This is a genomic window from Roseobacter sp. MED193 (genome assembly GCF_000152965.1).
Lineage (GTDB): Bacteria > Pseudomonadota > Alphaproteobacteria > Rhodobacterales > Rhodobacteraceae > Pseudophaeobacter.
On the sequence record NZ_AANB01000013.1, the window covers coordinates 1 to 111,461 of the forward strand.

A 111,461-nucleotide genomic window follows, 5' to 3' on the forward strand; every position below is an offset into this window, starting at 1 on the left:
TGTCGCAGAAGTTCGACGCAAAGCATCTCTTCGATATGCCGCACCAAGACTGCGTCGGATGAGACTTCGCCCGCGCGCGTTAAGGCACGGGTGGCATAATCGAGAAGCGCGGGCCAGGCTGAGTTGGGGCCGCCGATCTTGACACGGCTCGTCCACAGGCGGTCATCCGGCACGAAACCGAACCACCTCTCGGCCGTATCAACCATCGCCTGATGCGGGATCGTGAGGTTCAGCTGCATATGGTCGGGATCACCCTCAAGCCAATATTCGGCTCGGGAGCAATCTACGACAAAGCTTTCCCCGGCAGCGGTTGCAATAGAGCCACCATCGGTTTGATGATCCAATGCCCCGCGCAGGGTGTTAAGAACAAGGATGTTTCCGGCATCAGGATCGAAACGGTCAAGGTGAATGCCGGTGCCGTAGGCAAACCGGGTCATGGTCACACAGCCCGCCTTCGCCGAAATCATGGTCGCATCCGGCAGGGACAAGCGATCCAAAGGCCGCACCCGATATCGCATATAGACCGACCGGCAGAAGTCCTCCACTTCGTCCCAATCAGCTGAATGGGTTTTCTGCCGGTGCCTGATCGGCGCCCCTAACGAATCCAAAACAAGTGCATGTTCCAGCAAAATCCCGCTCCTCCTCGTGGTTCCATTGTCAATGTAACACGATATTGGCGAGGTAGACATCCGGCATTGGTCGTAAAGAAATGAACGTGTTGGTGGGGACGCGCCGACACGGTCGCGATCTGGCGTAGGTTCTGATCGAGCGCGTTGTCCCCCCGGCGTGTGAGGCTCTACAATGCCGACATTGGTTCAAGCCGCAGCGAATGACCGCTCCCCGTCCTCCCCGACAAGCATGCGATGTCCGCCACCCTATCGAGCAACCAGCTTTTGACCACCGTTCTCTCGCAGCATCGCTTCCATTTCATCCAAGCCATCGACAGCAGAGCGCATTTGCGCCTCATCAACGACGCGCGCAGCTTCGGCATCCACGACCTGGCTGCCAAAATCCATCTCCATCTGACGCTGTTCCTTGGCGATGACGGCTTGAACGACGGGCGCCGTCTTCTTTGGAACAACATCAGATTGCCCTGAATGTTCAGCATCAGTAGGCTGGCCTGCTACGTCTACATCGGCCTCGGGTCCACTTGGCCCGTCCGGCGGCGGCGCCATCGGCATGGCGCGCACACTCAGCGGCAGCGTGCCCTGCAACCCACCTCCCCCAGGCTTCGGAAACGGCAACTCGCCCGTCTGTGTCGCGTGGATCGCCTTGAACAGCCGATCGTCGAAGTACTGAATCCGCTTCGCACGGACCGGCATCTGCGCATCGATGACCATGACAATTTCATCGAGGGGCAGACGGCGCGCTTCATCTTCTGGCAACAAAGAGCTTTCCTCGGTCCGCGTGGATTGGCTGCGGCCTTCAAAGGGGTTTTTGCCAATGGACTGCGAGCGCGTGATGACGGTCTTCGTGGTCTTGCCGACAGCCTTGCTGAGCTCTTCGACGGTCTTCTCATCCGAGGGCGTGAGATAAAGTTTCACGCCCGCGTTGCCCTGCAGCGCACGGCGGGTGTTTTCGCCATAGATTTCATCGAGGGCGGGGATCGTTTGCGTGACCACGGCCAGATGTCCACGATAGGTCCGCAAGGTCTCGATGCTCTCGACCACGATGGGCATCTTGCCGAGGCGATTGAACTCGTCGAGCATGATCATCACTGGCCAGGGCTCATCCGGCCCGGGATCCTTTTCCTGCATGGCGGAGAGCAGATCGGAGAAGAAGAGTCGGATCAGCGGCGCGAGGGGTTTGACCATTAGCGGCTGGACCACGAGATAGACCGAAAAGGGCTTCTTGCGGATCGTCCGGAAATCAAAGTCCGAGACTGCCGTCGCTTCATCGATGGCCGGGTTCTGCCATTGATCGAGACCCGAGGTCATCAGGAGCGAGACGTAAGAGGTCAGGGTGTCATTGTTGGTCGAAGCCAACCGCGTGAAGATCAGTTTTGCGGCCCGGTTATCCACCTCATGGCCCCGCGCGAAGTACTCCTTCTGCTTGTTCCCGCCCGAGGCGGCGATGCGATAGATTTCGCCCAAGGTGGGGCGCTTGCGCTGGAAGGCCAGCAGGCCTGCTGCCACAAAGAGATCGATCCCGCCCTTGAGGAGGCCCTGCACCCGGTCGTTGTCGCTTTGCAAAAAGAGCGTCGCCAAGAGCTGCAATTCCATCTGCTGGCGCGCGGGATCTTTCAGCTCAAAGATGCGCAGGAGCGGATTGTAGCGATGCGTGCGCTTGCCCTCCCAATCGGTGGGGGCAAAGCGATAGACCTTGTCGCCTTGGGCTGCGCGGTGCCGGGCCGTGGCCTCGAAACACTCGCCCTTCACATCGAGCGTCACGGCGGAGCCCTGCCAGGTCAGCAGGTTCGGAATGACAAAGCCCGTGGTCTTGCCGCGGCCCGTGGGGGCCACAATCAGCGCATGCGGAAAAACCTTCGAGCAAATGTAATTTGCGCGGGAGCCCGGCGGCCCAAGTTTGCCGAGGATGAACCCGGTGCCCGGCGCCCCGAAGAAGCCATTGGCCTTCATCTCGCGCGCAGTCTGCCAATGGGTCTGGCCAAAGCGTGTCAGGGCGGACCCCGAGAGGGCGAGGCTCAGCATGAGGCCGGCGGCGGCGAAGCTGCCGATGATCAGGTGGATGAGTTGGGCGTCCTCCGGGCGGCGATCGAGGATCGCCATGTAGTTCTGCGCGATGTAGGCAAAGTCGATCTCGGCACCGAAGCCGAGATCCTGGTAAGTCAGCACCGCCGAGGCGATCGTATAGCCCATGGCGGCGGTCACCAGCGTTACCAACAAGACACCGGTCGCGATCCGCGCCTTTCCCATGGGCGCGCTCAATGGACCTGTCCCCGCTCGGTCTCGCCATCCACATCGCCAGTGCGGTGTTTTTCATATTCGGTGTCGGCAAGATCATCGACCACCTGGCGCAAGGCCTCCGTGTTGGCCGTCGCGGCATCGGATTGCAGATAGACCTTGGCGACATAGAGCCGGTCGAGGCGGTCCTCGAGAACCTTTTCCAGCGCATCGGCATCGCCGGATGTGAGCCGCTCAAGTTGACGGTCATCCATCACCCGCGCGATCTCGCCCCGGAAGGCGTCCCGCTCCGCCTCGCTCTCGAAGGGCGCGGACAACTCCCCCGCCCGCTCATGGTCCAGGACACGCGCAATCTCGTCTGCAAGGCGGTCGGCACGGTCAGACCGCATCGGCGTTCCATCGCGGGTTGCGAGGATGTCGTCGCGCGTGCCAACCCCAAGCCCGTCGCGCATCTCGGTTTCGCGGCGGACCTGATTGATGGCCTCCGTGTCCCGGATCTCGACGACAGCCGCATAGGTCGCGCCGAGCCCGCGGGCGAGGTGGGACGGCATGTCCGGATAGCGCTCCCTGAATTCATCCGTGACAGCACCTGCAACGGGCGTGCGGACGTCGCGTCCCTCCATGATCCGGTCGACCTCGCGGGTGATCGCGCTGGCGCGGGCCGCATCGGTGATGGTTTCCCTGTAGGGTTCAGACCGGTCGATCACATCGCCAGGACGTGCGAGCAGGTCCGGGTGTGCCTCGAGATATGCACGCTGCTCCGTCTCGATCCGGCGCTCCGCCCGTGAGACAACCTCCCAGTCCCGGTCCTCCACCTGCTGCGCTGTCAGGCCCTCTGCGCGCATCTCCTGACGGATTGTCCCTTCCATCTCCCGCACCGCGCCCTCATGATAATGGAACCGCTCGCTGACCGGTTCCGCTTCCATGACGCCATCCCGGCGCAGCACGTTCTCGCGCTCCAACAGCGTGCCAAGTTCCACATGTACATCGTTGAGAATGTCGCGGGCCTGTTCCAGATCGGCGCGGCGTTCGAGGTTCAGATCGCGTGCCTCGGCCACCTTGGCAAGATCATCTGCGATCCATTGATGCTCCAGCGCGGCGCTCGAGGCCGCGGTCTCGATCCGGGCCACCACTTCCGATGTGCTGATCCCAGTGCCGTGTAGTGCCGCGTCAATGCGCGATCTCAGGTCGGGCTCGGCCAGTCGCTCGCGCTGATTGGCGTCAATATTGGCCTCGGAATAGATCCCGCCCTCCGAGGGGGCCTCTGACAGCGAGCCCGAGCGCAGCCCCAAGGGCTGCATGTGCTGGACCTGTGTCTGGATCTCGATGAGGCGTTTTTCCAGCACGGGACGTTCCGCGTCAGACTTCTCGGCGATCATGCCCTGCACCCGCGCGAGCTTCTCGGCATAGAGGCTTCTGAGATCCTCGAAGCTTTGATCCTCAGCCATATACACATCTCCTGTTCGGTCCATCTGTCCGCCATGCGCCAGCACCTCGCCCGCGCGGAAGAGTGCCGCGGCGATGTCTTCCCGGGCCTCCCGGGAGGCCTCTGCGGCAAGCGAATGGTAGACGGTTCTGGTGTTAGCGATCTCCGCCAGCGTCCGGGTCAGGTCCTGCCCCACGCGTTCGCGCTCGCGGGGCGCGCGGCCCTCGTCTTTCGCGGCGTAAACCTCGCTGGTGCGGGCTGGGTAATGCACGACGCCGCGATCCACCCGCCGCGTGGCCTCCAGCCGTACACCATACTTCTCCGCCTCCTCGACCATGGCGAGGCGGAAGTCGTCATAGTTGAAGCGGTGGTTGCGCCCCAGAAAGAAGAACTCGCCTTCCTGCGAGCGGCGGTTCAGCACCAGATGCGCATGCGGGTGATCGCGGTCCTCATGCACCGCGATGATGTAGTCGAAATGCCCCTTATCGGTCTGGAAGAACCGCTCGGCCACATCCGTCGCGATGTCGCGCACATCCTCCCCGCGCGTGCCGATGGGGAAGGACATGAGCATGTGGGTGGTCTGCCCAAGCTTGGGCTTGAAACCCGCATCCCACCGCTTGGCAAAGCGCTCGGTCAGATCCTTGATGTCACCCGCCTCGAGCTTCGTCTTGCCATCCAAGAACCCGCTACTGTCCACGATATGGGTGGACTTGGTGGTGAGGTAATCGAGCTGGTTTGCGAGCTGCGATTTGGTATGCGTTCCCCCGCCCCGGATCGCCTTGAAGACTGCTGGCCGATGCCCTGCTGCCGCGCGCACAAGCTGGGTCTGCTTGGCCACGTGCAGCCCCTGCATTGAGCCCCGGACGCGGCTCCAGCCATCCCGAAAGACCTCGCCCGTGACGGCATGGACGGCATCATTCAGCCGCATGGGCAAACTCCCTCAGCGCGGCCGTGGCCTGCAGCTGCATCGCGTCCCGACGGCGGCGCAGGAGCAGGTCGATCTCGTCAGCGGAATCCAGGATGAACCGCGCCAGCCCGCGCATCTGTGCGAGGCGCAATTCGGTGAACTCCGAGCCGGCCCCCTGCCCCTGCCGGTTGGCCTGCGCCATCTGCTTGGCGATCTGCGCGACCCCATTACCGACCTCGTGCAGAGAGGCGCGGTAGCGCGCCATCTCTGCTGCCATCTGCGCGTCCGGAACGAACACCCCGCCTGCCGCCTGAATGAGCCGCCTGAGCCCCTCGGCACGGCTCTCGATTCCGGCTGTCGCAAGGACCGCGTCGAGCGCCGCAAGCTCCGCGGCCGTGACCTTCACACTGACCGCTGAGACCGGAATTGCGGCATCCGTCTGGCGCTCGGCATCGGCTTTGAGCGTGTACTGGATCGCCCGCACCGACACGCCAAACCGTTCCGCCAGCACTGAAGTGGAAACGCCTTCCGCAGCTTCGCGAACGATCTCCATGCGGTCCGCATCTGTGAGACGTTTTGAGCGCGACATGCGAAGAAAGACCCCCTATTTCCTGCCACCTTCCACCAAGGCTGCCCCCACCTTACGATAATATATCCACCTGTCAATTATATACTTACGTAGCATTCAGGATCAGGCAGCCTTGGTGTCCGCTTCACGCCGCGGCCCGCAGGGACGCGGCTCTGCCGCCCTCATCACCACCGGGCGACCCACCTGTCCAATGGGTCCCCTTCCCCAGCACCGCCCGATGGTCTGGCCGAACACGCACGTGTTCGGACGGAACCGCGGGCGGGCGCAAACCCCACCGACAGGGCGGACAGGCAGGGTCAAGGAGGGCCAGATTTGGGTCCCCAAATCTCTGCCGCAAAAACCGGGAGGCCCTGGCCGATAGGTTTTTGTGGATGGCCCCCTTGAGGCTGACGGGCCGGTCTGTCGCGGCCTGGTCATTCCGGGCGGAGTGCGTCCGTTGAACGCGCAGGGACCGGCATCCCTGGAACAGGGATCGGGCCGCCCCAAGATCGTCCTGGGGCGGCCCATCCTCGTCAGAGGATTTAGTCCTGGGGATCTTTCGCGCTCGGTGGGAACATCACCAGCTCCGAGACCGCGACCGGGAAGTCGAGCTTGAGGCTGAAGAACTCCGAGCCGTCCCCGTTGCGGGTGTTGCGGAACATCGCACCCACTCGCTGAAAACGGGTGCGCTCCTGGCCATCGGTATCGGTGAACTTGACGGGGACGGTGGCGACGTAGTGGTTGGTCATTTGGGTTACTCCTTGTTGCGATGGGGATCACCCGGCACGGGGGCAAAAGGCTCGGTCGCAAGCGCAAATGCGGAGGGTCCGCGGCCAGCCGTGGAAGCCGTATTTGTGCTTGCCGAAGCGTGAGCTGAGGGCACGGACGGGCCGACCCCGTGCGATCCACATCTATGAGCAAAAAGGAGAGACCCAAATGACCCTTGCCATCACGCCGCAGCCAGCATCCGCGTCCTCGTCCCGCCGATCCTGGCCGGGGTACTGACGGAGCCCGCCCGCGTGGATGCGATGTTCCGAAACACCCTCCGAGGGTCGTGCTGGTCTTCAGCCTCAAATGCGATGTCTCGACCCCTCGCGTCTTGCCCCGCTGACGATGTGCGTGAGGTGCGCACCATCCCCAGCCCGTACCGATGCGGATGGGCCGCACGCTGACGGACCGGGTAGAGGGATAACGGTGCTGGCCGCCGCAGACTGCCGATCACGCATGACCAATCGCACGCGCCATAAGACATGACGAAAGGGCCGCGCCAAGCGCGACCCCCTCTCTTCAATCCTGCGACGCCTTCTTAGCCGGGTCAGCAACCCGCATGACCGTCAGGCCTTTCGCTTCCGCCTTCTGCCCGAGGTTCAGCGCGACCCCGTTGCCGCCGAAGAGTACAACCCCCGTCGCCGCGAACTTGTCGTCCAGCATCTCGTCGTTGCACTTGAACGGTGCCGCCCGCCCATGCGCGGACCAGCGCGGATCGAAGCGCGCTTGTGCGACCCCGCGTGCGCGCGCCCACCGGGCCGCAATCATCTCCGCCCCGTGCTTGCCACCCTTGTGGCAGAGGAAGATCTCCTGGTTGCGGTTCTGCTTGATCCGTTCGCGAACCTTGTCGAGCGTGTTGAAGATCACATCGACATCGGTCCAGTCGGTGGCGCCTGAGACGATCAGGGGCACCCCCTCGACTTTCGACTTCTCGGCGGTTTCGCGGTCGTGCTGCTCGAGGAGCTGCCGTGCCTCGAAGACCGCCCCGGTCTCTTGCGCGCGGACGCTTGCGCGCGACCCGGCTGCCGGGATGAAGGCGTGACCGGTCTCGATCTCGTAGCATTCCGCCGCCGCCTCGCTCATCACCTCGATGGCGCCGACGATCTCGCGCAGTTGCACAAAGCGCGCCTGCGCCTCCTCAATGGCGGTCTCGGCGATCTCCGATCCATCGTGGGATTTTGCCAGGGCGCCGATCTTGTCGGCGGTGCGGTCGACCTCCTTGCCAAGCGCCAACTTGCGGCGCTGCAGGATCGTCGCGAGCCCGTGCGCGAGCGGTTCGATCTCCGCTTCGAGGCCGGTGTTGCGCAATTGCCCGAGCAAAGCCTCGAAGCTCTCGCGGATGATGCGGTCGGTCAGGACGTGATCCTCCGGGATCGGCAGCTGTGCGTCCTTCTCGGTCAGTCCGAAAAGCTCGATGGTCTCGTAGGTGTTTGCGGTGTCGTAAGCCATGTCTGGTCTCCAGTGTTCGGTTATAGAGCCACCACGTGAGTGTGGGGGCATGGCCGAATGTCTGGTTTCCGAATCTGCCCGGGTCAGGGACGGCGCAGCCGCCGGCTTGCCGGGCGCAAAAGTTTTCTGCGCGCAACACTCGACACATGCGCGTCCTCACGCACGGGACCGCCCCGCGCCACTAGCCTCGCCCTCACCGAAAAGTTTTGCGATCCTTGACGCGGGCTGATTTGGGGGCCATCCGGAGGATATGCTTCCGCACTCATGTGTGTGTGTGTTTTGACGGTAGGTTTGCCCGACACGAGCAGGCAAACGGCCCGACCGGACGCGGGAGACGGATGCAGTGGCGGGATCGTTTTGGCCTCGGGCCAAAACAGACCAGAGCGCAATCCGGCGGAGCGGCCGGGGTGGGACGTGCTCGCGAGGCGGGCAAACCGGGATGCCGGGTGCGACGCCGCGGTGAGGCCGCATGGCCGAATGCGCGACGGACCGAAGGGCCGTTCTCCCCTGCGACACGCGCAGCCGAGCGGGGAGGCCGCAAGGCTATTGACGCATTTCGCTCGGTCGGCCCGACCTGCTTGCCAGAAGCGGCAAAATTCGGTAGTCTATTGGAGCACCAAGGAGTTTGCCATGAGCGTTCAAAAGCAATCTGTCAGTTTCACCGACACGGCCTACACATTTGCCAAGGAACTGGTCGAAGCTGGAGAGTACCCAAATATGAGCGCGGCTGTTTCGGGTGAATTGGCGAAGGCCAAGGCAGAGCGAGATCGTGAACGGTCTTTGTTTGAGGCTGAATTGGAACGCCGCCTGTCTCTGCCACTCGACCAATGGGAACCCGTCGGCGAAGCGTCCGACGTCACGGCCAGCGCACGGGCCCATCTTGCGGCGATGGCCAAAAAGACCTGATGCGATTTATCAGGCATCCGTTCTTCGAACGGGACCTTATCGGTATCGTTGATCATATTGTCGACGTGACTGACGGTGACCTTGCAGCGGCGAGCCGTCGACTAGATGAAATCGATGCCCTTATCCAGAACATTGCCGCAAACCCAAAATCTGGTGCTCGCCTCAGCGGCAAGTTGGACGGATGGCTGGTGCGCCATGGCGGCACCGGTCAGCGACTGACCATCGTATTCAAACCGCATGTAGACGCCGCACAGATATATCTCGCTCTTGTCGCGTTCGGCGGCCGGGATTGGATGAGACTGGCGTCAGCGAGACAGGTCTTCACTGACTAGCCTTAGAGCCATGGAGTGGCCGGGAAGTTGTAGACCGGACCTTCGCTGCGCCGTGCGCGAACTGGTAGGATGCGGGACAAAGTGCCCTTTCGCTGCGGTTGCGCCAACGGCTGCTATGGGAAGGTTGCATTGAGGTTGGTGGGCACGGCAGCCTTCAAAATAGCACGATTTGGTAAGGTCATTGCCCCACATCCTATTGCAGGATTTCGACCATTTCGGCGTAGCCGCGCGACGTGGCGTGTTGCAGCGGTGTGACGCCATCGCGATCACCGATGGATTTATCTGCTCCTGCATCAACGAGGATTTGCAACGCCTTGATATGATCTGGGCCGCCGTCTCCTAAAACGACAGCCTCTATCAAAGCCGTCCACGCCAGATTGTTGATATGATCCAGTGGTGCGCCGCCATCCACCAAACGTGCAACAACGTCGTGATGCCCGAGGTGGGCGGCCGCGATAAGGGCTGTCCCGTCGTAGACACTGGTGATCAGGTCAGGGGCGTTCCCGAGTTCCATTGCAAGTGACACCATTTCAGGATCGTTCGCGACAGCGGCGATGGTCAGCACGTCATAGACGCGGTTTTCCAGCGCATTCATATCCGCGCCTCCGTTTGCAAGTGCCGTCAGCGCGTCATCGTGTGATGCGAACGCCGCGACATGAGCAGGCGTGCGCTGGGATCGATCTCGGATGTCCACATCGGCACCTGCTCCGATCAGTCGGTTAATTACATCCACGTCGCCTTCGTGGGCGGCAAGATGCAGACCTGTGTAGGACGCAATGTCTGATGCTGACGGGGCTGTCTGCGCATGGGCAGACCCAAAAGAACCAATTACCAAAGCGAGCAGCAGGAAACGAAACATGATGTTGCCTTTCAGAAAGAGGGGCCCGCCCCCCGAGGGACGGGCCATGTACTTTACTCAGCACCGATTGCGTCAAGACCTGCGCGGGCACATGTCTCGTCAATTGCGCCAGATGGTGCGCCACCGACACCGATGCCACCGACCAATGCGCCACCGATCCGGATGGGCAGGCCGCCAGCCTGGATCACCAGACGGCTGTCCATATCGCGCAGACCACCGTTTTCAGGGTTACCACCGATAAACCCCGCAAGACCTGCCGTGTCACGGCCCATACTGGCGGATGTGAACGCTTTGCCTGTGCTGGACCCAACGGTATGCGGGCCCGCGTTGTCGGCACGCAATAGCACTTTGGTCTCGCCGCTGCGCGCAACGATTGCGACGCTGACATTGTGACCTTCGGCAGAACATGCAGCGACGGCAGCCTGTGTTGCTGTGGTTGCCATATCGAGCGGCAAGTAAGGAGCTGTGGGCAGGTCTTGGGCGAAGGCTGCAGCGGGTGTCAGCAGAGCTGTGGCAAGTGCGATGGAACGGATCATTGTGTATTTCCTTTTGTTGAACTGATGCTCCAGTTCTAATTCGCCGCTGTGATCGGCGATATTCGTAGCATCCGCAAAGGTGTCCGTAGTTCTACTGATAAGTGTGTTAGTCTGCCTGTGCATCCAACCAATAACGGGTCAATTCCGCCGCCGAGGACGTGCCCGCTTTGGCCGCAATAGCCGCGCGGTGACTTTCAACTGTGCGGGGTGACAGGGTCAGCGCGTCAGCGATTTGCTTGGTCGTCAGACCCTTTGCGATCATCTCAAGAACCTGTTGTTCGCGTGTGGACAGATTGCGCACCAATGCCACCGCTTCTGCGCGTTCTTCCAAAGCCTGCTGGTTAGCTTCCAGCTCTGCATGACCCTTCTGGATTGCGTCGATCAGGTTTTGTTCGTCGACGGGCTTGCTCAGAAAATCAATCGCCCCATTGCGAAACGCGCGCCTGCACGCCTCGATATCGCCGTGTCCGCTGATAATGACGGTGGGCCATGACACGCCTTTCTCGGTTAGCTTTTCTTGCAGTTTCAGCCCCGAAATAGCAGGCATCCTGATGTCAAGGATCAGGCATCCCGGCGTCAAGTCTGCCACTTGGCTCAGGAATTTCTCGGGCGAGGCAAAACTGCACACATTCAGCCCGACGGTTTCCAACAAAAGGCTCAGCGCGTTGCGAACAGCCTCATCATCATCAACGAGGTAAACATGGTTGGTCATGGTCTCACCGTCTTGATTGAGCGCGGCAGGGACAAACGGAACGTGGTCTGGTCGGTGTCGTCGAGCAGCTTGATATCACCGCCCATTTCCTCAATCAGCCTTTGACACAGCGCAAGGCCAAGCCCCGTTCCATCCGGTTTGCCTGTCACGAAAGGCTCAAAGACGCGAGGCCTAAGGTCGTCAGACACCCCCGGCCCGGTATCGCTGACATCCAAAATGACCGACGGGCCATCGACATACGTGCGGATCGTGACCTGTGCCTCGTCCGAGGCATCAAGCGCGTTGCGCATCAGATTAAACACAACCTGTTCCAACTCGACCGGATCGGCGTCAATGAAAAGTGGGTGATCATACAGCGACAGGGTAATGCCAGCCCCCTTCGTCTTGGCCTCCAATGCCAACAGATTTTTAACGCTTTGCGCGGCTTCATGGACGGAACAGGCCTCAGACGGGGCACGGTTCGGTTTGCTCCACCTTCGCAGGCGATCAAGGAGATTTGCCGCGCGCTGTGCTTGGGATACCGTGTCGTCCAACACAGTGCCAAGACGTGCGACCTCACCACGCCGCGCCAAATGGCGGCCAGCCTGCGCTTGACTCAGGATTGCGGTCAGAGGTTGCGCCAGTTCATGCGCCATGCCGCTGGCCATTTCGCCCATTGCATTCACGCGGGAGGCGTGGGCTAGCCGCGTTTCCTGCGCGCTCAGCTTGGCGCGGTCTTCTGCATCTTTGGTGCGCGCGCGTTGCTTTAGACCGAAGGCTGACAGCAAAAAGAGGGCCGTGACCAGTGCGATAACAAAGACCACTGTCTCGACCGGCAACAGGTCAGACAGCCCAATTGTCAAAGAGGTCTCAAACACCAAAGGCTGAGACGCACTGCCGAGCGGTTTGGAAAACCCAGTCTCACCCGATGAAACCTCACCGACCAATGCCGTTTGACCATCAGGCGTCGACAGACGCAAAGAAGCTGATGGCGTGTCCCAAAACGGATCATCTGTGGCAATCAGCGCGCGGGCGTCAATCACCAGCGCTAAACCGTGCCGTGCCGCATCAGAATTAGGGGTGCGTTTCACTAGCAGATAGTGATCCGGCAGGTCCGGCATTGGCCCAATTTGCAAAGCCCCGGTCGAGCGGCGGGCCAATTCAATGACGCGTTCCCTCGCCTGTAACGAAAGACCGGGCTGCGTTTCTATGGCGGTTTGGGACGGAACGTATGGGACAACATTCACCGACGTAATACGTGGGTAAAACCGCCTGATCGTCGCGGCCACGTCTAACAGTAAGTCCTGCCGCTCCATCCCACCAGCCACAAAAATTGCAGACAACGATGTCAGATGCGCATCGTGCTGATCAGCCCGCTGTGAGGCCAGACGATGCAGCGTTTCACTTTTGATCGTCAGTTCACGCACCAAGTTCTGTCGTTCAAAAAACGCCACCCCGCCGAGAGCGAGCATGACGGCAAGCGCCCATAGCAAAGTGTTCCGCCAGAAGTTTGTTGGATATGAGACGGCCATTTGCATTCATCGCAGGTGTCGGCGCAAACACCAATCCGTATTTCTACGGGCAAAAAGCTTTGCGTCAATGCCAACCGGCTTGAGATTCCTTAACAAAAAGACCTACATTTTCATCTGCGCAAAAGAGCGGACATTGATGCAACGTGCAGCATTGGATCTTCTGGGCTCTTCGGTAGCATTAGCTGCGGGCGACACGAACGTCAGCAATGTACGCCGGGTTCATTCAACCACACCAGTACAGAAAAAGGGGAACCGTGGTCCCACGGCTCCCCTTTCGGTTCAGATCGTCTCCCCCTCGCGCGCCGATTAGGCAACCAGCGACAGCCCCGCGCCTGCGTCCTGCGGTTGCTCACCGCTGTCGATGAACGGGATGATCGAGAAGGTCTGCCCGCCGCGCTGTTTTTCGTTCTGCACGGCGTTGACGCGCAGATCGCCATCGGGCGTGTTGATCAGCAGCGACAGGTAGTCATTGCCCGTGCGGCTGCTTTTGGCCATCCACGCCGATCCGACGCGGATCGGTGTGCCCCGGGGCGAGCTGACCTCGACGCGGTAATCCGGGTGGGTCTCCTCGGATTTGTAGCTGTTCTCGATCAGCATGAACTCCAGATCGAACATCATGTTGGCGATGTAGCCGGTGAAGGCGTTGTCAGCGTCCATGGCGGTCAACTCGCCCGAGATCGAGCCGGACTTCATCAGGCCGTTCGAGACCAGCGGGATGATCTCGAAGTCGCCGCTTTGGGTCGCGCGCGCCTCTTTCGTCTGCACCGCGTTGACCCGGAACGGGCCCAAGCCGACATCGATCTGCATCGAGACGTAGGGGTTGCCGCTGGTATTGCCGGTCTCGTTCCAGGCCGTGCCGATGCGCACCTTGCGACCGGATTTGTTGACTGCCGTCACGTCAAAATCCGGGCTGCGTTCGGACATCTTGGCCCGCGCCTCCAACTGGATGGCGATGTCAAAGCGCGTCGAGTGGATCATGCCGGTGTACTGAGCGGCTGCGGTCTCGACATTGCGGGTGAGGGTTCCTGCGAACATGGGATGGTTCCTTTTCAGATTGTTCGGTGCCTGACGTTCTTGCCAGCGCATCCGGGATTGCTTTCTCGACCCCTTGAGGGATCACAAACCAGAAAGCTCGCTTTCCTTTCTTCCCAACCTTCAGTTTAGCGCTGACGCCTGAAAGACTGTGCCACCTTCCCGCCGGGTACGACGCCCCTCCCCTGCCCGTCTGGCCTCGGATGGCTGTCCTGGGTATTCTCGTCGCCCTCCTCCGATCCCGCAATGAAGAACTCTGCTTCCTCCCCGTTCAACCGCTGCCCGCTCCGGTCGGTCAGCCCGATGGTGCTACCGTTCGGCTCAAACGTGATCAGGTATTGGCCGAGGCTGTCCTTGTGCACGCGGTAGCCGGTGTTGGCCCAATGTACGGTCTGACCTGCATCGATGGCGGCTTTGATCTCTCCGAGAGTCATGATCGTCCCCTCGCCTATTCTGCTGCCACTGAAGTTACGTCCCAAGTGGCGTCTGGTCCGGTTCCAACAATCCGGGAGAGGATGCCCGCTGTGTCGATCCCGTCCCCGTGCGGCAGAAACACCCGCAACTGAAAGGCGATGATCTCCGTGAAGCAGCCGAGGGCCTTGAGGCCGTCGATCATGCCCCGATCCGCACCGCCCAACTCAAGGCGCATCTCGCCTGCGACACGACGACGGGTCAGAGTCAGACCCCGGCCCAGATCGACCGGCGCGGTGGTGCCGAGGGCGGCGGTCAGCATCTCCTGCGGTGTTTGCGGATTGGAGACGAGGAAGCGGGCGCGCAGCGCGGCCGCCCCTTCTTCGCTCAGCGTCCGCCCGATCATCGCGGTCGCCCCGTCGGGCGTGACCCGGTAGATGCGCTCATTGGTGGTCGGAATGTCCTTCCAGATAGGCAACAAGAGCCCGGTCAGCAGGTAGAGCTTGATCGTGGTGGTTTTTGGCAGGGACGCAGCCTCGGCATCCCAAAGCCTTGCAAACTCAGGCCTTCCGATGTCTTCCCAGGCCGAGGACTCGAACCGCGTCTCCTCCAGATAGCTGGACCCGTTTGGCCGCACCGCCTTGCGCATCAGCGTGACAATGTCCTCGTCATACATCTGCATGGGGCGCGCCGAGATGAGCGCTGCGCGTCCCGAAGCACGGTTAACCATCGGTAGCTTGTCGGGATTGCGCGACAGGGCGTCATCCGCCGACAGCACGTGGACCGGGTCCGTCACCTCAAGTCCGATGATCCGCGTCACCGCCCCGGATTTCGGGCAGGTCCAGAGATCCTCGGTGGAGACCTGCTCGATCTTTTCGCCGCGCAGGGTTTCCACGCCGAGATCGAGCGTGCCCGCCGCGCGCGCCCGTTCCGTCTGATCAGCGATCCGACGCATGAACTCGGCAAAGAGCGCGTTCTGCATGTGGATGGGAAGGGCAAGCACCCGGTTGAGAAACCGCTGGATCGGCGGCAGCTCCTCGAGCAGCACCCCGTCCTTGTCGATCAGCCGCAGGGCCGTCCAGTCGGTGAAGCTCTCGTAGCTCATCGCCTCAGCGCGTCCGGCGGCAAGATCGGCGAAATACCCACGTAGTGCGGCCCGCGCGATCGGGCTTTCCAGATTGTCCTCCTCGCGGAACATGCCCTGCGAGCCGGTTTCGCGCTGACCCTTGGTCAAGGCCCCCAGCTGGTCGAGGCGTTTGGCAATCGTCGAGGTGAAACGCTTTTCGCCATGCACATCCGAGGTGCAGACGCGGAAGAAGGGCGCGCTGACCTGGGCCGAGCGATGGGTGCGGCCCAGCCCCTGGATGGCCGCATCGGCGCGCCAGCCGGGTTCCAACAGGTAGTGCCGGCGCCGTTTCTGGTTCTTCGCCGTTTGCGCCGCGTGATAGGACCGGCCCGTACCGCCTGCATCGGAGAAGATAAGGATATCCTTCTCGCCGTCCATGAAGGCTTGGGTCTCGGATGAATTACTGCTGGCGGCGCGCTTTTCGATGAAGAGATGACCATCCTCGGACTTGAGGGGCCGGATGGACCGCCCCGTGACTTCTGCCACGGCCTCGTCGCCAAAGGCCCAGAGGATCTGATCCAGCGCCGAAGGGATCGGGGCGAGCGTCATCAACTCCATCATGGCCGCATCTCGCAGGGCGAGCGCCTCGCGCGAGACAACGAGCGCGCCGGTCTCATCCCGCAAAGGTTCGGCCACCATGTTGCCGTCGATCTCGACCAGCTTTTGCGCATGAATCGGGAAGGCCTGTTCGAGGTAGCCCAGAACATAGTCGCGCGGCGTCAAGGCCCCCTCAACGAGTTCATCCTCCGGGTCCATTGTCTCAAGTCGACGTTTCAGCAGGCTCTCACCTGTCGAAACCACCTGGATGACGCAAGCCTTGCCCGTTGCCAGATCGTCCTTGATGGCGTGGATGATGCTTGGAGCCTTCATGCCCATCAGGAGATGGTTGAAGAAGCGCTGCTTCGTGCTCTCGAAGCGAGATTTGGCCGAGGCGCGTGCTGCCGACGCATTGGTCTCGCCCGAGGCATCGTTGACGCCGGTCGCAGTCAACGCCGCTTCGAGATTGTGGTGGATCGTCCGAAACGCACCCGCGTATGCGTCGTAGATCTCGATCTGGGCCGGGGTGAGCGCGTGTTCGAGCACGTCATACTCCACGCCATCAAAGCTGAGGGCGCGCGCCGTGTAGAGGCCGAGCGTCTTAAGATCACGCGCGACCACCTCCATGGCAGCCACGCCGCCGGCTTCCATCGCAGAAACGAAACTCTCGCGGCTTGGGAAGGGGTATTCGGGGCCCTGCCCCCAGAGCCCCAGCCGCGCGGCATAGGCGAGATTGTGCACGCTCGTGGCACCCGTGGCCGAGATGTAGAAGACGCGGGCGCGGGGTGCTGCCAGTTGCAGCCGCAGGCCAGCAAGGCCCTGCTGGGAGGGTTTGACCCCCCTGCCCTGCTCGGACCCTGCTGCGTTCTGCATGGCATGGGCCTCATCAAAGGCCAGCACGCCTTCGAACTCCGCGCCCATCCATTCGAGGATCTGGCTCAGTCGCGTGGTGCCGCATTTGCCCGCGGACCGCAGCGTGGCGTAGGTGACGAAGAGGATACCGTCGCCCATCGGGACCGGCTGGTCCGATTTCCATTTGGAAAGCGGCTGAATGTCGGCAGGCGAGCCGCCGAGATCGGTCCAGTCGCGGATCGCGTCCTCAATAAGCGTGGCGGATTTGGAGACCCAGATCGCCTTTCTGCGCCCGGCCAGCCAGTTGACAAGGATGAGCCCCGCGCATTCGCGGCCCTTGCCGCAACCGGTGCCGTCGCCGAGGAAATAGCCAAGGCGATAGGCACGTGCATCCTGGTCATCATCGGCGCGCGTCAGCTTGGTCTGGTCGTAATCGATAGTGAACCGACCGGGCAGGTCGCGCCCATGGGCGTCATGCGCCATGATGATGGTTTCCAGCTGCGCCTCGGAGAGGTGACCCTCCTCGATCAGCTTCGCGGGCAGTCGCAAGTCATCACTGCCCGTGTTTGAGGGCATGGGCGGGGCAACCGAGGCCATTGCGATGCTTTCAACGAGCGGCGTGGGATGTTCCTGCGCACTCGCAATCTCGATCCGTTGCGGACGGTAGCGCGCATAGATGTCCGAGATGGGCGTGTTGTCGCGCGGGGTCTGAAGGCTTGTGAAGCTGAGCGGGACAACGGCCTTGGCCCGGGGTTTGGAGGGGGCGACAGGCGCAGCGGCGGCCTTGCGCGGGGCAGATGATGGAACGCTCGACCGAGTATGAGGGATCGCTGCCGCCCGTTGGACTGGGCGCATCTCGGTCCGGGTCGCGGCCACGGCGTCAACGAAAGGAAGGACTTCCTCCAGATCCTGAACCGCGGCGCGGATCATTTCGCCGTCCTCCTGCACCTTGTCGAAGACCATCAGCTGGGTTTCGACAGAGGTGCCGAGCTTGCGGTAGATTGCCCCGGCATCGTCAGCGCCAAGCGTGGCGTCAGGAGACCGCAGGCGCGGGACCAATGCGCGGCATCGCGTTCGGGCGTGAATCCCGGCGGCATGATCGCCACCAGCCGCCCGCCGGGCGCGAGACGCTTTGCAGCCCCGATGAGATGTTTTGCAGCGATGTGCTTGTCGCGGGAACGATCGACCGAGGAGGCGAAGGGCGGGTTCATCACCACGACGTCGGGTAGAACCGGCGTCTGCAGCAGATCGTCGATATGCTCACCGTCATGGCCCGTCACATCGCCACCGAAGAGGGCCCGCAGGAGGCACTGGCGAAAGGGGTCGATGTCGTTGAGCAAAAGCGTGGCACCAGCCCGGGCGGCGAAAGCTGCCAGGGCACCGGTGCCAGCCGAGGGCTCCAGAACGGTCTCGCCCTTGCGGATCGCCGCGGCCCGCAAGACCAGCGCCGCAAATGGCAGCGGCGTGGAAAACTGCTGCAGCCGGATCTGCTGCTCGGAGCGGCGGGTTTCCGTCAGCAGCCGTGAGGCAAGCAGCTTTGCAGCAGCGAAGTCACCTGCCGCGCCGTCCCCACGCAGCACAACCTGGATGGCTGCGGCCTGCATCAGGTCATAGGCTATGCGCCAGTCCCAGGCGCCCCCGGCATCGCTGCCATGAAACGTCTCGCGCATGATGCGCGCCAGCGCTGAACTGCGCAGGGGTTGATGGTCGATCTCCGCGCCGATCTGCGCCAGCGCAGAGGTGAAATCAGCGTCGGAGGTTGAGAGAGCCGGGCTTGCCGGATTGGGCTTGGACATGGGATTTTCCTTTGGATCAGGGTCTGAGTTCCAAAGGACAAAAAGCCCGCTTTCGCTTTTCATGGTGACGGGGGTCAGACCGCGCTGACCTCCAAGGCTTGGTCAGGACTTGGCTTCGACCTCCCGTTTCGCATCAATCAATGCCTGTGCGGCCTGCATCACCTGAACCTGAGATGTTCCCGAGCGTGCATCCTCCAGCGCGGCCTGCACCTGCGCGCAAAACCAGGCGTCATAAGAATTCGCTTCAGCGGCCATGGAAATGCTCCTCGAGAGCTTTATCCAGAAGCTTGCCAAGGCCATGGGGCATGTCTGCAACGTGCACCGCGACTGGCAAACGGCCCCGCTTCATCTGGGACGCGCATTGCTCATCGAGACCAAGAAGTGGCCCTTCCTTTCCCGTTTCGTCCATTGCGTTTTCTCCAACCGTGTTAAGGCGTGAGGTTACATCACCTTGCGTGATACCGTAAACGGCGGTGCCGTTAGGGTCGCAGAAAATCATCCTAGGCCACTTACCGATCGGGCGCCGCTTCAAGGGAAGTTTCGAACCGCTTGTCCGCCGCCGCGGCTTCTTTCAGGAGCGCGTCAAAATTGTCAGGTGGGTTGCCATCTTCCAGCATCCCTTTGAACGTCGCATAGGTATCCGTCTTGCTGCCATAGGCGCGCAGGGTCTTGTCGTCGTTCACCCAGGCCACCACGATGACCTTCGCATCGCTGTTGAACCGATAGAACAACCGATACTGTTGGAAGAATTTCGCCCGGAACCAGTGCTTGCGGTGATCGCCGAGTGTGCCGCCTTGCCGGAAGGCGGCGGCACCCGGATCTGCCGGTATGGCCTCGGTGACCAGCTTGAAGATGGCGGCCAGCCGTTTCGTGGAATTCTTCTTGCGCCAGGTCTTGGGATCGCGTGCCTTACGCGCCTCGACCTCCAGGGTCAGCCCTTCGAGCTGGTCCAGAAAGAGCGGATGCGCATAAATCGACCATCCGTTTACGACAAGGGGCGCTTGAGCGGGCACGCTATCGCCGCTCATTCATCCTCGAGCGATAGCGGCGCATCGAGATCGACGTCAACGTCTCCGACCAGTGCTGCAAGACGGTCATGCAAAGCCCCATCGAACGCCCGAATGCGGTCCGGATGCGCCTTGATATCGGCCTCGACAAAATCGAGAAAGGCGCCGAGCACAGGATCTTCCTCGTCGCTGCGCACGGGCTCAATATAGACCCTGCCACTCGGCTCGGTGCAGTAGCGAATCTGGTCGCCCTTGCCCAGCTTGAGCTGCTTGCGCACACCCGCCGGCACGGTCGTCTGATACCGATCCGTGAGTTTCGAGACATCTTGTGCGAGCGCTGTCATGGCAGTCTCCTGAAAGAATGGGGGTCTTTGCTGCCTGCGATAGGTAATGCATTTGCATTGCTCTGTCAAGATAAGCCGCAGGATCTGCTGTCGCCGGGCAGGTCGATGAACCGTCCGGCGCAGCACCTAGTCTCGCCCCGCGAGATACTCCGCCAGCACAGGACTGGCCGCACCCTTCGCGAAACTGAGCAGCTCCGAGCCCGCAAGCGAGGCCTTCGACAGGCGTACGAGCCCACCGGTTTCCTCGATGCGGTAGCAGCGGCGTTTTTGCCGCCCACGCCTGTAGTGCGTCGCGGTCACGATCTGGCAAGTGCTGCCATCGGTGAGCGTCACAGGGGTGGCGAGCCTGATCTTGTCGCCTTCCTCGTAGTCCGGGATCGCAGCCCAATCCCGGCAGCGCTGGCGCCAGTCCTGGGCGTAGCTGTCCGGGTCTTTCAGGTTGGAGAGGAGCCCGATCAACGCAAGGGGAGCACGAGACTCGTTCGGGCCAGCGCTTTCCTCCATGTCCTTGTAGCCCCAGCAGCCGTCATCATATCGGGTGAGGAAGACAGCCCCGAACGTGATGGAGCCATCCACATCGGTCACATAGGTCGCGTCTTCGACAGCGGTGCCGTCGAGATTGGTGACCCTTGCCGCCGCATACCAGGTGGAGCCGACCTTGCAGGCTTTGACCAGTTCGGTTTTGCGCGTGTCGCCATGAGAGGTGCAGAGCCGGGCGATTTCCGCTTTCTCATCCGCGTAGGTTTTGACGCGGCGGTCGGTGTAGAAGAGCCATCCCATCTCAGAGTCCTTTCTCTAATTGGGGGAATTGTTGTCGCCAATGTCCCGAGAAGGCCGCAGGCCTGGCAGGGTATTGGCGATGCTTGTTTGAGAAAGGGCGCGTTACGCCGCCCTCCGGTCATCGATTTCCATCAGCGCATCGAGCGGCACGCGGTAGGGCTGCATGGCGTCGAAATCCTCGCAATTGCCGCAGTTCTGCACGATCGCGAAGGTGTCGCAGGCATCCTCGAGGATGACCCGGAAGGTGCCGCCGAGGCCCGAGGGCACCTCGTAGGTCCCGCCGATGAGATAGTCCGAGGCCCGGCGCACGAAGACGCGGATGCTGTGGCCATCGGTGGCCAGCCGGATGGCCCCCCGCCCCCGGTCGATGAGCACCTGCACGTCATCCAGGGTGTCGGTGTAGAACTGGCCGGTCAGATCGCGAAACGCCATGCGGCGCTGCGCCATCCAGTCGGTGTCCCGAAACGGGTTCATGCCGTCGGCGAAGGCGAAGGACGGATCGGCCTGTTCGGTGGTGACGATACGGGTGGTCGTGCCATCGATGCCGTTTGAGCGCAGATGCACACCATTGCCGACGATCAGGATCAGGGCGGGCCTGTCCACGGGCCCGTTCCAGTTGGGCAGGAAGGTTTTGCAGGCGCGCGCATGGGCGATCTGCGCCGCAACTGCGGAGGCAGAGAACTTGAGAATAGCCATGGGGATGTCTTTCTGTTCGGTTTGGAAGGGTCGACCCGCGCGGGCGACGTGGTCCACGCGCGGGTCGCGTAATGGCTCAGGCCGCTTGCGCGACCTCGCTGTCAGGCTCCGGGGTTTCCGCAGTGGGCTCCGCCTCATCACAGGCGACACCGGCGGTCTGCATCATCGGCGGGCACCAGGCGGCCACGGCAGCGCGCTGCGCGTCGGTGAGCGTGGCGAAGGGTTCAGCGAAGAGTTTGTCGCAGAAGGCGACGATCTCCTTCTTGCTCGACGAGGCGAGCGTCACAGCCTCCTGGGCGAGACCCAGATCCTCACCGAGGATCTTCAGGAGCCAGGCCTTCTTGAAGCGGTTGAAGAGCGCCGCATTCGGCGTCCAGTGGGCGCGGATGTCGGGCATGATCTCGATCTCGAACGCATGCATCAGGCTGTCGCGCTGGCGGTCCCGCGCGAAGCAGGACTGCGTGGTGCTGGCCGTGGCATAGGCCACGAGCTTGGCCTTCTCCCCAGTCTTCAGCGCGCGAAACGCCGCGAACTGATCGGCGGGCGGGCGGGTATCATCGAGCCAGGAGAGGTCAAGCGCATCATGCGCCGCCGCCACCTGCTCAAGCGAGGTCTCGTCGATCTCGTCCATCTTGGCATGGCTGCGGTATTCCTTGCGGGCATCGATCTTGATCGCCTGTGTGACACTCATGCCGCTGGCCAGAACGTCACTGACCAGCTTGAAGAGCGTCAGATCGAGCGTGGCTTCCGGATGCAGCGCCATCGCGGCGCCAAGGGCCATGGCCCGCTCGGTCTTGAGGTCCTCTGCCAGCGAGGCTGGATAGGTGATTTCTCCGGCGTCTGGGGCCTCCTCCCCAGTCGGGTTAGCCGAGGAGCCGCGCGCACCCTCCTCTTTGACGGTGTCCTCCGGGCGCACGAGGCCAATATGGAGCGTGATCTGCCCACCCTGCCACGAGGCAATCACACCAGCGCGGGCGAGGTCCTCGGCGCTGTAGGCCTCCTGCAGATCGCGGGCTTCCTCTTCCAAGGCGTCCACGCGCTCGTAAAGGGCGTTGTAGGCACCGTCCTCGAGCCCCTCATCCTCCATCTCGAGCTGCAGTTTCTCAAGCTCGGCGGTGATTTCATCCACGCGCTTTTGCGCAGCCTCATCAGGCTCGATCGGGCCGGGATAGACGCGGCCGTAATCGGCCATGGTCGCGTAATCATAGCGGACCATCGCATCGGCCCAAGCAAAGCCCAGCCTCATACGGGCGTCCTCGGCGGCTGCACCAAGCTTCTCGAGCAAGATGGTCTCGACCAGAGCCGCATCCTCAAGCACGGAATGCTCATCCAGCAGATCGGCTGCGACGGCACCGCCACGCGCCTCGTAGTCCACGCGCACGAAAGCCCCGATATCGTCGCTGACCTGCACGCCGCGGGATTTGAGGGCCTGACGGACGGTATAGGCCTGCAGATAGCCGCCGTCCTTCGTGAGCGCCTCGAAGACCTCGCGCTGCGCCTCCTGGCTTGGATGCTCAGCAAAGGCCTTCATCGTGTCGAGCGTGATCACCTTGCCCCGGGCCGCGGCGCGGATGTCGGGGTGGATAAGGCCATAGCGCAACCGGCCTTTCACGGCGGCCACCGTGGTGCCGAAGGTCTTTGCGATCGTCTCGGGCGTTTGGCCATCGACCTCCATCATCCGGGCGAAAGCCTCGAACTCGTCAATGGCGTTCATCGGCGCCTGGGTGACGTTCTCGGCGAGCGACAGCGCCGTGGTGACGTCGCAGTCTTCTGGCACAAGGCGGCAGTCCACCTTGGTCTTCGCCGTGAAGCCCTTGATGGCCTTGTCAGCGACCAGCTCCTTCAGCGCGGCATGCCGCCGGCCACCGGCCAGCACGGCGTATTTGCCGTCGAACTTCTGGACCAGGATCGGCTGCAAGAGGCCCAGAACGGCGATGCTGGCCTTCAGATGCGCGATGTTCTCGGGATCATAGGTTTCCGGCGAGTTGCTGCGCACATTGGCGGGATGCGGGACCAGATCGCCGATGGCGACGGTGAGAGGGGCAAAGTTCGTGGTCATGGGGTATCCTTCCAGGTGGGTGAGGTGTGGCCCGCGCCTTCACCCGCGTGACCAATCCCCGGCTTCAGGGATCACCACGACAAAAGGCCCACTCTCCCTTTGAGGGGTCAGTGGGCCTTCATCGCCTGGGGTTTCAGCAGGGGGTGTCCCCTGCCCTACCAGTCGCGCGCCAGCATGATGGTCAGCACGCGCATGGTGGTGGCGGGATTGTCCGGGGTCTCAGCCCCGTAGCGGAAATCCGAGTCTGCTTCATAGAGATCGATTTTCCAGAACACGGTCTCGCCCCGGATCTCGACCGCGCCAAAATCGTGCCATCCCTCGGGATCATTCTCAGGCTCGAATGTGGCAAACTCACCGGTCGCCTTCACCGCCTCGGCCATGAAGCCGTCACCGGCCTCCATAAGCGCGCGGGTGACATGCATCCGGCCCTGGATGGGCCGCGCGGGCGGCACTCCAAGGCATGCGAGCTTGCGAAACGCGTCGTTCTGCGCCGCGATCACGGTCGGATCCGGACGGTCTGGCAGGGGTTGAACGGTCATGGACATGGGGATCTCCTTTGAGAAGTTAAAACACCCTTCTCAAAGCCCGCTTTTTCTTTTCCGCATGTCGGAAAACCCGGTCCAAACCTGCCCGAACCAAACAGTTCCGACAGTCCGCTCAGCGGGACGAAACTGCGGTTCGCGTCACCAATTCGATTGTCCGCTTCGGCAATGACAATGCCTATGATTTCCTCGCCAATATGCAACCGGCTCAAAAAGAAAAGATCATGGCGATGACAAGATCCTAGGCACGGCCCTCTACACCTCATTGAGATCCGACGGGATGACGAAAATCTAGGCTGGAACAAAGAGGGGTGGCGCAATGTGCTGTTTTGTTTTCGTGAATTTGAAAAATCTGACATCTCTGACAGGGCATTTTCTCGTGCCCGAACCCTTGGGAACCAATCGCGCGGGTTGTCAGCATGATGTCGCCCTAGTAGCGCTGTCGGACAAATTGGAATTGGTCCGACAGCGCCATTCAGCAGGCGTAGCGTGTCCGGTTCGTCATCTTCGCCGAGGTCTTGAGTAGCTACCTAAGTGTAACGACCGGTCCGAAAATCCGCGACCAGCTCTCAGCTTGGTGGGACGACTGCTTTATATGTGCTGCCATTCTTCTGGAACCCAAGCGTAGGCCCCGTCTTTTTCTTCGACATGACCGATACCAGGGAACGGCAAATGGGTGCCCGCAACGGCGATCTTGTCGGCAACCACCATATCCAAGACACGGCGGCGCGTCTCGGCGGCCTGCACGCCATCTGCGTCAAAGGCGATACCGGCATCAGGGTGGCTAAACTGCAGCGACGCCACAGCTGTGCTGTCTCCCCATATGATCAACTGATCAGAGCCATCCGACACACGGACCCCACTGTGTCCTGGGGTATGCCCCGGCATTGCCAAAGTGGTGAGGCCGCCACCAAGATCGGTATTGTCGCCAAACATTTCGGTCCGCTGAGTGTAGGCCTCGCTGACAGCACGTGCCAAGGCAAAGAAACCTTGCGAAGACTCCGGCGCACCCGATGCGATCATCTCGTCCGTCCAGAAGGCATGATCGGTTTCGCTGACATGCAACGATGCATTCGGGAAGACCGGGCCATTATCTGCGATCAATCCCCCGATGTGATCCGGATGCATGTGCGTCAACACAATGCGCGTCACGTCTTCAGGTGCAACGCCAAGCAACTCCAGCGATGTGCGCAACCTGCCTGCTGTTGGTCCAAAGGCACTGCCCGCACCAGCATCGACCAAGCTGACCTGGTCTCCTTGGCGAATGACGTGAGTACTGATTGCCAGCGGAATCGGATTCGCGGGGTCAAGATAGGCCGCCTTCATTCCTTCCGCGATTTGCTCGTCCCCGAGGTTCGTCACAAGATTCTGATCGAGCTTGAAATACCCGTCCAGCAATGTCGTCACGCGCAGATTGCCTACCATACGATCATAGAAGGTTGGAAGTGGTGCCGTTGCATGGCCCGCGGCTTGCAGGGGGTGTGGGCGTCCGGCGGCAAGAAGGGCGGCGCCACCCGCGGCGCCCAGAATCAATCCACGGCGCGAAAGATCAAAAGAAGTCATGAGTTTTTCCTTGTTTCATATGCAGAACTTCAATTCTGCGTTTTGTATGCTTTTAGTTAAATAGGTCCAAATTTCAGATGACCACCCACCGAGAGCATGAACAGACCAACGGCCCACGGACGAGCAGCGGACATCTTACGGATTTGCAGCACACCACAACTCGGGCTCACAGCTGCCATTTTCTGCTTTGCGGCAAAGCATAGGTCAAGCGGCCTTGGCGCTGCGCTCTGCCCTGCCCGCCTCTGATCTGGCGATCAGATAATTACATGCGCGCTGCGCATCGGCGGCGTGCTTGAAGATCGCGTTCTTGTCAGAGCGCAGAACGCGCAGCCAGTTGTAGAGATAGGCCGCGTTCATCTCGAGCGTATGCGCCGTAAAGCCGAGCGTCTGCCCAAGAAACACCGAGGTCAGTTCGGCGACGATCTCCTCGCGCGCGTATGAGGTGTTACCGAACTTTGAGAGACCGAAATCACGCTTCAGTCGATGGGGAGCTTTTGTGGCATGAGCCAGCTCATGCGCCCAGACCCCGTAGAAGTTCCGCGGGTTCTCGAACCGCGCGATCGACGGCATGAACACCTTGTCCACGGGCGGCAGGTAGTAGGCTTCCGTCCCCGTGAAGACGGTCGTGATATCGAGGGCATCGAAAAACGCCTGCATATGCGGGATGGGCTCGGACGGCGGATGCTCGGGCGCGGGCTCCGGGTCGGGGAAGAAGCTATCGGGCAGGCCATCGATCTGGCAGGCATTGAACACGCGGTAGGATTTCTGAAAGCGAAAGATGCGGGCTTCCTCGGAGTGATCATCCCCGTCGCTGCGGTCATGCTCATCGCCGCCCGCGTCTTTCCGGCTTTGACCGTAATAGACGACGACAGAGGATTTCTCGCCCTTGCGGACCTTTGCGTCCAAGGCATTGGCCTGCGGCAACGTCATCCAGAAGGGAGAGCTGTGGCCCGCCATCACGGTCCGCATCGTCAGCAGGAAGTTGTTCACTCCCTGGTAGGGTTCTCCGCCCACGCGCAGGGGACGAGAGCTGCCACCTGCGGTCCATGGCTTGCGCCACGGCAGGACGCCGCGCTCGATGATGCGGATGATTTCGTTTGTGATGACCTCGGAGGCATCGAATTTGGGCGTGCGGGATCGGGCCATGGCTGGCGTCCTTTCGAGTGTTGATGAGAGGGAGTGGTGATCAGATTGACTGACGGGGCCTCGGATCGTTGATGATCCTGGCGCCGAGCCCTTCGACCATGTCGATGTAGGTGGTCAGCGAGACGGACCTGCCAGGACCGCAAGGGTCAGGGTCGACCGATCCGTCCCGCGCCACGCACGGCAAGTTCGCGAAGGCGGTGACATCGGTGACGGATCGGATATCGATGAACGGCGTTCCTCGTGCGACCGCGAGGGCGGCCAAGGGAAAGCGCTCGATGGGCGCGAGAGTCGAAACGGTGGTCCAACCGAGATGGAGGAATGTCCCGCCATCCCCGCAGATCACATGCGCGTTTGGCAATGACGCCGCCTGCTTCAGATAGCCGAGATCACGCAGGACGGTCTGGCGTTCGAGACGCTGTGCCAGCGCCGTCTGGCCAGTTCGGCGCAGCTCTCTATGCCGCCACCAGGAGGCGGCGGTTGCGCGGAGCACGCGCAAGACACCTGTTTGCATGGGAGCGCCCTTCATCCGGAACGGCAGACCGGAACCCGGCCCGGACCCATCTGAGGGACCCCAAAGGCCCTCATCCGTCAGTCACAAAACCCGAAGAACACTTTCTCTTTTTCCGGCCCCTTTGGGCACACAACAAAACCGAAAAGCCCGGCCCTTCTGCCGAAGCCATTGATTTCATGCAGCAATTCCAGATCGGCAGGCAAGATCGGCAACGCATATCGGCAAAACCTTGCTTGAAAGTACGAAATGTGTTTATTTTTCAATTACTTTGCAAACATGGAAGATCGGCAAAAATGCTGGAAACACCCGCCAGGATCGAACCCTGCTTCTTCGAGGAGCATATTCCTACAGAACTGGCAGACCTTTCGGTCGACATCCAGAGGGAAGCCACTGGGCTGGGACAAGGGTTGCATCCTGACAGCGCAGCCGAACTTGCCGATCTCGTCCGTGTGATGAACTGCTACTACTCCAACCTGATCGAAGGACACAACACGCGCCCCCGCGACATCGAAAGGGCGCTGGCTGGTGCCGAGCTTGAGGAAGAAACCCGTCCCCTCGCCCTTGAGGCCCGGGCGCACGTCATCGTTCAACGGGCCATCGACGAGATGCATCGCAAGGGCACCCTGCCCCGCCCCACATCCGTCGAATTCCTGACTTGGGTCCATAAGAGCTTCTACGACGAGATGCCGGATGAGTTTCGGGTCATCGAACATCCCGACGGCACACAAGAGCCCATCGTTCCGGGACGCATGCGCCAGGATGATGATCGGGAAGTTGCGGTCGGGCGCCACCTACCTCCTTCATCGTCGCGCGTCGCCGCATTCATGGACCATTTCGACAAACGATTTCAGATTGCGGCGCGGTCTTCGAGCGGACGGATCATCGCGATCGCCTCTGCGCATCACCGGCTCAACTACATCCACCCTTTCCCGGATGGTAACGGCCGTGTCAGCAGACTGATGTCTCATGCCATGGGCCTCACAGCGGGGATTGGTGGCCAAGGGCTCTGGTCCGTATCACGTGGGCTGGCCCGCGGGTTAACCGATCGGGGCGAGTACAAACGGATGATGGATCTGGCCGACAGTCCACGCCGCGGAGACCGCGACGGACGGGGGAACCTGTCAGAAGCGGCACTGAAGACGTTTAGTGAATGGTTCCTAAAGGTGACGCTCGACCAGATCAGCTTCTCAGCAAGATTGTTCGATCTCGGCGGATTGGACCAACGGTATCGTCGTCTTGTTGCAGATACCATCGATGACAAGCGAGCGCCGGAACTAATCTCGGCGGTTCTTCGTCATGGGGCACTGGAACGAGGCGATGCGCAGATTGTGCTCAAGACGTCCGAGCGTACTGCTCGCAACACGCTGAGTAAACTGACCGCCGCCGGATACATGACGTCCGCCTCGCCGAAGACGCCGGTTCGGTTGGCGTTTCCGTTGGATTATCGAGAGCGGCTCTTTCCAAACCTCTTTGGAGACGGTGACCTTCCACAATAACTTTAGGCATTTAGGGTGTAATGCCTGGCCGCCGATTTCTTCCATGAGCGGCCAGATTTTCATCAAGGCTTGCTCGTGTGTCACTTGTCCACCGCGGTGGACATCTGCTGGTCTGAGATAAACTGAAGAACCACCACGCGCCGCTATGTGCGTTTGGACAGTTTTGGTTGCCACAAGCGCCGCTTCTCGCTCGAAGTCCACCGCGGTGGACATTAGACAGTTCGCTCATTGTTTTCGGACAGTCGCTTGATCAAAGCTAATGGATCAAATTGGTTTTGCCTTTGACCCAGGGTGATACTGTGAAAATACGCTCCAAAATCCCTGATGCGTTTTCCAAGCTGTAGCATGATGAAGATCGCGCATGACGCTTTCTGAGCTCCTACAGCATTCTTGGCTTTCTCGAAAGTCTCTGGGTGAATGCCCATCATGGGTGCAAGTGTTCGAGCATGGTTTTCAATGTCCAACCAGTTTCTAAGTCTCTCTGTGGAGAACGATGTCGCCTGATCGCAGACTGAGGTCAGCAAGTCTGGTTTCAGGGCCTCAAGGCCTATGTTGCTATCTAAATCTTTTTTTTCTTCTTCAGACTTAGATTGATGCCGGACAGTTTGTCCGTCATTGGCGGGCAATTCCATAGTTTCAGGCGGGTCATCCGGGGTAGACAAACTCTGGCATTCTGCATCTGTATTGGCGAGCAGAGCGTGGTATTCGGGGAGGCTCAGCTTCCTGCGTAGAGCTTTCCGTGCGTGGTTGATGAATGCGTTGCTAGGATCGTGCTCTTCCAAATGGGCGAGCTTTGTAAGGATCTGTTTGCGGACAAATATCCGATCTCGCCGGTTATTCTCCATCTCTTGCGCGATGGCTATAAGCTCGCTCGCACGTTGGAGCAGGGGGGTGAGAGACAATCCATAACTGATGCACTCCCCGCCGGATGAGCGAACGCGGTAGCGCTTTCGGTTCGAGCTGTCATTGCGCTTGATGAATCCGAGTTCAACGAAGCGGTTGATGTGCCTCCGGAGTGTCCGTTCGTCGATTCCGCCAACGCGCTGGCAAAGTGAATTGTTAGACGCAAAAACCGTTTCGCCATGGCCAGGTTTCAGAAAACTGAGCATTGCTTGAAGTGTCTGTATGTGGCCAGGACGTAGACCAAACACGCTGCGTGCATCTCTCAGGGCTCTGAAGATGGTCCAGACGTCGGTTTCAGATGGGGGAAATGAGCCGCGGGTTGCATCAGCACCTGCGGCTTCGATCGAGAGTTTTGTAAATGCCATGGCTTGTTCACGACGACCGTTCGGCCCACAACTTCCCCGTCTCTTTCCTCGAATTTTCGCGGAAAAAGGCAAAAAATATCAGTCCACCGAATCGGTGACTCTTGACCGGTATGCTGGAGGTTGCTACATCAAAGATGCTAATCAGATGATGAGGGCTCTCCAGGGGAAACTTTGGGGGGCTCTTTTCTTTCGGGTCTTCGCTTTTCTCCTCTGCTCGTGTTGCTCTGTGTGGCCTGGGTTAGGACCCAGAGCCTCTCTCATTCCGCCACTGTACGAAGAGTTGCAAAAGCGTAGCTTCCGCGTGCTCTTCGAGCCATTGGCCGAATTCTGGATTGTCCTTCTTGGTGACCTTGAGCGCGATCGCCTTCTCATCGATTGTCAGCGTGCCCAATGAACTGCCGTTCTCATCATTGATGACCGAAGTCAGCCCACGATTGGGCGGCTTCTTGTCGCTACGTGCTTTGCTCGAGCAAGCCGAATAGACCGCTTGGAACTTTTCGGAACTAGGAGTGTCGTCGGGCAGGGCGGCGAGCGCCTCTTTGGCGATGTCCACCAAATCTACCTTCACCGACAAGGCAGCTAGATCACCCCACTGCCGTCGTCCGATCCCATGTGCTGGCCCGATGAGTTGAACAAGACCGTCTGGCAGTTGTTCTATGACGACCCTGTGGTTGGATACGCCTTGCCGGGTCAGACCTAGAGCATCTTGAATGACACCGGGTTTGTACCCGGATTCTTGCATCTCTTTGATAAAAAGAGACTTTTCTATAAAAGACGGATCAAGCCTGAGGTTGTTCTCCTGGCCTTGAGCGATCAGAGATGCGTCATCGTCCAAGGTTCGAACAATTGCCTTGACCGTTCCACCGACCTTACGGATCGCCGCAAGCCTGCGGCGGCCGTAGATGATGCGGTATCTGTCCGGTTGGGCTGATGGACGGACCATGATGGGCACTTGTTGGCCATGCTTGCGAATGCTCTCGGCCAACTCATCGATACTGGAATCTTCCAGCACCAACCGATCGCGCAGCCCATCCATGTCAATCTGATCGGGTTCGATATCGCGAATCGAGTTTGCTGTGATCTCGCGCAAAGAGTCGCGCAATCCTCCAACAGATCCCGGCAGCTTTGCCGCTTTTGGCGGGGTAGGGGAGGGGGCTCCGCTCTCCGTCTCATTCCTTGGAGGCTGGTTGAAGATGTTTCGGGCCATCAGCGACGCCCCCATGCCATTTGGATCGTCTGCTCTAGCTCATCGCCAACGCCATTCACGCTGGTCAGGGCGCGATCAATTGTCTTTCTGATGAATTGGCTTGGATCGACTTCGTAGACGGTCTGCTGGGTCATCCCCGCGTCGGAGATCGCCGTAGACTTCAGCATTGGCTCTGTCATGACCTGACCTGCCAGAATTGATCTCAGGTAGCCTGCCATTTGGGTCTGCGGACCGTCCGACGGTTCATATCTGGTAATCAGGAACTTGACAAAATCCCATGTGACACGCCGACCGATGGCTTCCTCCACGGCCTTGACCGTTTCTGAAGCAAGCTTCAGGAATTGGCTCATGGATGCGATGTCAAGCATGCCAGGTACCACGGTAACCAAAAGCCCCGTCGAGGCTGCCAGCGCAGTCAGGGTTAGAAACCCAAGCTGAGGCGGGCAGTCGATCAGGACGATGTCGTAGTTTGCCTCAACCTCTTCAAGCGCCAAGGCGAGGCGCTCTGCAAAGATGGGCTGTACGCGACGGGCGAGAGCGTTTGCGGTCTCGGTTTCGTACTCCGAGAGCATCAAACCGGCGGGCACCATGTCGAGCTTATGGAAGTAGGTCTTTTGGATGACGTTCGAGAGAGGAACTTGGTCCTCATATCTCAAAGCATCATAGATTGTGCCGCCATCGGCGAACTCAAGCTCGGGCCGAAAGCCGAAAAACGTGGTCAAACTTGCTTGCGGATCGAGGTCTAGGACCAGCACGCGGTAACCGCGCAAGGCATACCTTTGCGCAAGATGAATCGTTGCAGTAGTCTTTGATGAGCCGCCTTTGAAGTTGACGACGGATATCACCTGGAGACGATCGCCATCACGTCGACCTGGGCGGTAGCTTTCTGCGTTCTTTCCAGTGCGTCCAAGAACATCGCGCAACTCATCAATCTCTTGGGCTGTGTAGAACCGGTGTCCGCGGTTGTCTGTATGCACTTCCGGGAAGCTGCCGTCCTTGTGCCGGTTGCGCAGGTTAGATGTGCTTACGCGCAGGAGGCCGGCGACTTCGGTGGAACTGAAGCGACGTAGGGACTTTCGTTCTTCGGGTTCGAAAGCGATCTTCATCTGGCGATCCAAAGACTCAGCCAGATTGTCGGCAAATGCTCCGATATCGGAAGAGCCTATGCCTTGCGTGTATCCAATGTTACGATCATCCATGTCCTGCCGCCCACTCTCGGCCTCTGTTGAGGCTCTTAGTCATTCTGACGGTGTACAGCGTGTCTGACGCGTTTTGCCGTCAGAATGGGAATGCCACGATCCAGTGAGTCCGGCAAGAAGAATCTAAATGTAGTGTGAAAGTTATCCACAACACCTATAGGTGTTGTCGTGTAAAAAACTCAGCAAGTCATTGATATAGATATATTAAATGCAGATCTAACCAAATCGAGCCGCTACTCTGTTGAGTTGGCACATTAGCAGCTAACCCCAAGCAACTAATGGCACTTTCTGCCTCCTGCGGAGTTTTCTCCCGGTGAAATTTTTTGGATTCGGGTCAGAAGCTACATCTGATTTTGGCTCGATTCGTACGGCATGAGGCCAAGTCGTTCCGCCCGCTCCAACAGCATTTTCACCGAAGACGGCTGCCATCTTGTTCGGCCACGAGGCGTGCGTTCGCGCATCGCTTCCAGCCGGGTGCAGATCGCCTGAAGCGTGATGTCGGGGTCCGCGCCCTTGATGCCGGCGACGATGGCGGGCAGACGGTCGTCGGTTTCGCGGCGCCCGGCGCGGGCCAGCACCTCGGCCGGCAGGAAGCCGTCGCCGACATAGGCCTTCACAGCGCGCAAGAGACGGCTTTGGGTCCAGCGACGCGCCTCGGGCAAGGGGCCGTTGATGATGCGCACCACGTCTTCCCAGGCCAAGTCGGGTCGCAACCGGCGCACATGGGGCACCCAATCTTGTGCCGTCTCGTTCAGACGCTCCATGTAGCCGTCTTGTCGCGCCAGCCGTACTTTGCGAAGAGCAGCAGGGTCTTTGGCCCGCAGTCCAGGGTTCCCGCCGACCCGGCCCTTGGTACGGGCGCTCGCCAGCCCTGCTTTGGTACGTTCCCGGATCAGCGCCCGCTCGAACTCGGCCGCGGCGCCCAGAACCTGCAGCGTGAACTTGCCTTGCGGGGATCCGGTGTCGATCGGGTCCTGAATGGAACGAAAGAACGCCCCCCTGGCCTCCAACCGTTCGATCACCTCGAGAAGGTGCGACAGAGACCGTGCGAGCCGGTCGATCCGTACGACAACCAGCGTGTCGCCCTTGCTAATGCGCTCCAGCAAGCGGGCAAGCACCGGCCGGGCACGATTGCCGCCTGAGGCGTGCTCTTCGAAGATCTCGACGCATCCCGCAGTTTGCAGGGCCTCAGACTGGGGCAGGGGGGTCTGATCCTCTGTGGATACGCGCGCATAGCCTATCAGGGGCATGAAAATCGGCCGTTTGCAATTTCATATACCGTTACTAAACGACCGTTTGTAAACGAATGCAACCGCTCTCTCTGTGGTGCTGCTCATCAAAAACCCCTTGGATTCCATACGCTGAGCGTGATCAGAGAGATCTCGCAGACCACCGCGCGCACGTGCTAAATAAGGTGTGTGGGCGCACCCTGACAAAACACTTGGGTAAAATGCAAAAGTGCCGTATTTTGCACATATGAAGCCTCAAGTATCTACACATTATGATAGTTTTGACGATCCTCTAGTGGATTCGGAGGGGCTTGAAGAGACGTCTGAGGACGACCTGTGGTCCCTGCCCGGTCCGATGGAAGTGGAGCCGGATTATCTGCCGCCCGGACCGAGGGCAGAGCTGGGTGAAACCGCAGTCCTCGACGATTGGCGGAAGGCAGAGGCGGTTAATGCCGCGCGTCTCGCCCGTGTGGCTGGTCGGATCGGCGCGTTGGACGACCGGCTGCGCCGTGGCCCGAAAGGCTGGCGGCACAGGCTCGCGCTGATGGAGGCGGCAGACCTCAGCTGGTTTGTGGGTGACCGTATTGGCCCGGATCGGCTGGCGCTCTGGATATCCATGCGCCTGTCCGGTGTGCAGGACAACACTGCAGCGCTCGCGCGTGTCGGATGGGCAGTGCGGCGTCTAACAGGCGGTCCCGGCCCAGAGGTGGACCTGTCCGCCTTCCTCGATCGCCGTGACCCCGAAAACATAGCAGGTGAAGCCGAACCCTTTGCGGATCGCGCGGGCGGTTGGCTTGACCTGATGGCGCAAGCCGTCGACCTGCACCCGATCACACGCGCCTGCATGGGGTTTCACCTCTGGAGCCTTGCGGGCCTCGGGCAACAGGGCGACCGGATGGAAGCGGCGGTTACCGCCGCACGCATTGCCGCCAGCGAAGGCCCGAATTCGAATGGGGGGGCCATCTTTGCGCCTCTGGCTATGCGCGGGGCAGGGGGGCTACGCGCCAGTGGCCCACCAGCTGAGCGCTTGGAGCGTTGGCTCGAGGGAATGGAAACAGCATGCCTGACCGCGATGCGGCACCTCGACGATATCCAGGCATGGTCAGCGCGGGCGGAAACCATGATGGCCCCGCTCTCTGGCAAGACACCACCAGCATTGCGCGCCGTGCTGGCCGAATGGCCCCTCGTCTCCGCCCCAATGGCCGAGACCCTGACCGGTGCCAGCCGCGCCGCCGTCCAGCGCAACCTCGTCTGGATGGAAGCGCGGGGTTTGATCTGCGAAGTGACCGGGCAGGGCCGGTTCCGGATGTGGCGCACCACGACCTAAGAGATGAGCGTCATCGCTCGGTATCCTGACGGGTGCGTGCCAGTCGGCCAAAGTTCCGGTAGGAGGAGGCAAAGCCCGCCGGAGCCTTGGCAATCAAGGTGCTCGAAGTTGGAGATACTCCTCGCCAGTGCGCAAGGCCGCTGTGGCCGGCGCTTCCGTGCGGTTGTGCCTTCACCATCTATGATTACTGGTGAAGGCGGCGAGCAAGACGCCCGGTATTTTGGACACTGCGCGGCCCTGTTTGTCGTTGCTGCTTTGCCTGCCCCCGTCACCGTGCAAGTCAAAGTTCACCATACTGCCGTTTGCGGCTCGGGCGAAGCGGGCGATATGGCCTTCCTCCATCGCCAGCTTCGACAGGATCTGACTCTGCAGCAACCGTGGTCTCGGGAACAGGCCGGGTCAGGCTGGGCGGCGCGCCGATTTTTTCATAGTAGCGGATGGTAAATTGCGGATCACAAGGATCGTGTGTGTTCACGAAAATATGTCCTTGAACCTCTAGCCACTAGAAGTCTTATCTAGTCAACGTGAACAGATATGTTCCCGCCATAGATTGCTGGTGGGAACCGAAAGGGTCCGACATGCTGACAAGACGACACTTCATTCAAACAACAACGGCGCTATTCTCCGCGTCTGTTTCCAGCCCTCTGTTGGCCGATACCTGGCCCACCGAGGCACAGAAGGCTGAATGGGACGCGCAAGTCACGCCGCCCGGATTCGATCCGGCCGCGTCAAACCCTTGGGGCCTACACCCGCGCTTTTTGCCCCAGCGCGTGGTTGCGAAACCCGGACTCGTGCCAGGAGACATCCATGTCGATGCGGTCGCGCGGTATCTCTATCATATCGAGGAGAGCGGGACCGCAATGCGCTACGGTGTGGCCATTGCCCGGGGCAACCTATACGAGCCTGGCGTCTACACGATCAAACGCAAGGTGAGGTGGCCGCATTGGACACCGACCCAGAACATGATCGAGCGGGATCCGGAAAACGCACGATGGGCCGACGGGATGGAACCCGGCCCCGAAAACGCTTTGGGATCACGAGCCATCTATCTGTACGTCGGAGACCGCGACACTTATCTTCGAATACACGGCACGCCCTATCCGAGAAGTATCGGCGGTCGAGCCAGTTCGGGTTGCGTGCGGATGGTCATGGCTCACATTAACGAACTTTATCCCAACGTTGAGATCGAATCGACGGCACATTTGTACTCAGCGGAGGACAGTGTCACCGCGCGAAGTTGAGTGTGGTGCGTAAGTCTGAGGCGCGTTAATGCAACGTGTGGCGCGTCCTCAAGCTTCGCGTGCCACGCAGATCGGATTACCGTTCGCCGTGCGCAACGGCAGCAGCGTCGTTTCGACCGGCCCGCTGTGTTCGTACCAATAGCAGCCGTCTTCCGGCACGAGGCGCGCGGTTGCAACATCCTGATCCGGACCAGCCATCGCAACCACGGCTTCGGGAACGTTGCCCGTCTGGTCTGCCGTGTCGTTCGGCCCTGTCGGCTGGATGGCGCATCCTGTCGTGAGAAAAAGCGCCACCGCAACCATCATTTTTTGCTTAAGCATCAAAACCTGCATCGAGTTTCCTTTCTTTTCTGTTTTTCTTCGTATCGGCTTTTCATGCCTCACGCCGTGATTGAGGCTGTCGTCGGACCGTCTAGCAAGAAAACAAACGGAAATACCACCGAACTTTGCCCTTGAAGCTCTAGCTACTGTAGGGGCTATGCCATGACAAAGCACCCGAATCCAGAGGTCCGTTCATGCCGTCCGACACCCACCCCCACGATCACGATCACGCCGAAGACGCCCAGGCAAGCGGCGGCAGTTGCTGCGGTAGCGCCGCAACGTGCGGCGACATCGCACCGACGACGCCCGCCCCAACCGGCGGGCGCAGTTTTCAGGTGTCCGGCCTCGATTGCGCCGAGGAGGTCGCGATCTTGAATAAGGTAATCGGCCCGCAGATCGGCGGGGCCGAGCATCTCGCGTTCGACGTGATCAACGGGAGGATGACCATTCTCGACAGCGCAAAGAATGTATCGGACGACGAAGTTGCGGAACTGGTCGCGAGCACCGGCATGACCGCGAAGCCGTGGAATTCCGAGAACGCGTCGGTCGACCAAGCGGCCCATCTTGCACGACAGCGGCTGTTTACGGCACTCAGCGGCGGCTTCTGGGCGGCGGGTTTTCTCTGGCACATCGTCGAGACCGGTATGGGCGGGGCGCTCGGCCTCTTCGCGGGGCACGGCGAAGCGCCGATGCCGCTGGCCGAGGCGGGGCTTTTTGCAGTTGCTATCCTATTCGGCGTTTGGCTTGTGGCACCGAAGGCATGGTCGTCCGCACGTCGGCTGTCGCCCGACATGAACCTTCTGATGGTTGTCGCAGTCGCCGGAGCCATCGGGCTCGGTGAATTCTTCGAGGCAGCGACAGTGGCTTTTTTCTTTTCGCTGTCCCTCTTTCTCGAAAGCTGGAGCGTCGGGCGCGCGCGGAACGCGGTGTCGGCGCTCCTGGATCTTGCGCCACCCACGGCGCGCGTGATCCGCGATGACGGAAGCGAGACCGACATGCCGGCGGCGCAAGTCGCCGTAGGCTCAAGCTTTATTGTACGCGGTGGCGACCGTATCCCGCTCGACGGCGAAGTGACGGGTGGCACGGGCGCGGTCGACCAGGCGCCGATCACCGGCGAAAGTGCTTTAATACCCAAAGAGGCCGGAGACGAAGTCTATGCGGGCACGATCAACGGCGAAGGTACACTAACAGTGCGCGCCACGAAGGCCGCCTCGGATACCGTCTTGGCCAAGATCATCCGCATGGTCGGCGACGCCCATGCCCGCCGCGCGCCGGTGGAACAGTGGGTTGCGAAGTTCGCCCGCATCTACACGCCTATCGTCATGGTTCTCGCCATCGCAATTGCGCTGCTGCCGCCGCTTATCTTCGGCGGAGCCTGGGATTACTGGTTCTACAATGCCCTCGTGCTGCTGGTGATCGCTTGCCCATGCGCTCTGGTCATCTCGACCCCTGTCTCCATCGTCGCAGCGCTCACCGCGTCGGCGCGGGCGGGCGTCCTCATCAAGGGCGGTGCCTATGTAGAGGCGCCGGGCAGGACCACGGCGCTGGCCATGGACAAGACCGGCACGATCACCATGGGCGAGCCGGAAGTGGCGGCGGTGCACCCGCTGGGCGGGGCTTCAGCGCAAGATCTGATGACCCTTGCCGCAGGGCTGGAGGCACGTTCGTCGCATCCTTTGGCGCGTGCCATTCTCGCGCGGGCGGAGGCCGACGGCATCAAGGTGTCCGCCGCAGAGGATACCCGAACCATTCCCGGCCGTGGGCTTGAAGGACGCATCGACGGACGGTCCATCTGGCTGGGGTCGGACCGGTTCGCCGAGGAGAAGGGTTTCGGCGGCGCCATTCCGAAGGATCTGCGGGAGCGGATCGAAGGCGCCGGCAGCACCCTTGTCGCTGTCGGCGATGAAACCGGTGTGACGGGCATTCTGGAACTGCGCGACCGCATCCGCCCTGATGCCAAAGGCATCGTGGCACAACTTCACGCGCAGGGCGTAAAGACTATCGTCATGCTGACCGGTGACAACGAGCGGACAGCGCGCGCCGTTGCCGCCGAGGTCGGTATAGACGAGGTGCGCGCCGAGCTTCTGCCCGAAGACAAGGTGACAGCCATCGAAGAACTGGTCGAAACTCATGACATGGTGGCCATGATCGGCGACGGGGTGAACGATGCACCCGCTATGGCGCGCGCGCATTATGCCATCGCGATGGGTGCTGTCGGTTCGGACGCGGCAATCGAGACGGCGGATATCGCCCTCATGACCGACGACCTCGGCAAGGTGCCTTGGCTGATCGGTCATTCGCGCCGGACAATGTCGATTATCCATCAGAACATCGGTATTTCCTTGGCAACCAAGGGAGTTTTCGTTGTCGCTACCGCGTTCGGAATGGCCTCGATGTGGGGCGCTATTGCAGCCGACGTGGGTGTGTCATTGCTGGTGGTGGCGAACGCCCTGCGCCTGCTCAACAGCCAAGAGGCCAAGGCACCGCCGTCCGGTGGCGAGCAGGTTGGGCCACAGATGGCAAAGGCCGCGCTTGCCCACGGACATTGATCACGCAGCATTTGCAAGGTAACATAATGTCCATATCAGACCTCACGAAAGAGGCATCGAGCAGTGAAAACCATCCGATTTCCCCGCCGCGCCGTCCTGTTGGGTGGCTTAGCGGCCTTTTTGTCGGGCTGTGCCGGCAAGTTCCGCAGCTATGACGGACCCGAAGTGACGCGACTTCGGCTCTACAAGGGACAGCGTTTGCTTGTTCTCGACGGATCCGATCGCGTGCTGCAAACCTATCCGATCGGGCTGGGCTTCGCTCCTCAGGGTCACAAGCAATTCGAGGGAGACGGTCGGACCCCGGAGGGCACCTACATAGTCGATAAGCGCAACCCTGAAAGTACGTATCATCTTTCAGTTGGCATCTCTTATCCAAATGAGGCCGACATCGCCTTTGCCGCAGCGCAGGGCCTTTCCCCCGGCGGCGACATCTTCATCCATGGTGGTCCACGCCCCGGCATCGACCCGACGGACATCCGCGACTGGACAGCTGGCTGCATCGCAGTCACAGATCGGCAGATCGAGGACATCTATGCAATGGTGAAGGACGGAACGCCTATCCACATCTTTGCATGACGGTCTTTCTCATGCGGCGGTGGTTAGCCGTCGCATTGGCCGCCAGAGCCCAGCTCCACGAAGCCAAGATGAGCGCCAGCAACATCCAGTCCCCGAAAAGCGCATATGGCGTAGGCGGCTGCGCTGAGGGAAGATCAGCGTCGATGATGCCCCTTTCCCCTGTATCGAGCCGCGCAATGATCTCTCCGTTCGCGTCGATGACCGCAGAGATGCCCGTATTCGCGGCTCGGATGACAGGAAGGCCTTCCTCTACGGCGCGCATACGTGCGGAAGCCAGATGCTGCTCGGGTCCGATGCTGGTTCCAAACCAGGAATCGTTCGTCGCGTTAAAAATCCAGTCGGGTCGGAACATGTCGTCGACCACATGGCCTGGGAAAATGATCTCATAGCAGATCGCCACGGCGACCAGCGGCATACCCGGAAGCGCAAGGGTGCGCGGACCCGGTCCGGGCGTAAAATCGCCCAGCCCCGCCGTCAGCCGCTCGATCGGCAACCAGCCGCGGAATGGCACGTATTCGCCAAAGGGCACGAGATGGTGTTTCGCGTATCCGGTCAGGATCTCATTGGTATCGTCAAAAGCCTGGACGGTGTTGAAATATCGGGTGCCATCCTCGCTCAGTACACGGTCCGGCACTCCGGTTAGCAGCACGCTGCCGTCCGGTAGCGCAGCGGCAATGCGGGCCCGCGCCTGGGCATCCTCATCGAGGAACCCGGGAAAGGCGGTTTCCGGCCAGAGAAGAACGTCGAAATCGCCGGGCTGGGTTGAAAGCTTGATATAGCGCGCGAAGGTCGCCTCGCGGTTCTCGGGCGCCCATTTCTCCTCTTGGGGAACGTTGCCCTGAACGATGCGCAGGTCGACATCCGGTGGCTGTGGTGCATCCGACTGGAGGCGAAGCGTGCCGACGGCCCACATCGTCACGATGCCGGCCAGCGGCATTAGCGAGATGATCAATCGTTGTCGCCCGACCGCCATGAGAGCCGCGCCGGGGAGTGCCGCTACGAACACGGTGAGAAAGCATAGCCCATAACTTCCCACCCAGGCGGCGGGCTGGCGAAGGGCGGCGTAATCGACAAGAGCGTAGCCGGCGAGGTTCCACGGAAAACCTGTCAGAACGTGACCGCGCAACCACTCGGCCGCGGTCCAGGAAGGTCGCGAACAGGAGGCAGGCCAGGAGACTGCCCATGGCTCCGCGCCGCGCGATTTCGACGAAGAGCACGGCGGCAATGGCCGGGAAAATCGCGAGACCTGCGGACAATCCCGCGACGGCCGGGGTCGCCAGCGCCCCGAAACGCTCGGGTTCGACGTAGAAACTTTCCGCGATCCACGAAATCCCGAAACCGAACTGGCCGAGACCAAACGCCCAGCCGACGAGAAAAGCACGCCCGAAGGAGAGGTCGCGAAGACCGACAAACAACGCAGAATAGGCAACGGGAACAAGAAGGAGAATCGAGAAAGGCGGGAAGGTTAGAACGGTCAGCGGCCCGGCGGCGAAACCAAGCGTCATCCGCGAGAGCAGACGTTTGCGCAGAGCGAAGCAGTTCAGAATTACCGGCTTCACGACTTGATCGGACGCCGCGCACTGATCCAGGGTGCGGCGAGCAAGAGCCCCACGCCACTGACGACAAACACATCGGCCATGTTGAAGGCAGGCCAATGCGTTGAGTTGATGTAGAAATCCAGGAAGTCCGTTACAGACCGATACCGCACACGATCAATGACATTGCCCAAGGCTCCACCGATGATCGCTCCGTAAGCGAGCGTTTCAACCGCATTTTCGGCGCGAAACAGCATAACCCCCAGCCAGCCGCAGATGGCAAGAGCGAGAGCTATGAGGCCCCACCATGGTGCGCCGCCAAGTAGTCCGAAAGTGACGCCATCATTGCGATAAAAGACGAGGTTAAAACCTGGAAACACGGCGATTCCAGTGCTTAAGGAGGCCGCATTCGCCACAACAATGGCTTTTGTGATCTGATCGATTACGAAAGCGGTAAGCGCCGCAAAAATGCCGATCACCGGAGATAGTTTATGCACTGGCATTGCGTCACCCCAACCAAACATCGAGAAAAAGCATCAAAACGAGTCCGATGGCCAAGCCGAGCGTTGCCTTGTTCTGATGGCCGCTGCGATGGGTTTCGGGGATGATTTCGTGGCTGATGACATAAAGCATGGCGCCTGCGGCAAAGGCCAAGCCCCATGGCAGCAGCGGTTCCGACAGTGTGATGATGCCGGCCCCGAGCAAACCGCCAATCGGCTCGACCATTCCCGTTAGCGCGGCGATGCCCCAGGCGCGCAGCTTCGGATATCCTTCGCCCAACAGGGATACCGCAACGGCCAGCCCTTCAGGCGCATTCTGAAGCCCGATGCCGATGGCGAGTGGCAGACCGCCTTCCATACCTCCGGAACCGAAGCCAACTCCGACCGCGAGGCCTTCCGGGAAGTTGTGGATCGTGATTGCGATGATGAACAGCCAGACCCGCCGTAAGGACGCCGCTTCGGGCCCTTCGCGTCCCGTTCTGAAATGCTCGTGCGGCAGCCTTTCATTCATCAATGCAACGGCCCCCATGCCCAAAAGGATCGAGACGCAAACGATGGCCGCAGGCATCGCGCCGTTCTCGAACATCGGCTCCGCCGCATCCAACGCCGGGATGATCAGAGAAAAGAACGAGGCTGAGAGCATGACGCCGGCAGCGAAGCCGAGCGACAGATCGCGCGTCGCCCGCGACGGGATGCGCCCGAACAGCACGGGAATTGCTCCGACTGCCGTGAGCGATCCGGCGGCAAGGCTTCCGAGAAAGCCGAGCATTATCGGAGACAGGTTTTCCATAAGCGGGCCAGATTATCCTTCGGCGTAGCTTGAAAAGACTTCGGTCGACCCGTCCTCGCGGATGAGGAAGACATCATAAGCTTCACGGTTTTCTTCCGGCCCCATGCCGGGCGAGCCATAGGGCATTCCCGGAACGGCGAGGCCGACGGCGTCCGGGCGTTCCTCAAGAAGGCGGCGGATATCAGCGGCCGGGACATGGCCTTCAATCACGTAGCCCTCTATGAGCGCGGTATGGCAGGAGACCATGCGCTGCGGCACGCCGTTGTCGAGCTTGAAACGAACCAGCGACCCGCCAAACATGTTCTCGCCCGTCGGCGCGAATCCGTTTTCCTCGAGATGGTTCATCCAGGACAGGCAGCAGCCGCATCCGTTGGTCTTGCGGACGTCTATCGCTGTTGCCTCTGCGAGGGCCTGGGCCGCCGGGAACAGGGCGAGCGCGATGGTCAGAGCTTGGGTCATGCGTTTCATGGGTCAGAGCCTTTCGGTTGTCGTCTGGGCAATTTCGCTGTCAAGGTTTTCAGTCAGAAGCGCGCGCGCCTCGGTCAGACGCAACAGCGCGGCGGTATCATCCACCTCGTTCTCTGCGGCTTCGGCGAGCCTGTCGTCAGAGAGAGGGTCAGTCGGACGCCCATCTACGAGGACTTCGTAGTGCAGGTTGGGACCTGTCGCTGTGCCGGTTGCGCCAACGCGGCCGATCACATCTCCCGCCGCCACGCGTTGGCCCTGTGTTAGGCCCTCCGACACGGCGCTGAGATGCGCGTAGCGCGTCATGGTCTCGGAGCCATGGGAGATTTCGACCACGCGTCCATAACCGCCTCGCCAGCCGATGAAGCTGACCCGGCCCGGTGCCGTCGTCCGTACCGGCGTCCCGCTTGCCGCGGCAAAATCGACGCCGGTGTGCATCCGGACGTTTCCGTAGACAGGATGTGTGCGGCGCCCGAACACCGAGCTGAGGCGAGCGCCCTCGACTGGCTGTGCAAAGACGCGAAGCACCTCGCCATCGACGTAGATCGTCGCCTGACCGCTGCCGTCGTCCGGCCAAACGATCTCGTAAAGCGAATCGCCGATTTCCAGTGCGGCGAAGGCGAGGTCCGGCTGTCCGATCTTGTCATCGCCGACGCGCGTCTCGCGCCAGAGAAGCCTTAGTGTCTCGCCTCCAGCCATCTCACGGCGGAAATCCACGGTTCCACCCAGCATTTGCGCAAGGTCCACGGCAAATCGGGCGGGGATGCCGGCATTGTCGAGTGCCGCGAAGATCGAGGTGTCGATCACGGCCTCCCCAGCAAGGGTTACGATCTCCGGATCCGGCGCCACGACCTGCGTGGACACCTGCTCGCCAAAAAGCACCTCGATCCGCACCCCGTCCTCGACGGCGAGCGAGACGGTGCGGGGGCTGCCATCCATAGTCGAAACAACAGTGACCGAATTCCCCGGCCGCAACCGTCGCAGATCGTATTCCGCGCCAAGTGCAAGGGCGACTTCCGCCCTGTCGGCTCCCGCAAGACCGGCTTCGGAAAGCAAGGAGTCGAGCGTTTCACCAGAAGAGATGTCGCGAGACCAAGTCAACAGGGGCGGTTCGATGGCCTGCATCGGCCTGTCAACAACAGCGGCCTGCAGCAGGGGCAAGGGGCCGAAGCCGGGTGTATCTTCCACCCACGCCGTAGCTGGCAGCGACAACGGAATATCCAGGCTCCGGGGAGCTTCAGGACGCTGGGGCATCCAGCTACCTGCCTGGGCAAGTTCTGGCGGCACGGGTTCTTTCGACAGAACATCGAAGAATGCGATAGCCGCCCCCGAAACGGTCCCCGCAAGCGCGACACCTGCCGCAAAAGTTCTGAGCCTCATGTCGCTCCCTCCGTTTCTTCTTCCAACGCGCGGCGGATCTTCGGTACCGCGAATTCCCTCGGTTCATGATAGTCAATCATGGTGACGAACCGTCCAGCGGCACCGAACAGGAAGACGCTGGCCGTGTGGTTCATCGTGTAGTCGCCGCCTTCCGTGGGCACCCGCTCGTAGGCAGCGCGGAAGCCGTCCGCGATGCGCGCAATCTGCCCCTCCGGTCCCGTCCAGCCGCGGATCGCTGGGTGGAAATAACTGACATATTCTGCCATCGCCTCGACGGTATCGCGCTCGGGATCGACCGTGATGAAAACCACGTTCAACTGTTTGGCTTCGTCTCCTAAATCGTCGAGCCAACCTGAAATGTCCGAGAGCGTGGTCGGGCAGACATCGGGGCAGTAAGTGAAACCGAAGAACGCCATCGTCGGTCGCCCGATCAGGGTTTCCGGCCCGACCTCGTTGCCTTCATGGTCAGTCAGGCGGAAATCCATCTCGGTCAGAGCCATAGGCCGCTGCTCGATAGGTTCGGGCGCACCGGGTCCGTCGACCCGCCACCAACCGACGAAGAGCGTCAAGGCAATTGCACCGGCACCGGCCGCGCCGTATCCTGCGATCGTCCTTCGTCGCATTAGTCTTCCGGTCCGCGTGCGGCGATGCCAAGGATCGGCACCTCGACTGTCACCTCGCCCCCGTCGACAAAAAGTAGGGTCAGCGGAAAGGTTTCCCCTTCCGTCATGGGTTGTTGTAGCCGCATCAACATCGCGTGGAGGCCGCCCGGCTCAAGCGCGACGCTCTCGCCCGGGGCGATCGCGATCTCACCTGCCGCGCTCATGGAACTCACACCTTCGGCATTGGTCTTCGTCTCGTGGATCTCGGGCATCATCGCGAGGGGTGTTGAAAGACCAATCAGCGTCACCGGCTCGTCGCCAGTGTTGCGGATCGTCATGTAGGCGGCCCCGGGGCGGTTCATCCCTATGGAGGCGCGGGACCAGGCGCTTTCGACGACGACATCCACGGGTCCGGCCAGTGCGGGTACTGAGAGCCCTCCAAAGGTCAAGAGCGCGGCCAGTGTGCCCGTCATAATAATCTTTTTCATCGTTTTGGTCCTGCCTTTTCCATTCAGCTTTGCACGGCGGCAACTTCCGCGGCCACTAATCGACGCAGTTCTGCCTCCCCGAATGGATCGAGCGACTTGCCGTTTACAAAGAAAGTAGGAGTCTGGCGAACTCCCACGGTTTCGACGTCCGCACGATCCTGATTCAGGATCGCAACGACATCCGGTGCCAGCATTTGCGTGCGCGCGGCCTCTGCATCGAGTCCGGCAGTGGCGGCGATCTGGAGGATCAGACCGGGCTCAGGCGCGCCGTGCGACGCCCATCTCGGCTGATCCCGCAGAACGGCTTCGAGCACCGGCTCGTAAACGCCTTGCATGCGTGCTGCCTCGAGCACGCGGATCGCTTCCTCGGATGCCTCGCCATGAAACGCGGTGTAGCGGATAACGACGCGGACGGCATCTCCATGCTGTGCCATGATGTCCTTCACGATCGGATGGAAGGCGCGGCAAGCCTCGCAGGCCGGGTCAAAGAATTCGACAATCGTGACGGGCGCGTCGGCAGGTCCGAGGATGGGCGAGTAAGAGCGGATCATCGCGTCCGCGAGTTCCGGCGCAACGGTTTTTGCTTCGGCCGCGGGGCCGGGGCGAGTCGCGTACCAAGTGGCTCCGCCGAAACCGGCAACGCCGAGGGCGAGAACGGACAGGATTAAGCCGCGTCGATTCATGTTTGTGTTTCCTTCAATGAAAGTGCCGACAGGAACCCGATCAGTGCGAAGGCGACCAGCGCCATCAGCGGGATCGGAATGCCGAAGACCAATTGGTTATCATCGGTGCAAGAGGGGCCGGTGGCCGTGCAGGGCTGGATGCGTTCGGGGATCAGGCCCGCGTAGAGGCCCATGTGCCACAGGGCGACCACGCCACCACCAAGCGCCAGAGCGATGCCATAGCGCCCGACGCTGCCGTCTCGCCACCAAAGGCCGAGGCCGAGAATGATCGCGAGCGGGAACATGAAGGCGCGCTGGAACCAGCACAGCACGCAGGGTGTCTGCCCCATCACTTCGCCGATGAAAAGTACAGCAAGCGAGGCGACGAGGGCAACGATCCATGCCAGCCCGAGGGCGGTTTCTGCGGGTACGCGGTTCATGTCGGTCAGATCCTCTCTTCCAGATCGGCGAGAATCTCTTCAGCGGACGTGCCATAGGGCCATGAGTCTGCAAAGCCTGCCTCGGGGTCGAATAGAAACAGATGTGACGTGTGGCCAATTGTGTAGCCATCCGGAGCTGTAGCCTCTTCGATGCGTTCAAAGAAGATCGGAAACGTTTCGGATGTAGCGGCGATCTGTTCGGGCGTACCTGTCAGCCCGATGATGTTCGCATCGAACAGCGGAACGAATTCGGCGAGTGCCATGGGCGTGTCCCGTTCGGGGTCGATGGTTATGAAAATCGGCTGGACCCTCGCGGCATTGTCGCCCAGACCGTCCATCACCGCCGCGACCTCAGACAGTGTCGACGGGCAGACATCGGGGCAGTTGCTGAAGCCGAAAAATACCAACATCCAACGCCCCGAAAAGTCTTCTTCTGTGCGAACCATACCTTGGTGGTCCGTCAATTCGAATGCGGCGAGAAACGCCGGATCGGTGTCGGTTCGGGCGCGGTCAGCGCGATAGTCCGACCAGAGCAAAAGCCATACGAAGGCAAGCGCCGCGGCGCCTGCCAAAACCCAAAGAAATTTCTGTGCCGATGTAAGGGACAAACCTGCGCGCCTGATTTTGATTCTTGATTATTGTCGCGTCTACATCCTCTAGCTACTAGAGGTTCAAGCGCTAATTCACGTTGTGGCTTAAACTCACGCGTCTGTGAATCCGGCACTTGTCTATTGGGGCGGCAAAACCTACTAAGACTGTAACTTTTTCATGGAGGCGAAGATGCTCACGATCGGCACTCTGTCAAAGAAGACCGGCACAAAGGTGCAGACAATTCGGTACTACGAGCAGATCGGGCTCATGCCCGAACCTGGCCGGACTGAAGGCGGACAGAGGCGCTATGACAACGCACAGCTCGACCGACTGTCCTTCATCCGCCATTCGCGACAACTCGGCTTCTCGCTTGATGCGATCCGCGAGCTGCTCGACCTCAGCGACCAGCCCAATCGGCCCTGCGAAGAAGCCGACGCGATTGCGCGTCGCCAGCTAAAGCAGGTGGAGCAGCGCATGGCCCGTCTGAAGGCGCTGCGCACCGAACTGAAACGCATGGTTCACGAATGCAGCGGTGGACGTACCGCCGATTGCAAGGTGCTTGAGGTGTTGCGGGATCATTCCGAATGTTTGACCGAACATGACGAGATCGGCGCCTGAGATGCCTGCCGCGCTTGCATACCCGCTTGCGGCCTTGGCCGAGATCGCCGGGTGCTTCGCGATCTGGAGCTGGTGGCGCCTCGGCGCATCCGCGGCTTGGCTCGTACCCGGTATTGTAGCCTTGGTGGTATTCGGGTGGCTTCTGGCGCAAGTCGAAACGGTTGCTGCGGGCCGCGCCTTTGCCGCCTATGGCGGAGTCTACATTGCGGCTTCGGTACTGTGGATGTGGCTTGCAGAGGGTCACAGACCGGACAGGTGGGATGCGCTTGGCACAGCCGTTTGCTTGCTCGGCGCAGCTATAATACTGGCCGCGCCACGAACCAATTGAACTTTATGGTTTGAACTTGAAACCGTCTCAAATCGCGATCTCATCGCCCCATAAAAAGGGCTATGCTCTGCATTGGTTGGGGCGCCTGCCTGAAAGCTCCCGACGGTCGTACGTGGAACTGACCATCAATAATCAATCCGGAACCCTGATCTGCCAGAGAGGTTGAAAGATCATAGTTCACAAATTGGAATGGGAAGTATGGCGGCAGAAAAACGAGCAGAAAGACGCACACTTTGGATCGTTCTCGGTCTCAATATCAGTCTTGCTGCGGCCTTTTTCGCAACTGGGACCTTCGGGGATTCCAGTGCCCTGATCGCCAACGGGCTCGACAACCTTTCAGACAGCTTGGTCTACGCAATCAGTCTGTTTGCATTGTCGCGGTCTGCGAAATGGAAACGTGGCGCGGCGAATGTCTCGGGCGGCCTGCTGATCGTGTTCGCCATCGGGATCCTTTATGATGCTTGGCGCCGCTATGTCGGTGGGTCGGATCCCCTTGGCACCGTTATGATCGTCATGGCGCTGATCGCGGCGGCCATCAACTCAGTTTGTGTCTGGTTGCTCGCTCGGCTCAAAGATCCGGACGTCAACATCCGCGCGGCCAATACTTTCAGCTGGAACGACTTTGCGGCAAACCTCGGAATCGTAGTCGCAGGTGGCCTCGTTGCCTGGCTGGGAACGAACTGGCCCGACCTAGTCGTCGGTGTGATTATCGCCGGGATCGCGGCCTGGGGCGGTGTCAATATCCTACGCGACGCACACGGTGAACACCACAAAGCAGTTCACACGGACAAGTAGTTGCGAGAGATCGTTTCTAAAAGAAGGGGTTGAAGCTACAGTAACTATAGAGACTAGTCTGTTCCAAGACGATTCGAGGAGCGACTCCGTTGCAGATAACCAACCCCCTACTTGCACCCACCAAACTACTGGATTTTGATGCCGCGCCTCTTGCGCATCTAATAGAGAGCCGCAGCTGGCGCGACTTATCCGAATACGATCGGATCGGAGCTGCCTATGATTTCGTTCGAAATGAAATCGCGTTCGGATACAATCGAGCTGACGACATCCCCGCATCCGAGGTACTTTCCGACGGCTACGGGCAGTGCAATACCAAAGGCACGCTCTTAATGGCGCTGCTGCGTGGTGTTGGCGTTCGTTGCCGGTTGCATGGGTTTACGATCCACAAAGGCTTGCAGCGCGGTGTTGTCCCAGAGTTGGTGTATCCGCTTGCTCCAGAGGAAATTCTCCACTCGTGGGTAGAGATCGAATTTCAAGGGGCCTGGATCAACCTTGAAGGCTTCATCCTGGATGACGCTTTCCTCGAAGTCCTGCAAAGATCGTTCTCGGACACGGACAGTGTCTGCGGTTATGGCGCGGGCACGGATTGCCTTGGCGCGCCTCCCGTCGCCTGGAACGGAGAAGATACCTACATTCAGAAAACCGGCATCGTGCAAGATTTCGGCGTGTACGATACGCCCGACGCCTTCTATTTGTCCCATGAGCAATCCTTTGGAAGGCTGCGTGGTGCCCTTTACCGTCATATAATACGCCACTGGATGAATGCGCGCGTACGTGGTTTCCGCAGCGGCCGCCTGAAGACTGACCGACGCGCGACACACGCGCATGAGGAGCCTGCCAATGCCGCATGATCACGGGCACGCGAATATCGATCCGAATTCTGGGGATCGACGGGTTGCGATCGCGATCTGGGCGAATGGGCTACTTACTGTTGCGCAAATCGTCGGGGGCATATTGTCGGGCAGTCTAGCACTTATCGCCGATGCGCTGCACAACTTTTCCGATATGGCCTCGCTTGTCATTGCCTTCGCCGCGCGCAAGATCGCGCGCCGCCCGGCCGATGAGCGCATGACTTTCGGCTATGGCCGGGTCGAAATCGTCGCTGCCCTGATCAACTACACCACCCTGATCGTGATCGGCTTCTACCTGATCTACGAAGGTGGCATGCGCATGATTGATCCACCCGAAGTCATGGGGTGGACCGTCGTCATTCTCGGTGGAATTGCGCTTGTGGTCGACACGCTGACCGCAATGCTGACCTATTCGATGCAGAAGGGGAGCGTGAACATCCGCGCGCTGTTTCTCCACAACCTTTCGGACGCGTTGGCTTCAGTGGCCGTCATAGTCGGCGGGACGCTCATTATACTTTATGATATGCGTTGGGTGGATCCGGCCATCACCATCGGCATCGCGCTCTACATCCTGTATCTGTCCTTCACCGAAATAGGGGCCCCAATTCGAACCCTGATGCTTGGGAGCCCACCAGATATTGATGGAAATGACGTGGTCAGAGCGATCCAGATTGTCGATGGCGTTGTGGACGTGCATCATGTCCACCTGTGGCAAATGCAGGAGAACGCTGCGGCATTGGACTGCCATATTGTTGTCGAACGCGACCGGATGGGTGAGGCCGACAAAATTAAAGAAAACGTCAAATCGGTGCTGCATGAACGTTTCTCAATCGAGCATTCCACGCTTGAATTCGAAGCGACCGACAATGCGCATCAGGAGGCGCAGGTGTTCGGACACCGCTCATGACGATTGCCCAAGGCATACTAGTGGTCGTAGGCCTGCTGTCCGGTCTGGTTTTGATTGGTGCGCTCCTTTGGTCGATCGTCCGCCCGTCCAAGCGCATCTGGCCTCCAAACAGAGAGCATTCAGTCATACCAATCATTGCATGGGGCCTCACATTGGCCGTGTTTGGGGCGGTGATCGGTTTGGGCATCGTGGATTGGAAATCCGCTTCTATGCCCAACGCGCTCCGTTGGGCAGTCGGGCCGTTCTTGATCGCAATCGGAAATCTGATCGCCTGGTGGGGGGCATTCATCATTGGACTGAAAGCCACCAGTGGGGTGAGAGACGAGCTGATCACTTCGGGTCTCTACCGTTTCTCTCGGAATCCGCAGTATCTTGCCGACATGGCCATCCTAATAGGTTTGGGTCTTCTCTTCGCCTCACCTTGGGTTTGGCCTGTCGTCATCGTTGGAGTTGCCGCGCTGGCCCTTGCCCCGCTCGCAGAAGAGCCATGGCTGTGCGAACAATACGGCACCAAGTATCGCAACTATTGCGCTGAAACACGTAGATATCTCTAGTCTCGCCGCCTCACGAGAACGTCATCAATTTTCGGTTGAAGCTCTAGCAGCTAGAGGTCGTATCCGTTCATCAACAAAAGGGCGAGGCAAAGTATATTACTGATTCAAAGAAAACACGGTGCCAGTTCGTCTCGACAACTATGATCGGACTTCTGGGAACACCTTCCCTTCTCCGTGCTCAGGAGCAGGAGCCCTCGGCGGTACGCAGAAATATTTCTGTCCTTCAGTGCGGATCCCTGGCAAGACCACTTCGATAACCTTCAGCACGGTGCAATTATGTGCGACATTGACTCGCGTGCAGTCCAGTACTGGTCGGAAGACGAAAGTGTTTACAAACTCTACCCTTCAAGTGTCCCCGCCTCGGAAGAGCTGACCCGCCGAGGATATACAGAGGTTATAAGGAAGGTGGAGAGGCCCAGTTGGCGGCCCACTCCATCAATGAAAGAGCGCAACCCCGAATGGCCTGACTATTGGCCGCCGGGTCCTGACAACCCGCTTGGAACCCACGTGCTTTATTTGTCGTGGCTGTATTACCGGGTGCACGGGACCGGGGACACACGCAAGATCGGGCGCCAGTCATCAAACGGTTGTGTCGCGTAGCCTTTAATTGGGCTCTGCCTCAATCTGTGTGGCGGAACGGTAGCATTCTCGCCCGCAACAATTCTGGACCGGCTCGGCCGTACATGGCGCGCTTGAGGGTTTTCAGGCGGTTGATCTGACCTTCCGCCTGGCCGTTGTTACAGGGCATCTCGATCGCCTTTTTGACCACATTGAAGTCCCGGTTCAAGGTGCGGGCGAAGCGCACAATGGGCGTCAGGCCGGTTTCGATGGCGTCGTCGATCCATGCAGGGAGCGGACCCGCTTGGCGGCCACGCATGATACCGTTGAAACGCATGGCGAGGCTGCGCATCGTTGTGAAGGCGGGAGAACCGGCTTTGAGCGTGTCGACTTTCCGCGCCTGATCCGAGGTGAGCTTTCCGCTGGGTTTGATGCACAGCGCGGCCGCAATGACCGGAGAGATCGCATGCCCCGTTTCCGGGCCCCGGACCGGCTCCAGGATCTGGTGCTCCACGGCGGGGCCCTTCGTTTGCTTTTCGGCTCTGCGCCCGCCCGCCAGCAGCCGCTTTTAATGCGACTGACTCCCCTCGTAACCACGCTCTTGGATCATACGGTACAGGGCGCTGCCTGTTCGAATGCCGTCCTTCCAGCTTTGGCTCAGGAATTCTTCAAAGTACCACGGCGAAGTCGGTTTCAAAGCGGCCTGTTTGCGGTCCGGTGGCGTCTCGAACTGCAGCCATTTCGCGATGCTGCGGCGCGGGAACCCTGTTCGTCGCCCGATCTCGCTACAGTTAAGCCCCTGATTTCGGAGCGCATGGATGGTGGTGAAAATCTCTTCCCGAGATGTCCTGTGCGCAAGGCGTGACTTCAGAAGGCTGCCGGCTGCGGTGATATTGTCGGCGTCGGCCAGCAGCGCTCTGCCGGTCTCAGGGCCGTGGAGGTTCATTTGCTCCTCAATGGCCTGCCGCAGGTTTTGCACGATATGGAACCGATCAGCGACCTGCTTCGCCTGCGGTGCCCCTTGCCGTGCAGTCTAGGCGTAGAGACCACACCGATCTCTGCTAATCACTTTCACCTCGGGGTGTCGCTTGAGCCAGTTGGTGCAGGTGACGACATCTCGATCCTCAAGAATGTCGATCACCACGCGACGCTCCAGATCCACAATGATCGTGCCGTAGGTTTGCGACTTCCGCCAGCTCCAGTCGTCAATCCCGATGACCGTCGGCGGCTTGGCGGTGCCCTGAGCACGCTTTTTCAACTGCCTGAGCACCGTGTAATCGCTGACCCCAAGGCCCAAACGGTGCAAGAGCCGTTCGGCAGGCCGTCCGCCGGTTGCATGCCCAAGATGACTGACAATCTCCCCGACACGCGAAGTGCTACGTGCAAACGGATGCGCAATCGAGGTGAGTTGGTCTGCGAAAGTCCGGCGTGGGCAAGCGGGTGCCAAACATCGCCAACGGCAAATCGCGAGATCAACCGTTACCTCCTCTCCATGGGCGGGATAATCCTGCAACCGCCGACGCCGCCAGCCGTGACGTCGGCGTGAATGCAATCCACAGTCTGGGCAGATGCCGCTTGGTGTCAGACTGCCCGATACGATCCACCCGCCGAAATCACTTCGCTCAACGCATTGAACCGAAACTTCGGCCCCGGGCGACCAGTGCTTCTTCGAGCTCACAACCATCCCTCCTGAATTTTCCTGTTTCAGGATAGTTGCGCCACACAAAGTGAGGCAGAGCCCAATTAAGGGCTACGCGACGCCAGCGCATCGGCGGGCAGATTGGGGTTGCGCGCCTTGCCGTCAGGCTGGTCAGAGACCGCCTCTGCCCGAGCCTGAGCCATTTCTGCCTCTGTGCGATGACGGATAAAGACAGGTTTTCCGCGCCAGTTGACGGTCAATTGCGTTCCAGGCGCGAGATCGGAAATGTCGACAGTGATCTGTGCCAAGGCGCGGACATCGGCGGAAGGGTTCATCTGGTTCACCAGTGGCCAGAGCGCGGCCCCTGCGGCCACGACCCCCGCCCCGGCCGTTGCGTAATACAGGAAATCCCTGCGCGCGGTATCCTCTGACGCTTCCATCACGGGACATGTGTCCATGTCTCCCGCGCGGGAAGGTCAACACGCGAGATGTAACGTTTTGTCAGTGCACCTCTCTACGGATCAACAAACAAGCCGTGTCGGCGCGTCAATGGTGCGGGGCTGCGCCTTTTGCCATCATGAGGTGGTGCTCCTGGTGATGCGCCCCGATGGTCATCAGGCCAAAGAAACCAAGTCCCTGAATCTGAGCGGCATCGCCATCGACACTGAGCGCCACGCCATCTTCGAGTTCCTCCGTGACAACGTCCCAGCCGGTTTCAGCCGCAAGAAAGGGCGCATGGGCGGGCACCATGGCGCGGATGGCTTCGAGAACACGGGGGGTGCCCCGAATCTCGAACCGGGCCCCTTCCGGCCGCAGGGTGCGGGTGACCACGGCCTCTTGGGTCAGAAGGTCCATATCGACCAGATGGCGGCGCAATCCGTCGATATCGACCCGCTCCCAATCTGTCTCGGGATCGGCCTGCAGGATCGCAACGATCTCCGCCAGGGCGGCAAAGGCCGATTGCCCGGTTTCCTGCGGTCCACCCATGTCATGGCCAGTCGCGGAATGGGCGTGCTGAGCGGCCACGGGTGCGGCCATCACTATGGCAAGGACGAAGGGAATGAGACGCATGGACGGATCCTTCAATGGGGTGATGTCATGTTTACGCTAGCAGGGGCGGATGCATCGCAATATGATTTCAATCATATGTTGCCAGGCCCCTATGATCTTATCCCGAGCTCAGCCCTGCGCCCACTCTCCGGCGCGGTTGGCGATGTGGTGTTTCATCAAGGTGGATCCACCCATGGTCTCTATGTCGTGCAAACCGGACGCGTGCATCTCGAGCGGGTCGGCCCAGATGGCGAGCGGTTCATCATTCACCGTGCCCAAGCCGGAACAAGCTTTGCCGAAGCTTCGGTGTTTTCAGAGGTCTATCATTGCGATGCGGTCTGTGTTGAGGCCGGAGCGCTGATCCGGATCGACAAGGCTGCCGTCTTGGCCGCCTTTGCCGACCCGGCATTTGCCCGCGCCTATGGCCGTCAGGCCGCTCAACAGATACAGGCGCAGCGACAGATGCTCGAGATCGTCGGAATTCGGCTTGCAGAAGACCGGGTGATGGCGGGTCTGGTCGCGGGCCTGCTCGAAGGCTCCGTGGTCGAGTTCGCCGCCCGGTTACAGCTGAGCCATGAGGCGACCTACAGGGCGCTGCGAAAGCTTGTGCAGGACGGGCGGGTCAAAAACCCCGCCCGCGGGATTTATCACCTGCGCCCATGACCCGATCAGCTGTGGCTCGCGAAGACCGAGGTCACCCCGTCGGAGCCGACAAGCAAGGTATCAAAAGTGTCACCAGCCCCGGGACCGCCCATGCCGGGCGAACTCATCGGCATGCCGGGAACCGTCAACCCGCGCGCCACCGGTTGTTCTGCCAGCAGCCGCGTGATGTCCGCGGCAGGCACGTGGCCCTCGATAAAATAGTCACTTATGATCGCCGTGTGACATCCAGCAAGTTCCGGAGCGATTTGTAGCCGGTCTTTGAACGCATAAAGCGCATCCTGATCGACATCCTGCGCCTCGACCGTGAAGCCCGCTTGCCGGACATGATCGACCCAGGCGGTACAGCACCCGCAGGTGGGGGTTTTCAGGACTTTAATGACCGGTTCTGTGTTGGCCAGTGCTCGCAGGGGGAGTGTGGCAGCCGCTCCGGCCAGCAAAAATGTGCGTCTTTTCATCATGTGTTCCTTTTTGAAGTATCCGAGACCGTAGAACTGTGTGTTTGAGAGTCCAGAGGCTGTTCCTGCTCTGTCGGCGAGAGGGCGGGTGCATCCAGGGCGTGCCCGCTTGCCGGCCCGCGAAGGGGCTGGATCAACATCTTGTCGACCCAGAGGTCGCGCGTCGTGCGAAACTGCTCGATGCCGATCGTCATTCCCTCGTGGCCCTTCGCGGGCTGGGCAACGTAAGTACCCATGAGGCGGTCCCACCACGGCAGGTTGAAGCCGTAGTTTGAGTTGGTTTCGCGCGGATCGACAGAATGATGCACGCGGTGCATGTCGGGTGTGACGACGATCCATCTGAGCCACCGGTCGACTGGTCTCGGCAGGTTGATGTTGGCATGGTTGAAGAGTGCCGTGGCGTTGAGGATGATCTCGAACAACAAAACCGCGACGGCGGGCGGACCAAGCGCTGCGACCAAGCTTAGCTTGATCGCCATCGAGATAAGGATCTCAATCGGGTGAAAGCGCAATCCCGTTGTGGCGTCGAACTCGAGGTCCGCGTGGTGCATCCGGTGCAGACGCCACAACGTAGGGACGGCATGGAACATGACGTGTTGCAAATAGATGGCCAGATCGAGAAGCAGCATGGACAGGACAACGGCCAACCAATACGGCGCGCCGATAGTGTTGAATAAACCCCAACCCCGCTCCTCGCCCATGACCGCCAGACCAACGGCCAGGATTGGGAAAGACAACCGCAGGATCGCCGTATCGATCACGACAAGAGCCAGATTGTTCGACCAACGGATGACACGCGGAATGTCACGCCGCCGACGCGGGGCGGCGAGTTCCCAAAGCGCCATGGCGGCCAGCACACTCAAAAACGCCGTCAGACGAATCTCCGGCTCTGCGGCAAGTATCGTGTCCATCACAGTCTATGGCCCTTCTGTGTTAGGGCTTGGGTGCGGATGCGCATCTCGCACATCAGTCTTTTCTTGCGCAGCCTTTGCAGCCGCTATCTGGACTATATCAACATCCAGCGCGTGGCGCTCGTCGAGACACGCGGTTTCGAGCTGCAGCGTGACCATGTGAAACCCATACTGTTCCGTCAGCCGCCGATAGGCCCTGTTCAGCAAGTCCGCGGCCTCGGCGGGTGACTGATGGCGGATATGGGCGGAAAACGCATGTTTGCCGCTGGTCAGCGTCCAGGCATGCACATGGTGAACATCCAGAACCCCGTCCTGGCCGTTCAGGTCCGCCGTCACAGCATCGAGATCCGTTCCCTCGGGCGTGCCCTCCATGAGAATGTAGACCGCTTCCTTGATTACGCCCACAGAGGCCCAGAGGAGAACCACTCCGAACGCCATGCCGAGGATCGGGTCAATTGCCAGAAAGCCGGTGAACTCGATCACGAGAGCGGTGACGATGATCAGGAGGCTGCCGACAAAGGTCTGGATGATGTGCCAGAGCGCGCCACGGGCATTCAGATCGTCTTTGCTCGATTGCCACATCAGCGCCAGAGAGACCACTTCCGTGACCAGGCCCCCGAAGGCGACCCAAAGCATGGGGCCTGTGGCCAGGTGGATCGGATTTCCGAGCCGCATCGCGCCCATCCAGATCACGAGAATCGCCATGCCGAGAAGAAACCCGCCATTCACCAGCGCGCCGATGATCTCGGCGCGGTACCAGCCGAAACTGCGCGCCGAATCCGCTGGACGGCGCGCAATCCGCTGCGCGGTGATGGCCACGAGAACGCCGCCAACCGCCGACAGGGTGTGAAACGCATCCGACAGGACGGCAATCGAGCCAGTCCAGAGCCCGACGGCCAGTTCAATCACGAAGTAGACGCCGGTGAGCCAGGCCGAAATCACAAGGGCCTTGCCGGAGGTGGGCATGTGCCCGGCGTGAGAATGATTGGCCATATCAGCTCTACTCCCGTTGCGCGCCGGTCTTTCGCGTCGCGGCGAAGAGAACCGACAGGCCGGTAAAGCCACCTAGCGCAAGCGCGGTCCATGTGGCGGTGCGGGCATCTCCGTTCATCGCCTGGCTGCCCATGTGAGCGAGCAAAAAACTCGCTGGAATAATCCCGGCCAACGTGGCCAGCGCGAACCTCCAAAGATGCAGCTTGCTCAGACCTGCGGCGTAGCTGATCATATCGAAGGACAGAAACGGCAGTAGGCGACTGCCGAAGACTAGGAAGGTCAGAGTGTTCTGCGACCCAAACAGGCCCGCGTTTATCTTCTGACCGAGATGACGCTCAACGAAGGGACGACCCAGGCCGCGGGCCAGACCAAAGGCGGCAAGCGCACCGAGTTCCGCGCCAAGAACGACAAAGAGTGTCCCGAACGTGTGTCCATAAGCCGCTCCGGCGGCGAGTGCGATCGGCGCGGAGGGCAGGGGGCTTGCGACAATAGCGATTGTCATAAGCGCCACGATAACAATTGGTCCGGCAAGACCTGCCGCCTCGATCCAGCGGTCAATTTCCGCACGATCCGGCAGGCGAATGTCGACGCCAAGGACGTCGGGGAAGGCCAATGCGACGACTCCCATCAAGATCACCGCAAGAAGAAGAATGCGCATCATCATGGTTCAAAACACGGCATAGAGCAGAACGAAGAATGCCGCTGCCAAAAGGTCAAAGGCCACGCAGAATGGAATATACCAGTTCGGAATCCGGGCGAGACGATAAGAATTGTGGTGTGACATGTCCCAAAGGGCGTGCAGGGCCAAGCCCAAGGGGAGGAAGGCCCAATGCCATATCAGCCCCAGGAAGGCTGCCGAGCCGAACAAAAGGGCCACGGCGAGCTCTGCCCAGAACACGCGCGCTCTGCCGTCCGCGGCGCCAAAGCCGATATAGGCACCGCCAATCAAAGCAAGCGTGATCGAAGCAAGAGCTATCGAGCTCTTTTCATCCAAAAACAAGTGAGCCGGCATTGAGAGCAAGACAATCAACACGCCAACCCATACGGGAAATTTCAAGATATCCCCGTGTCGATGGTGCGATAAGTGATCGCCTGTCTTTTTGAAAATCTGTGCCATGGCTTGGTACCTAGGGATTCCAGCAACTGGAAGGTCAAGGGTTATTCATCCACGCGCGCAACGCGGCGCTCACTCAACCGTTCCACGGGGAGGTCAAAGGACCGATATCAGGACGCATTTGACGCTGACGCCCGGTTCATGTCCGACGCGCGTGGCGATTTTCAGTCATCTTTCGCCTTCTGCCAGACTTGCTGGCAGGCTGAGTAAAGAAACGTCGCTGACCAGGTCAGCAACATGAAGCCCAAAAGCGATTGCAGCATCAGCAACAGTCGAAAGGGCCCGACCACCTCTATGGACGAATAGCCAAGGGTCGAGAACGAGATGCCCGTAACATAGAGAACATCCTGAAACATCGGCGGGTTGTTGCTGAACGATTGCGGCAGAACGCTTGCCACCACCATCGTGTTGAACACGGCGAGCGTCACAAGTTCCAATACGTGCAGCAACAGCAACGCGGAAAACGTCAGGATGATCCGAAAGCCGGAGCCATCCGACCGCTGCGGGGAAAACTTCAGAATGCCCGACAACGCATAATGATGGACAATTCCCATCAGGATCGCCGCGCATATTCCGACAAACATGGCCATCAACTCGGTCATACCCCCAAACCCGTCTTCCTATTCAAACAGGTCAATCTGACCATACATCAGGCTTTTTAGCACAACTGGACCGATTGATTCTTCACAGGTCAGGCCAACGCGGGGGGCAACCCGTTCAGGGCGACATCCACCGGAACGGTCGGCAAGTTCGATGCGATCCAGCCAGGCCCTTCGCCTGATCCCAACATCCCTTCCGAGATATCGGCGTAGCCCGAATAACCAGCTTGTCTTAACGCTCGAAGCAGCGATGCGGAGCGTCCGCCAGTGGCGCAGATCAGTCCAACGGTGCGATCACCGCTCAGTTCCTTCGCCCTGAACAATCGGTCCGGAAAACCGGACGCGTGCATGCTTATCGGCCATACACCAGCACCTACGCCGGTTTCTTGCCACTCTTCGCGCGTTCTGACATCGATGATCCGCGCCGTATCCGATAGAAGCGCGTCAAAGGCATTCTCTGCCGACCAGACAGATCGGCTCTGCGCCAGCAGCGGTGACGCCGTGACGGTCAGCACCGTCATATGAGCACCCATAACGAAACGGCGCCGGTTCAAATCAAGAGCCATATTCGAAAACCTCATCCTTTGATCGGTTGCGATCCCAAAGGTCACATAACATGCCGGCGACGCTACCCGGGAGCACGACACGGTGCAGGCACAGATTTGTATCCATCTGTAGCAAGGGAATGACCTGATACAAATGGCTACAATTCTGCCCATGAAACACGATGCAACGATGATTTAGGAAAGACACCATGGGACCGCCACCTCATATCCTTATCGTGGATGACCACGCACAGATACGTGAAAGCGTCGCGCGCTTTCTGGAGAAGAACGGAATGCGCACGACCGTCGCCAGGGATGCCGTGGAGATGGATGCCAAGCTGGCCACCGGTCACTTCGACCTCCTCGTGCTCGATGTCATGATGCCGGGCGAGGACGGCTTGTCGGTCTGCCGCAGACTTGCGCCAGAGGGTGATCTTCCGATCATCATGCTGACGGCGCTTGGTGAGGAAACGGATCGGATCGTGGGGCTGGAAATCGGTGCGGACGATTATCTCGCCAAGCCGTTCAATCCACGAGAACTGCTGGCCCGCATCAAGTCGGTACTCCGGCGAAGCAACCGCGATGAACCCGTGGCCGGAACCCTGGCTGGGAGGAAGGTTTGTTTTGCGCATTGGGTACTGGATACCGACCGACAGGTACTGATTGACGAGGCCGCAACCGAAACGCCTTTGACGACTTCTGAGTTCAAATTACTGGCGGTCCTGCTGGAACGCGCGAGGATGGTGCTCAGTCGTGACCAGTTGCTTGACCTGACCGCTGGTCGGACCGCTGGCCCGATGGACCGCACCATCGACAATCAAATCAGCCGTCTCCGCCGCAAGATCGAGCCGGATGTATTGCGACCGAGTGTCATCAAGACTGTGCGGAATGGCGGATACTGTTTGGCTGCCGACGTCGAGGATGCGACATGATGTGGCGTGCGATGAGCTCTCTCAGCGGACAATTGATCCTGCTTGTGGTCGCGGCGCTTGTCGTGGCCCAAGCAATCAGCCTGTTCCTCTTCGCTGACGAGCGCAGCCTCGCCATCCGTGCTGCTTTGGGGTTCGAGGCTGCTGGACGCGCAGCGAATGTGGCGCGGTTGATCGAAGAGGCCCCGTTGGACCTGCAGGACTCCATCCTTCGCGCAGCAAATTCACCACTTATCCGGTTTGATCTGTCAGACGCTCCGAGTGTGGAACACACCAGTCATTCGCATGGCGACCTTGTTGAAGGGCGTATCCGTGCGCTAATGGACGATAGCTACAGCCGCGATATTCGCGTTGAACTGCACGAGATCGAGGGCGAATTGAGGCCCTTGCCCAATCTTTCTGACGAAATGACGGAAATGCATCTCGCGATGATGCGCGGAGAGTTGACAGCGGTTGAAATGAACCTGTCGATCGCGATCAAGGGGGCGCGTTGGCTAAATGTCGGAACGCGGTTCGAGCGTCCGCCGATCCAATGGCCATTCTACTCGATGCTGACCTTCGGGATTTCCGCCGGACTGCTTTTGGTGGCGATTTTCTGGTTTGTCATGACGCGCCTGACGCGTCCTTTGCGGCACCTATCGAAGGCCGCGGACCATCTTGGCCGGGGCGAGGACGTGCCTGAATTGACCGTCGCGGGGCCGACCGAGGTCAGGGATCTGACCGTTGCCTTCAACCGCATGCAACGACGGCTGACCCGGTTCGTCAGTGATCGGACACGTATGCTCGCAGCCCTTGGCCACGATTTACGCTCGCCGTTGACTGCTATGCGTGTCCGCGCGGAGCTGGTTGACGAAGAAGAGACGCGGGACAGCCTCATCGCATCGGTCGAAGAGATGCAGAGTATGGTCGAAGCGACGCTCACCTTTGCACGCGGCCTTACCGGATCCGAGGGTGCTGAAGTGGTCGATCTGCGCAATTTTCTGGACAGCTTGTGCAGCGATATGGCGGCACACTGCACCTTTGCCCCGAGTGATGATGTTGCCGTGCGGCTTCGACCCAACGCGTTCCGAAGGGCACTGAGGAACTTGCTTGAGAACGCCGTTCGCTACGGTGGTGCCGCAAAAGTCAGCTGGGCGACCCACGGTTCGAACCTCGTACTCAACATCGATGACAATGGGCCCGGCATTCCCGTCGACCAGTTGGAAAAGGTCTTCGATCCCTTCTATCGCCTCGAGCAATCGAGGTCTCTGGAAACGGGCGGTTATGGGCTTGGGCTCTCAATCGCGAGGACAATCGTCCAATCCCATGGTGGCGATATCCAGCTGGTCAACCATAACAGCGCGGGTTTGCGGGCCATTGTCACCATCCCACTGGATGAAAGCGAACTAATCGAAGGAGAAACAGATGAAACTGAAAACGCTCATTCCAACGTTGCTGGCCAGCTTGCCCGCCAGCATGGCGCGAGCTGATGGTCCAGGCTCCTGGACAGGTCACATGTGGGGCGGAGGCTATGGCTTTATGGGCGGCTTCATGATGCTCGCCTTCTGGGGCGCCGTGATCGCATTGATCGTGTTTCTGGTACTCAGGCTGCGGGACAATGGCACCCGTCCCCCGGACTCGGACGCGCAGGAAGCGCTCCGGCGCCGCTTTGCGAATGGGGAAATCGACGAAGAAGAGTTTCGCCGACTGAAAGCAACGCTCGACGAATAGTCCACATTGCGGATTTGAACTCCGTACCACGCGACGCCACCAACCTTAGATAGGAAAGAACGCCATGGTCCCGGAAATCGGTCACTTCGCACTGGCCCTCGCGCTGGCCCTCGCACTTGTTCAAAGTGTTCTGCCGATTGCGGGGGCGTCACGCGGAAATACCGTCTGGATGAAATCCGCCCAGGCGACAGCCCTTGGTCAGGTGCTGTTTGTGAGCATTGCCTTCGCAGCGCTGATGCAGGCTTTCATCGTCAGCGATTTCACCGTCAGGAACGTCGTCGAGAATTCCCATTCGCTAAAGCCGATGCTTTACAAGGTTGCGGGAACCTGGGGCAGCCATGAAGGATCGCTTCTGCTCTGGATTTTGATCCTTGCGGTATTCGGCGCGGGGGTTGCCTGGTTCGGATCGAATATCCCGGCCGAAACCAAGGCGCGCACCCTGTCGGTTCAGGCGTGGATCAGTGTCGGCTTCCTGACGTTTCTGCTGCTGACGTCGAACCCGTTCGATCGGGTGTTCCCGCCGCCGCTCGATGGCAATGACCTGAACCCGTTGCTTCAGGACATGGGTCTCGCCATGCACCCGCCGCTCTTGTATTTCGGGTATGTCGGTTTCTCCATCGTGTTTTCCTTTGCCGTTGCGGCTCTTCTGGAAGGGCGCGTCGATCCAGCCTGGGCCAGATGGGTCCGCCCGTGGACATTGGCCGCGTGGGTCAGCCTTACGGCAGGTATCGCTCTTGGATCGTGGTGGGCCTATTATGAACTGGGCTGGGGCGGCTGGTGGTTCTGGGATCCGGTCGAGAATGTAAGCTTCATGCCCTGGCTTCTGGGCACGGCGCTGCTGCATTCCGCCATCGTCACCGAAAAGCGCGACGCGTTCAAAAGCTGGACCATCCTGCTTGCCATCCTGACTTTCTCGCTTTCACTGCTCGGGACGTTCATCGTCCGATCCGGCCTGCTGACATCCGTGCATGCCTTCGCCGTCGATCCGGAGCGCGGGCTTTACATTCTGGGTCTGCTGGCCGTGTCCATCGGTGGGTCGCTGGCGCTCTACGCCTGGCGGGCGCCCGAAATGGAGCCGGGTGGTCTGTTTCGCCCGATCAGCCGCGAAGCCGGGCTGCTCGTGAACAACCTCATTCTGGCCGCCGCTACGGGAACGGTCCTGTTCGGGACGCTTTATCCGCTGATCCTAGAGGCTGTCACGGGGGACAAGATCTCGGTGGGTCCACCTTTCTTCAACGCGGCCTTCATTCCGATGATGCTGGCGCTGGTCGTGTTCATGGGTCTTGGTCCATTCCTGTCATGGAAGCGGGCTGATATCGCCGGTTTGCTCGATCGCATTCGGTTCGTGGCCGTGCTGGCGGTCATCGCAGCCTCGGCCGCGTGGTATCTTCTGAATGGCGGGCCGATCATGGCCTATCTTGCCATCCTCGGCGCAGCGTGGCTGCTTTTTGCGACCCTACGGGAATGGGCGCTACGCATCCGTCTGTTCGAGGTTTCCCTTGCGGAGAGCGCGAGACGCGCGCGCAACTTGCCACGCGCCTCTCACGGTATGACGCTTGCCCATGCCGGCGTCGCTGTGTTGATGATGGGGATGATCGGCTCGACCGGATGGAAGAGTGAGGAGATCGTCTTTGCCGCCCCCGGGACCGAAGTCACGATCGCCGGGTTCGACATCACCTTCGAAGGGGCCGCAAAGGTTCAAGGGCCGAACTACATCGCGGATCGCGGCACCCTTGTGGTGCGTCGGGATGGCGAATTGGTCACGACACTTTTCCCGGAACGCCGGTATTACCCGGTCGCGGAAAGTCAGACGACGGAGTCGGCCATCCGGTCCACATTGGCGGGTGATCTCTATACGTCGATTGCAACGCCAGCCTCCGATCAAGTGAACAACGCCGGAGCCTGGACCCTGCGGATCCTCTATGAACCGCTCGTCAACCTGATCTGGATCGGCTCGATCTTGCTGGTGATCGGTGGCTGTTTGTCCTTGTCGGATCGCCGTTTGAGGGTCGGGGCGCCGCGCCGCGCCAAACAGCCAGCCAGCGATGCTGTTCCTGCCGAGTAGGAGAGAAAATGAAACGTCTCATTGCCGGGCTGCCGTTTATTGCGGCGGTCATATTCGGGGGGTTTTTTCTCTGGGGGCTCAATCCCGAGCGGGATCCCAACGAGATCCCTTCCGTCCTGATCTCGCAACCCGCCCCGGCGTTCGACCTCGATCCCGTGCCAGGGTTGGAGACACCCGGCCTGGCCCGAAGCGATCTTGTCGGCAACGAACGACCGGTCGTGGTCAATGTCTTTGCGTCCTGGTGCGTGCCCTGCCGCGCGGAGCATGCCGTGTTGACACGCTTTGTCGAACGCGAGGGAATGCGGTTGTTCGGCATCAACTACAAAGACAAACCAGAGGATGCCGTGAAGTGGCTCAAAGACCTCGGCAATCCCTACGAGCGGATCGGGTCCGACCTGTCGGGCCGCACCGGGATCGAATGGGGCCTGTCGGGCGTGCCGGAAACCTTCATCGTCGATGGCGATGGCACCGTTTTGTTTCGCTATGTCGGGCCGGTCGTGGGTCCGGACGCCGTCGAACGGTTCACGCAAGCCCTGAAGCAGGCAGGCGCACTGCCAAATGGAGCAGCATCATGAGACAGTTGATTTTCGCATTTTGCATCGGGCTCTTTCCCTTTGCCGCCAATGCGGTGGAACCGGACGAAATGCTGACCGACCCGGTATTGGAACAGCGTGCGCGGGGGATTTCCAAGGATCTGCGATGCGTCGTCTGTCAAAATCAGGACATCGACAGCTCGAACGCGGGTGTGGCGCGGGACTTGCGTCTGCTCGTACGCGAGCGCTTGGTCGCCGGAGACAGTGACACCGAGGTGATCGAATATATTCGGGCGCGGTACGGGGATTACGTGCTGCTCAAACCGCCTCTGGAGCCTGCGACCTACGCGCTTTGGTTTGCGCCGATCGCTTTCGTTCTGGTCGGGGTTTTCGTTGGTGGTGGGGTACTGATGAGTCGGCGAAAGCAAGAGCCATTTGAAGATTTGGGCTCAGAGGATGAGAACACCGTTTCCGAAATTCTCAGACAAAACGAAGCGGGGGATGCGCCATGATCTGGGGTATTTTCGGTTTTTTGACGCTGCTCGCGATCGGAATAGTCCTCTACCCGCTGCTGCTGTCCAAATCGAACACTCTCACCAGAGGAGATGCGGTACCGGCCATCCTCGCCGATCAGATGCAGGAAATCGAACGAGACATGGACCGCGGTTTGATTTCTGAACAAGAAGCTCAAGCAGCCAGACTCGAGATCAAGAAACGGATCCTCGCGACGACCCGCAATTCGGAAGAAAAAGCCGGATCGTCCCGTAGTGGTGGCAGAGTCACTCTCGTTGTCGCGTCGGTCCTCGCGCCGGTTATTGCCGCGGGCTACTATCTGACAATGGGATCGCCGGAGGTGCCTTCAATGGCCTTCGCTGCCCGTGCAGAGGAGCGCGCACAGACTGATGAAGTGACGGCGCTTGCAATACAACTTCGCGAAAGGCTTGTATCCGATCCGACCGGCGGCCCCAGCGAAGGGTGGATGCTGTTAGGCCAGACCTATCAGCGCATGGGCAGAGCAGCCGATGCCGTCGCAGCCTTCGAAGTGGTCGCCGAACGGGAGGATGCCACCTCCGCGACATTCTCCATGCTGGCAGAGGCCGTCGCGGTTGCCAATGACGGCGTTGTTATTCCACGGGCAAAATTGGCCATTGATCGCGCTTTGGACCTTGACCCATCCAATCCTGCGGCAACCTACTTCGAGTCTCTGTATTATCTCCAGAAAGAAGAGACGCGTAGGGCCTACGAGTTGCTGGTTTCCCGGCTGGATCAGGAAGAGGCTTACGTTCCATGGATGGAAACCTACGCTTTGCAGATCAACCGGATCGCCGCCGCCGCAGATCTTCCGATCGTCGATCTACCCAGCGCGCCGACATCCCCACCCGGCCCGAGTGCGGCAGATGTCGCGGCGGCATCGGAGATGAGTGGCGCGGATCGCGCGGAGTTCATCCGCTCGATGGTCTCGCGCCTGGCCGAGCGACTTGAGGATGAACCGGTGGATCTGGATGGTTGGATGCGGCTGGCAAACGCCTACGCCGTCCTTCAGGAAGAGGATCGCGCCATTGAGGCCTACCGTAAGGTTGAAGCGCTGTTGGAGCAGCAGCCCGCCAATGATCCTCGGCGTGCTGCGGTCCGTGACGCGCTCGAGCGGCTCGGCGGCTGACTGCTGGTCGGTGTCCCGCCCGGGCAGGTCACTCCTGTTCGGCAACCTTTGCGGAAACATCCCGACCGCTGGCTTGCGCCAAGGCGTCCATCACGTCCTCGGTCGTCAGCAATTCGGACAGCACAATGCCCTCCGGTGCCGACGGTCCATAGACGGCATTGAAGGGGATGCCATATCTACCGAAACTCTCAAGGTAACGGGAAATGCGCGCGTCCGGACGTGTCCAATCTGCCCGCATCGGCGTGACACCTGGCGTGTCCAGCGCACTGCGGACTGGCTCAGGGTCGATCACAAGTGCCTTGTTCGCTTTGCAAGTCAGGCACCAGTCAGCGGTCACATCGACAAAGACGACCTCTCCCTCTGACACACGTTTCGCTATGTCCGACCGGTCAAATGCGATCCAAGCCAATGCCGATTGCGACTCTGAACGGGCCGGCGCGGACTGCTGCAGGAGAGGACCTGCGGCAAGAGCCAGGACAAGGCTGGCTGTGGCAATAGACCACCTGAATTGGGACTGCACATTCGGGAGGGATAGTATCAGAACGGCGAGACCGGACAACGCCGCGACCGCGATGACGGAGGCCAGCCCGGCGACACCGTCGAGCGCCCAGAACAGCCACACGGCGGTAGCAAGCAGCAAGACCCCCATGACGCTTTTGATGATCAGCATCCACCGACCAGGCTTGGGCATGAACGCGACCAGACGCGGGAACGCGGCGATGACGAGATAGGGCAGCGCGAGGCCGAGGCCGAGGCTCGTAAAGACTATGAGGATGTCCAAGCCACGCCCGGCCAAAGCAAAGGCCACAGCGGTGCCGAGGAACGGTGCCGAGCAGGGCGTTGCCATGACGGCACCAAACATGCCAGTGAAAAAGTCGGCGGAATACCCGTTGCGTCCTCCGGCCCCTGCAAGCCGCGTCTGCATGCCGTGTGGAAGGGCGAACTCGAACGCTCCGAACAGATTTGCCGAAAAGACGAGCAGAACAGCGATCATCACCGCAAGAAACAGCGGGCTTTGAAACTGCAGACCCCACCCGACGCTGAGGCCTGCCGTCTGGAGCGCCCAGAGGACGAGCGCCAGACCCCACATGAACATCATGATGCCAGCGGCGGCTGCGACGAAGCCGAACCGGACACGGGTTGTGTCGTGATCGGTGTGTTTGAGCACGGACGACACCTTGATAGACAGCACCGGCAGTACACAGGGCATCACATTCAGAATCAATCCGCCCAGCAGCGCGATCGCGGCAATCCAGATCAGTTCCAACATGTCCGGTGTCGTGGCGGCCAGTTCAAAGGGCGGTGCGATGCCTTGCGCCACGCGATCCGCGATGATCGTGAAGGCCCGGTTCTCGCCGTCGGTGACGGTAATCGACGGCACCACCGTCACATCCGTATTCGACGAGAGGATCGGCAAGCGCGCCCACAGCAAACGATCCTCTTCTCCCAAACGGATATCGGGTTTGCCAAGCGCAACACCCATACCCAGTTCGGGAAACACATCCGGCGACTGGAGTGGTTCATCGACGCGCAGACTGACGATCAACTCCGTGAGGTCTTCGTCGATGAAGGCATTTGCCTCGCTGACGCCACCCGCCTCGGCTCCTTCGGGGACGCGCTCGGAAAACGTGCCAATCAGCCCAGCCGCAGTGCTGTCGATGCCGTTGCCGCGTCCGAGGCGAAGTGACAGGTCAAACTCTTCCGGGACACAGACATTGGAGCACACCAGCAGTTTGACCTGCGCGGAAAGAGTCACAGGTGCGCCGGGATCTTTGAGCGTTATGCGCAGCGGAAAGACGACTTCACCCGCATAACCAAAATTTTCGATGCCGAAGGCGGTGAAGCGTGTCGGGAAAGGCCACATGAATTCGACATCTGCGACGTTTTCGGAACCGGTCCATTCGACCGAAGGCGGTATTCCCACCTCTCCTGGCGACCGCCAATAGGTCTTCCAGTTTTCGTTCAGTTGAAGATGAAGCCCGGCCGACAGAGTCAGTGTGTTCTCGGGAACGCCTTCCTGTGCACTAATGAGATGCGCGGTGAGTGGCGCACTCTGGTATTCAGCAGAGGTTGCTGCCGCGACACTTCCAGAGACAAGGGCCAGGAGCACGAAGGGAATAAGCAAAACCCGTCGCAGGATCAAAAGGCAGTCGATCAAGATACCCGCTTCCTTCCCTTATTTTTACCGCAGATTTCGCCAAGACGGCGGAGGTTGCCTCAACGAATACCCACGGCAAAACCCTGACGACCGTCCGCGCAGTCAACTCGCGCGACGCCTGTCCCAGAAGTTGAAAGATACCGACACCCCTCCGGCAGAAGGTCTGACGCTTGTTTCGTGGAAACGATAGCGCTGCGATCTAAGCAGTCTGCAAGGTTTACCGCACATCCCCCAAGCAACAAACCCGCCAAAAGCAATGTGCTTACCCGTGCCTTCCTCCGCACATCACTGCCTGTTCCGCACGACGACTGGAATCGCGGAGGTCATCGGCTCGGGCGTTTCCTCGATAGAATCATTTGCCTTGTCGGAATGGCACGATTTCCCCATGAATTTGTGCATCGCAAGATGCGCCCCAACGCACAGCAGGAGCGGGGCGAAAGCCGCTGCATTGCCCCACACGCCCGCCAATGTGCCGCCGGCAAGAAAAAACCCCGCAAAGGGCAGCAGCATGACGACGCAACACGCCATCATACCGTAATGCATGAGCCTGTCCGTGATCGGCTTTTTTCTATGGTTCTGGTGGTCCATGTCGCCCTCTTTGTCTCGTTCCACGCGTCATTTGCGGCCCTCCAGCAGGGTAAGGTCAAGGATACAAATGGATACACTTCTCGCGGTCTTGTCAGGTTGCCTGATGCCGGGTCTCCCGTAAAAGACATGTACAAACCGAAGGCTAGGAGTGTGTCATGACGACTTCGCGAAACAACAAGATCAATCGACGAAGCCTATTGGGGTATGCGGCTGTCGCTTTGGTTGCACCAAGCGTGGTTCGAGCCGAAACCATTCGCCGCAACATTTCTTCTTTCCGAGTTCATGACTGGCAAGATCACTTCGACGCACTTGGAAAGGGGGTCATCATCTCAGACACCGTGACGATGGCGCTCCAGCATTGGACATCAGATGGCGAGATGCGGATCTACCCAACTTCCGTTCCTCTGACCGACGAACTCACAAAACGCGGTTATACCGAAGTCGTGGAAAAGCGCAAAAAACCCAGCTGGGCGCCGACGCCCTCCATGCGGGAACGCAATCCAGAATGGCCGGCACGTGTCGAGGGAGGCGATCCTGCCAACCCTCTGGGTACCCGCGCATTGTATCTGTCCTGGCAATACTACCGTATCCACGGAACACAGGACACGCGAAAGATCGGTCGTCGGTCGTCAAATGGCTGCATCGGTTTGTTCAACGAACAGGTTGAAGAGCTTTACGAGCGGGTGCCCGTCGGCACTCAAGTCAAACTCATCTGACCCAAGAGACAAGGCGGAAGATACAGGCATGGATAAATTGACCGCACTTATCGCAGCCGTAGTTATAGCTGGCGGGGGAGTTGCAACTTGGCAGTTCATTTCTGCGGAAGATACAGCGATGGGTCATTCCATGACGCCTCCTGACACAAGTAGGATAGAGGCAGGCGACCCAATCGTTCAGGTCCAACTGCCAGCAGAATTCTCGGAGCAAGCCACGATTGGGAAGACCATATTCGAGGCTAAGTGTTCCGAGTGCCATGGAGCAAACGCAGCGGGACAGAACGGGATTGCGCCACCTCTTGTGCACAAGATTTACGAGCCAAGCCACCATTCAGACATGGCCTTTGTTCTAGCCGCTCAAAATGGCGTGCGTGCGCATCACTGGAAATTCGGTAATATGCCCAAGATCGAGGGGCTGACCCAAGGAGAAGTCAAGATGGTTGCCGCCTATGTTCGCGAACTTCAGCGGGCCAACGGGATCGACTGATGCGTTGGACCCGGATCAGCAGATGGATCCTGTCGCTCGTTTTCGGCCTTTTCCTCGTGGTTCTGGGAATGCCTGAGGCACCAGTACATCATGGTGAAGTGTCCTTGGAGCAAGAATTCCACAATCATGAAGATGTAGGGTCACCCTCGAACGAGGCCTCTGGCCACTGTCATCCAGGACTCGATTGTTCTGTCACGGTAGCGGTGTTGCTCCAGACAAACGTGGTTTACGAGCCTCACTTTCTGAAGGCCGTCATGCAAGACGGCGCGACCCAACGAACCGAGTTGCGCCCCACCAGCGATCCTCCACCGCCGCGACGGTGGCTCTGATTTCACATCGCTCGAAAAGCAGACCCAAAGAAGGATCGAAGACATGAAAAAGACAACTATCGCAGCGGCAGTGTTGATTGCAGGTACTGCGGTCACGGCATTCGCGCATAGCGGTGCCACCGGCATCGTGAAAGAGCGCATGGACGCCATGCTTGCAATGGGGAAGGCGGTCAAGACCGTGGCCCCGATGATGCGGGGCGAAACGGCCTATGAAGCAGGGGCTGTGGGCGATGCAGCGCGCCTGTTCCAGCAGCACGCCGGTGAGAGCATGACAAAGCTGTTCCCAGAGGGCACAGGGGGCATGCCCTCGGAAGCCAAAGGCGAAGTGTGGACCGACTGGGACCGCTTCGCAGCATTGGCAAATCAGCTGGAAGAATACTCTGAGGGCCTGGAACGCGCAGCCGACAATGGATTGGGCGGCATGGGCGGCAATACCTCCATGGGTGGCACCTCGATGATGGGCGGTGGGTCCATGATGGGAAGCGATACAACCATGATGGGCGGGAGCACGATGATGGGCGGAGGCGGCATGATGGATGCTGCCGCCATTGCCGAAATGCCCGCCGACGCGGCTTTCACGATGACGACTCAGGTCTGTTCCGCGTGCCATGAACGCTTCCGGGCGGAAGAAGACTAACCATGCGCCGGTTTTTGACACTCGTCAGCGGGGTCGCCGTGCTGGGCACGGCCGGCCTCGGCGCGGTGATTGCATGGCCTGTCGGCAGTACAGTGTCTCCGATTGCAACAGAGGGCAATGTCGACCGGGGCGCGTATCTGGCGCGCGCCAGTGGGTGCATTGCATGTCATACCAATTTTGAAGCGGGCGGCGCACCACTTGCCGGAGGGGCGCCGCTCGAAACCCCGTTCGGAACGTTCTATCCGCCCAACCTGACGACAGACCCCGAACATGGCATGGGCGAATGGACGGCAGAACAGTTCGCAAAAGCCGTGCGGCAGGGCATCGGTCCCGATGGAACGCCGTACTATCCGTCTTTCCCGTATACCTTCTATGCGGATTTTTCCGACCAGGATATCGCTGACCTATGGGCAGCATTTCAAACCGTGCCGCCCGTGGACGAGCCTGCACCAGAAAACGATGTCAGCTTCCCATTCGACCAACGATGGGGGCTGAAGCTTTGGCGAGCGGCGTTCTTCTACGATCCGGATACAGAGCCGGTTGAAAGGCGAAGCGACGCATGGAATCGCGGACGGGAATTGGTGCGCGGTGCGGCACATTGCGGAGCCTGCCATACGCCGCGCAATCTTGCGGGAGGCCGCGATATCGGTGCTTCCTTTGCAGGCAACGCCCAGCTTCCCGGTGGCAGCAAGGCACCCGCGATACGGCCAAAAGACCTGGCCAAAAATGACTGGACGGTTTCAAACCTCGCTTATGCGCTCCAGACCGGCATCACCCCTTCGGGCGATGCTTTCGGCGGCAGCATGGCGGAAGTGGTTCGCGAGGGAACTCGGTTTCTGACACCTGCCGATCGCGAAGCGATTGCGCTTTTCCTGCTGAACAAGGACACGGTCGAGGCGGAGAACTCCGCTTCGAACTAACATCACGCGGGGGCGACACGCCCCCGCTTTCTCGAGGATCGAAATGAAACAAACACGTAGGGATTTCTTGCGCAATGCAACTCTGGCGGCCTGTGCGGCCGTCATCCCGCGGTCGGCCTATGCCGCAACCCCGTTCGAGGACGTGGTTGCCAAGGTTGCGCGTCGACAACTTCTTCCGGACACCTACCCGGAAACAGAGATCTGGGGCTATGATGGTCTTGTTCCGGCCCCGGAAATCCGGGTTGCACAAGGCGATCGGGTGCGTCGCAGGTTCCGCAACGAGGTACCCGATCCCAGTTCGGTTCACTGGCACGGAATCCGGATCGATAACGCGATGGATGGCGTTTCAGGACTGACCCAGAAAGCCGTGGCACCAGGTGAAACCTTTGACTACGACTTCGTCGTACCGGACGCGGGCACCTATTGGTATCACGCGCATAATCGCTCGTACGAACAAGTCGCGCGTGGTCTGCGCGGCGCCTTAATCGTCGAAGAGGCCGACAGGCCGGACATCGACCGCGAGGAAGTCATCGTTCTGGAGGACTGGTTGCTCGACCCTGAGAGCGGGCAGCTGTTCGACAATTTCGAACAGCCCATGATGATGAGCCACGGTGGACGCATCGGCAACTTTATCACGACCAATGGGCGCTATGACCTGACCTTGTCCGCGAAGCGCAACGAACGCATTCGCTTGCGGATCATCAACGCAGCAAGCGCGCGAATTTTCCCGCTGACGCTCTCGGGGTTGAGTGGCTGGACGGTGGCCGTCGATGGAATGCCAATCGGCCAACCCCAGCAGATTGACGGCGAGTTGATCCTCGGCCCGGCACAGCGCGTCGACTTAATTGTCGATGTGACCGAAGACGAAGGCGGCACCGCCCAGTTGCTTCGCATCGGCGATGATGATCAACTGACCCCGTTGGTGAGTTTTCTGGTCAACGGCACAGCCAGTTCAGTACCAAGAGGCAAGCCACTGCCGTTGCCGCCGAACCCCGCGGCACACGCCCCGGACCTTGCCGATGCGCGTGATTTGCGACTGGTCATGTCCGGCGGTGCAATGGGGCGGATGCAGTCCGCGTTGCTCGGCGGGGAACGTCTTGGATTCCGTCAGCTTGCCCAAGCGGGCAAATTCTGGGCCCTGAATGATGTCGCCGAAATGACCGACACGCCACTGGCCGATCTATCCCTGAACGAGCCGGTGCGCCTGAAGATCGAGAACCAGACCGTTTTCCCGCATGCGATGCACCTGCACGGGATGCATTTCCGCGAGCTGCGCCCCGACGGCGCATTCGGGCCGATGCGGGACACGATCCTGTTGGCCGGCAACGAGTCCCGGGAGATCGCCTTTACGGCAGACAATCCCGGCAAGTGGCTGTTCCATTGCCACATGCTCAGCCACGCCGCATCTGGCATGACAACCTGGATACGGGTCACATGAGGTATCTCGTTTGGTCCGTTCCGATCACTGTCGCAGCAGCCGCCTTCATGTATTGGCTCTCGACCAGTGCATCCTCGGATGTCGGCAGCGCGTCCAAGGCGGAGAGCTACGACATCGAAGAAGGCGCGTTGCTCTACGCAGAAAACTGCGCGTCTTGTCATGGCGCGGGTCTGGAAGGCCAGCCGGAATGGCGAACGCCCGGCGCGGATGGGCGCCTGCCAGCACCACCGCATGATGAGACGGGTCACACCTGGCATCATCCTGACAGCCTGCTCTTCGATTACACAAAACTGGGGGGTGCGGCGCTTCTGGCGCGTCAGGGCGTCGAATTCGACAGTGGCATGCCCGGTTTCGCAGACGTGCTGACCGACCAGCAAATTCACAACATCCTGGCCTTCATCCGGTCCACCTGGCCAGACCGCATCCGCGAAGTCCAGGCCGCGCGGACAGAAGCCGACGAACAACGGGGAGAGAACTAAAATGCGTTTCAGACAAGCCTTCACGACGGTCGCGATAGCTGCCTTGCTTCCGATACCGGCACTCGCCGACGAACTGTCAGAGTCCCGGGTCAAGGAACTTGTGCTCGAGGCAATCCGCGAGAAACCGGAGATTGTCATGGAGGCCGTGGCGATCCTCGAACAAAGGCAGGCGCAAGCGCAGGAGCTCAGTCAGGCCCAAGTTCTGAATGACCAGCGCGATCTGATCGAGAACGATCCGAATGCGCCGGTTCTCGGCAACGCGGAAGGGGACGTCACCGTTGTGGAATTTTTCGACTACAACTGTCCCTATTGTCGGCGGGTCAAACCCGAGGTGCGGGCTTTGATCGAAGAGGATCCAAACATTCGCCTCGTCTATCGTGAATGGCCCATTCTCGGAGACGGATCGGTGTTCGCCGCGAAAGCGGCCTTGGCAGCGCGCAAGCAGGACAAATACGAAGAGTTTCACTGGGCTATGATGGGGCTGGAAGGCCGCGCGGAAGAGGCGTCCGTGCTGCGCGTGGCCGAGGAGATCGGCCTGGATATCGCGCAGTTGCGCAAGGACATGGAGGCCCCCGAGGTCGAAGAGCACATTGCGACATCCATGCAACTGACCCAAGCTCTGGGCTTTAACGGCACGCCGTCTTTCGTGATCGGTGACGCGCTGGTGCCTGGCTTTGTCGAAAAGGCGCAGCTTGCCGACTTGGTCGAAGAAGCCCGCAAAGACGAAGACTGAAATTCTGTGCCCGGACCGCCCTTGGGTGGCCCGGGCACTGCATCAAGCGGCCGCAGGTTCCACGTCGTAGCCCTCATCCCGAATGATCGCTTGGACCTGATCGGCTGGTAACACGCTGTCGACACGCACTTGTCGGGCAGAAAGGTCACATTCTACGCCTGCATTCGGATCTGCGGTTTTCACTGCGCTTTCGATCGCTGCGGTGCAATGTCCACAGCTCATGTCCGGAACGCTGAACTTCATTGGAACCACTCCTTCATCTGATTTCCGTCGGTGACATGGGGTTTCCCCCCGCTGGAAGGTCAAGAGAAGAAATTTTACTGCTTCTCGGTTGACCTTCCGGTAACTGGAAGCCCCATATTCACCTTGAATGGAAAAACAGGTGACACATATGCCCGAACCCAAACAGATCAGCCTGCCGATCGAAGGCATGTCATGTGCGTCCTGCGTTGGCAGGGTCGACCGCGCATTGAATGCAATCGACGGCGTAGAGGATGTGTCGGTTAATCTTGCTTCCGAAACCGCACGTATGAGCGTGGACGCGCTCAAGCGCATTCCGGACATCATCGAAACCCTTCGCGAGCTGGGCTACCCCGCGCGGACGGCCAAGGCCGAACTCACGATTGCAGCGATGTCCTGTGCCTCTTGCGTCGGGCGGGTCGACAAGGCGCTTTCCGCGGTGCCTGGAGTGGTCGAGGTGAACGTCAACCTCGCCTCCGAGACGGCAACGGTGGTTTACGTCGAAGGTCTTGTCACGACATCCGATCTGGAAAATGCAAGCGGCGCGGCAGGGTATCCAGCAACCGTGGCAACGGCCCAAGCCGGTGACGACAGGGTTGCGCGCAAGGAGGAAGAGGCTCAGGCGCTTGCCAAACGGGTCACCTTTGCAGCCATCCTCGCCTTGCCGGTCTTTTTGATCGAGATGGGTGGCCACGTCATTCCGGCCGTTCATATGCTTATCGAGACCACGATTGGTCAGCAGACGAGTTGGCTTCTTCAATTCGTTCTCACGACAATCGTTCTCTTCGGCCCGGGCCGGACGTTTTACACCAAGGGTTTCCCGGCCCTATTCCGGGGCGCGCCCGACATGAACAGCCTCGTCGCGGTCGGCACCGGGGCGGCTTACTTCTATTCCGTAGTTGCGACATTCGTACCATCGGCCTTGCCTGACACGCTGCGCTCTGTCTACTTCGAGGCGGCAGCGGTCATCGTCGTCCTCATCTTGCTGGGGCGTTTTCTTGAAGCGCGCGCTAAGGGGAGAACGGGCGCGGCCATCCAGAAGCTGCTGGGGCTTCAGGCGCGGACCGCGCGAGTGATGCGCGATGGTGAAAGCATTGAGATCGAGATCGATGCGCTGGTTCAGGGTGACATCGTCATCGTGCGCCCCGGCGAACGCATCGCGGTCGATGGCGAGGTCATCGAGGGGACCAGCCGCGTCGACGAAAGCATGCTGACAGGCGAGCCGATTCCCGCTGAAAAGGGTGCCGGAGATCCGGTGACCGGCGGGACGGTCAACGGCGCCGGAAGTCTGCAATTCCGCGCCACGCGGGTCGGCGCCGACACGACCCTGGCGCAGATCATTCGCATGGTCGAAGAGGCCCAAGGCGCCAAGCTGCCGATCCAGGGATTGGTCAACCGGATCACGCTTTGGTTTGTGCCTGCCGTCATGGCAATCGCGGCGGCGACCGTGCTGGTCTGGCTGGTTTTCGGACCTGATCCGGCCCTGACAATGGCCCTTGTCGCCGGTGTGTCGGTGTTGATCATCGCGTGCCCCTGCGCGATGGGGCTTGCGACGCCGACCTCCATCATGGTCGGGACGGGACGTGCTGCGGAAATGGGTGTCCTGTTCCGTAAAGGTGACGCCTTGCAGCAACTTGATTCCGTTGATGTGGTCGCCCTCGACAAAACAGGCACGGTGACCGAGGGGCGACCTGCACTGACCGACCTGGTGCTGGCGGAAGGGTTTGATCGTCCAACGACGCTTTCGAAGATCGCCGCCGTGGAGTCGCTCTCCGAGCATCCTGTCGCGGACGCGATCGTGCGCGCAGCCCGGGCCGAGGGCGCACCTCTTGTGGGGGCCGAAGGCTTTCAATCGGTCACCGGTTACGGCGTGCGCGCCTTGGTCGAAGATGTGGAGGTATTGGTTGGGGCCGACCGATACATGGCGCGGCAAGGCGTTGACGTCTCGGCGTTGGCACAAGAGGAAACGAATATCGCAAGCAAGGGCCGGACGGCGCTTTACGCTGCCATAGATGGACGTGTCGCCGCCGTGATCGGCGTTGCCGACCCGGTCAAACCGGCAAGCCGCGCAGCCATCGCAGCGCTGCACGAAAAGGGTCTTGCGGTTGCGATGATCACAGGGGACAAACGCGAAACCGCCGAAGCCATCGCCCGCGAAACCGGCATTGATCACGTCGTCGCGGGCGTTCTGCCAGACGGCAAGGTCGCGGCGCTCGATACGTTGCGTGAGGGCGGCAAGCGCATCGCCTTTGTCGGCGACGGTATCAATGACGCCCCGGCGCTGGCGCATGCCGATGTGGGTATCGCCATTGGCACCGGCACCGATGTGGCCATCGAGTCCGCGGATGTCGTCCTGATGTCCGGCGATTTGCGCGGCGTGGTGAATGCCTTCGAGGTGTCCCGCCGGACCATGCGCAACATCCGGCAGAACCTGTTCTGGGCCTTTGCCTACAATGTCGCGCTGATTCCGGTCGCCGCCGGGGTGCTTTATCCCGCCTTTGGGCTGCTCCTGTCACCAATTCTCGCGGCGGGCGCGATGGCTTTGTCCTCGGTGTTCGTTCTGACCAATGCCCTGCGCCTGCGAGGCATCGCGCCGGCGATGGACGAGCAGCGCGCAATCCCGGCAGAGATGGCAGCCGCCACTCCTGCTCCAGCAGAATAACGGAGGTCCGACATGAACATCGGAGACGTTGCCCGACAATCGGGTGTGCCCCCAAAAACAATCCGCTACTACGAGGACATCGGGCTGATCCGCCCGAACCGTAGCGAGAACGGCTATCGCGCGTTCACCGAGAACCACGTTCACAAGCTGGCGTTTCTGGGTCGCGCACGGGCCTTGGGGTTCACCATCGAAGATTGCAGGACGCTTCTGGCTCTCTACGAGGATGAAAACCGCGAAAGCGTTCAGGTGAAGGCGGTGGCGGAAGAGCATCTTCGCCAGATCGAGGAAAAGATCGAGAAGCTGCAATCCATGAGAACGACGCTTACCGAACTTGTGGAGAAATGTGCCGGGGATCATCGTCCGGATTGTCCGATCCTCGCAGATCTCTCACCTATACGAATGTCCGAATGAACGGGGCCGGTTCGGCGCGATTCAGAACCAGATTGCGCGGACCGGCATCCAGATACCCATGAAGATCATCATCAGGTTTTCCGTCAGCGAAATGAACCCCAGCCGGACGGAACTGTCACCGCCGACGCAGGCGCATTTCAGCTCTCTCTTGTCGATATAAACAGCCTTGAAAACGCTGACAGCACCAACCGTGCCGATAAACAAGGCGACAGGCGCCGAGAGCCACAGCAGCGCGCCGGCAGTCATCAGGATACCTGCCAACGCTTCGCCGAACGGGTAGACCTTGCCGTATCGCACCCATTTGCGCGCCAGCAGGTCGTAATTGAGGAACATCGTCGAGAACCCTTCGACATCCTGCAATTTCTGGATCGCGAGAATGGTCATGGACAGCGAAATGAACCATTCGAACCCGCGCAAGGTGAGAACCGACCCGTACTGGTGCCACGACAGGCCCAGTGCCAACAGCGCGGCGACGGAAAAGATCGCAATGACCGGCTGGTAGGTCGTGTCGCTTTGCTCTTCCTCGGGTGGGTCGATGTCGAAGAACACCCTGAGATCATCGTAGCCGCCGATCCGTTCTCCGCCGATGAAGGTCTGCGGCGTCGTCTCGACACCGTGCTTCTCCATGAAAGCATCGGTGTCTTCACGGGTCTCAAGCGGATGGTCTTCCACCTCGAAGCCTTGCCGCTCCAGCAGGTCTTTCGATTTCAGACCGTAGGGGCAGACATGGCCCGGCATGACCATGCGATAAAGTTGCGCGGATTTGCTGTCTGTGTCGCGGGGCATGTCCTTTCCTCCTTATCCGCTGCACGTAAATTGACCACGGAACCCGGCTTCGTAGTCGGTTCCCGCGCTGACGATTAGATCGGTCAGGTCACCATCTGTCTCTGCGATGCGGGCCGACAGCGGGCCTTCAGAAAATGCATTTTCGCCCTGCGCATTCAGGCGCACCAGATCACCGCTGATCTTCATTGCGGCGGCAAACCCTTCGCCGGTTTCACCAGTCACCAGTACAGCCGGACTGTCCGAGGTGTAAGCAAAGCGGCAATTTCCGCCATTCGGGAACACCGCAGCGATTTCGTCTTCCGTCAGAAACTCGGGATCGACTTTCGACACGACCTCCGTTTGAAGCGCCTGTTGCGCATTCACGACCTGTGGCGGCGGTTCGGTCGGCGTGGCCGATGCCTCGCCGTTTGCTTCAATATCAGCAATTAGGTAGCGCATTTCGGCGATTTCCTTGTCCTGCGCATAGATGATGTCGTCTGCCAGCCCCCGGACGCGCGGGTCGGTGATCTCGGCACGAGTCGACGTCATGATGGCGATCGAATGGTGCGGGATCATGGCGCGCATGTAGGACCTGTCCTGCACCGTGAATTGCCCGCGTACCGGCCAGAGGCTTGCCGCAAAGACAAGAATGGCGCCTACGAAGATCGCGATGTTGACCTTGGTGTTCTGATACATGGACAACATGCACGCCAACATGATCACGGCCATGGTCGCCCCCATCAGGATGGCCATGTAAAGGCGTGTCTCCGAAAAGAAGATATGGCCCCAAAGATAGGTGTTCAGGTACATCAGAACGAACATGACCACGGTCGATGTTCCGATCATCATAAAGAATCGTGAGTAGTGCATTTCCAGTCACCTCCTTGCAGTTCTTTGTAAAAGAAGAACATTCCAGCGCTGGAGAGTTCCAAAAGCGCGAATTTTCGTGGTTTCAAGGCAACAAAGGCGCGTCGTTTGCCCCGGTTCACGGCTTCTTTTCTTTGCCCCTGGCGCGCACTGAATTTTCATGGGTCCGAGGAGATCGCGCCATGCAGAATTTCACGAGACGAGAATTGATTTGTGCCGGAGCGTTGGGTTGCTTCCTGCCGACAACTGCCTGGGCCCACAAAGTCAAATTGCCCGAACGGTTCGAACCGCAATTGATAAACACCCGTCGTGATGACTGGATGAACGGGGACATCCACGTCGTTCCTGACGATTTTTTCCTCTATTTCATGCTCGAGGACGGGATGGCGATCCGCTACGGGGTCGGAGTAGGGCGCAAAGGTTTGTACGAACCCGGAGAGTTCACCGTGGATCGCAAGGCCAAATGGCCATGGTGGCGACCGACGAACGCTATGATCCGGCGCGAGCCACATAAGTACGCGAAGTACAAGGATGGGCTGAAAGGCGGGCCAAACAACCCGCTTGGGGCCCGCGCGCTCTATCTCCATGATGATGACGGACGCGATACCTATCTTCGCATTCACGGAACGAACGCCCCGGAGACAATTGGGTCGGCCGTGTCGAATGGATGCGCGCGATTGACGAATGAGCATGTGAAGGATCTGTACGATCGCGTTGAAATCGGCGCTCGCGTCTTTCTGTATCCCAAAGTGACAACGGCGTGAGGGGTGCTCTGTCGCCTTGAAGTTCCTCCACCGGAAATGGCACAAGCACAGCAGTTGGCGAAAGCCAGTCCATCATTCATGAGGTGACGGAATTGTCTTTGAGCCGGAGGTCTTTCCTTGGCGGGATGACCGTTGCACTGGCTGGCACTCACTTGCCAGCAGCGACACCCGAGTTGATCCTCGCACCCCAATCGATAAAGGCGCGCCTTGCTGGGTACGACGTGTCGATGTTGGGCTTCAACGGTGGTCTGCCGGGCCCTGAAATCAGAATGCGACAAGGACAAACCGCCCGCTGTCGCGTAGCCCTTAATTGTGAGATGAGAAATCCAACGAAATCAACGGCCACCCTTTGCCCTTAAATATGAGATTTTGTCTTTAATTCCGATATTTTTGCCCTTAAACCTGAGACAGGGTTCACAGGTTTTTGCGGCAAATGTCGATGGAAAATGATGACGAAGAGTCAGTTGCCCTTGGTGCTGAAGAGGTGCGCAGGGCGGCCGTTCTGCGTCCGCTTGTTCAGGCATATCTCAAAGGAACTGGCAGTCTGGAAAGTGGCATCAATGACGCCGTTTGGGAGCTTGGTGTCAGCAGGGCTACGGTCTGGCGCTGGATAAAGCGTCTGGCCGAAGAGGGTGGACGCACCAGCGCGCTGGCTTCTCGGAAACGGGGCCGCCCGACTGGTACAACCTTGATATCCGGCGAGGTGGAAGCGGTGATCGAAGAACATCTTCGCCGTTATTTCTTACGGCGGGAACGTCCAAGCCTGTCGCGCGTCGTGACAGAAATCCGCAGCGCGTGCTGGCAGCAGGGCTTGCAACCGCCGACGCGTCGGACGGTTCAGCGCAGGCTGGATGCAATGGACGCCCGCGAAATTGCCAAGGCACGCGAAGGCGCAAAGGCGGCCCGCCAGAAATTTGCGACAGTCGTAGGCGAAAACAAGGCAAACCAGCCACTGGAGGTCGTGCAAATCGACCATACGCCTGCAGACATCATCCTCGTCGACAGTTTTGAACGCCAACCAATTGGGCGGCCTTGGGTCACGCTGGCGATCGACGTCGCAACGCGGATGGTGACCGGATATTACACCTCTCTCGAGGCACCTTCGCGTCTGTCAGTGGCGCTTTGCCTGACACAGGCGGTGGCCCCCAAGGCGGAACTTCTGGCGGCATTGGCGTGCAATGTTCCTTGGCCCGCGCAGGGTAAACCGCATAGCATCCACGTCGATAACGGGCGCGATTTCCGGTCGCATGCCTTTCGGTTGGCATGTGCGGAATGGGGGATCGATCTGGTCTATCGGCCGCCAGGCAGTCCTCATTTCGGAGGGCACATCGAACGATTGATCGGCACGATGATGGGGGCCGTGCACCTGTTGCCTGGAACAACGCAATCCTCGGTCGTGGCCAAGGGCGACTATGACGCCGAGGGCATGGCCACGATGACCTTAAGCGACTTCGATCGCTGGTTTGCTCTGGAAATCTGCCGCTACAACAACAGCATTCATTCAAGTCTTGGCTGTACGCCCGTCGCCAAATGGGAGGCGCTCTCAGCGGAAATGATGGGAGACATCCCCTTCGAGATGGAAGCCTTTCGGGTGAGCTTCCTGCCAAGCGAACTGCGTAAGGTCAGGCGTGACGGCATCCATCTGTTCCAGATACGGTACTGGTCGGATGCTCTTGCAGGCCACATTGGGCGCGGCGATGGGAAGGTGGTCGTTCGCTACGACCCTCGCGATATCTCAATGATCTGGGTCGAATTGGACGATGGCCGATATGTTGAGGCGCGTTACAGAAACTTGGAAATTCCGCCCGTGCCGCTCTGGGAATATCGCGAAGCCATGAGGAAGGCCCGTGCCCTTGGCAAATCCGGGTCCAATGAGCTGGTCCTGGCTGAGCTGATCCGACAGCAACGCCAGATCGAGTTTGAAAGTCGGGGCCTAACGAAGGCCGAACGCCGATCCCGTGAAAGAAAAGGGACATTGGAGGGCACCAACTCGGCTGTCTCGAAAACCGAAAGGCTGCGCCCGATCGACACGGGTGATACATCGCGCCCATTGTTCAAAGTGGAGAGATGGTGAATTGAGGGCAGGGACAACAGAGGAAGACGGTCGGATCGCCCTCATTCAATCGGATATCTGGATTGGCTTTCCGCGGGCCGAACAAGTTCTGGACCGTTTGCAGGGTATGATCGAAGCGCCAAGGCAAACCCGTATGCCTGGCCTTCTTGTGCATGGCGCGTCCGGGATCGGCAAGACGATGATCGCCCGTAACTTGTCGCGCAGATACGCACCGGAATTTGACCCAACTTCGGGAATTACGCGAACGCCGCTGTTGCTGTTACAAGCACCACCAGCTCCCGACGAACGGCGGTTCTATCTGCACATCCTGGCGACCGTCGGGGCACCGGCCACGGCACTGAGCGCGCGCGCTCAAAATGTGGCCTCCCTCGAAGTCCGTGTTGTTGCGCTTTTGCGCGACCTTGGCCTGCGGATGATCATGATCGACGAGGTCCACAACCTCTTGGCCGGGACCCACCGCGAACAGCGCCGCTTTCTCAATGTTCTTCGTTATCTCAGCAATGAGCTCGAGGTGTCACTGGTCTGTCTTGGGGTAAGCGAGGCCGTCGATGCCATCCGTGGTGATATCCAGCTTGCCCGACGGCTGGACGAACATCACCTGCCAAACTGGCGCGATGATGCCGAGTTCTCGGACATGATCCAGACCCTTATTGCTGCCATGCCACTGGAAAAGAAGTCCAACCTGAAGGTCAAGTCACTCAAGCAGATACTTGCACTGACCGGTGGGGTGACCTCGCGCATTTTCGCCCTGATCAAGGATCTTTCCATCGACGCCATTGTAACAGGTGATGAATGCATCACCGATGACGCAATCGTAAAATGGACGCCGGTTTGGTCGCGCCATGCGAACCCCCATCGGCGGCTCGAGAAGTCCGGGGTGTGAAGCCGCACCCGCTGCCCAAGACTGTCGCGCCGCTGCCAGACGAGTTGTTGTCAGGTTGGTTGTCTCGGCTGGCGGCGGCCAACTACTGTGATGATGCGGAACTGCTGGCCCATATCGAAATCGATACAACTCATGGCACGTCCTTGGACTTCAACATCGACGCGGCAGCGGCGGCGAAGATTGCCAACGCCGCACGGATTGACCCAGATGTTGTGCGATCTTTGACCTTCCCAGCAATGGCGACACGAGAAGCCTCGCTGACGGCCCAGATACCATTCCAGCATTGCCTGCAATGCTCCAGAGAGGGCCTTTCGCTCAAGCATTGGAGGCGAGCCTGGGCATTCGACTGCCAGGTTTGTGGGACGAGACTTGTGCCGACGCTCGGCAAGGCCAGTGGCGAACAGATGCCCGAAAAGCTGATAAATCGTGCGCGCAACGGCGCCGCGCGGCTTGAATACGCCGCGCGATTACGCAGCTCCAAGCAACTTCGGCGCGCAATGCGCGCGGTCACCTTTGCCATATCATTAAAGGCCTTCCGCGGAGATCCGTTACACGCTCTTCAGGGCCACAGGCTGGAAGTAAGGCTGTTTTGCCTTGCTGCAATTGATGCAGCCCAATCCCGTCCACTGGTCAAAGCGGCCATCTCAAGCTCCGGCATCGACGACTATGCAAGGGTTGCTCTATTGCGCGCCTTCGATAAGGAGCCACGTCTGCTTGCCGCGGTCGATTACATCGCCCGGCAGCGCGCGAAAAGCATAGGCGCGATGGCAGTGGAATCTCATAATTAAGGGCAAAAAATATCCCCGAACGCGTCGTGTCTCAGATTTAAGGGCAACGCGACACGAAGTGATCGTCAGTGGCGATGTGGTGATGGCGGGATACTGGGGCAATGAAACGGCAACGGCGTCAGCCTTGCGGGACGGCTGGCTCCATACCGGCGACATTGGCAGCGTGGACGCCCACGGTTTCCTGACGCTCAAGGACCGGTCCAAGGACGTGATCATTTCTGGCGGGTCAAATATTTATCCGCGCGAGGTCGAAGAGGTGCTGCTGCGTCATTCCGGCGTGGTCGAAACTAATGTTGTTGGCCGCGAGGAGGCCGAATGGGGCGAGGAAGTCATCGCGTTTGTCGTGGCAGAGCCGGGCGTGACCGCACAGGCGCTGGACCGTTTTTGTCTGGATAACATAGCGCGGTTCAAGCGACCCAAGGCCTATTGCTTTGTTCTCGAACTGCCCAAAAGCAGCTACGGCAAAATACTTAAGACAGAGTTGCGCCAGATGCTGACCGACCCCGATACACAATTCGAAAAACCATAAAAAAGGAGACCCAAAATGACTGCCATTATTGCCGGTGTCGGCATGATCCCTTTTGCAAAACCGGGCGCATCGGCACCTTACGACGAGATGGGCGAGGTGGCGATCCGTCTTGCACTGGATGACGCCGGTATCGCGTTCGAAGACGTGCAACAGGCCTATGCCAGCTATGTTTACGGCGACAGCACAAGCGGGCAGCGTGTGATTTACCGCGTGGGCATGACGGGCATCCCGATTATCAACGTGAACAACAATTGTTCGAGCGGTTCAACAGCGCTTTTCCTCGCACGGCAGGCTGTCGAAAGCGGTGTGGCAGAATGTGTGCTGGCGGTGGGTTTTGAACAGATGGCCCCCGGTGCGTTGGGTGTTGTCTTTCCCGATCGCCCGTCACCGCTGGCGGAATTTGATGCCGCCACGGACCGGCTGATAGGGGACGTCGATCTGCCGATGACGCTTCGGTATTTCGGCGGTGCGGGCAAGGCGCATATGGAACGATTTGGTACGAAGATGGAGACATTCGCCAAAATTCGGGCCAAGGCTAGCCGCCATGCCGCGAACAACCCACTCTCGGTTTTCCGCAAGGAGATGACCACGCAGGATGTAATGGGTGCGCAGGTGATCTGGCCCGGTGTAATGACACGGCCAATGGCTTGTCCGCCCACCTGCGGCGCTGCGGCGGCGCTTGTGGTGTCCAAAGGGTTCGCTGAAAAAATGGGCCTTGATACAACTGTACAAATCCGCGCGCAGGCAATGACAACGGATAAACTGCTGGACCCTGAAACCGGCGACATGATCGAAGTGGTTGGCGCCAGGCTGAGCCGTGATGCCGCGCGCATGGTCTATGAAAAGGCGGGCGTGGGTCCTGACGATATCGACGTGATCGAATTGCATGACTGTTTCGCGCAGAACGAATTGATTTCCTACGAGGCCCTGGGGCTATGTGCCGAAGGTGATGGCGAAAAGTTGGTCGATGATGGCGACAACACCTTTGGCGGGAAATACGTCACGAACCCGTCTGGTGGTCTGCTGTCAAAGGGGCATCCACTGGGTGCTACGGGGCTGGCACAGTGTTTTGAGTTGACCAACCAACTGCGTGGAAAGGCAGAGAACCGGCAGGTCGATAATGCGCGGCTTGCCCTCCAGCATAACGTTGGGCTGGGCGGTGCGGCGGTTGTTACACTTTATGAAAGGATTACAGCATGACAAAACCACCAATGAGAGATCGTGACGATTTCGGCGTGGCACTTGTCACCGGTGCAGGTTCTGGCATCGGACAGGGGATTGCTTTGCGGCTGGCGGAGTTGGGCGCGAGGGTTGTTGTCACTGATATTGCCGAAACAGGCATAGCCGATACGGTCAAGCAGATCGAAGCGGCAGGTGGTACAGCGCTTGGGCAAAAGCTTGATGTGTCGGATCCGGCATCGGTGAATGCGGCATTTGACGAGACGGAACGCTGGGACAAATGCGTGGATGTGCTGGTGAACAATGCGGGTATCGTCGGGATTAATCCGTTCCTCGATTTTCCTTTGGAAGACTGGAACCGCGTTATGGCTATCAACCTGACAGGCAGCATGTTGTGCGCGCAACTTGCTGCGCGTGAAATGGTTCGTCAGCGATATGGCAGGATCATCAATATCACGTCGGTCAGCGGCATCCGCGCAGGGGTCGGGCGCACGGCTTACGGCACGTCCAAGGCGGCCTTGGTGGGGCTGACACGCCAGATTGCGCTTGAAGTTGCGGCGCATGGCGTCACGGCAAACGCGATTGCACCGGGCGCCATTACAACTCCGCTCACCGAAAGCACCTATACCGAAGAAACGGTTGCGCGCCTGTTGCCGATGATTCCGGCGGGTTACATGGCCGACCCTGCGGATATCGCGGCGGCAGTTGCCTATCTGGGCTCGCCTGATGCGCGATATGTGAACGGTGAAACACTGGTCGTTGATGGTGGATATGTCTGTGGCGGCATGATGCAGACTGGCTCGCTGGATCTGGGCACAAAAAGTTCGTCCTGAACACAAGGTGTCGCGCGGCGAGGCATTTTTTCATGTCGCGCGCATCATCGGGGAACGCACTATCTTGATGTCGCCGGATTGCTGATTCTCCGATCAAATCGGACGGGAGAAACCGACAACCTACAAGCCTATGTAACCTAACGTAAATTAGTTCTTGATTTGATTATATATTTTTGATTACTTACTGGTAAGTAAATAGAAAGACGCACGCATGACTCAAGCGAATGTACTGGTCGAATACCGTGGTCCGGTTGCGTGGCTGACGTTGAACAGGGCCAACAGTCTTAATGCACTTTCTGTCGACCTCATTGGGGAACTGCGCGCCGCGATAAGAGAGATCGCTGTGGCAAAACAGGTGCGCGCAATTGTGCTGACGGCTGCGGGGCGTGCGTTTTGCGCCGGTGCCAATCTGAAGGAAGTCCTCGCTGGTCTGGATGATGCCGATACGCAAAAGGGTGATTTTCTTGACGCTATCGGCGCGACGTTTCAAGCGCTGCGTGATTTGCCGAAACCGGTGATCGGCGGGCTGAATGGCATTACCGTTGCGGGCGGGCTGGAACTCGCGATGTGTTGCGATGTGCTGATTGCGGGCGAGAGCGCCAGAATTGGCGATGCTCATTCGAATTTTGGTGTGTTCCCTGGCGCAGGCGGCGCTGCTGTCTTGCCGTGCCGGATCGGACTCGCAAACGCGAAATACCTCTTGTTTTCGGGCCAAAGTCTACCAGCGCGCGAATTGATGCGCATGGGGCTGGTGCAGGAAGTGGTTGGTGATGACGCGCTTGAAGCGCGGCTGCACGAGTTCAGCCAGTTGCTGGCGACCAAAAGCCCGCTGGTCCTGTCGCAGATGAAGCGGGTAGCCAATGCATCCATCGAAATGACGCAGGTGGAGGCGCTGAAACAGGAACTTGCCGTGCTGCGCGAACATCTGAAATCCAACGATGCGGCCGAAGGACTTGCCGCATTCGGTGAAAAACGAAAGCCGGTTTTCACCGGCACATGAGCGGAGATTGAAATGACAAAAATTTACATTGCCGGGGTCGCGATGACCAAAATGGGACGCCTCGACGGGGCAACGGTAAAGTCGCTGACCTGCGAGGCTGTCGATGGCGCGATGGCGGACGCCGGCATTGGCAAGGATGACATTCAGGCTGCCTACTACGCGAACACAACACAGCGACATCTTGAGGCGCAGTTGATGATCCCGGGCCAGATCACCCTGCGCGAGATGGGATTTGAGGGCATCCCGATGGTAAACGTCGAAAATGCATGTGCCAGCGGGTCAACCGCGTTGAACCTTGCGGCTCAATTTCTCAAAGCAGGCGAGGGTGACGTGGCTTTGGCCGTTGGGGCCGAAAAAATGTGGACAGGTGACAAAGCTAAGATGTTCAGCTTTTTCGATGGCGCGTGGGATGTGTCCACCGTTGAGGAAAATACCGAAAAACTGATGGCGCTGGGCAAAGGCATCGACGTGCCGAATGACACCACTTCGGACAAGCCGTTTTCAGTCTTTATGGCGATTTACGGAGCGTTCGGGCTGGCGCATATGCGCACGTTCGGCACGACCCAAAAACAGATTGCTGCGATTGCAGCAAAGAACCACATGCATTCGGTTGAAAATGAAAAGGCGCAATTCCGCGCGCCTTATACCGTTGACGAAATATTAAGCGCACCACCGATCACTTATCCTTTGACCCTGCCAATGTGCGCCCCGATGAGCGATGGCGGTGCCGCTGCGGTTCTGATGACCGAGGCCGGATTGAAAAAGTTCGGGATCAGCCGGGATCGTGCCATCGAAGTGCGCGCCAGCGTGATCCAGACCGGATCAAACCGCGCGCCGGAGGATTATGAGAACCACCTGACCGCGATTGCGGCACGGCGGGCATATGAAATCGCCGGTATCGGTCCCCAAGACGTATCAGTTGCCGAAGTGCATGACGCAACAGCGGTGGGTGAGTTGATCCAGATCGAAAACCTTGGGCTGTTCCCATTTGGCGAAGGGGGTGCTGCATCCGAGCGCGGTGACACCTCCATCGGCGGGCGGGTGCCGGTGAACCCGTCGGGCGGGCTGGAATGCAAAGGCCACCCGATTGGCGCGACTGGGTTGGGCCAGGTTTACGAACTGGTATCGCAACTGCGCGGTGAATGTGGACCTAGACAGGTCGAAGGTGCGCGGATCGCCATCGCGGAAAATGGCGGCGGTTTGATCGGTATCGAAGAGGCCGTGGCCTCCATCCTTATTCTCGGGCGCTAGGAGCGAAAGATGTTCAAAACCGAAGAGCAGATAATGGCTTGCGATTCCTTGCGCCGGTTTCTGGATGACCAGATCGAACCGGAATACCTGAAGGTTAAGGATGCGCCGTTCGAAAAAGAAGTCATTCAGGGTTTCATGACGCGACTTGCCGAGTTCGGTCTGACATCGGCCCCGCATCCCGAAGAAGCGGGCGGTATGGGGCTGGATTGGACCACCCACCTGATGCTGTTCGAAGAGGTTGGTGTTACGGCAATAGATATCGCGCTGCCCATTCTGATCAACGTGGTGGCAGGTGAGATTCTGCTGAAGCTCGGGTCTGATGAGATTCGCAAAAAATATATCGGTCCGTTGCTTGCCGGTGAAATTACCGCGTCGATGGGCATATCGGAACCAAATGTCGGGTCCGATGTGGCCGCTGTCAAAACCCGAGCGCGGCGGGACGGCGATGACTGGGTGATCAATGGCGAAAAGACCTGGATCACCAATGGTCGCTTTTCGGATTTCCTGATATGCACCTGCGCCACCGATGAGGGCCTGACCCATATTCTAGTGGATCGCAAAGAGCATGGCTATGAAACCCGCGACATCAAAAAAATGGGTCTGAACGCACAATCCACGGCACAGATCTTTCTTGATGACGTGCGTGTGCCGATTGCAAACACGATAGGCGAGGTCGGCCGCGGCTTGCAGCAAACGCTTGTGGTGTTTGAACGGGCGCGCGTTCACATGGCCATGTGGGGAATCTCCCTGGCACGGCGCGCGTTGGAAGAGTCGATCAGATATGCGCAGGAACGCAACCAGCACGGCAAGCAGATAGCGGGTCACCAGCTCATCGCAGACAAGATCGCCGTAATGGCCACAGAGATTGATGCTGCGCGGCTTTTGACCCTCCGTGCCGCTGGCATGATCGACCGCGGCGAACGCTGCGACAAGGAATGTGCCATGGCCAAATGGTACGGCACGGAAATCGCAGTGAACGCAACGCGCCAAGCAGTGCAGATCCACGGTGGCAATGGTGTCACCACCGATTTTATCGTCGAACGGCTGGCGCGCGAGGCCATTATCGGGCCGATCCCGGACGGGACTACAGAAATACAAAAATTGCTGATCGCACGGACGCTTACCGGCGTGCAGGCATTCAAATAGGAGCGGTCATGGAAATCGAAGGCAAGACAATCATCGTCACCGGCGGGGCATCGGGTCTTGGCGCGGCGACGGCGAAATATCTGCGAGCACGCGGTGCCAAGATTGGTATTTTCGATATGTCGCAGGGCGCTGGCGATGCGCTGGTCAAGGAACTGGGTGCTTCAAACGCAATGTTCTGCAACGTCGATGTGACCGACGATGAAGGCGTGGACGCGGCAGTTGACGCCGTGGTTTCAAAATTCGGTGCGCTGCATGGGTGCATCAACTGCGCCGGGGTCGTCAGCCCGATGAAAGTGATCGACCGTGACGGCAAGGCCGCGTCGCTCGACACATTCCGCCGCACGGTTGATATCAATCTTGTCGGCACATTCAACGTAATGAGCAAAGCTGTTCAGCGGATGTTGTTGAATGAACCCGAAAACGGCGAAGAGCGCGGTGTTGTTGTCAACGTCTCCTCTGGTGCTGCGATGGAAGGGCAAATCGGCCAGCCGGCTTATTCGTCGTCAAAGGCGGGGGTGATGGGCCTTAACCTGCCTGCCGCGCGCGAACTGGGTGCCAAGGGCATTCGCGTCAACGCGATTGCACCCGGCCTGTTCGGCACGCCGATGGTCATGTCGCTGCCCGACAACGTGATCGCAAACCTCGAAGCCTCTGTCGAAGCGCCCAAGCGTGTCGGCCGGATGGAAGAATTCGCTCATTGCTGCGCCTTTCTGATCGAGAATTCATATATGAACGGCGAAACCGTGCGGCTTGATGCTGCCACGCGCCTGCAGGCGAGATAGGGCGATGCTGCAACGCTCAGGTCCCCTCAAAGGTGTACGCATTGTTGAAATGGCAGGTCTTGGCCCTGCGCCGTTTGCTGCGATGCATCTGGCTGATCTGGGCGCTGAAGTGGTGCGCATCGCGCGGCCCGGTCAGAAATTTCCGTTGCCGATTGATGCGAAATACAATCTGTTCAACCGCTCGCGCCGCAGCCTGACACTTGACCTGACAAAGGCCAGAGATGTCGACCGGCTCTGGCAGTTGATCGAACGTGCCGAGGTGCTGATCGAAGGGTTCAGGCCGGGCAAAATGGAAAAGCTGGGATTTGGTCCGGAACAGGTGCAGGCGCGCAATCCGGCCTTGGTCTATGGCCGATTGACCGGATGGGGACAGGAAGGGCCGCTGGCACATGCAGCGGGCCACGACATGAATTATGCCGCCATAACCGGTGCGGTTTGGGGTTTGGGCGATGCGGACCGCCCGCCACCTGCACCGATGAACCTGATCGCGGATCAGGGCGGCGGCGCGATGATGCTGAACGTTGGTATCCTTGCAGCCCTGACTCATGCGCGCGCCACGGGGCAGGGGCAGGTGGTCGATACGGCCATGACGGACGGGGTTAACCTGCTGATGACCATGCAGCACGGGTTGGTCGCATGTGGCGCTTGGTCTGATAAACGGTCTGGCGATTTTATCAACGGCGGCGTTGCGTGGTATCGTTGTTACGAAACGGGCGATGGCAAATATGTGTCCGTTGGATGTCTCGAACCGCAATTTTTTGCCGAACTTCTGGCACTTCTGGGCCTCACAGACGATCCGCGCTTTGCCGATCAATACGCACCCACCGCGCAGGCCAGTATGATGGACGCGCTTACGGAGATTTTCCTGACTGCGACCCAACAGGAATGGTGCGATATTCTGGAAGGCAGCGACGCGTGTTTCGCACCTGTGGTTTCTCTGGCTGACGCATCGGATCATGCGCATAATCGCGCCCGGGGCAGCTTTGTCACAGTAGGTGGCATCGAGATGCCGACGCCCGCACCGCGATTCTCGCGAACACAACCCGACACACCGACGACCGGAGATGCGGGAGAAATCAGCCTTGATGAAATCCTTGAACACTGGGGGAACAACGCATGACTGCCTTGTCTTTTGCCGATGCGATGCAGCTTTTTGTGGTCGGCCTGTCACAAGGGTGCCTTTATAGCCTGATCGCGATTGGTCTGGTGCTTGTGTATAAGGCGACTGAGCAGGTGAATTTTGCCCAAGGCGAATTCATGATGCTGGGGGCATTTGTCGGGTATCAGTTCATCGTGCTGATGGGGATGCCCTACTGGCTGGGTGCGATGTTGACATTGGTCTTCATGGGCGCATTCGGCTACGGCGTCGAAGCGCTTGTGGTGCGGCGCCTGACGGGCCAGCCGGTGTTCACTGTCTTTATCCTGACGCTGGCATTGGGTATCGCGCTCAGGGCGGTTGCAGGGATAATTTGGGGGTTTGGCAACTATTCGTTGCCTGCTCCGGTTGATGGCAATCTTACACTGGGCCCAGTGATCATTTCTTGGGCCAGCGTGTTGTCGATTGTTGTCACCGCGGTTGTCGCCAGCGCGCTGTACCTGTTTTTCCGTTACGCTCGGCAGGGTGTCGCCATGCAGGCGTTGTCCCTGAACCAGTTAGCAGCGTTCTACATGGGTATTCCTGTGAAACGGCTGACATCCTCGATCTGGGCAATGTCCGCGATCTTTGGCGGGATTGCCGGACTGCTCCTGGGGCCAATGACGTTGGTTTCGACGCAGATGGGTTTTATCGGGTTCAAGGCATTTGCAGGGGCAATTGTCGGTGGTTTCGGCTCCATCCCCGGTGCGGTGATCGGTTGCTTGCTGATCGGTGTGACGGAACCGTTTTTCGATATCATGTTCCCGACCCTCAAAGGAATTGGTGCCTACTTGATCATGTTCCTTGTGCTGTTGATCCGTCCGCAAGGCCTGCTGGCCCAAATTTATGCAAAGAAGGTCTAAGCCATGCGCGTAATTTTTCGCAAATCCTATGTTCAGGACATCCAGCTTTTCCGCGACCGTGGACAGGCATTCTGGTATCTGCTGTTTGCCGCGATCGCACTGGCCGCGCCGCTGTTTCTGGACGGCTATTTTCTGGATGAACTCTCATTCGTATTCATCTATGCTATCGCGGGTCTCGGGCTAATGGTGCTGACCGGATTTTCCGGGCAGGTGAGTTTCGGACAGGCGGCGTTTGTCGCAATCGGTGCCTACACTCACACGATCCTGCTGACCCGTTACAGCGTGCCGTGGCTTTTGTCGCTGCCGATAGCGGCGTTGGTGGCTGGGCTGGTCGGGTTGGCCGTCGGACGGATCTGCGGAAAGATGCACGGGCTGTATCTGGCGATTGCCACGCTTTCGATTGCGATTGTGACCGAACGGCTCATCGGTGGTGCGGGCGATTTCACAGGCGGTCATCGTGGCCTTTCGGTGCCGGAAATCAATATTCTCGGGCTGGCCATCGACGAAAGCTGGAAAGTTTATCTGCTGAATTTTGTCATCTTCGTGGGTTGTATCCTGATCGTTCGCAACCTGACACGCACAAGGTCGGGTCGCGCCATGATTGCGATCCGCGACTCCGAAGTGTCGGCGCGGGCGTTGGGAACCAATGTGGCCTTCTTCAAGGCATATGCGTTCTTCATCTCGGCAGTTTTTGCGGGCCTCGCGGGCGGGCTGCTGGCGCACGCCTTCTTCTACATCACGCCGGAAACCTTCGGAATGGGGGAATCCATCCGTCTGCTGTTGATGATCGTCGTCGGCGGGATCGGAACCATCCACGGCGCGGTTTTTGGGGCGTTCTTTATCGTGCTGCTGCCAACCGTGTTGAGCTGGGTCAAGATCGTGCTGCCCAGTGCAGTCGCCACGTCCGGCGGTTTCGATAGTCTTGCATTCGGTCTGATCCTGCTGGGGTTCATCCTGTTCGAACCTGACGGACTTTATGGACGCTGGACCAAGATCCATCACTATTTCAACGTGTTCCCGATGTACAAGAAGCGCAGTTTCCAGCGTCAGAAGACATTCCTCAAAACGGAGCGTTTAAGATGAACGGGTTGGAGATAGATAACGTATCGCTTTCCTTTGGTGGTTTGAAAGCGGTGGATGGCTTGAGCTTTTCAGTTGAACCGGGGTCGGTGTTCACCATCATTGGCCCCAATGGCGCGGGCAAAAGCACGGTGTTCAACCTCATCTGCCGGATTTACGATCCGTCGCAAGGCGACATCCGGTTCAACGGCAAAAGCCTGCGAAAAGCGAAATCCCATGAGGTAATCAACCACGGCATTGCGCGGACGTTCCAGAATATCGAACTGTTCGAACATGCGTCATTGCTTGATAACTTGCTGATCGGGCGCATCCGTCACGGCAAATTCGGGCCTCTGAGTGAGCTGTTTTTTACCCGTTCGCAGATGCGTCAGGAACTGGCCCACCGCCGCAAAGCCGAAGAAATAATCGAGTTTCTTGATCTCGAAGGCTACCGTCATGCACGGGTTGCGGATTTGCCGTATGGCGTGCGCAAAAAGACCGAAATGGCCCGCGCGTTGGTGTCGGAGCCAAAGATCCTGTTGCTGGACGAACCGTCAAGCGGACTGACCAGCGAGGAAACCGACGATACTGCTTTTGTGATTGAAGATATCCGCGAGGTCCTGGGTGTCACCGTTGTTATGATCGAACACGACATGAAACTGGTGAACAAAGTTTCGGACATGGTGCTGGCCATCAACGAAGGCCGGTTTCTTGCAAGCGGCAGCGCATCCGAAGTTCAAAGCGATCCCGATGTTCAGGCGGCATATCTGGGAGGGCAGGCAGCATGACCGAGGTACTGCGCGCCAGCAACGTCGAAACGATGTATGGCAGGGTGATGGCCATTCGCGGCATCAGCCTGACGGTCAAGGAAGGGTCGGTCGTTACGGTCATGGGCTCCAATGGGGCGGGCAAAACGACGATTTTGAAAACCATCTCCGGCGCGCTTGATCCGTTCAAGGGGCAGGTGGAATTTGAAGGGCGCGATATCACCGCGCTTGACCCAGATGTCATCGCGCGCGTCGGCATCGCCCATTCACCCGAAGGGCGCGAAGTGTTTTCCCTCTTGTCGGTCAAGGACAACCTGATGATGGGTGCCTATTGCCGCAAGGATCGCGATGAAGTGGCGCGTGACTTGGAAAAGGTGCTGGGCTGGTTTCCCGTGCTGCGCACCTTTCTGGAAAAGCAGGCGATCTATCTATCTGGCGGGCAACAACAGATGTTGGCTTTGGGTCGCGCGTTTATGCAGCGTCCGCGCGTGATGTTGCTGGACGAGCCGTCGCTGGGCCTGTCACCGCTCCTGATTTCCGAGATTTTCCAGATCATCAAACGGATCAACGTCGAAGAAGGCGTGACCATGTTGCTGGTTGAACAGAACGCCAGTGTTGCGCTGCCGGCCGCCGATTTCGGGTACGTCCTTGAAACCGGCCGGATCGTTATGGAAGGTGAACGCGACGTTCTCATGAAAAGTGCTGACATTCGCGAATTCTACCTTGGCATCAAAGCAGAAAGTGCGCGCGGCGACCGCCGCTGGAAAGCAAGAAAGACGTGGCGATGAACACAATGCAAGACCAATCCACCGCAGGATGGACGCCGCCGCCGGTCCAGATTGACGGCTGTGACACGTTCTCCAAACTGTTCCGGCAGAACTGCAAGAAGTTCGGCAACAAAATCGCAATCCGCGAAAAGGATTTCGGCATCTGGAAAGAATTCAGCTGGCTGGACTATTACGCATCCGCGCGCAGGGTCGGGTGTTCACTTATGGCGTTGGGCTACCGTGAAGGTGACGTGGCCGCGATCATTAGTGAAGACAACAAGGAGTGGGTGTTTGCCGACCTTGGCATCCAGTGCATCGGGGCCACGACTCACGGGCTATATCCTACTTTGCAGGAAAAGCAAGTTGCCTATCAGTTGAACGATAGCGGAGCGAAGGTGCTATTCGTTGAGGATGAAGAGCAGCTAGATAAGTATCTGGGTGTGGAGGACCAGCTTGATCATCTCGAAAAAGTTATCGTATTTGATATGGAAGGGTTGCGCAGTTTCCAGCATGACAAAGTCATAGGCTGGGAAGAATTTCTCGCACTGTCGGACGCTAAAATCGAAGAACTGAGCGTTGAATTTGAGCGCCGCGTTGATGCGGGCGATCCCGAAGATATCGCAACGCTGATCTATACGTCCGGCACAACCGGTGCTCCCAAAGGTGCCGCGATGTCGCACCGCTTCTTTCTAGCGCAATCGGATAATTACCCCGAATTGCCGCTCGGACCGGGCGATGAAGTTTTGACGTTCCTGCCGCTGTGTCACGCGGCCGAACGGATCCTGTCTGTCTGCGTGCCGATCCGTCACGGCATAACCATCAACATCGCGGAAAGCGGCGATACATTTGCCGCTGACATTCAGGAAGTCGCGCCAACATTCATCTTTGCGGTGCCGCGCGTGTGGGAAAAATTCTATTCCCGTATCAATTTTGTGATGAATGATGCCACCGCATTTGGCCGGTTTGCCTATGACCAAGCCCTGAAAACGGCTGGACGCAGGGAGGCATTGATTGCTGCGGGAAAATCTGTGCCGACGATGCTTAGGCTTAGGCATAAGGTGCTGGACTTTCTGGTGCTTCGAAATATCAGGGTCGAACTGGGACTGGCGCGCGCGCATACGATCGTATCGGGTGCGGCACCGATTTCAGCCCGACTGCTCAGCTGGTTCAATGCCCTTGGGGTGACAGTACAAGAGGCATATGGCCAGACCGAAACCGGCATTGTGACTGCAACCATACCGGGCAGATCACCGATCGGTTCCATCGGCCGGGCAATGCGCAATGTCGAAGCGAAACTGGCCGATGACGGTGAAATCCTCATTCGCTCATCCAGCAATTTTTCGGGTTATCTGAACCAGCCTGAAAAGACGGCGGAAACCGTGGTCGATGGCTGGGTCTATACGGGTGATGTTGGGACGATGGATGCCAATGGTGACCTAACTATTCTGGACCGCAAGAAGGACATCATCATCACCGCAGGCGGCAAGAACATTACGCCTTCGCAGTTGGAAAACGAGCTCAAATTCTCGCCCTATATTTCTGATGCGGTGATCATCGGGGACAAGCGCAAATACCTGAGCGTGCTGATCATGATCGACCACGAAAACGTTGAAAAATACGCGCAGGAAAAGCGTATCCCGTTTTCCAACTACAAATCCCTGTGCGCAAACACCCAAATCCAGGACTTGATCGAAGGCGAGGTGGAACAGGCGAACAGCGGTTTCGCGCCGGTCGAGCAGGTAAAGAAATTCCGGCTGATCGACGTACTTTTGACAGCCGAAGACGACGAGCTGACTCCGACGATGAAGCTTAAGCGCAACGAGATCGAGCGCAAATACAAAGACCTGATCGAAACGATGTATTGAAACACCAAAGGGAGAGACCAATGAAGAAACTAGCAACAGCACTTGCGTTTACCGCAATGACAGCCACCGGCGCGATGGCCGAGGGGCTGCAGGGCGTGACCGACGACATGATCACGCTTGGCACCTATACGGACCTAAGCGGGCCGTTGGCAGTCTGGGGTGTGCCCGAGGCGAATGGCCTGCGCATGCGCGTGGACGAGATCAATGCGGCGGGCGGCATTCACGGTCGCCAGCTTGAGATTATAATCGAGGACACGCAATATCAGGTGCCCCGCGCGATTCAGGTTGCAAACAAACTGATGCGCCGCGACCAGATTTTTGCGATGGTTGGCGCGCTTGGCACACCGATGAACCTAGCGATCATGCCGCAACAAATTGAAGCGGGAATTCCCAACATGTTCCCGATGTCGGCCGAGGTCGAGATGTATGAACCATTGGATCCGATGAAATACGCATTTTTTCGCAGCTATACAGACCAGTTTCGCGCGGGCGTTGCATACTTCAAGGAAAATGGTGATTTCTCAACACCCTGCATTGCGCAACTCGCAAATGAAGCTGGTGAATCAATGGCGCTTGGCGTCACGCAGCAATTGGCAGAGTATGACATGAAAGTCGCGGCCAAAACGGAGCATTCGGCAACCGAATCCGATATGCTCTCGTCTGTAACCACATTGAAAAACGCCGGTTGCGATATCGTGTTTCTGGCGGGTGGGGTGCGCGATACAATTCTAGTTGTTGCAACATCTAAAAAGCTTGGTTTTGAACCGACTTTCGTGACTGGAATGGTGTCCTATATGGATGCAGTTGCGACTGCCGCTGATGGCGCGATGGATGGTCTATATCTGGTATCGCCTTTTGTTTTTGCGAACGCAGGAGACTCCGAAGGGGAAGCAAAACGTATCCTGGAGAGTTACAGCGAAATTTACGGTGAAAAGATGGCCCCACAAGCGCAGCTTGGTTACGTTTTCATCGACCTGATTGCCGTGGCGCTCGAAGCTGCTGGTCGCGATCTGACGACCGAAGGATTTCTGGCCGCAACCGAAGCGATCACTAGCTATGTTGATCCGATCGGCGGCCAGTCGGTCAGCTTTGGCCCGGAAGACCATCAGGGCATCGAAAGTCTGATTATGGCAAAAGTCGAAGACGGTAAATGGACTATTGCGGCCCGCGGGCTCGACTACTAATCTGTCAGTGATAAATGCGGGCGGTGCTTCGGTTCCGCCCGTTGGTTTTGAAAGAGTAGCTTTGACTAGAATCCATTGGCACAAAAAAACCAAAGATGCCAAAGGCCAGCAAAAGCTGAAACGGCGGGCCATGCTCAATCTGGCCGCGCATTCGTTTTCAACAGTCGGATACAAACAGACATCGATGGATGACATCGCAGCGGCACTCGCAGTCACCAAGCCCGCGCTTTATTATTACGCCAAAAACAAAGAAGATATCCTGATGCAATGCGCCCGCATCTCGCTGGAGCGGGTCGAGCTATGCTTCACATCGGCAAAGGAAGTTCAGGGTAACGGGCTTGATCGTATCCGCGTATTCTTTAGAGTCTATGCGAACATGGTTGTGAGCGAATTCGGCTCTGCCTTGATGCGCGAAGCGCGGCGCAATCTGACCGGAGAAAATCAGAAGAATTTGCGTCAGACAATGATAGACGGTCAGAATTTTCTTGAAAGTATTATCGCAGAAGGGATCAAAGACGGTTCTATCCGCGATTGCGACTCAAAGCGCCTCGCACATGTGCTTTTTTCGGCCTTCAACCAGATGCCGATCTGGTATAATCCGAAAGGGCCGCTTAACCCAGAGAGTATTGCAGATGAAATGCTGGAACTAATCATCCATGGCGTGGGTGCGAAGAATACTTGATTCTAAATTTGTTGCCTATTCAAACAGCGCCGATTTTATTAAAGATTTAACATAAGATGGACTCTCGGATTTTTGAAGGAGCACTTTCATAATTAACATAAACTTCATTATGCGTAGTTATACTTAGTATTGCGATAGTATATTATCGTATGTATGCTGAACTCCTCTCCCGGAGGTTTCGCAGCATGCACCATCTAATCAAGAAGCTTCTCCCCTCGGTCGCTGTCGCTTTGACTGTGACAGGTTTTACGCTGCCGGCACCCGCCCGCGCGCAGACATACCCGATTGACTGCGCGATCCTCTTGTGCCTGTCTGGCGGCTGGCCTGCATCCGTCCCGTGCGCCCGGGCTCGCGCCGAATTCATCAGGCGGATCACGCCCTGGCCAGTGGAACCGCCGCTGCAAATCTGGCGCTGTCCCATGGGCGCCTCCTATGAGAACGATCGGCCATCAAACAACGCTGGCCGCATCTTTGAAGCCTTGTACCAGGCGGACAACCGTCGACCGCTCCAATCCTTGCCAGTCGACGATCTCGTGCCCACCGACGAGGCACTCCGGCGCGTTCAGGACCGCGCAGACATCGATATCAGCGGACCTGAGTTCAATTTCGTGCGTTCCATCCGCGTCTTCGATGTACGGTATGCACGACAGCACGAGTCCGGGCGCGATGGTGACTGCAACCGAAGCGCGACCGTGGTTCTCGGCACCTATGGGACCCAAGGCGATTTCTCATGGCAGCGATCTTCCATAACTGCCCTGCCCGAGGCGCATGTGGGACTTGAACGTTGGGGCCAGAATTGCCCGGGTATCTATCACCGATCTGTCTTCGTCGATTGGCGTGACTATGAGGGCAACTACGGCTTCGAACAGGTGAACTACTAGCGCTGACAAAGACAGCGGCACTATCAAACTGCGGAAATTTGAGCGTGCTAAGTTACTCAAATACCAGCCGTTCGCTGCTGTCTGTGGTAAGGTCCGGAGGGCGGACTTTCCCGACATTGATGCTTGGGCATGTTGCTGACGCAGCATCGCTTCGCGGGTGCGGTACGCACGTCGCTGCGTTGCAGCCAAAGTCGCAAAATCGGTCATTTAAAGCCCCGCCGAGCCACAAATTTCAAACCGTGCTTTCGCCGCAGACGGTTCCAACGCTTCAGTCGCGGGACGAGGCAGTTTCTGAGTCTGTCTACCTTTCGGATCACGCATCACCCCCTCGCTTCAGCCCGCGCAAGTGGACCCGGCTCTTCGCGAATGGGGAGGTGGATCAAAGCGGCCAACAGGCCCAGCACCACAGCAGCCCACCACATCAGCGTGTAGTCTTGTGCAACGTCATAGATGCGACCACCAAGCCAAGCACCGATGAAACTGCCAGTTTGGTGACTGAAGAAAACAAGACCCGCCAAGGTTGAGAAGAACTTCAATCCTTGGGTCTGCGCCACCAGTCCCATCGTCAACGGCACGGTTGAAAGCCAAAGCAGGCCCATTACGGCCGAGAACACCAGAACACTGACCTCTGTGACCGGCACAAGAACAAACAGCGAGATCACCACGGCGCGCGCAAAGTAGATGCCGCTAAGAACGGCTTTCTTTGACAAATGCTGGCCCGACCATCCCGCGAAGAACGACCCGGCGATGTTAAACAGGCCGATCAATGCCAGCGACCAGGCCCCAATAGATGCGGCAAGGCCAAGATCCATGACATAGGCGGGCAAATGGGTTTGGATGAACGCCACGTGAAACCCGCAAACGAAAAAGCCGAAGAACAGGCAAAGATAACTCCGGTCGGTGAAGGCAACCGACAAGGCGTGGCCGAAATCGCTCGCGCTTGACCCAGATGCGGTTGGCTTCGCCACGCGCGCGATGAAGATCAGGAAAGGCAGGATGAGTGCAAAACTGCATCCGATCACGATCAGAGCGGTTTGCCATCCGATTGTGCCAATCATCGTTGTTGCCGTGGGTGCCGCGACAAACATCCCAAGCGAGGCCGCTGCGGTCCCCAGACCCAAGATGAAACTTCTACGTTCCGCACTGACAATCTTGCCCAGGGCGCCGATCACGATTGGAAACGAGGCCGCCCCAGTGCCTGCCCCAACGAAAATGCCGGTCAGGACAAATGCCGTCGGATCGGTCGTCATCCCACGCAGGGCAAATCCGATACCTGCGCATATTGCGCCAAAGGCGAGAACCCGCGCCGTTCCAAACCTGTCTGCAACCGCCCCGGCAATGGGTTGGGCAAATCCCCAAGTGAGAAGTTGGACAGCGACGGAAAGAGAGAATACCTCTCGACCCCAGCCAAGGTCCTGAGACATGGGGGTCAGAAAAACGCCAAAGGTGGCGGCAAATCCAAATCCCAGAAAGGCCACCATACACCCAGCCAAAATGGCCGCCCGAAGGCCTGGTGTCTTTTCTTCATCCGTCTTCATTACTGCCCCCTATCGATGTTTGAAACTTTGCCCGATACGCTGTCGCTGAAGACCGGATCACTTCCCCTCGAACCGGGGCGTTTCCTTGGCCAGAAAAGCCGCGATCCCGGCAGGACCATCCGCTGTGCGCATCATGTCGGCGATAGAGCGCGTCTCGCGATCCAGCTGGGTTTCCAAGCCATCTGAAAATGCCGTGTCCAGAAGTCTTTTCACACCGCCAAAAGCCTTGGTCGGCCCGCTGGCGATGCATTGCGCCATTGCTCGGGCTTCGTCCATCACGGTCTCTGTCGGGACCACCTTGTTGACCAGGCCCCAGGCCTGAGCCTCGTCAGCTGTCAGGACGCGATTTGTCAGCATCAGCTCTTTTGCTCGCAGCAACCCGACGTGTTTCGCAAGGTAGTAGGTCGATGATCCGTCCGGTGTCAGCCCGGAGGACGTGTAGGCCGAGACAAACTTGGCCCTTTCGGACGCGATGACATAGTCACCGGATAGCACTAAGGAGAACCCACCACCGCCTGCGGTTCCGTTCACAGCCATGATGACAGGTGCGTCGATCCGGGCGAGCCGGATCAACCCTGCATGCAGCACCGTTGCCATTCGGGTCAGATGCGCGTGTTTGTCGGGTGCGGCATCCATTTCAGCTAAATCACCGCCACCGCAAAACATCTTACCATTGGAGGTAACGATCACGGCGCGCACGTCGGGCGCACCGCAACGCACGCCAATGTCAAACAACTCTTCGGCCATGCGCGCGTTCAGTGCGTTGGCCGGGCTGTCTTCGCGGTCCAAGGTGATTGTCGCGATGCCGCCCGTGATCTCAAGACGTAATGTTTCATAGTCCATATGTTTGACCTTTGGCAGATTTCAGGGCGCACGCCTTTCGGCCTGTCGTTCCAATTCAAAAGTGTGCGAAAGCTGAGCTTCGGCGTCGTGGGCCTCTATGCGCTCGCCGCAATCTGGGCAGGTCATGTGGGGCCTGACAACCTTGCCGCAAGCCTTGTGCGTGATCTGCACAGGGGTGTCATCCGTGCCCAACCAGCGATCGCCCCATTGCTTTAACGCGATGATCACCGCCCACAGGTCGCGCCCCTTTTCCGTCAGGCGGTAATCGTGCCGTGGCGGGCGTTCTGAATATGGCGCGCGGCGGATCACCCCTTCCGCTTCCAGCTTCTTTAGACGTTGCGCCAAAAGGTGAGACGACATGCCTGTGAGGCGCAGGAAATCGTCAAAGCGTCGAGTCCCAAGGAACATTTCCCGCACAATCAGAAGCGTCCATTCATCGCCGACTTGCGCAACGGCGCGCGCGATGGTGCAGGTGTGCGACGGAAGGTCAGAGCGGCTCATCAACAGTCACTTCTTTTTTTAAATTGACTAACTTCAAAAGTTGAAGTCTCCTGCTTGTCAACAAGTCCCGTCGCATATTCGAGAGGCCTCAAATGAAAGTCTACTTTGCCCCCCAGTCACGCGCCGTGCGCACGGTTTGGCTGCTCGAAGAAATGGGTCAGCCTTATGAGCTGGTGAAATTCACATTGGGCCAGAAAGAAATGCGCGGTCCGGACTACACGGCGATCAATCCTAATGGCCGGGTGCCCACACTGGTTGATGGCGATATCACGATCAGCGAAAGCACCGCAATTGCACAGTATCTGGCGGCCAAATATGCACCCAACTTGGCTGCTGCACCTGACGCCCAGAACTTTGCCGAATACCTGCAATGGCTGCACTATGCCGAGGGCATGATCATGCCACCGATCAACAACTATGTGGTCGAAACCATCCTGCTTCCCCCCGAACGGCGCAATGATGAGATCGCCGCGCGCGCGCTCAAGCTTTTGAACCGCACGCTCGCGGCGGTCGAGCATCATATGGAAGGGCGTGACTTTCTCGCCGGGGATTTCACGATTGCGGATACCATCACCGGACACGCAGTCGTCATGTCGCGTCGCCTTGGTGCGGCGTTCGAAAACCTGCCGAACCTCTTAGCCTACGCGGATCGACTAGAGGCCCGCTCCGCCTTCCAGACGGCAGAAGCAGCATAGAGTAACGATATGACCGCAAAGCCCATCTGTCTGATCATCGGTGCCGGAGACTACATCGGTGCTGCCATTGCCAGGCGTTTTGCCAAAGGTGGGTTTCATGTTGTGATGGGTCGCCGACGGGGGGAAATGTTTGCCCCCCTGGTCGCCGAAATTGAGGCCGCGGGCGGCAGCGCCCAAGGGTTCAGCTGGGATGCCCGCAAGGAAGAAACCACGACCGAGATGTTCGCGCATGTCGAGGCTGAGATCGGGCCGATAGAGATCTGCATTTTCAATGTCGGCGGCAATGTGCGGTTTCCCATTCTAGACACAACCGAACGTGTCTTTCGCAAAGTTTGGGAAATGTGTGCCTACGCTGCGTTTCTTTCGGGGCGTGAAGCTGCAAAATACATGGTGGAACGGCAGAAAGGCTCGATCTTTTTCACCGGGGCAACGGCCTCCGTGCGCGGCAGTGCGGGATATGCCGCGTTCGCCTCAGGCAAATTCGCGCTGCGGGGACTTGCCCAATCCATGGCGCGCGAGTTGGGCCCCAAAAACATCCATGTCGCGCACTTGGTCATTGATGCGGGCGTCGACACCGCATTTGTGCGCGACCGGGTCCGACAATCGGGCAAAGATCCCGATACCCTGCCCCCGGACACGCTAATGAACCCAGACAGCATTGCCGAAGCCTATTGGACCCTGCACCACCAAACGCGCGACGGCTGGACCCACGAGATGGATATCCGCCCCTTCGCCGAAACATGGTGACAGCCGACAGCCTGCACGGTTCCAGACAGGCCGGTCCTCCAACAGACAAGCAGAAAGAGACGCCATGCTCGACCAATTGCTGAACGGCGTGCTGCCGGTGTTTGGGATTGGCGCGCTTGGCTACGTGTTTGGCCTACGCGGCACTTTCGATTTCAACATGGCGATGGCCCTGAACAAATTTGTGATGTTTGTCGCAATGCCCGCACTGGGGTTTCAATTGCTGGCCAATGCCCCATTGGCAGAGTTCGACTTTGCCATGCTGGGTGGGTATTTCGTCACCGAAATGGTGATGTATGCGGTCGGATTTCTGATCGCTCGGCTGGTCTTCAAGACCGATGTTATGGAGGCCGCCCTTCTAGGTCTGGCCATCGCCCTGACCAACCACATCCTCTTCGTTCTACCGATTGCGGTCACCCTATTCGGAGAGACCGCCGCAACGCCGATTGTCGCGATCATTTCCATGGACGGAATCCTGATTTTCAGCTGTTCTTTGATCCTGATGGACGTTCTGTCCACCAAGGGGGCCTCTCTTGGGCACACGTTGGGAAAGATCGCGCGAAATCCACCGCTGGTTGCCATGGTACTTGGCCTAGTGATCGGACTGTTGGGCGTCTCGGTACCCACAGGCTTTGATATCTTCGCGGATTTCTTGGGCGCAACAGCCTCGCCTGTGCTGTTGTTCGCGCTTGGCGTTATTCTGAGCCAGAAGGCCAGCGGCGCGCGCGCCATGTTGCCAGTGGCCATTGCGGGTGTGAAGCTGGTGGTTCACCCATTGCTGGCCTGGGCCATCTTTGCCGGGGTGTTGCAACTGACGCCCGAGGTACGCAACCCAGCCATGATGGTGGCCGCCGCCCCCTGCGGGGCCATGTGCTTCATGCTCGCGCTAAACTATGGTGTGCGGGTTGACGCCATCGCACGCGCTATTCTCTATTCGTCGATAGGGTCTTTGATCACAATCACGGTGGCAGCGTCACTCTGATGCGAGAAACAATGGCCAGCGCAGCAAGGAGTAACGATGACAGATAGCTTTACAGGCGGCTGTGCCTGCGGTGCAATCCGCTACCGCTCAACAGGTCCTGCGCGATACATGGGCAACTGCCATTGCCGCCATTGACAGCAAGCAACAGGGGGCGCTTATTTCCCGGCGGTTCTGGTCAAACAATCCGACTTTACGATTGAAACGGGCGAGCCAAGCTGGTTCGACCGCCCCGCTGATCGCGGACATGCCATGCGCCGAGGGTTCTGTGCGACATGCGGCTCGCCCTTGTTTCTGATCAATGGCGCTGGCGAGGGTGCGATCGTGATCTATGCCGGCAGTCTGGACGATCCGAGTTGGTACACCCCAAGTCGCGATATCTTTGTCAAAAGTGCACAGCCTTGGGACGTTATGGATCCGACCCTGCCTAAGTCCCAGGCGATGCCCGGATAGGAAGCTATGCCGCGAAGGCTTTCTGAAGCAGATAGCTCCGAACAAGCCCCGGGAGCATTCGGATTTCCTTGTTGCGGACCCGCGCCATTTGCGAATTGCGCATTTGATATCATTGATATTGGGTCGCAGGTTGAGAGTAGACAACCGTTTCAGAGTCCCGAAGTTGGACTGACCCAATGCATAAAGGCTGGACATGTCCGGAACTGGCTCTTTTGACACCTTCGCTGCGCAGATCGCCAACGGCTGGTTCAGGATGGACCGACCTTCGCTGCGCCGTGCGTGAACTTACATAGTGCGGGACGAAGTACCAATTCGCGGCGTTGGCAGAAGGTGCTGGTCAGAGGCCATTCCTTGGCATCTATGTACCACGAACAGTTTCGGTGTCGCAAAAGGAAGGCTAATGCGACAGCCATATCGCTAGCAATGAGACAGAAATGTGTTTCGGAGACCAAATGACTGTCATGAGTCAACCGTCAAACAGCACGGACGGGCATCGGTTTGGTGTCCTGTTTGTCTTTGCCGCTGGCGTGCTTTGGTCGACCGTCGGGCTTGGAATACGGCTGATCGAAGACGCGGTTGTGTGGCAGATATTGCTTTACCGTTCGGCCAGCCTGTCAGTTCTGCTCTACGTTTTTATTCGCATGCGGTCCGGAGAAAGCCCCTTTGCCCAGATTCGCCGCACTGGCTTTCCAGCGGCGATTGCGGGGCTGTCGCTGGTGGCTGCCTATTCCGGCGGGATATATGCGATTCAGGCGACATCCGTGGCAAATGCCATGCTGCTTTTTGCTACGGCGCCTTTCATGGCGGCAGTTCTGGGGTGGATCGTCTTGCGTGAACGTGTACGCCCTGCCACCTGGGTGGCCATAGCCGTTGCCATTGCCGGTATCGCGATCATGGTCGCAGATAAATCTGGAGGCGTTGCCTTGAAGGGCAGTCTGGCGGCCTTGGGGTCCGCCTTTGGATTTGCGGTCTTCACTGTGTCGCTGCGGTGGGGGAAATCGGGTGAAATGCTGCCGTCGGTGTTTCTGTCCGGATTGTTCGGCATCATCGTGACGTCAGGCATATGCCTGTTTTTGGATTTGTCCCTGGTGTTGTCGGTCCGGGATGGCGGCATTGCCATGGGCATGGGGGTGTTTCAGGTCGGCGCAGGGTTGATCCTGTATACACTGGGGTCTCGCAGCCTTCCTGCAGCGGAGCTTGCGCTGTTGTCACTGGCTGAGGTTCTGCTTGGCCCGTTATGGGTCTGGTTGTTCATCGGCGAAACCGCCACGCTAAACACACTGACAGGCGGCGCAGTTTTGCTTGCGGCGATCGCCGGAAACGCTCTGTCAGGCAAGCGACGTAGGCCGCCGCCGATCACGTTACCTTAGGGGATTGGGAACAACCTATTCCTGATGGATCTGCCGTGGGTCGGTGCGTTGCATCAGTGATCAGATCCACTTGCGCGTGATGATTGTTGCACTTGGGGTTCCGCTGTATGTGTTGCTATTGCGTGATTTTAGCCAAAGGGACGTGTAGCTACCCTTCGCGTTCCAGTTTTTTTCGCGCAAGTTTTCGGGCGCGGCGGATTGCTTCGCCTTTTTCCCGCAGCCTTTTCTCGGAAGGTTTTTCGAAGTGTTCCTTCAGCTTCATTTCGCGGAATACACCTTCGCGTTGTAGTTTTTTCTTCAACACTCGAAGAGCTTGGTCAATATTGTTGTCGCGAACACTTACTTGCATGTGATTTTCATAACCTTCTTAGACAGAACTTTCTGAGAATTACACGAGCCCGTCAGTTGTCAAGATAACTTTTGCGTATGCAACTGCACGTCGCAAAAACGGTGTTCTTCCTAATTCTAGTTTTCGAGCGTTGAGCCGCGTTTTCGGCAGTATCCTCGTTCAACCAGTATCAGCCGAGGCTGCTGGCAGATTAAGGTAACTTCTTGTCAAACTCATCCAGTTCCATGGCCTCAGCATCTAACGCGTCCGCCAATACCACAGAAGGCGCGCCTGGGGTGAAAACCGTCTGAGCCGTGGGTGGGTTGTCGTCTGCGGAGCGATTGACCCGAAGTTCACGATAGGCTGTGTACATGCCGCTCACTATGATCAGTACCATGCCAATGAAGGTCGTATGGGGTGGGATTTCCCCCCACAGCAGGTATGCGAGGATGGCTGCCAACGGCAGGTAACTATAGTCGAATGGTGCGATCACACTCGCGCTGGCGATCTGATATGCACGCGAGACCAATGTATAGGCCACCGTTCCGATTGCCCCCAGTAAAGCCAGCATAGCGATGCCCTTGACATTTGGCACCGGCCAACTCATGCGCAAATGGTTTAGTTCTGGCGAGACCACAATCATTTGCGTAACCACAAATCCCATCGGAACGATTACAAAACCCGAGAACGAGATCGTGTATAGCCCGATGACGAGCGATGTGTCCTGCTCTCCGATCTTTCGCACAATGATTTGGCTGATTGCATAGGTAAGTGCGCAAAAAAGCGGAAGAACCGAAATCCAGCCAAAATTTCCGCCTGTGGGGTTCATCGCGATGACAACGCCTGCAAACCCTACCAGCAGCGCGGCAATGCGGTGCGCTCCAACCTTCTCCTGCAGAAACAGCGCTGCCAAAGTCGCAGTCATCAGGGGTGCGGCGAAGAACAGTGTCGTGACCTCGGCAAGGCCCATAAAAGGGAAGGCGGTATAGAACATCGCGAAGCCTGAAGCAAAGAGCATGGCACGTGCTAGATACCAAGGCCAAAGAGGGGTTAAAATACGATGCGGCGCACCTAGCCACAGGACCAGCGGCAGCAAGGTCATCAAAGCGACGATGGAGCGGCTGAAGATCAGCATCCACACCGGGTAATGTGTCAACATACCCTTCATTAGAACGTCCTGCCCGACAAACAGCACCATGCCCGCAAGCACACAGGTGATCCCTTGGAGAGTGCGGGACAGCGACGGTGCGTCTGTATATGTTGAGGCGGTCATGACAGTAGACTGCTTTTCCCAGGATGAGCATCCCGCCACGCAGCGACCGGAATGTCGGTTTCAATCAATAATCCAGATCAAAGGTCAGTTTGTCCCACAACTCGGTCGTAGCCCATCGTGATTTCGCTGCACCTACAACGAATGGCTGCTTTTCTCTCTGCGGCGCAGCTAACAATTTTGGCGTCCGAATTGCTGCACTTGCGAGCGTTTGCGCAGGAGCACTTCCGGTATGGGCTCCTTCGAGACCTTCGCTGCCATCTTCTCCAATGACCGGTACGCTCGCAGACCCTTTCCATCAATATGAAATGGCGGCTGCCTGAGAAGCCTATCCACTGTCACTTTTTCAAATCCGCATGAGTGCATCGAAGTCGATTTCTTGCTTCTGTTCGTCACTTATATCCGGCCGGGTTTCCGATACCGGCCGGGGCCCTTGGACGTCCCACATCACCGCATGTGATCCTGTCCTCCAGCGATAAACCCAACCAACAACACTGCACCCATCGGTCCCGATCAGATTGGCGATCGCGACGCCCTCACCCTTATCTTCGTTCACTGTTTACTGACTTCCTGCACTGTGGCGCTGCGAATTGCGGCGTGGGTTTGCAGAGCGTTCACTACGACCGCGCGCCGGGCTTCGTTAATGTTGGCTAACTGGTCCTCGAGGAGGGAATGATCATCAGACCGGGAAAATGGGTTCCCGCGTTCTCAACAATTCATTGGCTTCAAATCCTGTGGTCGGGCTCCGTGGCGGCTTCAACGATCGCCAGAACCTCGAACGGGTCAAAGCCGATGGCGCGCGCCAGAACGACCAGTTCGACGACGTCGATCCGGCGTTCGCCGCTCTCAATGCGTGCCACGAGAGATTGATGGCACTTGAGCCTGTCCGCCAAGTCTTTCTGGCCGAGGCCCGCTTTGATGCGCGCGTCGACCAACGCCTGGCAGAGTGCCACTTGCCCTTTGCTTCTGATTGTCTTTGCCACGCGTCACATACCTTTTGTGACGTCGCTAGCGGATGAAATCTGTTATCTAAAAAGTAGATATATGAGGGTGTTATCGGCGTCTGGTTTCCATGGGCTGCAAGTCTGATGCTCCCGAGGTTGCCCATCAATCCCCTACCGATTGTAGAAATCGGCCATATTCCTCGCTGACTTCGCGCGCTTCCTCGAAAGCGCGGGCGCGTTCGCTGTCGAGGCAACGGAAGTAGCTCTGGATATCCTGGATGTAGTCTTCGAAATCGCCACGGATGATATCCGCATAGTCCCGCGCGGCCTGCGAATCGCTTGGCAGGAAAGGGCGGGATGGCGCAAAGCAGGATTCCGCCAAAACCGGTCCGGGAACGCAGATCAGAAGGGCCATAGCTTGCAATGGGAGCAGGCATGTCAACCTTGGGTTTCTCAAACCTGTTATCTCCTTGATCGCAGACACTGGCCGTGACTAGTGTTTGCGTGACCAAACTACAGCTAAAGCACGATATTACATCTTGCGGTTGATAATATACTATCGTAACTCTGGGCTTCAAGTAGGAATGCCTGGGGTCGCGCCATTGGAGAAAGCGTGAGCCGGGCCATGAACTGGGACATCGAAGCACCAAATGTGGTTACGGAAGCCAGGTTCCGCGAACTCGTGGAAAGCGGCTATAGCGCAGAAATCCTGTGCCAGGAGTCGGCACACAAGAAAGGCCCCAGCTATTACGGGGTCTGGATCATGCGTGTGGTCACCAACGAAGGCGTGGAAAAGCTCCTCGTCACCGCCCGCACTCGGACGACCTACAACGATATCAAGATCCGCGAGTTCAAGACGATCTCCGGCGTGGTGTCATTCTTCATTGGCCTTGGCTTTGCGCATGTCGATCTGCCGCTTGAGGCGGGCACAAGCCGTACGCACAAACTTGCGCCGTCAGAAAAAGCCCCATCAGACAAGGGCGCTGACACCTAGCCTTGTCTGTCTCTGGCTGGTCGCCGCGCCAGCCTCAGCGCAAATGGTCCTGGTCATGGAGAGCGACGGCTCTCTGACCCCATCCCGGTCTCAGAGCGGTTTTGCCCGGAACTACAATGACGGCATTGGTCAGGGTTCGGCCTACGATGGGATCGCTATCTTCGGCGAGTTAGAGGCCGAGCAAGAGGGCGTCCAAGTCGCGGCCCTTGCCCGCCCGACTCCCCTGCCCCACGCAGATGTCCTCTCCGGGATTCAGACCACGGCTTTGCGCTATGCCGGCCATCCCGGCCTGCGTCGCGCGGGGCTTTCCGTGACGGATTGGCTGGCTCTCTATCGGGCCAATATCGAGGTTGAGAG

113 protein-coding genes and 8 pseudogenes (1 of these 121 running past the window's edge) are annotated in these 111,461 nt (G+C 59.0%); 58 read left to right on the plus strand and 63 right to left on the minus strand.

Annotated features, from left to right (window positions below; translation table 11 throughout):
• From MED193_RS01905 to MED193_RS01930, 6 genes and pseudogenes are all read right to left on the minus strand, one after another.
• Positions 1–506, minus strand: a pseudogene (locus MED193_RS01905) (AraC family transcriptional regulator); the annotation flags it as partial.
• A 369-nt stretch (positions 507–875) separates the two neighbouring features.
• A complete protein-coding gene (locus tag MED193_RS01910) occupies positions 876–2,876 on the minus strand; it encodes a type IV secretory system conjugative DNA transfer family protein (protein ID WP_009807937.1) in 2,001 nt (666 codons plus the stop codon).
• An 8-nt stretch (positions 2,877–2,884) separates the two neighbouring features.
• Complete coding sequence (locus MED193_RS01915; protein WP_009807938.1) at positions 2,885–5,218, minus strand: relaxase/mobilization nuclease domain-containing protein; 2,334 nt, start codon at positions 5,216–5,218, stop codon at positions 2,885–2,887.
• Positions 5,205–5,786, minus strand: coding sequence for a helix-turn-helix domain-containing protein (locus tag MED193_RS01920; RefSeq protein ID WP_009807939.1), 582 nt, complete (start codon positions 5,784–5,786; stop codon positions 5,205–5,207). Before MED193_RS01920 ends, MED193_RS01915 begins: the two co-directional genes overlap by 14 nt.
• A gap of 521 nt (positions 5,787–6,307) precedes the next feature.
• Positions 6,308–6,514, minus strand: coding sequence for a hypothetical protein (locus MED193_RS01925; protein ID WP_007120662.1), 207 nt, complete (start codon positions 6,512–6,514; stop codon positions 6,308–6,310).
• Positions 6,515–7,052: 538 nt separating this feature from the next.
• Complete coding sequence (locus MED193_RS01930; protein WP_009807940.1) at positions 7,053–7,982, minus strand: DUF2493 domain-containing protein; 930 nt, start codon at positions 7,980–7,982, stop codon at positions 7,053–7,055.
• Positions 7,983–8,612: 630 nt separating this feature from the next.
• Here MED193_RS01930 and MED193_RS01935 point away from each other — a divergent pair.
• Positions 8,613–8,888, plus strand: a complete 276-nt coding sequence (locus MED193_RS01935) for a hypothetical protein (protein WP_009807941.1) — start codon at positions 8,613–8,615, stop codon at positions 8,886–8,888.
• Positions 8,888–9,220 carry a type II toxin-antitoxin system RelE/ParE family toxin gene (locus tag MED193_RS01940; RefSeq protein ID WP_009807942.1) on the plus strand — a complete coding sequence of 111 codons (333 nt, stop codon included), beginning with the start codon at positions 8,888–8,890 and terminating at the stop codon, positions 9,218–9,220. The genes MED193_RS01935 and MED193_RS01940 overlap by 1 nt, the downstream gene beginning before the upstream one ends.
• A gap of 193 nt (positions 9,221–9,413) precedes the next feature.
• Here the strand turns inward: MED193_RS01940 and MED193_RS01945 are convergent, their stop codons facing one another.
• From MED193_RS01945 to MED193_RS02025, 18 genes and pseudogenes are all read right to left on the minus strand, one after another.
• The gene (locus tag MED193_RS01945; protein WP_027238618.1) at positions 9,414–10,079 is read right to left on the minus strand and encodes an ankyrin repeat domain-containing protein; all 666 of its coding nucleotides are present in this window, start codon (positions 10,077–10,079) and stop codon (positions 9,414–9,416) included.
• Between the two features lie 53 nt (positions 10,080–10,132).
• A complete protein-coding gene (locus tag MED193_RS01950) occupies positions 10,133–10,615 on the minus strand; it encodes a heme-binding protein (protein WP_009807944.1) in 483 nt (160 codons plus the stop codon).
• A 106-nt stretch (positions 10,616–10,721) separates the two neighbouring features.
• A complete protein-coding gene (locus MED193_RS01955) occupies positions 10,722–11,327 on the minus strand; it encodes a response regulator transcription factor (RefSeq protein ID WP_009807945.1) in 606 nt (201 codons plus the stop codon).
• Complete coding sequence (locus tag MED193_RS01960) at positions 11,324–12,778, minus strand: sensor histidine kinase (RefSeq protein ID WP_009807946.1); 1,455 nt, start codon at positions 12,776–12,778, stop codon at positions 11,324–11,326. Before MED193_RS01960 ends, MED193_RS01955 begins: the two co-directional genes overlap by 4 nt.
• 366 nt (positions 12,779–13,144) lie before the next feature.
• Complete coding sequence (locus MED193_RS01965) at positions 13,145–13,873, minus strand: DUF736 family protein (RefSeq protein WP_027238619.1); 729 nt, start codon at positions 13,871–13,873, stop codon at positions 13,145–13,147.
• 125 nt (positions 13,874–13,998) lie between these two features.
• Positions 13,999–14,304, minus strand: a complete 306-nt coding sequence (locus tag MED193_RS01970) for a hypothetical protein (RefSeq protein WP_009807948.1) — start codon at positions 14,302–14,304, stop codon at positions 13,999–14,001.
• Between the two features lie 14 nt (positions 14,305–14,318).
• A pseudogene (locus tag MED193_RS01975) lies at positions 14,319–18,592 on the minus strand (strawberry notch-like NTP hydrolase domain-containing protein).
• 102 nt (positions 18,593–18,694) lie between these two features.
• On the minus strand, positions 18,695–18,847 hold the full coding sequence (locus MED193_RS01980) for a hypothetical protein (protein WP_009807951.1): 153 nt from the start codon (positions 18,845–18,847) through the stop codon (positions 18,695–18,697).
• A complete protein-coding gene (locus MED193_RS23035) occupies positions 18,837–19,001 on the minus strand; it encodes a hypothetical protein (RefSeq protein ID WP_169730253.1) in 165 nt (54 codons plus the stop codon). The genes MED193_RS01980 and MED193_RS23035 overlap by 11 nt, the downstream gene beginning before the upstream one ends.
• A gap of 100 nt (positions 19,002–19,101) precedes the next feature.
• Positions 19,102–19,620 carry a type II toxin-antitoxin system YhaV family toxin gene (locus MED193_RS01985; protein WP_009807953.1) on the minus strand — a complete coding sequence of 173 codons (519 nt, stop codon included), beginning with the start codon at positions 19,618–19,620 and terminating at the stop codon, positions 19,102–19,104.
• The gene (locus tag MED193_RS01990) at positions 19,617–19,943 is read right to left on the minus strand and encodes a type II toxin-antitoxin system PrlF family antitoxin (RefSeq protein ID WP_005668772.1); all 327 of its coding nucleotides are present in this window, start codon (positions 19,941–19,943) and stop codon (positions 19,617–19,619) included. Before MED193_RS01990 ends, MED193_RS01985 begins: the two co-directional genes overlap by 4 nt.
• A gap of 126 nt (positions 19,944–20,069) precedes the next feature.
• Positions 20,070–20,723 (minus strand): hypothetical protein, encoded by a 654-nt coding sequence (locus tag MED193_RS01995; protein ID WP_009807954.1) that lies wholly within the window; start codon positions 20,721–20,723, stop codon positions 20,070–20,072.
• A 102-nt stretch (positions 20,724–20,825) separates the two neighbouring features.
• Positions 20,826–21,419, minus strand: coding sequence for a hypothetical protein (locus tag MED193_RS02000; RefSeq protein WP_009807955.1), 594 nt, complete (start codon positions 21,417–21,419; stop codon positions 20,826–20,828).
• Positions 21,420–21,495: 76 nt separating this feature from the next.
• A complete protein-coding gene (locus tag MED193_RS02005; protein WP_009807956.1) occupies positions 21,496–23,478 on the minus strand; it encodes a ParB/RepB/Spo0J family partition protein in 1,983 nt (660 codons plus the stop codon).
• 155 nt (positions 23,479–23,633) lie between these two features.
• On the minus strand, positions 23,634–24,023 hold the full coding sequence (locus tag MED193_RS02010) for a DUF3768 domain-containing protein (protein ID WP_009807957.1): 390 nt from the start codon (positions 24,021–24,023) through the stop codon (positions 23,634–23,636).
• Positions 24,024–24,611: 588 nt separating this feature from the next.
• Positions 24,612–25,583 (minus strand): MBL fold metallo-hydrolase, encoded by a 972-nt coding sequence (locus MED193_RS02015; RefSeq protein WP_009807958.1) that lies wholly within the window; start codon positions 25,581–25,583, stop codon positions 24,612–24,614.
• A 204-nt stretch (positions 25,584–25,787) separates the two neighbouring features.
• Entirely contained in the window at positions 25,788–26,729 is a 942-nt protein-coding gene (locus MED193_RS02020) for an ArdC family protein (RefSeq protein ID WP_009807959.1), read from the minus strand.
• A 40-nt stretch (positions 26,730–26,769) separates the two neighbouring features.
• Positions 26,770–27,240 (minus strand): hypothetical protein, encoded by a 471-nt coding sequence (locus MED193_RS02025; RefSeq protein WP_009807960.1) that lies wholly within the window; start codon positions 27,238–27,240, stop codon positions 26,770–26,772.
• A gap of 293 nt (positions 27,241–27,533) precedes the next feature.
• Here MED193_RS02025 and MED193_RS02030 point away from each other — a divergent pair, with 293 nt between their 5' ends.
• A complete protein-coding gene (locus tag MED193_RS02030) occupies positions 27,534–28,736 on the plus strand; it encodes a Fic family protein (RefSeq protein WP_009807962.1) in 1,203 nt (400 codons plus the stop codon).
• 212 nt (positions 28,737–28,948) lie between these two features.
• Here MED193_RS02030 and repC read toward each other — a convergent pair whose 3' ends face one another.
• The 4 genes from repC to MED193_RS02050 all read right to left on the minus strand — a co-directional run bounded on the left by repC (position 28,949) and on the right by MED193_RS02050 (position 33,660).
• Positions 28,949–30,004 (minus strand): plasmid replication protein RepC, encoded by a 1,056-nt coding sequence (repC, locus tag MED193_RS02035; RefSeq protein WP_009807963.1) that lies wholly within the window; start codon positions 30,002–30,004, stop codon positions 28,949–28,951.
• A gap of 238 nt (positions 30,005–30,242) precedes the next feature.
• Positions 30,243–31,211 (minus strand): plasmid partitioning protein RepB, encoded by a 969-nt coding sequence (repB, locus tag MED193_RS02040; protein WP_024099295.1) that lies wholly within the window; start codon positions 31,209–31,211, stop codon positions 30,243–30,245.
• The gene (repA, locus tag MED193_RS02045) at positions 31,211–32,410 is read right to left on the minus strand and encodes a plasmid partitioning protein RepA (RefSeq protein WP_009807965.1); all 1,200 of its coding nucleotides are present in this window, start codon (positions 32,408–32,410) and stop codon (positions 31,211–31,213) included. The genes repB and repA overlap by 1 nt, the downstream gene beginning before the upstream one ends.
• Positions 32,411–32,751: 341 nt before the next feature.
• A complete protein-coding gene (locus MED193_RS02050; RefSeq protein WP_009807966.1) occupies positions 32,752–33,660 on the minus strand; it encodes a recombinase family protein in 909 nt (302 codons plus the stop codon).
• A 226-nt stretch (positions 33,661–33,886) separates the two neighbouring features.
• Between MED193_RS02050 and MED193_RS02055 the strand changes: the two genes are divergently transcribed.
• Together MED193_RS02055 and MED193_RS02065 are read left to right on the plus strand one after the other, a co-directional pair.
• The gene (locus MED193_RS02055; RefSeq protein ID WP_009807967.1) at positions 33,887–34,966 is read left to right on the plus strand and encodes a hypothetical protein; all 1,080 of its coding nucleotides are present in this window, start codon (positions 33,887–33,889) and stop codon (positions 34,964–34,966) included.
• A gap of 578 nt (positions 34,967–35,544) precedes the next feature.
• The gene (locus MED193_RS02065) at positions 35,545–36,207 is read left to right on the plus strand and encodes a L,D-transpeptidase (protein ID WP_009807969.1); all 663 of its coding nucleotides are present in this window, start codon (positions 35,545–35,547) and stop codon (positions 36,205–36,207) included.
• Positions 36,208–36,255: 48 nt separating this feature from the next.
• On the opposite strand, the gene MED193_RS02070 is transcribed toward MED193_RS02065, so the two are convergent.
• Complete coding sequence (locus MED193_RS02070) at positions 36,256–36,540, minus strand: hypothetical protein (protein WP_009807970.1); 285 nt, start codon at positions 36,538–36,540, stop codon at positions 36,256–36,258.
• Between the two features lie 182 nt (positions 36,541–36,722).
• Between MED193_RS02070 and MED193_RS02075 the strand changes: the two genes are divergently transcribed.
• Together MED193_RS02075 and MED193_RS02080 are read left to right on the plus strand one after the other, a co-directional pair.
• Positions 36,723–39,077: a cation-translocating P-type ATPase gene (locus MED193_RS02075; protein WP_009807971.1), complete on the plus strand. Its 2,355-nt coding sequence runs from the start codon at positions 36,723–36,725 to the stop codon at positions 39,075–39,077.
• A 63-nt stretch (positions 39,078–39,140) separates the two neighbouring features.
• The gene (locus tag MED193_RS02080) at positions 39,141–39,653 is read left to right on the plus strand and encodes a murein L,D-transpeptidase family protein (RefSeq protein WP_009807972.1); all 513 of its coding nucleotides are present in this window, start codon (positions 39,141–39,143) and stop codon (positions 39,651–39,653) included.
• On the opposite strand, the gene lnt is transcribed toward MED193_RS02080, so the two are convergent.
• The 11 genes and pseudogenes from lnt to MED193_RS02130 form a co-directional block, all read right to left on the minus strand.
• A complete protein-coding gene (gene lnt / locus MED193_RS02085; protein WP_254655418.1) occupies positions 39,634–40,878 on the minus strand; it encodes an apolipoprotein N-acyltransferase in 1,245 nt (414 codons plus the stop codon). The genes MED193_RS02080 and lnt overlap by 20 nt on opposite strands.
• Positions 40,865–41,158, minus strand: a pseudogene (locus MED193_RS23190) (apolipoprotein N-acyltransferase); the annotation flags it as partial. The pseudogene MED193_RS23190 and the gene lnt, both read right to left, overlap by 14 nt.
• Positions 41,159–41,208: 50 nt before the next feature.
• Entirely contained in the window at positions 41,209–41,712 is a 504-nt protein-coding gene (gene lspA / locus MED193_RS02090; protein WP_009807974.1) for a signal peptidase II, read from the minus strand.
• The gene (locus MED193_RS02095) at positions 41,696–42,478 is read right to left on the minus strand and encodes a ZIP family metal transporter (RefSeq protein WP_039965741.1); all 783 of its coding nucleotides are present in this window, start codon (positions 42,476–42,478) and stop codon (positions 41,696–41,698) included. Before MED193_RS02095 ends, lspA begins: the two co-directional genes overlap by 17 nt.
• Before the next feature lie 12 nt (positions 42,479–42,490).
• Positions 42,491–42,946, minus strand: a complete 456-nt coding sequence (locus MED193_RS02100; RefSeq protein ID WP_009807976.1) for a DUF411 domain-containing protein — start codon at positions 42,944–42,946, stop codon at positions 42,491–42,493.
• Between the two features lie 3 nt (positions 42,947–42,949).
• Complete coding sequence (locus MED193_RS02105; RefSeq protein ID WP_009807977.1) at positions 42,950–44,323, minus strand: M23 family metallopeptidase; 1,374 nt, start codon at positions 44,321–44,323, stop codon at positions 42,950–42,952.
• A complete protein-coding gene (locus tag MED193_RS02110; RefSeq protein WP_009807978.1) occupies positions 44,320–44,946 on the minus strand; it encodes an SCO family protein in 627 nt (208 codons plus the stop codon). Before MED193_RS02110 ends, MED193_RS02105 begins: the two co-directional genes overlap by 4 nt.
• Positions 44,946–45,413, minus strand: a complete 468-nt coding sequence (locus tag MED193_RS02115) for a copper chaperone PCu(A)C (protein WP_009807979.1) — start codon at positions 45,411–45,413, stop codon at positions 44,946–44,948. Before MED193_RS02115 ends, MED193_RS02110 begins: the two co-directional genes overlap by 1 nt.
• A 23-nt stretch (positions 45,414–45,436) precedes the next feature.
• Positions 45,437–46,096, minus strand: a complete 660-nt coding sequence (locus MED193_RS02120) for a thioredoxin domain-containing protein (RefSeq protein ID WP_009807980.1) — start codon at positions 46,094–46,096, stop codon at positions 45,437–45,439.
• Positions 46,093–46,515, minus strand: a complete 423-nt coding sequence (locus tag MED193_RS02125; protein WP_009807981.1) for a disulfide bond formation protein B — start codon at positions 46,513–46,515, stop codon at positions 46,093–46,095. Before MED193_RS02125 ends, MED193_RS02120 begins: the two co-directional genes overlap by 4 nt.
• A 5-nt stretch (positions 46,516–46,520) precedes the next feature.
• Positions 46,521–47,123, minus strand: a complete 603-nt coding sequence (locus MED193_RS02130; protein WP_009807982.1) for an SCO family protein — start codon at positions 47,121–47,123, stop codon at positions 46,521–46,523.
• Between the two features lie 172 nt (positions 47,124–47,295).
• Here MED193_RS02130 and MED193_RS02135 point away from each other — a divergent pair, with 172 nt between their 5' ends.
• The 7 genes and pseudogenes from MED193_RS02135 to MED193_RS22485 all read left to right on the plus strand — a co-directional run.
• Positions 47,296–47,724, plus strand: a complete 429-nt coding sequence (locus MED193_RS02135; RefSeq protein ID WP_039965742.1) for a helix-turn-helix domain-containing protein — start codon at positions 47,296–47,298, stop codon at positions 47,722–47,724.
• Position 47,725: 1 nt separating this feature from the next.
• Positions 47,726–48,052 carry a YnfA family protein gene (locus MED193_RS02140; protein WP_009807984.1) on the plus strand — a complete coding sequence of 109 codons (327 nt, stop codon included), beginning with the start codon at positions 47,726–47,728 and terminating at the stop codon, positions 48,050–48,052.
• A 198-nt stretch (positions 48,053–48,250) separates the two neighbouring features.
• Positions 48,251–48,847 carry a cation transporter gene (locus MED193_RS02145; protein WP_009807985.1) on the plus strand — a complete coding sequence of 199 codons (597 nt, stop codon included), beginning with the start codon at positions 48,251–48,253 and terminating at the stop codon, positions 48,845–48,847.
• A 95-nt stretch (positions 48,848–48,942) separates the two neighbouring features.
• Complete coding sequence (locus MED193_RS02150; RefSeq protein ID WP_039965763.1) at positions 48,943–49,698, plus strand: transglutaminase family protein; 756 nt, start codon at positions 48,943–48,945, stop codon at positions 49,696–49,698.
• Entirely contained in the window at positions 49,688–50,605 is a 918-nt protein-coding gene (locus MED193_RS02155) for a cation diffusion facilitator family transporter (protein WP_009807987.1), read from the plus strand. The genes MED193_RS02150 and MED193_RS02155 overlap by 11 nt, the downstream gene beginning before the upstream one ends.
• Positions 50,602–51,159 (plus strand): isoprenylcysteine carboxylmethyltransferase family protein, encoded by a 558-nt coding sequence (locus MED193_RS02160; protein ID WP_009807988.1) that lies wholly within the window; start codon positions 50,602–50,604, stop codon positions 51,157–51,159. Before MED193_RS02155 ends, MED193_RS02160 begins: the two co-directional genes overlap by 4 nt.
• Before the next feature lie 140 nt (positions 51,160–51,299).
• Positions 51,300–51,753, plus strand: a pseudogene (locus MED193_RS22485) (L,D-transpeptidase); the annotation flags it as partial.
• A 25-nt stretch (positions 51,754–51,778) separates the two neighbouring features.
• Here the strand turns inward: MED193_RS22485 and MED193_RS22490 are convergent.
• From MED193_RS22490 to MED193_RS02175, 3 genes and pseudogenes are all read right to left on the minus strand, one after another.
• Positions 51,779–53,317: pseudogene (locus MED193_RS22490) on the minus strand (ISL3 family transposase).
• A 155-nt stretch (positions 53,318–53,472) separates the two neighbouring features.
• Positions 53,473–53,796: pseudogene (gene petA, locus MED193_RS02170) on the minus strand (ubiquinol-cytochrome c reductase iron-sulfur subunit); the annotation flags it as partial.
• A gap of 106 nt (positions 53,797–53,902) precedes the next feature.
• Positions 53,903–54,427 carry a hypothetical protein gene (locus MED193_RS02175; RefSeq protein ID WP_009807993.1) on the minus strand — a complete coding sequence of 175 codons (525 nt, stop codon included), beginning with the start codon at positions 54,425–54,427 and terminating at the stop codon, positions 53,903–53,905.
• A gap of 27 nt (positions 54,428–54,454) precedes the next feature.
• Here MED193_RS02175 and MED193_RS02180 point away from each other — a divergent pair, with 27 nt between their 5' ends.
• Positions 54,455–55,069 carry a Crp/Fnr family transcriptional regulator gene (locus MED193_RS02180; RefSeq protein WP_009807994.1) on the plus strand — a complete coding sequence of 205 codons (615 nt, stop codon included), beginning with the start codon at positions 54,455–54,457 and terminating at the stop codon, positions 55,067–55,069.
• 5 nt (positions 55,070–55,074) lie between these two features.
• Here MED193_RS02180 and MED193_RS02185 read toward each other — a convergent pair whose 3' ends face one another.
• From MED193_RS02185 to MED193_RS02215, 7 genes are all read right to left on the minus strand, one after another.
• Positions 55,075–55,527, minus strand: a complete 453-nt coding sequence (locus MED193_RS02185) for a DUF411 domain-containing protein (protein WP_009807995.1) — start codon at positions 55,525–55,527, stop codon at positions 55,075–55,077.
• On the minus strand, positions 55,524–56,438 hold the full coding sequence (locus MED193_RS02190) for a sterol desaturase family protein (protein ID WP_212733583.1): 915 nt from the start codon (positions 56,436–56,438) through the stop codon (positions 55,524–55,526). The genes MED193_RS02185 and MED193_RS02190 overlap by 4 nt, the downstream gene beginning before the upstream one ends.
• A 3-nt stretch (positions 56,439–56,441) precedes the next feature.
• Positions 56,442–57,428, minus strand: a complete 987-nt coding sequence (locus tag MED193_RS02195; protein WP_009807997.1) for a cation diffusion facilitator family transporter — start codon at positions 57,426–57,428, stop codon at positions 56,442–56,444.
• Between the two features lie 7 nt (positions 57,429–57,435).
• Positions 57,436–58,092 (minus strand): TVP38/TMEM64 family protein, encoded by a 657-nt coding sequence (locus tag MED193_RS02200; RefSeq protein ID WP_009807998.1) that lies wholly within the window; start codon positions 58,090–58,092, stop codon positions 57,436–57,438.
• A gap of 3 nt (positions 58,093–58,095) precedes the next feature.
• The gene (locus MED193_RS02205; protein WP_254655419.1) at positions 58,096–58,485 is read right to left on the minus strand and encodes a DUF6010 family protein; all 390 of its coding nucleotides are present in this window, start codon (positions 58,483–58,485) and stop codon (positions 58,096–58,098) included.
• A gap of 221 nt (positions 58,486–58,706) precedes the next feature.
• Positions 58,707–59,144, minus strand: a complete 438-nt coding sequence (locus MED193_RS02210; RefSeq protein WP_009808000.1) for an ion channel — start codon at positions 59,142–59,144, stop codon at positions 58,707–58,709.
• An 89-nt stretch (positions 59,145–59,233) separates the two neighbouring features.
• Positions 59,234–59,707 carry a rhodanese-like domain-containing protein gene (locus MED193_RS02215; protein ID WP_009808001.1) on the minus strand — a complete coding sequence of 158 codons (474 nt, stop codon included), beginning with the start codon at positions 59,705–59,707 and terminating at the stop codon, positions 59,234–59,236.
• Between the two features lie 188 nt (positions 59,708–59,895).
• Between MED193_RS02215 and MED193_RS02220 the strand changes: the two genes are divergently transcribed.
• From MED193_RS02220 to ccmI, 7 genes are all read left to right on the plus strand, one after another.
• A complete protein-coding gene (locus tag MED193_RS02220) occupies positions 59,896–60,618 on the plus strand; it encodes a response regulator (RefSeq protein WP_009808002.1) in 723 nt (240 codons plus the stop codon).
• Positions 60,618–62,084, plus strand: a complete 1,467-nt coding sequence (locus MED193_RS02225) for an ATP-binding protein (RefSeq protein ID WP_009808003.1) — start codon at positions 60,618–60,620, stop codon at positions 62,082–62,084. Before MED193_RS02220 ends, MED193_RS02225 begins: the two co-directional genes overlap by 1 nt.
• Positions 62,020–62,325: an SHOCT domain-containing protein gene (locus tag MED193_RS23195; RefSeq protein ID WP_240476201.1), complete on the plus strand. Its 306-nt coding sequence runs from the start codon at positions 62,020–62,022 to the stop codon at positions 62,323–62,325. The genes MED193_RS02225 and MED193_RS23195 overlap by 65 nt, the downstream gene beginning before the upstream one ends.
• A gap of 64 nt (positions 62,326–62,389) precedes the next feature.
• Positions 62,390–64,390 (plus strand): heme lyase CcmF/NrfE family subunit, encoded by a 2,001-nt coding sequence (locus MED193_RS02235; protein ID WP_009808005.1) that lies wholly within the window; start codon positions 62,390–62,392, stop codon positions 64,388–64,390.
• An 8-nt stretch (positions 64,391–64,398) separates the two neighbouring features.
• Positions 64,399–64,965, plus strand: coding sequence for a DsbE family thiol:disulfide interchange protein (locus MED193_RS02240; RefSeq protein WP_009808006.1), 567 nt, complete (start codon positions 64,399–64,401; stop codon positions 64,963–64,965).
• The gene (locus MED193_RS02245) at positions 64,962–65,435 is read left to right on the plus strand and encodes a cytochrome c-type biogenesis protein (protein WP_009808007.1); all 474 of its coding nucleotides are present in this window, start codon (positions 64,962–64,964) and stop codon (positions 65,433–65,435) included. The genes MED193_RS02240 and MED193_RS02245 overlap by 4 nt, the downstream gene beginning before the upstream one ends.
• Entirely contained in the window at positions 65,432–66,583 is a 1,152-nt protein-coding gene (gene ccmI, locus MED193_RS02250) for a c-type cytochrome biogenesis protein CcmI (protein WP_009808008.1), read from the plus strand. Before MED193_RS02245 ends, ccmI begins: the two co-directional genes overlap by 4 nt.
• Positions 66,584–66,611: 28 nt before the next feature.
• Here the strand turns inward: ccmI and MED193_RS02255 are convergent, their stop codons facing one another.
• Both MED193_RS02255 and MED193_RS02260 read right to left on the minus strand, forming a co-directional pair.
• Positions 66,612–68,741: a protein-disulfide reductase DsbD gene (locus tag MED193_RS02255; RefSeq protein WP_009808009.1), complete on the minus strand. Its 2,130-nt coding sequence runs from the start codon at positions 68,739–68,741 to the stop codon at positions 66,612–66,614.
• A 285-nt stretch (positions 68,742–69,026) separates the two neighbouring features.
• Positions 69,027–69,329 (minus strand): DUF2933 domain-containing protein, encoded by a 303-nt coding sequence (locus tag MED193_RS02260; RefSeq protein ID WP_009808010.1) that lies wholly within the window; start codon positions 69,327–69,329, stop codon positions 69,027–69,029.
• A gap of 155 nt (positions 69,330–69,484) precedes the next feature.
• On the opposite strand from MED193_RS02260, the gene MED193_RS02265 reads away from it, so the two are divergent.
• The 7 genes from MED193_RS02265 (at position 69,485) to MED193_RS02295 (ending at position 75,068) form a co-directional block, all read left to right on the plus strand.
• Positions 69,485–70,045, plus strand: coding sequence for a L,D-transpeptidase (locus tag MED193_RS02265; protein WP_009808011.1), 561 nt, complete (start codon positions 69,485–69,487; stop codon positions 70,043–70,045).
• A gap of 28 nt (positions 70,046–70,073) precedes the next feature.
• Entirely contained in the window at positions 70,074–70,532 is a 459-nt protein-coding gene (locus tag MED193_RS02270; protein WP_009808012.1) for a cytochrome c, read from the plus strand.
• Between the two features lie 372 nt (positions 70,533–70,904).
• Positions 70,905–71,498 (plus strand): cytochrome c, encoded by a 594-nt coding sequence (locus MED193_RS02275; protein ID WP_009808013.1) that lies wholly within the window; start codon positions 70,905–70,907, stop codon positions 71,496–71,498.
• Between the two features lie 2 nt (positions 71,499–71,500).
• A complete protein-coding gene (locus MED193_RS02280; protein ID WP_009808014.1) occupies positions 71,501–72,418 on the plus strand; it encodes a cytochrome c in 918 nt (305 codons plus the stop codon).
• A gap of 43 nt (positions 72,419–72,461) precedes the next feature.
• Positions 72,462–73,856, plus strand: a complete 1,395-nt coding sequence (locus MED193_RS02285; protein WP_009808015.1) for a multicopper oxidase family protein — start codon at positions 72,462–72,464, stop codon at positions 73,854–73,856.
• Positions 73,853–74,335, plus strand: coding sequence for a cytochrome c (locus MED193_RS02290; RefSeq protein WP_027238580.1), 483 nt, complete (start codon positions 73,853–73,855; stop codon positions 74,333–74,335). The genes MED193_RS02285 and MED193_RS02290 overlap by 4 nt, the downstream gene beginning before the upstream one ends.
• A gap of 1 nt (position 74,336) precedes the next feature.
• Positions 74,337–75,068: a DsbA family protein gene (locus MED193_RS02295; RefSeq protein ID WP_009808017.1), complete on the plus strand. Its 732-nt coding sequence runs from the start codon at positions 74,337–74,339 to the stop codon at positions 75,066–75,068.
• Positions 75,069–75,110: 42 nt separating this feature from the next.
• On the opposite strand, the gene MED193_RS02300 is transcribed toward MED193_RS02295, so the two are convergent.
• Entirely contained in the window at positions 75,111–75,311 is a 201-nt protein-coding gene (locus MED193_RS02300) for a heavy-metal-associated domain-containing protein (RefSeq protein ID WP_009808018.1), read from the minus strand.
• Between the two features lie 148 nt (positions 75,312–75,459).
• Here MED193_RS02300 and MED193_RS02305 point away from each other — a divergent pair, with 148 nt between their 5' ends.
• Both MED193_RS02305 and cueR read left to right on the plus strand, forming a co-directional pair.
• Positions 75,460–77,970 carry a heavy metal translocating P-type ATPase gene (locus MED193_RS02305; RefSeq protein ID WP_027238581.1) on the plus strand — a complete coding sequence of 837 codons (2,511 nt, stop codon included), beginning with the start codon at positions 75,460–75,462 and terminating at the stop codon, positions 77,968–77,970.
• 12 nt (positions 77,971–77,982) lie between these two features.
• Positions 77,983–78,381 (plus strand): Cu(I)-responsive transcriptional regulator, encoded by a 399-nt coding sequence (gene cueR, locus MED193_RS02310; RefSeq protein WP_009808020.1) that lies wholly within the window; start codon positions 77,983–77,985, stop codon positions 78,379–78,381.
• Between the two features lie 21 nt (positions 78,382–78,402).
• On the opposite strand, the gene MED193_RS02315 is transcribed toward cueR, so the two are convergent.
• The gene (locus tag MED193_RS02315; protein ID WP_009808021.1) at positions 78,403–79,167 is read right to left on the minus strand and encodes a MauE/DoxX family redox-associated membrane protein; all 765 of its coding nucleotides are present in this window, start codon (positions 79,165–79,167) and stop codon (positions 78,403–78,405) included.
• A 12-nt stretch (positions 79,168–79,179) separates the two neighbouring features.
• Complete coding sequence (locus tag MED193_RS02320; RefSeq protein WP_027238582.1) at positions 79,180–80,016, minus strand: DUF305 domain-containing protein; 837 nt, start codon at positions 80,014–80,016, stop codon at positions 79,180–79,182.
• Positions 80,017–80,030: 14 nt separating this feature from the next.
• Here MED193_RS02320 and MED193_RS02325 point away from each other — a divergent pair, with 14 nt between their 5' ends.
• From MED193_RS02325 to MED193_RS02425, 20 genes and pseudogenes are all read left to right on the plus strand, one after another.
• Positions 80,031–80,777 (plus strand): L,D-transpeptidase, encoded by a 747-nt coding sequence (locus MED193_RS02325; RefSeq protein ID WP_009808023.1) that lies wholly within the window; start codon positions 80,031–80,033, stop codon positions 80,775–80,777.
• Positions 80,778–81,216: 439 nt separating this feature from the next.
• The gene (locus tag MED193_RS02330) at positions 81,217–82,851 is read left to right on the plus strand and encodes a Mu transposase C-terminal domain-containing protein (protein ID WP_009808024.1); all 1,635 of its coding nucleotides are present in this window, start codon (positions 81,217–81,219) and stop codon (positions 82,849–82,851) included.
• 1 nt (position 82,852) lies between these two features.
• Positions 82,853–83,734 carry a TniB family NTP-binding protein gene (locus MED193_RS02335; protein WP_009808025.1) on the plus strand — a complete coding sequence of 294 codons (882 nt, stop codon included), beginning with the start codon at positions 82,853–82,855 and terminating at the stop codon, positions 83,732–83,734.
• Positions 83,731–84,522 carry a TniQ family protein gene (locus tag MED193_RS02340; RefSeq protein WP_009808026.1) on the plus strand — a complete coding sequence of 264 codons (792 nt, stop codon included), beginning with the start codon at positions 83,731–83,733 and terminating at the stop codon, positions 84,520–84,522. The genes MED193_RS02335 and MED193_RS02340 overlap by 4 nt, the downstream gene beginning before the upstream one ends.
• 55 nt (positions 84,523–84,577) lie before the next feature.
• A pseudogene (locus MED193_RS02345) lies at positions 84,578–85,051 on the plus strand (class I adenylate-forming enzyme family protein); the annotation flags it as partial.
• A gap of 15 nt (positions 85,052–85,066) precedes the next feature.
• Positions 85,067–86,251, plus strand: coding sequence for a lipid-transfer protein (locus MED193_RS02350; RefSeq protein WP_009808028.1), 1,185 nt, complete (start codon positions 85,067–85,069; stop codon positions 86,249–86,251).
• A complete protein-coding gene (locus tag MED193_RS02355; RefSeq protein ID WP_229678646.1) occupies positions 86,248–87,063 on the plus strand; it encodes an SDR family NAD(P)-dependent oxidoreductase in 816 nt (271 codons plus the stop codon). The genes MED193_RS02350 and MED193_RS02355 overlap by 4 nt, the downstream gene beginning before the upstream one ends.
• Positions 87,064–87,274: 211 nt before the next feature.
• Positions 87,275–88,063, plus strand: coding sequence for an enoyl-CoA hydratase/isomerase family protein (locus tag MED193_RS02360; RefSeq protein WP_009808030.1), 789 nt, complete (start codon positions 87,275–87,277; stop codon positions 88,061–88,063).
• A 12-nt stretch (positions 88,064–88,075) separates the two neighbouring features.
• Positions 88,076–89,314, plus strand: a complete 1,239-nt coding sequence (locus MED193_RS02365; protein WP_009808031.1) for a thiolase family protein — start codon at positions 88,076–88,078, stop codon at positions 89,312–89,314.
• A gap of 9 nt (positions 89,315–89,323) precedes the next feature.
• A complete protein-coding gene (locus tag MED193_RS02370; protein WP_009808032.1) occupies positions 89,324–90,460 on the plus strand; it encodes an acyl-CoA dehydrogenase family protein in 1,137 nt (378 codons plus the stop codon).
• 8 nt (positions 90,461–90,468) lie between these two features.
• On the plus strand, positions 90,469–91,242 hold the full coding sequence (locus MED193_RS02375; protein ID WP_009808033.1) for an SDR family NAD(P)-dependent oxidoreductase: 774 nt from the start codon (positions 90,469–90,471) through the stop codon (positions 91,240–91,242).
• Positions 91,243–91,246: 4 nt separating this feature from the next.
• A complete protein-coding gene (locus MED193_RS02380; RefSeq protein ID WP_009808034.1) occupies positions 91,247–92,362 on the plus strand; it encodes a CaiB/BaiF CoA-transferase family protein in 1,116 nt (371 codons plus the stop codon).
• Positions 92,359–93,240, plus strand: coding sequence for a branched-chain amino acid ABC transporter permease (locus MED193_RS02385; RefSeq protein WP_009808035.1), 882 nt, complete (start codon positions 92,359–92,361; stop codon positions 93,238–93,240). Before MED193_RS02380 ends, MED193_RS02385 begins: the two co-directional genes overlap by 4 nt.
• Before the next feature lie 3 nt (positions 93,241–93,243).
• On the plus strand, positions 93,244–94,323 hold the full coding sequence (locus tag MED193_RS02390) for a branched-chain amino acid ABC transporter permease (protein WP_009808036.1): 1,080 nt from the start codon (positions 93,244–93,246) through the stop codon (positions 94,321–94,323).
• Positions 94,320–95,087, plus strand: coding sequence for an ABC transporter ATP-binding protein (locus tag MED193_RS02395; RefSeq protein WP_009808037.1), 768 nt, complete (start codon positions 94,320–94,322; stop codon positions 95,085–95,087). Before MED193_RS02390 ends, MED193_RS02395 begins: the two co-directional genes overlap by 4 nt.
• Complete coding sequence (locus MED193_RS02400) at positions 95,084–95,854, plus strand: ABC transporter ATP-binding protein (RefSeq protein ID WP_009808038.1); 771 nt, start codon at positions 95,084–95,086, stop codon at positions 95,852–95,854. Before MED193_RS02395 ends, MED193_RS02400 begins: the two co-directional genes overlap by 4 nt.
• The gene (locus MED193_RS02405; protein WP_009808039.1) at positions 95,851–97,698 is read left to right on the plus strand and encodes a long-chain fatty acid--CoA ligase; all 1,848 of its coding nucleotides are present in this window, start codon (positions 95,851–95,853) and stop codon (positions 97,696–97,698) included. Before MED193_RS02400 ends, MED193_RS02405 begins: the two co-directional genes overlap by 4 nt.
• A 20-nt stretch (positions 97,699–97,718) precedes the next feature.
• Positions 97,719–98,882: an ABC transporter substrate-binding protein gene (locus MED193_RS02410; protein WP_039965744.1), complete on the plus strand. Its 1,164-nt coding sequence runs from the start codon at positions 97,719–97,721 to the stop codon at positions 98,880–98,882.
• Between the two features lie 61 nt (positions 98,883–98,943).
• Positions 98,944–99,564 (plus strand): TetR/AcrR family transcriptional regulator, encoded by a 621-nt coding sequence (locus MED193_RS02415; RefSeq protein ID WP_074647008.1) that lies wholly within the window; start codon positions 98,944–98,946, stop codon positions 99,562–99,564.
• Positions 99,565–99,749: 185 nt separating this feature from the next.
• Entirely contained in the window at positions 99,750–100,445 is a 696-nt protein-coding gene (locus tag MED193_RS02425; protein WP_009808043.1) for a hypothetical protein, read from the plus strand.
• A 320-nt stretch (positions 100,446–100,765) separates the two neighbouring features.
• On the opposite strand, the gene MED193_RS02430 is transcribed toward MED193_RS02425, so the two are convergent.
• Genes MED193_RS02430 through MED193_RS02440 form a run of 3 tightly spaced genes read right to left on the minus strand, consistent with a single transcriptional unit; the run spans position 100,766 to position 103,327 of the window.
• Entirely contained in the window at positions 100,766–101,983 is a 1,218-nt protein-coding gene (locus MED193_RS02430; protein ID WP_009808044.1) for an MFS transporter, read from the minus strand.
• A gap of 57 nt (positions 101,984–102,040) precedes the next feature.
• Positions 102,041–102,826, minus strand: coding sequence for an enoyl-CoA hydratase/isomerase family protein (locus tag MED193_RS02435; RefSeq protein WP_009808045.1), 786 nt, complete (start codon positions 102,824–102,826; stop codon positions 102,041–102,043).
• 21 nt (positions 102,827–102,847) lie between these two features.
• Positions 102,848–103,327 carry a helix-turn-helix domain-containing protein gene (locus tag MED193_RS02440; protein WP_009808046.1) on the minus strand — a complete coding sequence of 160 codons (480 nt, stop codon included), beginning with the start codon at positions 103,325–103,327 and terminating at the stop codon, positions 102,848–102,850.
• 92 nt (positions 103,328–103,419) lie between these two features.
• On the opposite strand from MED193_RS02440, the gene MED193_RS02445 reads away from it, so the two are divergent.
• The 5 genes and pseudogenes from MED193_RS02445 (at position 103,420) to MED193_RS02465 (ending at position 107,568) form a co-directional block, all read left to right on the plus strand.
• A complete protein-coding gene (locus MED193_RS02445; protein WP_009808047.1) occupies positions 103,420–104,022 on the plus strand; it encodes a glutathione S-transferase family protein in 603 nt (200 codons plus the stop codon).
• 9 nt (positions 104,023–104,031) lie between these two features.
• Entirely contained in the window at positions 104,032–104,769 is a 738-nt protein-coding gene (locus MED193_RS02450) for an SDR family oxidoreductase (protein WP_009808048.1), read from the plus strand.
• 64 nt (positions 104,770–104,833) lie between these two features.
• Positions 104,834–105,748 (plus strand): AEC family transporter, encoded by a 915-nt coding sequence (locus MED193_RS02455; RefSeq protein WP_009808049.1) that lies wholly within the window; start codon positions 104,834–104,836, stop codon positions 105,746–105,748.
• 147 nt (positions 105,749–105,895) lie between these two features.
• Positions 105,896–106,198 (plus strand): annotated as a pseudogene (locus tag MED193_RS02460) (GFA family protein); the annotation flags it as partial.
• Positions 106,199–106,650: 452 nt separating this feature from the next.
• On the plus strand, positions 106,651–107,568 hold the full coding sequence (locus MED193_RS02465) for a DMT family transporter (RefSeq protein WP_009808051.1): 918 nt from the start codon (positions 106,651–106,653) through the stop codon (positions 107,566–107,568).
• 148 nt (positions 107,569–107,716) lie between these two features.
• Here the strand turns inward: MED193_RS02465 and rpsU are convergent, their stop codons facing one another.
• The 5 genes from rpsU to MED193_RS02490 form a co-directional block, all read right to left on the minus strand.
• The gene (rpsU, locus tag MED193_RS02470) at positions 107,717–107,917 is read right to left on the minus strand and encodes a 30S ribosomal protein S21 (RefSeq protein WP_009808052.1); all 201 of its coding nucleotides are present in this window, start codon (positions 107,915–107,917) and stop codon (positions 107,717–107,719) included.
• A gap of 190 nt (positions 107,918–108,107) precedes the next feature.
• Entirely contained in the window at positions 108,108–109,169 is a 1,062-nt protein-coding gene (locus MED193_RS02475) for a DMT family transporter (RefSeq protein WP_009808053.1), read from the minus strand.
• 343 nt (positions 109,170–109,512) lie between these two features.
• Complete coding sequence (locus MED193_RS23375) at positions 109,513–109,722, minus strand: hypothetical protein (protein WP_039965751.1); 210 nt, start codon at positions 109,720–109,722, stop codon at positions 109,513–109,515.
• Positions 109,723–109,891: 169 nt separating this feature from the next.
• Complete coding sequence (locus MED193_RS02485) at positions 109,892–110,149, minus strand: helix-turn-helix transcriptional regulator (protein ID WP_009808054.1); 258 nt, start codon at positions 110,147–110,149, stop codon at positions 109,892–109,894.
• 124 nt (positions 110,150–110,273) lie between these two features.
• Positions 110,274–110,525, minus strand: coding sequence for a hypothetical protein (locus MED193_RS02490; RefSeq protein ID WP_009808055.1), 252 nt, complete (start codon positions 110,523–110,525; stop codon positions 110,274–110,276).
• 210 nt (positions 110,526–110,735) lie between these two features.
• On the opposite strand from MED193_RS02490, the gene MED193_RS02495 reads away from it, so the two are divergent.
• On the plus strand, positions 110,736–111,104 hold the full coding sequence (locus tag MED193_RS02495; RefSeq protein WP_009808056.1) for a hypothetical protein: 369 nt from the start codon (positions 110,736–110,738) through the stop codon (positions 111,102–111,104).
• A gap of 43 nt (positions 111,105–111,147) precedes the next feature.
• Positions 111,148–111,461, plus strand: the 5' portion of a protein-coding gene (locus tag MED193_RS02500) for a lytic transglycosylase domain-containing protein (RefSeq protein WP_009808057.1). Its footprint extends 301 nt past the window's final position; the window shows 314 of its 615 coding nt (coding positions 1–314); the start codon lies at positions 111,148–111,150; its stop codon lies off the right edge, out of view.

What these genes read in the sequence shown, in the direction of transcription:
- MED193_RS01910 (WP_009807937.1), bottom strand. Translation starts at nt 2,876, where the DNA reads ATGGGAAAGGCGCGGATCGCGACCGGTGTCTTGTTGGTAACGCTGGTG.
- MED193_RS01915 (WP_009807938.1), bottom strand. Translation starts at nt 5,218, where the DNA reads ATGCGGCTGAATGATGCCGTCCATGCCGTCACGGGCGAGGTCTTTCGG.
- MED193_RS01920 (WP_009807939.1), bottom strand. Translation starts at nt 5,786, where the DNA reads ATGTCGCGCTCAAAACGTCTCACAGATGCGGACCGCATGGAGATCGTT.
- MED193_RS01925 (WP_007120662.1), bottom strand. Translation starts at nt 6,514, where the DNA reads ATGACCAACCACTACGTCGCCACCGTCCCCGTCAAGTTCACCGATACC.
- MED193_RS01930 (WP_009807940.1), bottom strand. Translation starts at nt 7,982, where the DNA reads ATGGCTTACGACACCGCAAACACCTACGAGACCATCGAGCTTTTCGGA.
- MED193_RS01935 (WP_009807941.1), top strand. Translation starts at nt 8,613, where the DNA reads ATGAGCGTTCAAAAGCAATCTGTCAGTTTCACCGACACGGCCTACACA.
- MED193_RS01940 (WP_009807942.1), top strand. Translation starts at nt 8,888, where the DNA reads ATGCGATTTATCAGGCATCCGTTCTTCGAACGGGACCTTATCGGTATC.
- MED193_RS01945 (WP_027238618.1), bottom strand. Translation starts at nt 10,079, where the DNA reads ATGTTTCGTTTCCTGCTGCTCGCTTTGGTAATTGGTTCTTTTGGGTCT.
- MED193_RS01950 (WP_009807944.1), bottom strand. Translation starts at nt 10,615, where the DNA reads ATGATCCGTTCCATCGCACTTGCCACAGCTCTGCTGACACCCGCTGCA.
- MED193_RS01955 (WP_009807945.1), bottom strand. Translation starts at nt 11,327, where the DNA reads ATGACCAACCATGTTTACCTCGTTGATGATGATGAGGCTGTTCGCAAC.
- MED193_RS01960 (WP_009807946.1), bottom strand. Translation starts at nt 12,778, where the DNA reads ATGCTCGCTCTCGGCGGGGTGGCGTTTTTTGAACGACAGAACTTGGTG.
- MED193_RS01965 (WP_027238619.1), bottom strand. Translation starts at nt 13,873, where the DNA reads ATGTTCGCAGGAACCCTCACCCGCAATGTCGAGACCGCAGCCGCTCAG.
- MED193_RS01970 (WP_009807948.1), bottom strand. Translation starts at nt 14,304, where the DNA reads ATGACTCTCGGAGAGATCAAAGCCGCCATCGATGCAGGTCAGACCGTA.
- MED193_RS01980 (WP_009807951.1), bottom strand. Translation starts at nt 18,847, where the DNA reads ATGGCCGCTGAAGCGAATTCTTATGACGCCTGGTTTTGCGCGCAGGTG.
- MED193_RS23035 (WP_169730253.1), bottom strand. Translation starts at nt 19,001, where the DNA reads ATGGACGAAACGGGAAAGGAAGGGCCACTTCTTGGTCTCGATGAGCAA.
- MED193_RS01985 (WP_009807953.1), bottom strand. Translation starts at nt 19,620, where the DNA reads ATGAGCGGCGATAGCGTGCCCGCTCAAGCGCCCCTTGTCGTAAACGGA.
- MED193_RS01990 (WP_005668772.1), bottom strand. Translation starts at nt 19,943, where the DNA reads ATGACAGCGCTCGCACAAGATGTCTCGAAACTCACGGATCGGTATCAG.
- MED193_RS01995 (WP_009807954.1), bottom strand. Translation starts at nt 20,723, where the DNA reads ATGGGATGGCTCTTCTACACCGACCGCCGCGTCAAAACCTACGCGGAT.
- MED193_RS02000 (WP_009807955.1), bottom strand. Translation starts at nt 21,419, where the DNA reads ATGGCTATTCTCAAGTTCTCTGCCTCCGCAGTTGCGGCGCAGATCGCC.
- MED193_RS02005 (WP_009807956.1), bottom strand. Translation starts at nt 23,478, where the DNA reads ATGACCACGAACTTTGCCCCTCTCACCGTCGCCATCGGCGATCTGGTC.
- MED193_RS02010 (WP_009807957.1), bottom strand. Translation starts at nt 24,023, where the DNA reads ATGTCCATGACCGTTCAACCCCTGCCAGACCGTCCGGATCCGACCGTG.
- MED193_RS02015 (WP_009807958.1), bottom strand. Translation starts at nt 25,583, where the DNA reads ATGACTTCTTTTGATCTTTCGCGCCGTGGATTGATTCTGGGCGCCGCG.
- MED193_RS02020 (WP_009807959.1), bottom strand. Translation starts at nt 26,729, where the DNA reads ATGGCCCGATCCCGCACGCCCAAATTCGATGCCTCCGAGGTCATCACA.
- MED193_RS02025 (WP_009807960.1), bottom strand. Translation starts at nt 27,240, where the DNA reads ATGCAAACAGGTGTCTTGCGCGTGCTCCGCGCAACCGCCGCCTCCTGG.
- MED193_RS02030 (WP_009807962.1), top strand. Translation starts at nt 27,534, where the DNA reads ATGCTGGAAACACCCGCCAGGATCGAACCCTGCTTCTTCGAGGAGCAT.
- repC (WP_009807963.1), bottom strand. Translation starts at nt 30,004, where the DNA reads ATGGCATTTACAAAACTCTCGATCGAAGCCGCAGGTGCTGATGCAACC.
- repB (WP_024099295.1), bottom strand. Translation starts at nt 31,211, where the DNA reads ATGGCCCGAAACATCTTCAACCAGCCTCCAAGGAATGAGACGGAGAGC.
- repA (WP_009807965.1), bottom strand. Translation starts at nt 32,410, where the DNA reads ATGGATGATCGTAACATTGGATACACGCAAGGCATAGGCTCTTCCGAT.
- MED193_RS02050 (WP_009807966.1), bottom strand. Translation starts at nt 33,660, where the DNA reads ATGCCCCTGATAGGCTATGCGCGCGTATCCACAGAGGATCAGACCCCC.
- MED193_RS02055 (WP_009807967.1), top strand. Translation starts at nt 33,887, where the DNA reads ATGAAGCCTCAAGTATCTACACATTATGATAGTTTTGACGATCCTCTA.
- MED193_RS02065 (WP_009807969.1), top strand. Translation starts at nt 35,545, where the DNA reads ATGCTGACAAGACGACACTTCATTCAAACAACAACGGCGCTATTCTCC.
- MED193_RS02070 (WP_009807970.1), bottom strand. Translation starts at nt 36,540, where the DNA reads ATGCAGGTTTTGATGCTTAAGCAAAAAATGATGGTTGCGGTGGCGCTT.
- MED193_RS02075 (WP_009807971.1), top strand. Translation starts at nt 36,723, where the DNA reads ATGCCGTCCGACACCCACCCCCACGATCACGATCACGCCGAAGACGCC.
- lspA (WP_009807974.1), bottom strand. Translation starts at nt 41,712, where the DNA reads ATGTTTGGTTGGGGTGACGCAATGCCAGTGCATAAACTATCTCCGGTG.
- MED193_RS02095 (WP_039965741.1), bottom strand. Translation starts at nt 42,478, where the DNA reads ATGGAAAACCTGTCTCCGATAATGCTCGGCTTTCTCGGAAGCCTTGCC.
- MED193_RS02100 (WP_009807976.1), bottom strand. Translation starts at nt 42,946, where the DNA reads ATGAAACGCATGACCCAAGCTCTGACCATCGCGCTCGCCCTGTTCCCG.
- MED193_RS02105 (WP_009807977.1), bottom strand. Translation starts at nt 44,323, where the DNA reads ATGAGGCTCAGAACTTTTGCGGCAGGTGTCGCGCTTGCGGGGACCGTT.
- MED193_RS02110 (WP_009807978.1), bottom strand. Translation starts at nt 44,946, where the DNA reads ATGCGACGAAGGACGATCGCAGGATACGGCGCGGCCGGTGCCGGTGCA.
- MED193_RS02115 (WP_009807979.1), bottom strand. Translation starts at nt 45,413, where the DNA reads ATGAAAAAGATTATTATGACGGGCACACTGGCCGCGCTCTTGACCTTT.
- MED193_RS02120 (WP_009807980.1), bottom strand. Translation starts at nt 46,096, where the DNA reads ATGAATCGACGCGGCTTAATCCTGTCCGTTCTCGCCCTCGGCGTTGCC.
- MED193_RS02125 (WP_009807981.1), bottom strand. Translation starts at nt 46,515, where the DNA reads ATGAACCGCGTACCCGCAGAAACCGCCCTCGGGCTGGCATGGATCGTT.
- MED193_RS02135 (WP_039965742.1), top strand. Translation starts at nt 47,296, where the DNA reads ATGCTCACGATCGGCACTCTGTCAAAGAAGACCGGCACAAAGGTGCAG.
- MED193_RS02140 (WP_009807984.1), top strand. Translation starts at nt 47,726, where the DNA reads ATGCCTGCCGCGCTTGCATACCCGCTTGCGGCCTTGGCCGAGATCGCC.
- MED193_RS02145 (WP_009807985.1), top strand. Translation starts at nt 48,251, where the DNA reads ATGGCGGCAGAAAAACGAGCAGAAAGACGCACACTTTGGATCGTTCTC.
- MED193_RS02155 (WP_009807987.1), top strand. Translation starts at nt 49,688, where the DNA reads ATGCCGCATGATCACGGGCACGCGAATATCGATCCGAATTCTGGGGAT.
- MED193_RS02160 (WP_009807988.1), top strand. Translation starts at nt 50,602, where the DNA reads ATGACGATTGCCCAAGGCATACTAGTGGTCGTAGGCCTGCTGTCCGGT.
- MED193_RS02175 (WP_009807993.1), bottom strand. Translation starts at nt 54,427, where the DNA reads ATGCGTCTCATTCCCTTCGTCCTTGCCATAGTGATGGCCGCACCCGTG.
- MED193_RS02180 (WP_009807994.1), top strand. Translation starts at nt 54,455, where the DNA reads ATGTTTACGCTAGCAGGGGCGGATGCATCGCAATATGATTTCAATCAT.
- MED193_RS02185 (WP_009807995.1), bottom strand. Translation starts at nt 55,527, where the DNA reads ATGATGAAAAGACGCACATTTTTGCTGGCCGGAGCGGCTGCCACACTC.
- MED193_RS02195 (WP_009807997.1), bottom strand. Translation starts at nt 57,428, where the DNA reads ATGGCCAATCATTCTCACGCCGGGCACATGCCCACCTCCGGCAAGGCC.
- MED193_RS02200 (WP_009807998.1), bottom strand. Translation starts at nt 58,092, where the DNA reads ATGATGATGCGCATTCTTCTTCTTGCGGTGATCTTGATGGGAGTCGTC.
- MED193_RS02210 (WP_009808000.1), bottom strand. Translation starts at nt 59,144, where the DNA reads ATGACCGAGTTGATGGCCATGTTTGTCGGAATATGCGCGGCGATCCTG.
- MED193_RS02215 (WP_009808001.1), bottom strand. Translation starts at nt 59,707, where the DNA reads ATGGCTCTTGATTTGAACCGGCGCCGTTTCGTTATGGGTGCTCATATG.
- MED193_RS02220 (WP_009808002.1), top strand. Translation starts at nt 59,896, where the DNA reads ATGGGACCGCCACCTCATATCCTTATCGTGGATGACCACGCACAGATA.
- MED193_RS02225 (WP_009808003.1), top strand. Translation starts at nt 60,618, where the DNA reads ATGTGGCGTGCGATGAGCTCTCTCAGCGGACAATTGATCCTGCTTGTG.
- MED193_RS23195 (WP_240476201.1), top strand. Translation starts at nt 62,020, where the DNA reads ATGAAACTGAAAACGCTCATTCCAACGTTGCTGGCCAGCTTGCCCGCC.
- MED193_RS02235 (WP_009808005.1), top strand. Translation starts at nt 62,390, where the DNA reads ATGGTCCCGGAAATCGGTCACTTCGCACTGGCCCTCGCGCTGGCCCTC.
- MED193_RS02240 (WP_009808006.1), top strand. Translation starts at nt 64,399, where the DNA reads ATGAAACGTCTCATTGCCGGGCTGCCGTTTATTGCGGCGGTCATATTC.
- MED193_RS02245 (WP_009808007.1), top strand. Translation starts at nt 64,962, where the DNA reads ATGAGACAGTTGATTTTCGCATTTTGCATCGGGCTCTTTCCCTTTGCC.
- ccmI (WP_009808008.1), top strand. Translation starts at nt 65,432, where the DNA reads ATGATCTGGGGTATTTTCGGTTTTTTGACGCTGCTCGCGATCGGAATA.
- MED193_RS02260 (WP_009808010.1), bottom strand. Translation starts at nt 69,329, where the DNA reads ATGGACCACCAGAACCATAGAAAAAAGCCGATCACGGACAGGCTCATG.
- MED193_RS02265 (WP_009808011.1), top strand. Translation starts at nt 69,485, where the DNA reads ATGACGACTTCGCGAAACAACAAGATCAATCGACGAAGCCTATTGGGG.
- MED193_RS02270 (WP_009808012.1), top strand. Translation starts at nt 70,074, where the DNA reads ATGGATAAATTGACCGCACTTATCGCAGCCGTAGTTATAGCTGGCGGG.
- MED193_RS02275 (WP_009808013.1), top strand. Translation starts at nt 70,905, where the DNA reads ATGAAAAAGACAACTATCGCAGCGGCAGTGTTGATTGCAGGTACTGCG.
- MED193_RS02280 (WP_009808014.1), top strand. Translation starts at nt 71,501, where the DNA reads ATGCGCCGGTTTTTGACACTCGTCAGCGGGGTCGCCGTGCTGGGCACG.
- MED193_RS02285 (WP_009808015.1), top strand. Translation starts at nt 72,462, where the DNA reads ATGAAACAAACACGTAGGGATTTCTTGCGCAATGCAACTCTGGCGGCC.
- MED193_RS02290 (WP_027238580.1), top strand. Translation starts at nt 73,853, where the DNA reads ATGAGGTATCTCGTTTGGTCCGTTCCGATCACTGTCGCAGCAGCCGCC.
- MED193_RS02295 (WP_009808017.1), top strand. Translation starts at nt 74,337, where the DNA reads ATGCGTTTCAGACAAGCCTTCACGACGGTCGCGATAGCTGCCTTGCTT.
- MED193_RS02300 (WP_009808018.1), bottom strand. Translation starts at nt 75,311, where the DNA reads ATGAAGTTCAGCGTTCCGGACATGAGCTGTGGACATTGCACCGCAGCG.
- MED193_RS02305 (WP_027238581.1), top strand. Translation starts at nt 75,460, where the DNA reads ATGCCCGAACCCAAACAGATCAGCCTGCCGATCGAAGGCATGTCATGT.
- cueR (WP_009808020.1), top strand. Translation starts at nt 77,983, where the DNA reads ATGAACATCGGAGACGTTGCCCGACAATCGGGTGTGCCCCCAAAAACA.
- MED193_RS02315 (WP_009808021.1), bottom strand. Translation starts at nt 79,167, where the DNA reads ATGCCCCGCGACACAGACAGCAAATCCGCGCAACTTTATCGCATGGTC.
- MED193_RS02320 (WP_027238582.1), bottom strand. Translation starts at nt 80,016, where the DNA reads ATGCACTACTCACGATTCTTTATGATGATCGGAACATCGACCGTGGTC.
- MED193_RS02330 (WP_009808024.1), top strand. Translation starts at nt 81,217, where the DNA reads ATGGAAAATGATGACGAAGAGTCAGTTGCCCTTGGTGCTGAAGAGGTG.
- MED193_RS02350 (WP_009808028.1), top strand. Translation starts at nt 85,067, where the DNA reads ATGACTGCCATTATTGCCGGTGTCGGCATGATCCCTTTTGCAAAACCG.
- MED193_RS02355 (WP_229678646.1), top strand. Translation starts at nt 86,248, where the DNA reads ATGACAAAACCACCAATGAGAGATCGTGACGATTTCGGCGTGGCACTT.
- MED193_RS02360 (WP_009808030.1), top strand. Translation starts at nt 87,275, where the DNA reads ATGACTCAAGCGAATGTACTGGTCGAATACCGTGGTCCGGTTGCGTGG.
- MED193_RS02365 (WP_009808031.1), top strand. Translation starts at nt 88,076, where the DNA reads ATGACAAAAATTTACATTGCCGGGGTCGCGATGACCAAAATGGGACGC.
- MED193_RS02370 (WP_009808032.1), top strand. Translation starts at nt 89,324, where the DNA reads ATGTTCAAAACCGAAGAGCAGATAATGGCTTGCGATTCCTTGCGCCGG.
- MED193_RS02375 (WP_009808033.1), top strand. Translation starts at nt 90,469, where the DNA reads ATGGAAATCGAAGGCAAGACAATCATCGTCACCGGCGGGGCATCGGGT.
- MED193_RS02380 (WP_009808034.1), top strand. Translation starts at nt 91,247, where the DNA reads ATGCTGCAACGCTCAGGTCCCCTCAAAGGTGTACGCATTGTTGAAATG.
- MED193_RS02385 (WP_009808035.1), top strand. Translation starts at nt 92,359, where the DNA reads ATGACTGCCTTGTCTTTTGCCGATGCGATGCAGCTTTTTGTGGTCGGC.
- MED193_RS02390 (WP_009808036.1), top strand. Translation starts at nt 93,244, where the DNA reads ATGCGCGTAATTTTTCGCAAATCCTATGTTCAGGACATCCAGCTTTTC.
- MED193_RS02395 (WP_009808037.1), top strand. Translation starts at nt 94,320, where the DNA reads ATGAACGGGTTGGAGATAGATAACGTATCGCTTTCCTTTGGTGGTTTG.
- MED193_RS02400 (WP_009808038.1), top strand. Translation starts at nt 95,084, where the DNA reads ATGACCGAGGTACTGCGCGCCAGCAACGTCGAAACGATGTATGGCAGG.
- MED193_RS02405 (WP_009808039.1), top strand. Translation starts at nt 95,851, where the DNA reads ATGAACACAATGCAAGACCAATCCACCGCAGGATGGACGCCGCCGCCG.
- MED193_RS02410 (WP_039965744.1), top strand. Translation starts at nt 97,719, where the DNA reads ATGAAGAAACTAGCAACAGCACTTGCGTTTACCGCAATGACAGCCACC.
- MED193_RS02425 (WP_009808043.1), top strand. Translation starts at nt 99,750, where the DNA reads ATGCACCATCTAATCAAGAAGCTTCTCCCCTCGGTCGCTGTCGCTTTG.
- MED193_RS02430 (WP_009808044.1), bottom strand. Translation starts at nt 101,983, where the DNA reads ATGAAGACGGATGAAGAAAAGACACCAGGCCTTCGGGCGGCCATTTTG.
- MED193_RS02435 (WP_009808045.1), bottom strand. Translation starts at nt 102,826, where the DNA reads ATGGACTATGAAACATTACGTCTTGAGATCACGGGCGGCATCGCGACA.
- MED193_RS02440 (WP_009808046.1), bottom strand. Translation starts at nt 103,327, where the DNA reads ATGAGCCGCTCTGACCTTCCGTCGCACACCTGCACCATCGCGCGCGCC.
- MED193_RS02445 (WP_009808047.1), top strand. Translation starts at nt 103,420, where the DNA reads ATGAAAGTCTACTTTGCCCCCCAGTCACGCGCCGTGCGCACGGTTTGG.
- MED193_RS02450 (WP_009808048.1), top strand. Translation starts at nt 104,032, where the DNA reads ATGACCGCAAAGCCCATCTGTCTGATCATCGGTGCCGGAGACTACATC.
- MED193_RS02455 (WP_009808049.1), top strand. Translation starts at nt 104,834, where the DNA reads ATGCTCGACCAATTGCTGAACGGCGTGCTGCCGGTGTTTGGGATTGGC.
- MED193_RS02465 (WP_009808051.1), top strand. Translation starts at nt 106,651, where the DNA reads ATGACTGTCATGAGTCAACCGTCAAACAGCACGGACGGGCATCGGTTT.
- rpsU (WP_009808052.1), bottom strand. Translation starts at nt 107,917, where the DNA reads ATGCAAGTAAGTGTTCGCGACAACAATATTGACCAAGCTCTTCGAGTG.
- MED193_RS02475 (WP_009808053.1), bottom strand. Translation starts at nt 109,169, where the DNA reads ATGACCGCCTCAACATATACAGACGCACCGTCGCTGTCCCGCACTCTC.
- MED193_RS02490 (WP_009808055.1), bottom strand. Translation starts at nt 110,525, where the DNA reads ATGGCCCTTCTGATCTGCGTTCCCGGACCGGTTTTGGCGGAATCCTGC.
- MED193_RS02495 (WP_009808056.1), top strand. Translation starts at nt 110,736, where the DNA reads ATGAACTGGGACATCGAAGCACCAAATGTGGTTACGGAAGCCAGGTTC.